Origin of the sequence: Pedobacter sp. Bi126, assembly GCF_918698245.1 — a bacterium.
In the GTDB taxonomy this organism is placed as follows: domain Bacteria; phylum Bacteroidota; class Bacteroidia; order Sphingobacteriales; family Sphingobacteriaceae; genus Pedobacter.
Genome location: NZ_CAKKMS010000001.1, coordinates 980,414 through 1,095,756, shown reverse-complemented (window position 1 = coordinate 1,095,756; position 115,343 = coordinate 980,414). Strand labels below are relative to the sequence as shown.

Sequence of the window (115,343 nt, the reverse complement as noted above, 5' to 3'; positions counted from 1 at the left end):
CCTGAAGCTCTTTTTTTAACAGCTGGTAATTATAGATCTCACCATTAAAAGAAATAACCAGTTTTCCATTATGATAAAGCATGGGCTGATGTCCTTTGGGAGATAAATCGATCAGGGCAAGACGCCTATGGCCCATTACAATTCCATCGCTGGCATTGACGTAAAAACCTTTATCATCAGGGCCGCCATGAGCCATTAGCGTGCACATGCCTTTAACTTCTGCCTGAAGTAGATCGATTGATCTGCTGCTATCTATAATTCCCGCAATGCGGCACATCTGTAAAGGGTAATGGTCATTTGATATTTTATCGGCCGGGCACAGCTTCGCCCCCTCAGTCACATTTTATTTTCAAAAATGTACTGATATTTATTTTTTATAAGCTGCTGAGCTTAAAACATCAGCTCTATTTAACAAAGGGCCAGCCTGATCCCTCACTTCTTATCCAGCACTAAATCGGCTCTACAAATGCAACTGAGGTGTTAATTTCAATCGCATAGCCCATATTCTGTAAACGTAAAATAATACGTTGTTTATTCTTTATCGATACCAGTTCAGCCAGGATTCCCTTAAAGGGACCGGCTTTGATCAGCACACGTTCACCAGGTTTGATGTCGTATTCAAAAACCTCAAGTTCTGCATCTGTAGCGAGCAGGAGTTTAAGATCTTTAATTTGTTGTTCGGGTATAGACGCTATTTGGCTGGAGAAATAGATAAATCTGGCGATGCCATTGGTCATCAAAACTTCAGCATATTCTTTGGCCGAAATATACACAAACAGATAAGACTTAATCAAAGCCTCTTCAACTATTTTTTTACGGTCGCTCCATTGTTTAACCGTCTTTTTTAGCGGGAGGTAAGAGGTAATACCCTTTCTCATCAGCTCCTCATGAGCCTTTTTTTCAGCCCTTGAACGTGTGAAAACTGGATACCATCTATAATTTTGATCTATCATATGGTTAATTGCATAAACTACAAGAACCGGTTAACTGTATTTTTGATGGGCATTAAACAATTAATCGTTGTTTTTCTAACCATCCCCCTCATTCCTTCCATTTCTCACTGCCATCGAATTAAACAGTTACCAATTAACCTACTTTTTTTTCCAAAACATCCACCACTTTCTGTTCTCATCATCATAATACCCTGACCCGGAATAACCACTGTAATCAGAGTAGTAATAAGTGCTATTTCCTCCTCCACGGGAGTAGTCGGTTGTATAATAATTCGAATAAAGGGCATCATCACCAAATGCATTTAAGATAATGGCCAGATTACTCAATCCGTATTCCCTTGATAATCGCTCAGGGATATTCGCTGCACGCTGTTGGGAAACCCCGGAGCGGATAACAAATATATTTACATCAGATTGTCTGATCAGCGGAATGGCATCCGAAACTAAACCAACCGGAGCGGTATCAACCAATACATAGTCGTAATCTTTCTCCAGTTTTTTTAGCAGCTCCTGCATGGCCGCTGTATGCAATAATTCGGAAGGATTTGGTGGTACCGGTCCCGATGGAATAAAGTCGATATGATGTACATCATCATGAACCAATACATCTTCTAGTGTATGCTGTCCCGATAATAAAGAGCTCAGCCCCTTTTTGTTATCGTTGTCAAATATCCTGTGTAATTTTGATTTACGTAAATCTGCCGCAATTAATATTACCCTTTTTTCAATCAAGGCTAAAGTGCCGGCTAGGTTTACGGTAACAAAAGACTTTCCTTCACCGGAAATCTCTGAGGTTACACAAATAATTTTACTTTGCTTATGGCTGGCAAGAAAACTTAAATTTGTTCTTACAGACCTAACAGATTCAGCGAAAACTGATTTTGGTTTTGCAATAGACAACGCCTGCCTGCTGTCCTGATCAATAAAATCGGGGAATTTGCGGATCACACCGATGATCGGCGTATTGGTTAAACCTTCTACGGTTTCTTTGTCATAAATGTATGGATTTAAAAACCTAACCAATAGGATCAGGCCGAACCCTGCTGCCAACCCAAACATAATAGCCATGGTATATGCCCGCTTATCATTGGGAGATATAGCGTAATAGGACGGATAAGCAGGATTAACAATGGCTGCACCTGGAACAACTGCAGCAGCAGCCATCTCGGCTTCTAATTTCTTCTCGGCTAAAAAGGAGCGGACTTTATTGTTGACATCAAAATTTGTCTGAAGCTTGACATAGTTTTGTTCTTTGGACGGAATATTTCCCATGCTTTGATTAACTTCATCTATCTGCTTGTTAATATAGTTAAGGGTCTGCTCATTACGGATGCGCATATTCTGTATATTGTTTCTAATATTCAGTTTAACATTCGAAATCTGTTGTTCTACCTGTTTAACTGGTTGAGAATCTGCTGTAAACTGGTTTAACTTTGCCTCTCTCGATGCCAATAGTGCGTTAAGCTGTCCTAGCAATGATCCAAGGCCATTTGAAAGATCGCTTTCCAGATCTAGGCCAATTTCAATTTTGCTCCGGTTTGTTTTAATCTGGTCTTCCAGTAGTTTGATGCCAACCTGCTTCAGGTTTAGTTCTGTTTTTTGTTTTTCAAAGTCAGATAATCTGCTGATGGTAGAGGATGCTGTAGAAGACAGGTCTACCATTTTATTGGCCGTTTTATAATTGGCGAGTGTACTGCCCGATTTGTTGGCTTCGGTATTGATAAAACCTAGTTGGGTATCAATGAATTCAACAGTTTGTTTGGCTGATCTTTGTTTTTGGATGATATCATACTTTACATACTCTTTCATGATGGCGTTAAGAATGTCAGATGCAAATATCGGATTGGCATCTGTTTGACTTAAACTCATTACGTTGGTAAAACGTGCAGCCTCACCTATATAAAGGCCATTCATCGCACGGCCGATAAAATCTTCTTTGCTATTAAACCGAAACTGATAGGTGCCGCTTTCGGGGATTTTACTTTTTATGCGAAAGGTGGTATTGCCCATGTTGATGTCCTGCCCGTATCGATAGGTCATTGTCTGACTCTTTTGATCGGCTGGAAAAATTTTAAAATGGTTATCATCACTGCGGCTTACCTCGAAAAGTGCCCGGCTAAAATTTAAGCTGTCCTGTTTTATAATTTCAATTATAAAAGGGATGGTAGGATAGAGCTCTGCGGTACGCACCCGTCCTTTGATATAGTAACTGATCTTATAATCGATATTTTTAATGGCATTTAAAATGACCTCATTGCTTTTAATGGTGAAGCTTTCAGACTGGATTTTATCCGTATAACTGAAAGAAGGAGATGCCATATCCTTTCCCGATCCCGGATTACTTTCCGCAAGTTTAAGTGATGCCCCGGTCTGATAAATGGGAGGTGTGTACCAGAGATAGAGCCATGCAAAACAAAGTGCTATGCATACCGTGCAGGCTACCCAATACCATCGGCTGAGGAAGACCCTGAAGATTTTATAAAAATCTATGGTTTGGCTGATTGCTTTTTTAGGATTAAAATGTTCAGTATTTTCCATTAACGGGAAACGGTAAAAATTAATAGTGCAACATTTATCACAACCAATAAAGGCTGTATCACATTGTTATAACTCTGCAGTCTCTCACTAAGTGCTGAGTTCTTAGTAGGCTGGAGGATTAATATATCGTTATTTTGTAATATCAGTTTATTGCTCGTAAGACTATTGATGTCTGTTAAGTTAACATAAATAATTTCAGGCGACTTCCGGTCCCCCCGTATGATTTTCAATGTCTTAGGATCTGCTGTTTTGGTAATCCCCCCAGCCTCACCAATAATATCTATTAAGCTGGTATTATCATTTGCCAACAGAAAGTTACCCTGTTTATTAAATTCTCCAAGTACTGTAACTTTTAAATTTACAACCGTTAATTCAATAATTGGATCTTTTAACAGCTTTTGTTTATATATATCCTGAATTTTGTTGGCCGCCTCGCGTCTGGAAAGACCAACTACTTCGATTTTGCCGATAGCCGGCAGGTTAACTTTTCCATCTGGCTCCACAATGTAGGCTGTTCCGGCAGCTGCCTTACCATCTGACGAACTGTAAGTTAAGCCCGAAGAGGTAGCGCTTGTTGTACCTACCGCACCGAACTCAGGATTTTGAAGGTTTCTTATTGTTAGCTGATCATTAACCTTAATCCTATAAAAATTGTCACTGTTTCCCTGGTCATTAACCACATAAACTTGTTTTATGGTGTCCGTTACTAAATCATACGGAGAATTGAATAGTGTACGCTGTCTTCTTACAGAACAAGAACTACTCATTATTAATATAACACTGCATATGAATAGAGGAATTAAAAGTTTCTTTTCAATCATAGAAAGTACCTGTTTGTTTTATAAGAGTCAAAAGTAACCCTTAAATTCTAAAAAACTTGAATTAAAAAAAAAGTAGAGAAATAAGGAGTAAATAGTGCTGCAATTATAAGCTTAATTTATTTATTGTGTATTACATATACTACGGATTATTTGTTGTTTTGTTATTTTTTTAGCTTTAAAAAAATGTTAAACTTCAGATTTACAGTTATTTATGTATTTTTTTTAGTTGTTGATTTTTGTCAATGGATAAATGGCATTAAACGTGCAGCGGTTTGTTTTTTCAATACCTTTGTATCGGTCGTCCCTTATTCTAAAAAAGCCCTCGGCTTTAAATATTTTTAATGATGCAATACCTTAAAGTTTTTGTTGTTTTTCTTCTTGTTTTGTGTGGGGTTCTCGAAGCTTCTGCTGATGGTTGTGCGCTAAATTATGCTACAGCAAACGAAGTTATCTACTATGGCGTTTTAGGAGGTACCCGGAACTTTGGTAGCCCTGTTGCCTATAACAATGCAAACCCAGCCTATCAAACTGCTTGTCCAAAGTATGATTATAATTCAGCTGTTGAAAATGGTCTATCATGTAGGATAAATGGAGTGATAAATTCTTCTTTTAGGTATATTCCGACTTTTACTTTTATAGCCTGTCCGATCGACGATTATTTACCTTGGCTATTTGTGTTTGGTGGTTTTGCCGCCGTTCTTGTAATTCGTTCACGTGCAAATGTCAATGCCTTTAATTTGTAGCTTCACAAAGCCAATGTGCCTAATGGAATTAACGTCTTTCAATAGTTTTGTTGTTAACACTATTACTCGCCTATTGATTTGCTAGACAAATTTTATTTGCTTTTGTTTAATGCAGATTGTAATTCTCATCCTCAATTCAAGTTCAACGACCAATCGTTTAATGGCCTTCAGGTATAGTTAGGCGCTGCATACAGTTTGCAATAATAAGATTGACTGTCACTTAATAATTAACTTCCATTATAGAATGTCAACATCTGTCGTTCTGATGTGAACGGTAAAAATTTATTCGGGCTGTAATATGAGGTCTTGGTAGCTTTTTGATTTGGATTAAACTTGCTGAAATTCTTACTATCCTACTCAAAATTAGTCTGGAGTCGTTTATTTTTGTATGATTATGTAGTATTTTAAGACTTTTTTGAGTGTCTTTGTATATCTTTGTAAAAGATATAAGTGTATTATCATTGTATGAAATCAAGAGCTTTTTTGATCCTCCTTTCGGTAATTTTGGTCTATTCCAGTAGTTTTGCAGCTAATGGATGCCAGATTGGTTCTGGTTCTGGTTCTAGGGTTTATATCAATACATCGACTCAGTGTGGTATATGCCCCGGTACTAGAGAGCCATGGAGTAACGGAAGCAATTATATTGTTTTTAGCAATGCTGCAACTGAATGCAATTCTTCGCCGTACAATAATGTTAATGTACAATATATTAAAACTGGCCAGATATCATCCAGAACGAATGCTTTCGGTAATACGTTATGCTATGTTACGGATGGGTTTACTTATACTTTGGGTACATCAGTGAGCTATATAACTTACTATAATTGTCCGTTAGGCGACTATTTTTTTCTTTTGGCAATTCCATTAATCTTCATAGCGCTGAAACATATTGTAAACGCGAGTAGGCTTCTTATTAACTGCCAAGGCCTTAATGAGTTAGGGTAGCCTTATTGAATAGTGTGCGTCAACTTATTTATCCGTTTGTAATCAGGTATCTGGCTATAGTTTTTTGTAATTGCTGTTGTGTCCAAAGAGTAAATTACCTATTTATTTTAATAATGGTTAGGTTTTTTCCTAGCTCAATTATAATTCACTGGTGGAAGCGTTTGTTATGTGATTAGTTGTCCCTTTCCAAACAAAAATTCCGTCTTTTCTACATAATGGTTATTAGGTTTTTACGATTTTATATTCCCGTTTTCCAATTATCTTTTTGTGCAAAAATTCTAATAATTATTTGTTAGAACACCTTATCACTGGCATAGTTGTTTGATCCAGATAAATTTCTTTTGTATCACCACCGCAATCCACACTTTTCGGGATTGACTAGTTGTATTAATCACATTGCTAGTCCAAACTTTCGCCTGTAAATACTTCCCTTATTCAGCGATCATCATTGCTTTTTCTAATAGTTGCATAAATTTTCCGGAATTATATCTTTAAAAAACTTCTCGTTCATTTTGTTCATGACAATTGTCAAGAATTTATGATTTTATTTCAATCGAATTTTTTGTTTTTTCTTTGTTCATGCGCTCTTTAGACCATTTTTGACGAACTATAGCGTGAAATAAGCGTGTCATATTCTATTCATATTCACTCTGTTTGGTAATTTAATTGTTCATTTTTGGCTAAATTTGTAATATTAATCTTACGGTTATTTGGGGGTTTGTGTTGGTTTGTATCATCACTTGGTTCCAAAATTTAGTTGTCTATTATTATAATTTTTTTTATCGCAGAACATCTCTGATCGTGGGCGCTACGTATGTGCACCCATTAGTACCAAACAATAATGTCGAAATCTCTCTTTTTAACTGTCTTATCAACTGTTTTATTTTTCTTGTTTATGTCACCATCATTTTGTCAAGTCACTGGACGTGGCTGCAACTTGGGAAATTCTGTAGCAACACAATTTTTAGGAACAGCCATTTACAATAGTGACCCTAGTCAATCTGTTCGCATTTATAAAGCCAGCTCTCCTATTGTACCCATAATTACAGGTAATGGCTACAGCGGATATAGATGTGGCTATATAAATGTATATCCCGCAGGTACCAGATATGTATCTGCTACAAATTCTAGCGTGCCCTATAACGCAGCAAATGAAATTACTGCAACCTACAGTACAAGGTGTGCAACTGCCACTTCTTATTCTCCAAACTTTATTAGCGGCAGCGGTAATGAAGGAACTGAGGTCGATTATAGATATAACGATCCTGCATATTATTCCGATGCAGATCCAAATTATCCCTGTACCAATCAGCCAAATAATCTACCCATGGATGATTATATGCCTTTTATCATATGCTCTACTGGAGTTTTTGGTATCATCATTATTCGTAAAAAAAGATCAATTAGTATGTAGTCTATTACTTTTGGTATTTCTTGTAGTTCCTTAGTTTGTATCTAAGGACCATAATGTTGATATAGTATTGAACAAAAAGAACGTAGTTTTTAGTTTAAAGCGGTAGTAACTTCGCGTATCAATACAGCGATGTACTACATGAAATATTATATTTTAGGTCTTTTGTTCTTGTTGTTGTTTAATTTGAGAGCAGGTGCAGCTGAGACTGGATGTTTAATCCCGAATAATGTTATTTACCAGCAAGGTACGCTGTTGAATATCTTGGGTTTTCAGGTTTTTGAACGGGCTGGGACGCAGCACGTAATGTTGCCAGCAAACTATTGTAGCTGGACACCAACAAGCGGTACAACATGCTACGTTTGTACTACTGTTGCTGGTTTATGTCTGAGTGGAGCAACGCAAGGTTACTATAGTACAAACTTTAATCCGGTCCAATGCAATCTCGATGATTACACCTGGACCCTTGGTGCAGCAGCTGGTTTATTCGGTGTATTCATCATCAGAAAAAGAAATAAACTATAGCTACCAGCTTTCCTTTTGTCCAATGCCATCTTTCAATTAATCTGCTAAGGTTAGCGTTTCTATTCTCTATATTTGACAGTTTTCAGCTTAAAAAAGTCGAAGAATCCGCGTTTGGTAACCATGAAGATATCCCTTATCACCGTCGTTTACAATGGAGAAACATTCTTACAAGAGTGTTTTAATTCTGTAATGGCGCAAACCTATTCAGATATAGAATACTTGGTGATTGATGGGGGATCGACAGACAGAACGTTAAATATTATTCAGGAGAACCAATCTCATATTGATTATTTTGTTTCAGAAAAAGATAAAGGTTTATACGATGCCATTAATAAAGGGATCCAGAGGGCAACAGGAGAGGTGATCGGAATCTTAAATGCCGATGATTTATTTGCACACCCTGATGTATTGGCATCAGTAGCCAAAACCTTTATCGATCAGCCGAAGATAGATGGACTTTATGGTGACCTCAACTACATCCATCCAAAAACACATAAAATTATCAGGACCTGGAAATCACAGCAAAACACCTTTCAGGATCTTAAAAAAGGCTGGATGCCCGCACACCCTACATTGTATTTGAAAAGATCTTTGTTTCAGAAAAACGGCGATTATGCCTTAGATCTGGGTACCGCTGCCGATTACGAATTAATATTGCGTTACTTTTATACCCATAAAATAGAAGCGGTTTACTTGCCTATCTTAATGGTGAATATGCGTATTGGAGGAGTAAGTAACCAATCTGTGATGAGCAGGGTCTCTGCCTTTGTTAATGATTATAAAGCCTTAAAAAGGAATAAAATGCCCTTGCCTTTTTGGGTATTGTTGCAGAAAAAGGTAAGCAAACTCAGTCAATTTTAGTGTTAATAAACAGCACTTTAGCACTATTTGTAACTTGGAGGTTTAAGGTTTGGAATTTTTTGTTGTCTGTTTAGTATGACGTAAATCGATTATTTTGATATATGTCATGTTAAACATTTTACATCACAATTTTGTTTACCTTAGTATAGTTATATTTGCTCGCAAGTCCCTATAAGTTTTGCTAAAAGATATTCTGAATACCAGCCCTGACTATTTCTGTATAGCCATATTTATTTTGGCTTTTTCAATCGTAATTATTAGTATTCCAAGTATAATCTATACTTCGTTAAAATATGGCCTTTTTGATAAGAACGACCTGTACCGTAAAAATCATAAACGCAACATTTCACGTTTAGGTGGCTTGGCCATTATAGGTAGTTTTACCGTATGTATTTTGCTTTTTTCGGCCATTATAAATTTTAAAGAAGCTAATTTTTTAATCGCATCGTGCATTATCCTTGCGGCTCTTGGCTTAAAAGACGATGTTTATGGCACCAATACCAGTACAAAATTTATTTTGCAGATCGTAGTCGCTTTTATCCTGGTTTTTTTCGGTGCTTTTCGTTTAACAAGTTTGTACGGTGTGTTGGGTATAGGAGATATGCTGCCTTTGTGGGGAAGCCTTTTTTCGATTGCATTAATTATTTTCCTGAATAATGCATTCAATTTAATAGATGGCATTGACGGACTGGCAGGTGGAATCGGCATTTTAACGAGCATGGCTTTCGGTATTTTGTTTTCCTTGATGGGGCAAGTGCCCTATGCATTTATAGCCTTTGCCCTTGCGGGTGCCATTGCAGGCTTTTTAAAATACAATTGGTTTCCTGCTAAAATATTTATGGGCGATACAGGCGCACTGATCATCGGGCTTATTTCTGCTGCCCTGGCCATTAAGTTTATAGAGCTCAATAAGTTTACAGGTGAAAATAAACCTGCTTTTTATTCTGCGCCAGCAATAGCAGTAGCCATACTGATCGTACCCATTTTCGATTCATTAAGGGTTTTTACCATCCGTATTTTAAAGGGAGGTTCTCCGTTTAAGGGAGACCGTAACCACATCCACCACCGTTTAGAGCAGTTAGGGTTTAAGCCCAGCTGGATCGTAATTTCTACTGCCGGTTTTAATCTGGCTACAATAGCAGCCACTATTTTCCTCCAGCATCTTGGAAATTTTGTATTGATCTTGCTCATTATCAGCCTCTGCGTTGCGTTCAATACCTTGCTTACCTTAGGCCTGCTTAAAAAAAAAAGCAGGTAAAATTAATTTAGCATATTTTCCTGCAGTTCAGAAAATTAAATTCATTTTTCGTAAAGCTAATGTAGTGCCTATCGGTTAGGGCAGTCCTTCTTTCCGCTCCTATCTTTTTGTGAAAGTTAGCTGAGTGTTGTAGGTTGTTGAAACAAAAAGGATAGCCGCTACAATAAGGTTTATTTAACCAGGGCCTGTAGCACAAAACCAGGGGCAGCTTTGTATCGGTTTCCCTGCAGATCAGGAGTACCCAGCCCCGGTCGCAGCGGCATCCCCGGAGCGCAGCAAGGGATATAGCGAAGAACGGGAACAAACATCAATAGCTGTACAGGCTTTGCGCTCTAAAAAAAGAACCTTATCATTTTAAAAAAGCAGCTGACTTTGCACTCTTGAAATAAATTTTAATTTTTAGTAAAGCAGGTGTAGTGCCTATCGGTTTGGGCAGTCCTTCTTTCCGCTCCTATCTTTTTGTGAAAGTTAGCAGAATGTTGTTGGTTGCTGCTACAAAAAGGATAGCCGCTACAATAAGGTTTATTTAACCAGAGCCTGTAGCACAAAACCAGGGGCAGCTTTGTATCGGTTTCCCTGCAGATTAGAAGTACCTAGCCCCGGTCGCAGCGGCATCCCCGGAGCGTAGCGCAGGGATATAGCGAAGAACGGGAACAAGCCTTAATAGCTGTACAGGCTTTGCGCTCCTAAAAAAGAACTTCATTTTTTTTAAAGCAGATGAGAAAAATAGCCGCTGCAACAAGGTTTCATCATCCCTTTTCCATCTTGTATATTCAGGTCTTTGCTTTGATAAATAAATACTAATTTTGCGCTCTAATTTTTATAATAATGAGGCTGGCAATAAATGGTTTTGGTAGAATAGGAAGAACATTTTTACGCTTAGCATTGGCTGAGGGATTTGAAGTAGTGGCGATTAACGACCTGGCAGATGCCAAAACGATGGCTCACCTATTTAAGTACGATACTGTTCACGGTGTTTTCGCTGGGCGTGTTTCTGCAAAACCTGATGCACTGGTAATCAATCAGCTTTCTATTCCGGTTTTCGCTATCAAGGATGCCGATGAATTGCCTTGGTCGGCACTTAGGGTAGATCTGGTTATCGATTGTACTGGTAAAAATCTAACCAAATCATTGGCAGAAAAACACATTACATCAGGCGCAAAACAGGTGCTGATCTCAGCCCCAGCCGCTGATGATATTCCGATGGTCGTATTAGGTGTAAACGACTATCAGATTGATTTAAGTAGTCCTGTATTATCAAATGCCAGTTGTACAACGAATAATATTGCCCCGATGATTAAGATTTTGAACGATAACTGGGGTGTTGAAGAGGGGTATATTACGACCATCCACTCGATGACAGGTGATCAGAATCTGCATGATGCGAACCATAAAGATCTTCGCAGGGCAAGGGCCGCTTCATCTTCCATTATTCCAACCACAACAGGGGCAGCAAAGGCCATTACCCATATTTTTCCGGAACTGGATGGCCGTTTAGGTGGGGCAGGAATCAGGGTTCCTGTTTTAAACGGATCGTTAACCGATTTTACCTGCCTGCTAAAGAAGAAGACAAGCATAGAAGAAATTAATGCAGCTTTTAAGCACGCTGCACAAAATGAATTGAAAGGTCTTATTGAGTATACTGAAGATCCAATTGTATCAGTCGATATTATCGATAATCCACATTCCTGTATTTTCGATTCGCTATTAACCTCTATCGTTGGCGATCTGGTTAAAGTGGTGGGCTGGTATGATAACGAATTTGGTTACAGCAGCCGTTTGATTGATGTGGTGAAAAAAATTGATCAGCTTGGTAAAGGCTAAAACGTAGGGCTGGTTTATTGCTTTATTAATCAATAGTTACATGGTTAATTGCCTGGTGTAATCGGTTAATTCATTTCCAAAAAACAGTTCAAAACACAGAATTATTAATCGGTTAATCGACTCCTATCTCAATGTCATTAAGTTAAGCGTTTTTAACCACAGATGTACTCAGATAAACACGGATTTTTATATCTGTGTGCATCCTTTCTATCTGTGGTTAAATTATTTTTGCTCGTGCCGAATGGCTACTTAACGACATTGAGGATGCCGCTAGGCTTGAGGCTAAACACCTTGGAACTGCAAGAAAATACAAAACGCCTAAATAATTTCTTTGCTTTAAGTGTAAAGATAGCGCAGCCATTATTTTCAACTTATTTTTGATACCTGCTCAGTGCGTATCTAAAATGTTAAAAATTCTGGCCGATATTATTATCGGGTTTCAATTGCTTTATTAACTTTGCAAACGTTTGCAGTGCATCCAATAGCAATATCTTCACACTTGGTGTAAGCTAGCTGATATTAAAAATATGGTCAAATTTATTCTTCCAGAAGAAGTACTGCCTTTAAGAAGCCTGGTTTTGCGCAATGGCAAACCATTCGAAGCATGCGGTTTTGAAGGCGATCTTGCCTACGATACCTTTCATCTTGGTTTTTTAAAAGATGGAGAAATAAAATCAATTGCCACCTTTATGCGGAACGATTTTTTCCCGGAAGAAGGAGAGGGCTATCAGCTTAGGGGCATGGCCACCCATCCCAATGCAGTTGGAAATGGTTATGCTGCTGCACTGGTTACTTTTGCCATTGAATACCTGAAAGAATATAAAACCGATTACTTATGGTGTAATGCCCGTTCAACGGCAGCAGCTTTTTACAAGAAAATCGGCTTCACTACCGAATCGCCAGAGTTCGATATCCCTGGCATCGGTTTCCATTACGAAATGAAATTAAACTTAAATCAAAAATAATTAAACATGAATACAATTGACCAGTTTGACTTTAAAGATAAAAAAGCATTAATCAGGGTAGATTTTAATGTGCCTTTAGATGATGAATTTAAAATTACAGACGATAAAAGAATCAGGGCGGCTTTGCCAACCATTTCTAAAATCTTAAAAGATGGTGGTGCGGTTATTTTAATGTCTCACTTAGGCCGCCCGAAAGATGGCCCTACCGATAAATATTCTTTAAAACACATTTTATCTGATCTATCTGCTCTTGTTGGTGTTGAAGTTAAGTTTGCTGATGATTGTATTGGCGAAAGCGCAGTAAAACAGGCAGCTGATTTAAAACCGGGTGAAGTTTTATTGTTAGAGAATCTTCGTTTTTACAAGGAAGAAGAAAAAGGTGATGTTGCCTTTGCAGAAAAATTATCAAAATTAGGCGATGTTTATGTAAACGATGCCTTTGGTACTGCTCACCGTGCACATGCTTCAACTTCAATTATTGCCCAGTTTTTCCCAGATGCAAAATACTTTGGTTATTTAATGGCCTCAGAAGTAGAAAATGCAGAGAAAATATTGAACCACGCAGAAAGGCCATTTACTGCAATTATGGGTGGTGCTAAAGTATCTGATAAAATTCTTTTGATTGAGAAATTGCTGGATAAGGTAGATAACCTGATTATTGGCGGTGGTATGGCTTACACTTTTGCTAAAGCACAGGGCGGAGAAATTGGCACCTCATTATTAGAAGCCGATAAACAAGCACTTTCTTTAGAGCTGATCGAAAAAGCAAAAGCAAAAGGCGTAAACCTGATTTTACCTGTAGATACGGTAATTGCTGATAAATTTGCAAATGATGCCGATAAGAAAGATGTAGACTCTGGTCAGATTCCTGCAGATTGGATGGGACTGGATATCGGTCCAAAATCAGTTGCCTTGTTCCAGGATGTGATTAAAAATTCTAAAACCTTGTTGTGGAACGGGCCGATGGGCGTTTTCGAAATGGAAAGTTTCCAGGTAGGAACTAAAGCTGTTGCAGAAGCAGTTGTAGCGGCTACTAAAGATAACGGTGCATTTTCATTGATCGGTGGTGGCGATTCTGCTGCAGCGATTGCAAAATTCGGCATGGAAGATGAAGTAAGTTATGTTTCTACCGGTGGTGGTGCTTTACTTGAGTATATGGAAGGCAAAGAATTGCCAGGTGTTAAAGCCATTAATGGATAAATATCAATTTTATATATAAACGGGGCCCTTGCAGATCAAATTTGCAAGGGCCTCGTTTTTTTGATGTTTTAAGCAAAGAACCGATGTTCCCACCTCCCACATCAATTTGTGCTGTTATAAGGTTTATTGCAATTATTTCACGATGTTAAATCAGTTTCAAGGTGGATTACCCGTTTACAAAAATGGCCGCCATAAAGGCAGCCATTTAAAAATGATTGGTGAAAAGGTTTAAAAATTACTGGTAGTAGCAGTATCCCACCATAAGCGCGATGCAATGTCATCTTTGCCAGCACTTAAAAAAGTTGCGGCTTCTGCAACGGCGGTGGCATTTCCGGTTCTTTCAGCAGGTACAAATACCAGTCGTTTTATCCACTGATCGGCGGCGATAACACCCCAGTCTGGACTACTGTCATTTTTAGCAACATGTGGGATTTTTGGATATCCTGTCCTCCTAAAATCTACCCAGGCCTCCAAAGTATTGGTAAAAGTAGCCAGGTATTTTTGTGTTATAATTTTTTCCAGCTTCAGTTCATTTGAATCTCCCGCATTCCAGGCTACTGTAATGGTAGAAAGTGGTGTAAAGTTATTTTTACTGTCTTTTGGATCGGTATAGCTGATCGGTTTGCTTGTTGCATCAGCTAGGTAGGCATCCGCACCGGCTGCTCCCCAATCTGCAAACGAGAGGCGTACCCCGTTTTCATAATTTGTTTTAGCATCACCTGCATTTGCCCATCCTCTTAATGCCGCTTCTGCTTTTAAAAATGCTATTTCCGATGCGGTGAATCCTCTTCTGTTTTGGGCAGATTTGAAATCTGCACTCACTGTCGAATATGACACTCTATCATCTTTCGCATTGATGTAAGCACCGCCGCGGATACCTTTATATTTATAAGTAGGATGGTCGGCAACCAAACTTGCATCACTTACTTCGGAAAAATATTTGGCTATGCGCCCGTCCTTTAAACCCACCATAAAAGATTCCATGGTTGCGCCCATCCTCGTATCGTTCCAGTCGAAACTAATCATTGAAACTGGCATAACATTTCCATTTAGCGAAATAAGGAAATTCTCAGCATTGGTCGTAATTAATCCGGCAGGGTCGGCCAGGGCTTTTTCTCCCTGTGCTTTAGCTAATGTAGGATTAACCTTAACCAAACGCATGGCCAAACGCAGGCGTACTGAATTAAGTAATTTTAACCATGAAGCAATGTCGCCCTTATAGCTGGGGTCAAATTTGGTAAAACCCAGGTAAGTGGGGTTGGCTTTGAAATTGGTTTCAATCTGATCTAACTGGGTAAACAGGTTGTTGTACAGATCCGACTCCTTGTCGTATTTGATCGACCCTAAGCCCGAAGTGCCGTAGTTAGAGTAGATTACAGGGCCATGAATGGCTGTTAATTTAGATATTGCCAACACCCTCACCAATTTTGCCCAATCACCGAATAATGGTAGTTTTTTCTCTTCGGCAAGCTGTATCACCTGTTTTGACGGAGACATCACACTGCCATATATACGGTTCCAATAGGCGTCAATCCAACGCAGGTAATAGGTGGTGTTATTTACATTCCCTACAAAAGGGGTTGGTGTACCCATATATCCCATCCAGTTATCATAACACAGATCTTCTTCGATCTGGTGTCCCATCAGGTTAAATAACATTACAGAGAAAGAAGAACCAACCAGATTGAAATCCTGCTCTAACAGTTTATCGGATATTTGATTGGGATTTGTATTTATTTCTTCGAAATTCTTGGTGCAGGAGTTGAGTAGGATCAAAGCAAGTACCATTAAACATAATTTTTTCATCATTTTAAGATATTAGAAGTTTAACTTAAGATTTAGCCCGTAAGAACGTGTTCCAGGTACCGCAAAAACATCGTTAGCCTGCATGCTGTTGTTTGTGCTCATTGCCTGCTCTGGATCGAAAGGTGCTTTCTTATAGAAGAAAAACAGGTTACGTGCGATCAGCGATACCGATGCCGATTTAATGGCTGAACCTTTAACCGGCAGATTATAAGCCAGTGATACCTGTGCTAAGCGGACATTGGTACGCGAGAATACATAAGGTTCCATAATTCCGTTTCTATCGCCTATTACCGAGTAGTAAAGTGCCGGATCAATCGATGTTTGAGGAGCATTGCCCTGAATGGCATTGATTGGAATAGTTCCAGCATCGCGTGCGTCACCTGTTCTTTTGCTTACGCCGTACGAATCGAGAAAAGCCTCAGTTTTAGAGAAAGCTACCCCACCAAACTTAGCCGTTACCAAAGCACTTAAAGTCAGGTTTTTATAGGTGAAGGTGTTATTCCAACCAGTGATGAAGTTTGGATTTAAATTTCCAACATACTCCTGTGTTGCAGCCTTAGTTGGTTTTCCTGCAGCATCTAAAATAATCTGACCGGCAGCGTTACGTGCAAATTTGAAAATATATAAGTCGTTGAAAGACCCGCCTGCCTTAATGATCGAATTAAAACCTTCGCTATCGCTACCTACCTGATAACCGGGATTATCGGCAATCAGCTCAACAATTTTATTTCTGTTCCGCGATAGGTTTACTGATGTGTTCCACCTAAAATTTTCACCTTTTACCGGATCTCCACCTAATGTCAGCTCAAAGCCCTGGTTGGTCACCTTACCTGCATTTACATAGTAAAAGGTGTAGCCAGAACCCGAAGGGGCTGGTAATGATAGAAATTGGTTGGTGCTGTTGTTTTTGTAATAAGTAAAATCAAGGCTTAACCTATCATTTAAAAAGCGGCCTTCTAAACCGATTTCATTACTGGTTATTTTTTCAGGTACCAGGGTTGCAAACGGCGTTTGCGTATTTCTGGTAATCCCGCCTATACCGCTGGGACCACCTGCACCACCTATGGTGTTACCTGGGTTAACAATGTTATAAGGTACCTCATTTCCAACCTGTGATGTTGATGCTCTTAATTTTAAGAAATTGATTTCTTTAGGCATGGTTACCATTTGGCTTATTATTGCAGATAAACCTCCTGAATAGTAAAAATAGGAATCGTTTCCGGTTGTTGCCAGTGTAGATGCCCAGTCATTACGGCCAGACAAGTCGATATAGATCATGTCTTTGAAACCTAAAGAGGCATTGGCGAATACACCTTGTTTTTGGATTCTGCTGTAAGTCTGATTGATGACCAGATTATAGGGCAGGTTTGCGAAACTAAAAAAGTTTGGGTACTGGAGCGGTACCGTACCGTTAGCAAAGGTCATTCCGTCATTAAAGGTGTAATCCTGGATACTCGCTCCCAATACGCTATTTAAGCTAAACTTACCAAAAGTGTTGTCATAACTTAAAATGGCGTCGCTATATAAGGCCTTGTCATTGTACTTGGCATAATTCCACGTACCGTTTGGACTTACGCTTACCGAATTACCGCCGGCAGCATAACGATAATCCAATAGTCTATCATTATAATCAATGTTACCGCGTACATCAAATTTGAAATGCGGTAAGAATGCATATGATGCTTTTGCTGTAGCAATCACCCTGTTGCTGGTAGAAAGTTTTGGGTCATTATTTAATTCCCAATATGGGTTGTTCTGTTTTTCTTCAGTAGAATACCAGTTCTGGGTATACAGATTCCGCGTAGTACTGAAAATCTGGTAATTGGTTTTATAATCATCAAAATTTCTTTCCCGCGCAAACAGGTATAAGCCTGTTAAGGGATTATTATAATAACCAGCACCGGGGCGGTTCTTTGACTTTTCATAAGAGAACCTTACATTTCCACTTAATGTAAGTTTATCGTCAAATAATTTTGTTTCCTGACTGAAGGTAACATTGTGTTTGTTGTAAGTACTAGTGGGTACAATGCCTGATGCGTTATTGTTTCCATATGAAAAATAAGCGGTTGTTCTTTCATTTCCACCAGATACGGATACGGAGTTAATGGTGTTGACGCCGGTCTGGAAAAAATCCTCAATGTAGTTATTTTGGTAACTTCCTTTTGTTTTAGACCAACTGTAATCGCTGCCGGCTACCGCGCCATAGTCAAATTGAAACTCGGGCAATGTTGCCGCGTTGCTAAAATTTATTGTTGAATTTAAGGCGATGGCAATTTTACCGTTCTGGCCTTTTTTGGTGTTGATCAATATTACACCATTAGCGCCCTGGCTACCATATAAAATAGATCCGTTAGCGCCCCTTAGAATAGTAACGGACTCAAAATCATCCTGATTTAATGCTGAAAGTCCATCGCCTCCATCGGTGCCACCATAAGACCCGGGCTGACCACCTTTATTATTTACTACAGGTACCCCGTCGATTACGAAAAGTGCTTCGCTGTTTCCTGTAATTGATTTTGAACCCCTTAATACTGTTTTTGTTGAACCACCCACGCCGGAGTTACTGATGCCGATATCGATACCGGCTGCCTTACCGCTTAAAGCCTCCATAAAATTAGGGCTTCCGGCTTTTGTAAGTTCTGTACCTGCCAGTTGTTGAGCGGCAAAGGTTAGCGCTCGTTTCTCCCGTTTTACGCCTAAAGCGGTAACTACGACCTCTGTTAGGTTTGCATTACCGGAAGGTTTTAATTTTACTGTTACATTGGTCAGGCCGCTGATGTTTACTTCCTGAGCATCCATGCCGATATAGGAAACGACCAATGTTGTCACGTTGTCCGGAACGTTTAATGTAAACTTTCCATCGCTACCGGTAACCGTTTTAGCAGTGGTTCCTTTGGCGACAATCGTGGCTCCGGGAAGAGGAAGTCCAGTCTCGTCGGTTACCAGTCCAGTAATGGTTTTAGCCATTTTCTGATTCACATTAATCGGGTACTTTAGGATCTCGGAAGGGTTTGGGAATAGGTTTTTGTTTGTTGGCCCGGCTTCAGCTTTAACTGCATTTTGCAGGCCAAGTGCAGTAACGGCTAGGAGTGCTAGTTTCCGGAGGCCTCTGACTGTGCTAGGAAATGTTATTTCCAGCGCACAGCTTGTGGAATGAATGTTCCTCATTTTCATACATTTTTTCAGTTTAGTTTAGGTTAATACCAATTAAATTTTCGACGCTCTTCCTGTACTTCTGCAACAAGGCCGTCGTTTTTCTCCTGAACAAAAGACATTGAACTTATACAGCAACTAACATAACATCTAGTGGTTCATGTTATATTATTTGGTTCTTGCCTTTGTTTAATGTATTCTGAAGGGTTTAGACGATTGGTTGTTCGTTGTTTGGTTGATCTTCCGATATTTAATTTGGTAAGTGTAAATTAGTAAAAAACCTGATACAATGTAACAAACTGAAGAAAATAAATTGAAAAATCTCCGCTTTTGCCAATTTATCAAAGCCAGTCTGAATGGAGGCATTTTGACCTGAAAGGCTGTGTATAACCCACACTTGCACGTAAAAGAAATAAGTTCTACCTTTCTGGAATTATCTCAGTAAAGAGCTGATAACGGTTAAATATAAAAACAAGAGCTGCTTAAAAAATGAATTACTATATAAGAAAAAAAATCCATCTGCTTGGATTAGGTTGCCTGTTGATTGCAGGTTTACCCGGAACAACATTTGCCTCAAAACCAGTTAGCGCTGATTACGTTCGGTTGGCTGTTGAGCCTGCAGCATTGATTGGCCGTTGGGACATTACCGTTGACGTAAACGGAAAACCGGCGCCTGCCTGGATGGAAGTTAAACTATCTGGGTATAAAACTTTAGTGGGGTACTTTGTATCTACCGCCGGTAGTGCGCGTCCGGTATCGGAAGTGAAGTTTGATAATGGAAAATTCAGGTTCGAAATCCCGCCACAATGGGAAAGCGGTTCTTCGAATTTAGTTATCGACGGCACCGTGGGCGATGCAGGGATCCAGGGAACAATGACCAATTGCGATGGTAAACAATATAACTGGAAAGGCGTTAAGGCACCTTATCTTAAAAGAACGACAGCACCAGTTTGGGGCAAACCTGTCAATTTGTTCAATGGCAAGGATCTGTCTGGCTGGAAAACCAATGGACCTAACCAATGGATAGTTAAAAACGGTATTTTAACCAGTCCGAAAGCGGGTTCAAATCTGATCTCTGAACAGAAGTATAATGATTTTAAACTTCATGTAGAATTCAAATACGCCAAAGGCGGAAACAGTGGGGTATACTTAAGGGGCCGTTACGAGGTGCAGATTGAGGACAGCAAAAAGGATGCACATCCTAACAGTGTGCTATTCGGTGGTGTTTATGGATTTTTAACAGCCAATGAAATGGTTACACTCGGGGCCGGTGAATGGCAGAGCTACGATATTACCCTTGTTGGCCGTTTGGTAACAGTGGTAGCCAATGGCAAAACCATCATCAGTAACCAGGAAATTCCGGGTATTACCGGAGGTGCGTTGGATAGCAATGAGGGAGAACCCGGGCCTATTTATCTTCAGGGAGATCATGAACCGATCGAATACCGGAAAATCGTTATTACACCGGCGAAATAATTATCTTTTATAGGAGAGGCTGTACCGAGGTGTTGTTTGCAGTGATTATGCTTCGTATTGAAAAAGAAATAACAGTAATATCCGGGTCTGTATCATGGTGATTTTAATCTATGGTGCAGGCCCTTTTTATTTTATCAGTGGTGTCAGATGTTACCATCTGACACGATAAGAATTAACAAATTTTGAGTTATCAATCGGATGGTAACATCAAACCTTAGGCAGGGTGCCAGTAACTTAGAAGACTTCCAGACCAGTATTGAGCAGAACAATATAAACTGTCAGATAACACACCAAAAATGCTGTCGATAAGGCAAAATAGCGGGTTACCTTATGACTGCCTTTCCGGAAGGGAAGTAGAAAAAGAATATTGAATATTTCTGACAACAATGCGCATATAAAATTTAAACAAACCATTACGCAGCTAAAAGCCACTACAAAAATGGCTGGCTGGATAACAATTCCTGAAGGAAGGCCATAGAGTGCACCCATCATAAAACTGATCGGAAGAATAATCGAAGCATATTTTAATCCCGATTTAAACTGTAAGAGAAAGTACTTGCCCAGTTTCGGAAGCGGTGTTGTTGTTTTCGCTGGTTTTAATTCTTTTTCAACAGTAGGGTTTTCCAATGCCTCATGTAAAGCTGCTTCATTTGTTTTCCGTTTTTTGCCTTTCTTTTGTTTCTTATAACGTGGCCACCAGATAATAAAACCAGTAATAAATAAGGCAAGTGGCATTAATCCGGCAATGATGGCGATAATCTGTGTTGGCCTGCCGCCAAAGCTTCCATAGTGGATTGGTGTTAACCAGCTAAGATAAGCATTGCCAACATTAGGGAAATCCTTCCGGCTGTTCAATAGCACTTTTCCCGTATATTGATCAACAATAAGCATTTCTCTTTTTCCAACGCTAGGTAGGTTTCCGCTCACTACATCCAAACGATAAGTTCCCGTTTTGTCAGCCGGAAAAGCAATCCCACCAATATAACCATTAGGCATTTTTTCTTTAGCTGCGGCAACAATCTGTTTAAGGGGAAGAGGTACAGCTTGTGCATGCCATGCAGATTTTGCACCCAATAACGCAGCTACCCCCTGAGGAGATTTCCCGCTAAGCACAAATAACAGTGGAATAACAAGCGTAGAAAAAGTAATCGAAAAACCGGTAAGGCTGAGTATGGCCACGATGGGAGAGGAGTAAAAGCCGAGTGAATTGTGCCAATCGTAATTTTGCCGCTTAAACGAGCCGCTAAATCTTACAGTAAGCGCTGATTTTAGCTGTTTCCATTTCTTAGGGATCCATAAACGCAGGCCAGAAATGGTTAAAATCAAAAGGCAGAGGGAAGCCAGTCCGCAGATATAACGCCCGGCAACTGGAATCAGTAATGTTCGGTGAAGTTCGGTAACTACATGGATAAAAGAACTGGTGTGTATTCTTTTACCCGTTGTTTTTCCAGTATATGGATTAATAAAAGTTTCTCCGCCACTTTTTAAATTCAGAACGCTGTAAGCTTCATTGGGGTTTTTGAAGTTGTTGAGCATCAGGTAATCTATTTTTAGATCCGGATAGTTTTTTCTGATCAAGGGCACAATATCCTCAATGGGCATTTTTTGTTTCTTTGCAATTACATCGAACAGGTTAGGGTTCAGCGCACGGTCAATCTCATCTTGAAAAACCAAAATACTACCGGTAACACCTACAAAAGCTACAATTGCTCCTGCAATAATACCAACATAAAGATGCCATTTGCCAAACCACCGTTTCTGGTGTTTTGCCCAGTTTAGATTTTTAGGATTCTGTTCTGATTTCATTTTTGAGCGTTGCATTCCCTCATGCAGTATTGATTGGTTTATGCCTACAAAGAAATCGTTTTAATTGCTTTTATCCAAATTATTTTTAATGAGTCTAAATAATGATTTAAATAAAATTTTATCTCCATCGGACGGAGATGCTATTTACAAACTTCAGGTAACGGTTAATTATGGTTATGACGGGCTTATTCTCAATATGCAACTTCAGGACAAAATAGCCGAACACTTTGCTGAAATCTGTAAAATTAACGGCCTTGCTTATTATGACTTTGATGGACAGGAGTTTTTGTTCAATAATGGCCACGGTTATTATTCGGCTAAACGTTTTTTTGGTAAAATGTTCGAAAAAGCAGCGCAGTTGGGTGTTCCTTATATCCGTTTCACGGGTGCTACCTTATCCGAAGGTTCATGGCACTATCAAAGCATTTGGAATGTTGGTGGTGGAAAAAATCTGTATGATGCCGAAATCCGCGAATGGGGCAGCACGACCAGTCAGGGAAAAGACCTTCGCGACGTATGTTACGCCAATTATTTTCCGGTGGGTATGGGCGTGAACTTCCCCATAAATGCCAAATCAAAGGTTGAAGAATATGAACATATACAGGCGATTTCTGTAGGTGTTGGTACAACATATAGTTTGAAAGTAAGCCAAAAAGATGTTGAAAGCTGTCCGCAGAAAAATCCCATTTTCAAAGTAATAAGAACCTGGGAAAATGCAAGAGCTGCCAATGCCTTTCCCCGAAGTGTAAAAATGCAGCTGGCAGATCCTGCAAATAGCTGGCAACTGGAACAGGTTGATAATAATAAATGGAAACTATATCCAATTGTCAGCGGAGAACGAAAAACGGCTATCAGCTTAAACAGAGATATTGCAGGGGGATATTAAATTAAATGTTTCTGATTTTGATCTTGAAAAGACTGAGTAATATAAAAACTAACTCAGCCAAATAATTGAAAGCACTTTTCGGTCAATTGAACGAAAAGTGCTTCTAACCTCAAATATTATTTTGGTTCAACTACATTCAACCGATCAAAAGGATTTAAGTTATAAGTGAAGTTTCCTTTGCTGTCGATCCCGTTAATTCCTTTTACACTTGCCCTTAGTATGTATTTTGCTTTCGGATTATAGTTGTTCAATTGTAAATGGTACAAAAAACTTTTCGTTTTATGCGTTCCCCTAAATTTATCGGCTGTTCCGATATGCTCATCCAGAGCCACGATTTTTCCGTTCTCTAACAGCTCTACTTTTTTAATCTGCATAAAATTGGCCCCGCTTGTATAGTAAAAGCCCGCAATGATCCGTCCATTGGCATAGGTTTTTTTGCTTACATCCCATTCAATGTTCTGGTAATCATTGCTTAATTGTACAGGTTCCCATTTGCCTGTAATGTATCCCCCCGGTTTATAATAGTCAATTTTTAACGCATTAAGGCGATTCCTGTTAATGACAAGGCGATCTTTGAAATTGTTCAGATTACGTTCTCCCTTCGGGATCCAACCCGTCTCTGCAAGTGCCAAAAGCCTCGGGAAATTCTGGACGTTCATGTCTTTTAGTTCTTGAGTAATGGCCGTCCACTGATTGGCCTGTATACCTAATATAAACTTTCCTTCTTCAGCACTTAGTCCGGTTTCCGGTTCATAATTGTATATTTTTTCCAGCGAATTGATGTTGCCATAAGCCAGGTCGCTCATCGTGCCATCATTCCTGTCGGCTTGGGTAATGTCGAAATAAAACGGGTCAGTAGGAGTAGCCACTACGTAAAAGCCATTTTTTGCAGCATCGGCAATGGCCTCATCACCCAACCACGACATAATCGCGGTTTCTTTGGTCAGGTTTTTTGCATCGCTCAAAATATCGTTCCACCCGATCGGTTTTTTCCCCTTTTCTTTGATAATAGCAGATATTCTGCCTACAAAATAACTCTGTAGTTCGTTGGTGTTCTTCAGCGATTTTTCTTTCATAAACTGTTGTACATGCGGTTCTTTCTCCCATAAACATGGCGCACTTCATCACCGCCAAAGTGGATGTATGTTGCAGGGAATATCTGCGCCAGCTCGGTAAATACACCATCCAAAAATTCGTAGACCTTTTCATTGGTGGGATCTAAAGTGTTTGGGGTAAATTGGTTGCCCCAATGTGACCAGGAATCTAAAAATGGAAATATATAATCGGGTTTACGGTTTTGGTTTACGCCAAGTTCAGGGTAGGCAAGTATTGTTGGCCATGAATGTCCGGGAACATCAATTTCGGGAATAACGGTGATATTGCGCGCTGTGGCATATTTAACCAGTTCACGGATCTGATCCTGGGTGTAAAAACCACTTCTTTCAGCAGGTTGTTTTGTGCTTGGATCAAAAACCGTTGTTTTTGTAGAAGTAAGTTTGGGATATTTCTTGATTTCGATCCTCCAACCCTGATCATCTGTTAAATGAAGGTGTAGCACATTTAACTTATAGAGTGCCATCACATCCATATATTTCTTCATTACATCTACGTCGTAAAAAGTGCGGCTAACATCCTGCATGTACCCACGCCAGCTGTAGCGTGGTTTGTCGGTAATTTCACCACAGGGAATGCTCCAGTTTATTTTGTTGTTGCGTGTTTTACTTTCAATATCTGCAGGTAACAGCTGCCTTAAAGTTTGTGTGGCATTAAAAATACCTGCTCCTGTTTTTGCATAAACACTGATCGATTGTGGGCTGATCTTTATTTTGTAACCCTCATCGCCAAGACTGTTGAGTGTGTCTGATAAAATAAAAAGGATTCCCTGCTTTTCTTGTTTTAAAGGAACCGTTTTAAATTTTATACCTGTGCTGTTTTTTAATAATTCAGTAAACACGCCTATCGGTGCCAGTGCATCTTTGCTGTAATAAAATGTAGTGTTTGATTTTAATTCAAATTTGCCATCGGCCCTGCTTATTGACAATGGTTTAGGGATAATATTGTTAAGCGCAAGGTTGCTTTTAAATACTACCTGTGCAGTGCAGGTTGAACTGACGATGGCTAATACCAAAGAAATTTTTGAGGATCTGGTTATCATTTATAAGTTTATGTGTTGGTTGCATTTCCAAATTAGAGATAAACAACCGATAAAGAAAATTTAAATAGCGCTCAAACGTTTGCGTAATTTTTATTTCTATCGCGCTCTTTTTGAGCTGATACTGTTGAATTATTCTTTGAATGTGAGTAGCGGCTTATGAATAAAATCTATGCCTTTTAGCTCCCATTATTAGTTATTAAGACACTCATTTTTAGCGTTATTTAAATTTTATGGGAAAAATTGGGCAAACGTGACACTTTTTAATATTATGTTTTTAATCTGCTTATTATCAGTTGTTAATGGTTTTTTGCTTGCGCTGATAGTCTTATTCTAACTATATTGTGAGGCCATTATTGTAACAAAAGAGATGTGGAAAACTTTTTTGTGGTAAAAAGTGGTAAAAAGTGGTAGAACTATTTACTTTTACACTAGATATAAAGTGTAGATACCACTATGACCCAACTTTTAGGAGAATTCGATTGTAAACTTGACGCAAAGGGCCGCCTTATGGTACCTGCTGCGCTTAAGAAACAATTGCCTGAATCTGAGAAAGAAGGGTTGATCATTAATCGCGGTTTTGAGAAAAACCTGGTGATCTATCCTAAAAATGTATGGGATGCTGTTGTGGCCGATCTTGCCAAGCTTAATATTTACGATCAGGAAAACAGGGCCTTTGTGCGGGCTTTTACGCGTGGAGCAACCGAGCTTTCGCTTGATGCTGCCGGCCGTGTGCTTTTGCCGAAATCTTTGGTAGAATATGCGGGTATCGGTAGTGATCTTGTTCTGGCCTGCCAGTTGGATCGTATCGAGGTGTGGGATAAAAAAGCATACGAAGATATTTTTGATGATGTTCCGGCCAATTTTGCAAGCCTTGCTCAAAAAGTAATGGGCGATAAGAAAGGAGGGGCAGATGGCGAATAATTACCATATTCCTGTAATGTTGCAGCCTTGTATTGATGGCTTGAATATTAAACCTGATGGTGTTTATGTTGATGTAACCTTTGGTGGCGGTGGTCATTCGAGAGAGATTTTGAAACATCTTGGACCGAAAGGAAGATTGATCGCATTCGATCAGGATCCTGATGCCCAGGCGAATGTTCCTGCTGACGATCGCTTTATTTTTATCGACCAGAACTTTGGTTTTTTAAAAAACAATCTCCGCTTAAAAGGTTTTAAGCAGGTTGATGGTATTCTGGCTGATCTTGGGGTTTCCTCGCATCAGTTCGATGTGCCGCAACGTGGCTTTTCTATCCGTCATAATGCCGATCTGGATATGCGTATGGATCAGCATCGTGATTTAACGGCTGCCGAAATATTGAACACCTATACAGAGGATAAGCTGCATAAAATCTTTGGGATTTATGGAGAAGTGAAGAATGCTAAATCGCTGGCGCGTGCCATCGTGACTTCGCGTTTAGAGCAGCCATTTAGCGATATCGATAGTTTGAAGTCGGCAATTGCTGGTTATATCCCGAAAGGAAAAGAGAATAAATATCTGGCGCAGGTGTTTCAGGCGTTGCGCATAGAGGTGAATGCTGAAATTCAGGTGCTTGAAGATTTTTTGCTGCAGGCTGCTGATGTATTGAAGCCTGGCGGTCATTTAGTGGTCATGTCTTATCATTCTTTAGAAGATAGGCCGGTTAAAAACTTTATGGCGAAAGGTAAATTTCAGGGTGAGGTAGAAAAGGATTTTTTTGGAAATCAGCAAAAGCCATTTAATGTCATTACACGCAAAGCGATAATAGCCACTGATGAGGAGATTGCTCAAAACAATAGGGCCCGCAGTGCGAAACTAAGAATTGCAGAAAAGATATGAACAGGTTTAGGGAAGAGATAGAAGAGGAAGAAGTTGGGCCTGAACCAGAGTTAAAAGCTGCGCCCAAAAGGCCAAAAACTGCTGAAGAAAAAATGGATAGCAATTCATTTATCAGCAAGCTTTTTAATGATGGATTAGTAAGTAAAGAGGCGGCAACTGATGCTTTGCCTTATTTGTGTTTTCTGGCGCTTTTGGGAATGATTTACATTGCTAACAGTCATTTTGCAGTAAACAATGTTCGCCGGATTGATAAATTAAATAAAGAAGTAAAAGAATTAAGATGGGAGTATAAATCCCTTAAGGCCGACCTGATGTTCAAAAGTAAACTGACAGAGGTTGCCAAAAAGGTAGATACCCTTGGGATAAAAGAACTGATTGAACCACCAAAAAAAATAATTGTTAAAAGCGATGAATATTAGAGCAAACATCTTGCTTCGTGTATATCTGGCATTTGGCTTAATTGTGCTTTTTGCTTTCGCGGTGTTTTTACGCCTCGGTCAGGTGCAGTTTGTGCAAGGGAAAAAATGGAAAGCTATGGCAGATAGCCTTTCTACACGATATGTAAATGTAGAGGCTACCCGTGGGAATATTTATTCTAACGATGGTAGTTTACTGGCTACTTCGATACCGGAATACGAACTGCGTATGGATATGTTCGCCGGCGGAATTGCTGATAAAGATGTATTTGATGAAAAAGTAGATTCGCTGGGTTATAAATTAGCCCAGCTCTTTCAGGATAAAACAGCTAAGGAATATGCTCGATACCTGCGTAAAGGCCGCCAGGACAGCTCGCGCTATTTACTGATTCACCGAAAAGTAAGTTATGCCGATCTTAAAACCATCAGGACTTTTCCCTTATATAACATCGGTAAGTTTAGTGGCGGTTTAATTGCTGTTCAGCAGAACAAACGTATCCTTCCTTTTCAGGCTTTGGCTGCCCGTACCATTGGGTATAAAAACGAAAATGTTAAAAACGGTGTGGGTTTAGAGGGCGCCTATAAAGAATATATCAATGGTGAAACCGGAAAAAGATTAATGCAGCGAATTGCCGGTGGGGTTTATATCCCGGTAAATGAGGAGGCTGAAGTGGCGCCAAAAGACGGGGCTGATATTATTTCGACTATCGATATCAATATGCAGGATCTGGCGCAGAGTGCTTTAGAAAAACAGTTGATCAAATCGCAGGCTGATCATGGTGCAGTGATTGTGATGGAAGTGGCCACGGGCGAAATCCGGGCGGTAGCGAATTTCTCTAAAGTAGAGGAGGGGGTGTATAAAGAGAAATTTAACTATGCCATTGCAGGTAACCAGGATCCGGGATCCACCTTTAAATTAGCCTCGTACATGGCTTTGCTGGAGGATGAATTGGTTGATACCAATACCATGGTTGGAACGGGTACCTATAAAATCCCTGGCCATACAATTAAAGATTCTCACGGAAGTATAGGTGTGGTAACTGTTAAAAAAGCATTTGAACAATCATCAAATGCAGCGATTGCATATCTGATCAACAGTAAATATGGTGCTAACCCTAAAAAGTTTACTGATCATTTATATGATTGGCGTTTAAATGAAAAGATGGGTTTGCAGATTCCTGGGGAAGCCATGCCAGCGGTAAAGAATCCAAAAACCAATAAAAGTTGGAACAAAAATATGACCTTGCCGCAAATGGCTTATGGTTATGAGATGCAGCTAACGCCACTTAAAATGTTGTCGTTGTATAATGCGGTGGCTAACAATGGAAAAATGGTAGCGCCAATTTTTGTAAAAGAGATCAGAAGGCTGGGTAATCCAATTGAACAGTTTAAAGCACGAGTAATTAATGATAAAATCTGTTCTGATGTTACCTTAAGCAAGATCAAAAAAATGCTTGAAGGGGTGGTGACAGAGGGTAGCGGAAAGCAGATTGTTTATAATCCGTTATATCCGATCGCAGGTAAAACAGGTACCGCACAGGTGGCTGATGCAAACAAAGGTTATAAGGCAAATAAGCAATATCAGGCTTCTTTTGTGGGTTATTTTCCTGCTAATAAGCCAAAATATTCGATGATCGTGGTAATTAACGATCCAAAGGGTGCTTATTACGGAGCATTGGTTTCAGGACCTGTATTCAGGGAAATCGCCGACCGTATTTATGCCAGCGATATGCAGATGTATAACGATGTGCCGACCCGTTTGGTAGGTAATACAGGTAATCCGCCAACAAAAGCAGGACAGAGTAAAGCAACTCAGAAAGTGTATAAAGCATTTGGTTTTAAACCACTTTTTGCTTCAAAATCTGAGTATTACAATATTATAGATACCAGTGCAGGAACAGTTTTTCAGGAAAATAACGAGCGTAAAGGTGTGATGCCAAATGTGACGGGGATGGGACTGAAAGATGCATTATACCTTTTAGGGAATGCGGGCTTGAAAACAAAGGTCTCGGGTTCTGGAAAAGTGGTCAGTCAATCCATCATCGCCGGAACAAAGGTGGGTAAAGGATTGGGTGTACAGATAGAGCTGAATTAAGGTGTAAGGTAAAAGGTATAGGGTTTAAGGTCTTGCTACCCGATACTAGTTACTTGCTACTAAAAGAATAAAAATAAAAAAATGCAATTACAGGATTTACTTTATGGCGTAACGATTAAAGAATTGGTTGGTAAAACCGATAGGGAAATCAATGCGCTGAATTTCGATTCGCGTAAAGTAAGTAAAGATGATATCTTTTTTGCTGTAGTAGGCACTATGGCGGATGGACACCAGTTTATTGAGCAGACCATTGAGCAGGGGGCAGGCGTAATTATCTGCGAGAATTTACCAGAAATCCAGGATTTTACGGTTACCTACATCAAAGTAGATAATACTGCTGTGGCTTTGGGAATTGTTGCCGGGAATTATTTTGGAAATCCATCAGCAGATCTGAAACTGATCGGCATAACAGGAACCAACGGAAAAACCACCATTGCTACTATTCTTTTTAAATTATTTAAAGATTTAGGTTACAAAACTGGGCTTTTATCAACGGTAGAGAATTATATCAATGATACGGTAGTGGCGGCAACGCATACCACACCAAATCCAATCGCATTAAATCAGCTCTTAAGAGAAATGGTCGATGCAGGTTGCGATTACTGTTTTATGGAAGTAAGCTCACATGCGGTTTCTCAGCACCGGATTGAAGGCTTGACTTTCTCAGGTGGTGTATTTTCTAATTTAACACACGATCATTTAGATTTTCATAAAACTTTTGATGCTTACCTGAAAGCAAAAAAAGCATTTTTTGATGTTTTGCCTAAATCGGCATTTGCATTGACCAACATCGACGATAAAAACGGAGTGGTGATGCTGCAGAATACAAAAGCGCATAAAAAGACCTATGCACTTAAACAACTGGCCGATTTCAAAGCAAAAATTATTGAGAACCAGTTCAGTGGTCTGCATTTAGATATCGATAACGAAGACGTTTACTTTAAGCTTGTAGGGTCTTTCAATGCATACAATTTATTGGCCGTGTATGGAACAGCCATTTTGTTGGAGCAGGATAAGCTAAAGGTGCTGACTTTGTTGAGCCGTTTATCAGGCGCTGAAGGAAGATTTGATTACATCACCTCTGCAGATAAAATTATAGGTATTATAGATTACGCGCATACGCCAGATGCTGTTCAGAATGTGTTGAGTACCATTGCGAATATCCGCAAAGGAACCGAACAGGTAATCACGGTGATTGGATGCGGGGGAGATCGTGATAAAACCAAACGCCCTATTATGGCTCAGGTAGCATGCGATTGGAGCGATAAGGTGATCCTAACCTCCGACAATCCCAGAACGGAAGATCCACAGACGATTATCAGCGAAATGGAAGCAGGTGTGTCGCCGACCAATAAGCGTAAAACCCTATCCATTTTAGATAGAAAAGAAGCAATTAAAACAGCCTGCCATTTAGCGCAACCAGGAGATATTATTCTTGTTGCTGGTAAAGGGCATGAGAAATACCAGGAAATTAATGGCGTAAGGAACCATTTTGATGATAAAGAAATTTTACTTGAACAATTAAAACCAATCAGCTAATGTTATATTTATTATTCGAATACCTGCATAAGCATTATGATATACCTGGGTTAAGGTTGTTTCAGTACATCACTTTCCGTGCATCTATCTCTATTATTTTATCATTGGTAATTACCACCGTTTACGGACGTAGGTTAATTGATTACCTGCATAAAAAACAGGTTGGAGAAACGGTAAGGAATTTAGGTTTAGAAGGGCAGATGCAAAAACAAGGTACGCCAACAATGGGTGGTATTATTATTTTGCTGGGCATTCTTATTCCGACCCTTTTATTTGCAAATATCTCCAATATCTATGTGATTTTAATGATAATCACCACCATCTGGATGGGTGCTGTAGGCTTTTTAGATGATTATATCAAAGTTTTCAAAAAGAATAAAGAAGGTTTAGCAGGTCGTTTTAAAGTAGTTGGTCAGGTTGGTTTAGGCTTAATTGTAGGTTGTACCATGTACTTCCATCCAAATATTGTAGTAAGGGAGACTGTACAGGACGATGTAAAAAGTACTTCTACGGTTCCGATGGTACTGCGCCAAAAAGGAGAAACCTTTTATTATACACAAGATGTAAAATCGACTAAAACCAATATGCCTTTTTATAAGAACAATGAGTTCGATTATGCAAAGGTATTGAAGTTTTTGGGTGCCGATTACCAGAAATATGCGTTTTTCATCTTCCTGATTGTAACGGTATTTATCATTACGGCGGTGTCGAATGGGGCAAACATTACCGATGGGATTGATGGTTTAGCTACTGGAACTTCGGCAGTAATCGGGATCACGCTCGGTATTTTGGCTTATGTATCGGGTAATACCATTATGGCCGATTACCTCAATATTATGTATATCCCAAACTCTGCAGAGCTGATGATTTTTGCAGGTGCATTTGTGGGTTCCTGCGTAGGTTTCCTGTGGTACAACTCTTACCCGGCGCAGATTTTTATGGGCGATACCGGAAGTTTGGCCATAGGGGGGATCATTGCCTCATTTGCCATCATGATTCGTAAGGAACTGCTGATTCCGATTTTATGTGGAATATTCCTGGTAGAACTGGTGTCGGTAATTATGCAGGTATCTTATTTTAAATATACCAAGAAGAAATTTGGCGAAGGCCGCAGGATTTTCCTGATGTCGCCTTTACACCACCATTACCAGAAAAAAGGATATCATGAAGCCAAAATTGTAACCCGCTTCTGGATTATCGGAATCATGCTTGCAATTATGACCATTGTAACATTGAAGTTAAGGTAGTTCAAGCTGGAAGGTTTAAAGGTTGAGGGTGTAAGGTTTCAACTTTAAAAGAAGAATAACTAAGGTGCTCTCAGGTGTCTTAGGTGGTAAATAGAGGTAGAGGGTTAGAAGGTTTAGGGCTGAGGGTTTAGCGGCTTAAATGCGAAAGACTTAAGCTGAAATTACAGTACGAATAAAATTAGAGTACCCTTAGTGGTAAATAAAAATAAATAAAAAGTTAAAGTGTAATGGTATTCCCGTCTTGATACTTGATACTAAAAGAAATAAATAATGAGCACGAATAACATCACATCAAGCAATACTAAGTCAGCGATGACCGGGCAGGGCCGTGTGGTTATTCTTGGTGCCGGCGAAAGTGGAGTTGGCGCTGCAAAATTGGCCCAGGCAAAAGGTTTCGATGTTTTTGTTTCCGATTACGGGGTAATTACCGATAAATATAAAGCAGCTTTAGAAAAACTTTCCATTCCGTTCGAATCTGAAAAACATACCGAAGAACTGATCTTAAATGCAACTGAGGTAATTAAAAGTCCGGGTATTCCGCCTACAGCCCCAATTATTAAAAAATTGGTCGCAAAAGGGATTCCTGTGGTTTCGGAAATTGAATTTGCCAAAAGATATACCCATGCAAAAACCATCTGCATTACAGGTTCAAACGGTAAGTCGACTACGAGTTTATTAACCTATCACATCCTAAAAAATGCGGGTTTAAATGTTGGGCTGGCTGGTAATATCGGACAAAGTTTTGCAGCACAGGTGGCTACAGAAGATTACGAATATTATGTACTGGAGATATCAAGCTTCATGCTTGATGATATGTTCGCGTTTAAAGCAGATATCGCTGTTTTGCTTAACATCACGCCTGATCATTTAGACCGTTACGATTATAAACTGGAGAATTATGCTGCATCTAAAATGCGGATTGTTCAAAACCAGACAGCAGAAGATGTTTTCATTTATTGTGCAGATGACGAAGAGAGCCTAAAAGCCATCGCGCTGATTAAGCCTGTGGCGAAAGCCTTTCCCTTTTCAATTACTAAAAAAGTAGAACTGGGTGCTTATTTAGAAGAAACTACTATACATATCCTTACAGAACCAAATAACCAACTAACCATGTCTATTTCAGATTTAGCCTTACAGGGCAAGCACAACATTTACAATTCTATGGCCTCAGGCATTGTGTCTAAAGTTTTAGAATTAAGAAATGAAACCATCCGCGAAAGCATGGGCAATTTCAAAAATATTGAGCACAGGTTAGAGCATGTGGCCAAAATTTCGGGGATCGATTTTATCAACGACAGTAAAGCCACCAATGTGAACTCTACCTGGTATGCTTTGGAGAGTATGACCAGTGATGTAGTGCTCATTATGGGCGGTGTTGATAAAGGAAACGATTACAACATGCTTAAAGATCTGGTTAAAAGTAAGGTTAAGGCTATTGTTTGTTTGGGTAAGGACAACAAACGTATCCACGATGCTTTCGAGGATGATGTAGAAGTAATTGTGAATACTTTTTCGGCTGACGAAGCAGCGCAGATTGCTTTCCATTTGGCTAAACGTGGTGATGCCGTGTTGTTATCGCCAGCTTGTGCAAGTTTCGATCTGTTCAAAAATTACGAAGACCGCGGTAACCAGTTTAAAGCGGCAGTTAGAGAATTATAATAGGAGGTACAATATATGTTCCAAGCACTACTTAATAAAACAAAAGGCGATAGATGGATCTGGCTGATCATCATCCTGCTTTCGCTTATATCCGTAATGGCGGTGTATAGTGCAACAGGTACCTTGGCATATAAAAAAGGAGAGGCTGTAGAAAAGCTTTTGCTCACCAAACACTTAATTTTTGTGTTGATGGGTATCGGGATGATCTATATCGCCCACCTGCTCGATTACCGTTATTATGCCGGTATTTCGAAGGTGTTGATGATCGTTACCATTCCTTTGCTGTTATATACATTGATATTTGGAACCAGTTTAAACGATGCTTCCAGGTGGGTTAAAATACCGGTAATCGGACTAACCTTTCAAACTTCCGATTTGGCTAAACTCGCATTGATTACCTTTTTGGCTAGGATGTTGACCAAAAAGCAAGAGAATATTAAAAATGTTAAAGAGTCGTTTATACCAATTATGGGTTCGGTTTGTGTGGTGTTTGTTTTAATCGCACTGGCCAATCTATCTACAGCATTAATGCTGTTTGGTGTAAGTATTTTGCTGTTAATTATCGGTAGGATCAGTATTAAACAGATCGCGATTGTTTGTGCAGGTGGCTTTGTGCTCCTGCTGTTTGTTTTCTTTTTGGGTCCAAGAAGAAAAACATACATGTCGCGTATTAATACGTTTATACATCCTGAAATGCAGCACTCAGATAAAACTTTCCAGGCAGATCAGGCAAAAATTGCTTTGGCTACTGGTGGTGTTTTTGGTAAAGGACCAGGTAATAGTACACAACGCAATTTCCTACCACACCCGTATTCCGATTTTATTTTCGCCATTATTATTGAAGAATGGGGAACTGTGGGAGGAATTGTAATTATGATACTATACCTGGTGCTTTTATACCGATGTATCAAGATCGTAACCCGGGCGCCCAAGGCCTTCGGCGCGCTCCTGGCGGCCGGACTAAGTTTCAGCCTGACTATACAGGCCTTTGCAAACATGGCAGTAGCGGTAGGGTTGGGGCCGGTAACAGGGGTTCCGCTTCCATTGGTAAGTATGGGGGGTACATCAATGATCTTTACCAGTGTGGCCTTCGGGATTATACTCAGCGTAAGCCGTGATGTAGAAGAAAATGCGAATGTGTTAACAAAAGAAGAAAAAGAGAAAGTAAAAAATAAAATAATAATTGGTGAAATACCAGCAATAGCTTAAGATGAATCGTCATTGCGAGGAAGCAGGACGAAGAATCTATAAAAAATAATAAAGTAAAAATTAACCACAGAGGACACGGAGGTTGGCACAAAGATTACAAAGAAATTGTTTATTCAATTCCCAACCCTAATTGTGAAATCCGGTAGAAAAACCTTGGTGCTCTCAGCGCCTTTGTGGTAAACAACAAGAATAAAACGCAGTGCCCTCTGTGGAAACTTTGTGCACTCGGTGGTAAAAAACAAAATGCTTAGCGTGCTTTGCGAGAAACTCAGCGCTCTTTGTGGTAAACAACAAGAATAAAACGCAGTGCCCTCTGTGAAAACTTTGTGCACTCGGTGGTAAAAAGACAAAATGCTTAGTGTGCTTTGCGAGAAACTCAGCGCTCTTTGTGGTTAAAATAATAAAAACGCAGTGCCCTCTGTGAAAACTTTGTGCACTCGGTGGTAAAAAGACAAAATGCTTAGTGTGCTTTGCGAAAAACTCAGCACTCTTTGCGGTTAAAATAATAATTAAAATGAATAATTCCCCAAAAATTATCATATCAGGTGGTGGCACCGGCGGGCATATTTTTCCCGCCGTGGCCATAGCCAATGCGCTAAAACGCATGGTGCCAACCTGTGAGATTTTGTTTGTGGGGGCAGTAGGCCGCATGGAAATGGAAAAAATTCCTGCAGCCGGATATAAAATTATAGGGTTAAATATTAGTGGGATGCAACGCGGCTCGATTATTAAAAATCTCGCGCTCCCGTTTAAAGTAATCGGTAGTGTGCGCAAAGCCATGCAAATTATCAATGATTTTAAGCCCGATGCCGTAGTTGGTGTTGGCGGTTATGCCTCGGGCCCACTATTGTATGCAGCCTCTTTGAAAGGAATTCCTTACCTCATCCAGGAACAGAATTCTTATGCCGGAATAACCAATAAATGGTTAGGTAAAAAGGCTTCAAAAATCTGTGTTGCCTTTGATGATATGGATCAGTTTTTTCCAAGTGACAGGATATTGAAAACAGGAAACCCTGTCCGCCAGGAAGTGGTTGATATTAAAGGGAAACATTTTCAGGGTGCCGAACTGTTAAAGCTCGATCCATTGAAAAAGACCATTATGGTTACCGGTGGAAGTTTAGGCGCGGGTACGCTGAATAAAGCGATTGAAAAACATTTACCCGATATCCTTGCTCAAGATGTGCAGGTGATCTGGCAAACAGGTAAATATTATTACAAAGGGATTATTGAAAGATTGGGTTTAGCATATCATCCCAATGTTCGTATCCTTGAGTTTTTAAATAAAATGGACCTCGCTTATGCAGCAGCAGATGTAATAGTGAGCCGAGCAGGAGCTGGAACAATAGCAGAACTTTGTTTGATTAAAAAACCGGTGATACTGGTGCCTTCGCCAAACGTTGCAGAAGACCATCAAACCAAAAATGCGATGGCCCTGGTTAAAAATGGAGCAGCAATATTAATTAACGACCGCTCTGCAGAAGACACTTTGGTTAAAGAAGCACTGGCGTTATTAAATAACAAAGAACAGTGTGAAAAACTTTCAGAAAATATAGGTGAAATGGCATTGCCGGCAGCAGACGAAATTATAGCGAACGAAGTACTGAAACTAATAAAGCGGAAAGACTAAAGCAGAAAGACCAAAGTCTGAAGCAAAAGTAGGTAGAGAATAAAAATAAATAACATAACTGGAGTATTGAAAGGCAGCTTTAAGCTTTGGTCTTTCAACTTTCAGCTTAAAACAGTAGAAAGGCAGCTTTAAGCTTTAGTCTTTCCACTTTTAGCTTAAAATAAAATGGAACTAAGTAAAATAAATAGGGTTTTCTTTGTAGGTATCGGTGGTATCGGCATGAGTGCGCTTGCCCGTTATTTTGCTAAACGCGGACAAGTAGTTTGTGGTTATGATAAAACCAGGACTAAGCTGACCGAAACCTTAGAGCAGGAGGGCATTCTCATTACGTATCTTGATGAAGCCTCTTCGCTGCCCTGTGCGTTTTTGGATGATCATGATGATACCCTTGTGGTTTATACTCCAGCGATTCCAAAAGATGCTAAAATCTTAAACCATTTTATAAATAAAGGTTTTGCACTTAAAAAACGTTCTGAGGTTTTAGGGATCATCAGTAAGGGCATGTTCTGTATCGCAGTTGCGGGTACACATGGCAAAACCACAACGTCATCTATAGTTGCGCATATTTTAAAAGATACCGGCTACGATTGTACCGCTTTTTTAGGTGGGATAACCAGTAACTATAACAGTAATGTGCTTTTCGGTAAGAACAATGTTGTAGTGGTAGAGGCCGATGAATACGACCGTTCTTTCCTAACCTTGCACCCGGATATAGCCGTGGTTACCTCAATGGATGCCGATCACCTGGATATTTACGGAGATAAAAGTCACCTCGAAGAATCTTTCCGTTTGTTTGCTGGTCAACTTAAAGCAGAAGGTGTGCTTTATGCGCACGAAGGATTGCCACTTGAAAACAGTATCAGTTATGCAGCAAGTTCAACGGCAACTGCAAAGGCAGAGAATTTAAGGGTAGAAGGATCGAAATTTGTTTTCGATTATACCGATGGCACTCAAAGTATCAAAGACATTAGTTTAATGCTTCCCGGTAAGCACAATGTCGAAAATACAACGGTTGCCATTGCCATTGCGCTGCAATTGGGGATCGATGCAGAAAAAGTAAAACAGGCGGTCGCCAATTTTAAGGGTGTTAAACGCCGCTTTGAGTATATTGTGAATAATGGCAATCAGATTTATATTGATGATTATGCACATCATCCTGAAGAACTGAGGGCTTGTTTTGATGCGGTAAGACAGCTGTATCCAGATAAAAAGTTAACGGTAATTTTTCAGCCACACCTCTTTACACGGACAAGGGATTTTGCCGACGAATTCGCAAAAGTTTTAAGCACGGCTGACGAACTGATGCTGTTGGAGATTTATCCCGCAAGAGAATTGCCGCTTGAAGGGATAAATGCACAGTTTTTATTGGATAAAATCACTTTAGCGGATAAAAAAATATGTGGAAAAGATTTTGTGGTTCAGCATGTTAAGGACACAAAACCTGAATTAATTTTAACAGTAGGTGCGGGAGATATCGACACGATTATCGAACCCCTTAAAAATACTTTAAACAATGCTTAAACGGATAAACTGGAGCGCAATTTTTACTGGCTTTGCCTGGCTGATCAGCTTGGCAGGGGTGGTGGTGCTTTTGAGTTTTATCAATGTGAAGAAACAGACAGTTAAATGTACCGATGTTAAGATCCTGATTCCCGGAGCTGATAACTTTATTGAGCGCGAAGAAATCGATGCCATTTTAAAAGAAGATCAAGGTGTTCTTTTAGGTCGTAATCTCGAGAATATCAATATTCATAAGATCGAGAAAAAACTGCAGTCTAACCCTTACATCGGTTTTGCTAAAGTATATGTAGATATGGATGGGGTATTGCACATTGAAGTAAAACAGCGCCAGCCTATTCTGCGCATATTGAACGAGAACGGGCAGGATTTTTACATTGATAATGATGGACTGAAAATGCCTATTTCATCAAACTTTACTGCCAACGTGCTTGTGGCAACAGGGCATATTACAGAGGTTTTTGGCAGCAGAGTTGATACCGTGCACACGCAATTGGCAAGAGATTTATATAAAACTGCACAGTACATTAAGAAAGATACCCTTTGGGATGCTCAGATTGAACAGATTGTGGTTGATCAGAAAAACGACATCGAACTGATCCCAAGAGTAGGTAATCAGCGTATTGTTTTGGGTAATGCCGATTCGCTTGAAAAGAAAATGAAAAACCTGTTGCTGTTCTATAAAAAGGCAATGCCGCAGGTAGGTTGGGATACTTATAAAACCATCAATATTAAATATACCAACCAGATTGTTTGCGAAAAAAGAGATTCGACAGAATTAGGGAAAAAAGCAAAAACAATTTCTGCAGCCGATAGTTTGAGGATACAACGAAACGTAACCGATTCACTGATCAACAGCACAATTGTAGCGGCTATGGATGACCGGCCGGAGGCAGATGAAGCTGAGAAGCCTGTGTCTAAACGGGAAGAGCCCAAAAAACCAGAACCGAAAAAAGTAGAGGCCAAGAAGGTTGAGCCAAAAAAAGTTGAACCTAAAAAAGTAGAGCCGAAAAAAACAACTCAAGTTAAAACAGAAATAAAAAAGCCAGCGCTTGCGCAGGCCACCAAACCGAAGGAAACAAAGCCAGCGGATAAAAAAGAAAAACCGAAGCAAACGGTAACAACACAGCCAAAGCCGGCAAAATCTGAGGCCCAACTGAAGAAAGAGAAAGAAGCAAGAGAGAAAGAAATCAGGGCCCTGGAAAAACAGTATAAAACTCAGCAAAATTAACGAATATGGACAAGGCAAAATTTACCAGTCAGTCGCCCATCGTAGTAGGATTGGATATCGGTACTACAAAAATTTGTGTTATCGTTGGTCGTAGAACACAACACGGTAAGATAGAAATCTTAGGAATAGGCAAGGCAGAATCGGCGGGTGTGACACGTGGAGTGGTTTCTAACATTCAAAAAACCGTGCAGGGTATTGCTCAAGCAGTTGAAGTAGCAAGCGGGCAATCCAATGTAGAGATACAGGTGGTAAATGTGGGTATTGCTGGTCAGCACATTAAGAGCTTACAGCACAGAGGAATTTTAACAAGAAGAGAATTAAACAACGAAATCGGTAAAAAAGATATCGATAAGCTGATTGATGATATGTTTAAACTGGTAATGCCGCCGGGTGAGGAAATCATCCATGTATTACCACAGGAATTTACCATCGATAACGAGCCGGGAATCAAAGATCCGATCGGTATGGCAGGGGTTCGCCTTGAAGCTAACTTTCATATCATTTCTGGTCAGGTTACGGCTGTGAAAAATATCATCAAATGTGTAAACAATGCAGGTCTGCAAACTCAGGATTTAATTCTTGAGCCATTGGCTTCTTCTGAATCGGTGTTGAGCGAGGAAGAAAAAGAAGCTGGTATTGCATTGGTTGATATTGGTGGTGGTACTACAGATATTGCCATTTTCCACGAAGGTATTATCCGTCACACGGCAGTTATCCCTTTTGGTGGCAATAGTGTTACCGAAGATATCAGAGAGGGCTGCTCTGTAATGCGCAACCAGGCTGAATTATTAAAAACACGTTTTGGTTCTGCATTGGCTGAAGAGAATAAAGAAAACGAAATTATTTGTGTTCCGGGTTTACGTGGCCGCGAACCAAAAGAAATTTCGGTTAAAAACCTGGCTTATGTCATTCAGGCACGTATGGAAGAGATTATTGAGCACGTATATTACGAGATCAAATCTTCCGGATATGAGAAAAAACTGATCGGTGGTATTGTAATTACCGGTGGTGGTGCTTTATTAAAACACTTATCTCAGGCGGTTGAATATGTAACCGGTTTAGATTGTCGTATTGGTTACCCGAACGAGCATTTATCTAAATATGAAGATATGCCTAAAACCATTTATGATGACCTGAAAAGCCCGATGTATGCAACCAGTGTAGGTTTGCTGATCAAAGGAATCCAAAAAGCAGAAGAGTTAATTGAAGAAATGAAACAACCTGGTGTTTTTGTAGAAAAGCCAAAAACAGCGAAAGAAAAAGAGAAACGCGGACCAGGTTTGTTTGATAAATTACTGGCAAAAACAAGAACTTTCATTCAGGACGACATGAATGTAAGCGATGAAGATTACTTGAAAAGTTAATTATTTTTCCACAAAAGATGAGTTTTCCACATTATCAACAGTTGTGGAAAACGTCTGTTGAAAAAGTGTTAATATTACATTGAGTAATGAACAGAATTTAAAAATTTTTAAACAACTGATTCATAAAGATATGCAGTTCGAAATGTTAAAAGATAAGTCTTCAATCATCAAGGTAATTGGTGTTGGAGGCGGTGGCGGCAACGCAGTGAACCATATGTACCTGTCTGGTATTACTGGTGTGGATTTTATTATTTGTAATACAGATGCCCAGGCTTTGGAATCTAGCCCAATACCTAACAAGGTACAATTAGGTGCTAGCTTAACTGAAGGAATGGGGGCTGGTTCTATCCCTGAAGTTGGCAAAAACTCAGCTATAGAGAATATAGATGATATTAAGGCCATGTTAGGCAGTACAACCAAAATGCTCTTTATTACAGCAGGAATGGGCGGTGGTACCGGAACAGGAGCTTCTCCAATCATTGCGAAAGCAGCTAAAGAACTTGATATTTTAACTGTTGCCATCATTACTACACCATTTTCTTTCGAAGGAAAAAGACGTAGACTGCAGGCAGATGAAGGAATGGAAGAGTTGAAAAAATACGTAGATTCTTACCTGGTAATTTCTAATGATCGCTTGCGCGAAATTTTCGGGAACTTAACCTTAGGCTCTGCCTTTGGTCAGGCCGACGATATTTTAACCACAGCTGCAAAAGGTATCGCAGAGATTATTACGGTGCCAGGTTATATCAACGTGGATTTTAAGGATGTGCGTACTGTAATGAAAGATAGTGGCGTAGCCATTATGGGTAGTTTTGCCGCTGAGGGCGAAGACCGTGCTTTACAGGCCGTTGAAGGTGCTTTAGCCTCGCCGTTATTAAAAGATAATGAAATCGAAGGTGCCCGTTATATTCTATTGAATATTAGTTCTGGTCTGCGTGAAGTAACCATGGATGAGGTATCAATCATTACGGATTACATTCAGGAAAAAGCTGGCTTATCGGCTGATTTGATTTGGGGTAACTGTACCGACGAATCTTTAAGTGATAAACTTTCAGTAACCATTATTGCTACAGGTTTCCAAACATCAGAAGAACGCGTAAACGAAGAAAAAAATAAAAAGAAAATATCACTTTTAACACCTGAAGAAGCGCCGCTAGTTCGTCCCGTTGAACCAGTAAACTCTTTCATTCAGCCTAAAACAACGCCATCTTACGAGCCTGTTTTAAAAACAAAGGAAGAAGTTTCGCAGGCAGATCTTTTTGGTGGTATGTTCAATAAATCTGAACCTCAAAAAGTTCAGGAGCCAGAAAATAATGTGGTTCGCCATACTTTGATGGAAGAAGAACCTCAGGTAGAAGAAGCACAGGAAACTGGCTTTGAGTTTGAGGTAAAATTAGCTGAAACTAATTTTGTGTTCGAAACGCCGGCTGCCCAAATACCGCCAATGCCTGAACCGGAAATCGAAATGCCGGTTGTAGGTTTAGACGATGACAAAAGTGATGAATCGATGGAAGAGCAATTGAAAAAATCTAAAGAACGTATTTTACGTTTAAAAGATTTAAGCATGAAATTGCGTACAACCAACGGTTTACAGGAGCTGGAAAACGAACCTGCTTATAAACGCAAGCAAATGCAGTTGCAACAAGTTCAGCATTCTTCTGAATCGCAGGTGAGTAGGTTTACTTTAAGCAACGATCAGGATGGTGGTACTGAGATCAGACCTAACAATTCTTTCTTGCACGATAACGTTGATTAAAACAAACCAAATATAATTTTAAAGCCCCGAAGTAAAATCGGGGCTTTTTTGGCATAAAATTGGAGTGTTAAAAAATCTTAATTAACACCTAAAAGATCATTAGGTTGATTTTAAGACGAATAAAGCTTAAATTCGCAAAATTTTATTATAAAAAAACAGATAATACATTGGATATATTTGATAAGATAGCAAAGCACATGGGCCCACTTGGGCAGCACCAGAAATGGTCTCATGGGTATTTCTCATTTCCAAAATTAGAGGGAGAAATTGCACCTCACATGCAGTTTCGTGGAAAAGAGCATTTGGTTTGGAGTTTAAACAACTACTTAGGCTTAGCCAATCACCCGGAAGTTAGAAAGGCAGATGAAGAAGCTGCGGCAAAATTTGGTATGGCTTACCCTATGGGTGCCCGTATGATGAGCGGTAACTCAAGCTATCATGAACAGCTGGAGCAAGAACTTGCAGCGTTTGTGGGCAAACCAGATGCATTTTTATTAAACTACGGTTATCAGGGTATGGTATCGATTATCGATACTTTGGTTGACAGGAATGATGTAGTGGTGTATGATGCAGAATCGCATGCCTGTATTGTAGATGGATTACGTTTGCACATGGGTAAACGATTTGTTTACAAACATAATGATATTGAAAGTGCCCGTAAGCAGTTAGAGCGTGCTACCAAACTGGTTGAAGAAACTGGTGGTGGTATTCTTTTAATTACCGAAGGTGTTTTTGGAATGAGCGGTGCTCAGGGTAAATTGAAGGAAATTGTTGATCTTAAAAAAGATTTCAACTTCCGTATCCTGGTTGATGATGCGCATGGTTTCGGTACAATGGGTAAAACCGGTGCAGGTACACACGAAGCACAAGACTGTATCGATGGAATTGATGTTTATTTTGGAACCTTCGCCAAATCTATGGCGGGTATTGGTGCTTTTGTTGCTTCAACAGAGCAAATTACCAATTTCTTAAGGTATAATATGCGTTCTCAGACTTTTGCCAAGGCGTTACCAATGCCAATGGTAATCGGTTTGTTAAAACGCTTAGAGTTGCTAAAAAGCAAACCTGAGTTAAAAGATAAACTTTGGGAAATTGCAATGACCCTGCAAAAAGGATTACGCGAACGCGGATTCGATTTAGGTGTTACCGATTCGGTAGTTACACCGGTTTTCTTAAAAGGTGAACTTTCTGATGCTACTGCAATTACTTATGATTTACGCGAGAACTATAGCATCTTTTGCTCAATCGTTGTTTATCCGGTAATTCCAAAAGGTATGATCGAACTCCGTTTAATTCCTACGGCTGTTCATACACTGGAAGATGTACAACGTACTTTAGATGCTTTTAGTGAAGTAGCTGAAAAATTAGAAAACGGATATTATAAAGAGAACCTTTTCGCTACCGTTTAAGATCAATGAAAATTTTACAAAGCCCTTTAAATACGTTTAAAGGGCTTTTTTGTTGGAATTTTTTCTGTAAAAATCTGTATTTCAGTTACTTGATCTAATTCTTTTGTGGGAAATATGTTTATAAAAGCATAGAATGTGGAAAAAAACGGTGTAGAGGGCTGTTTTTTATTGTTCTAAAAATTTTTTTATTTCACCAAACCCTTTAAATTAGAGTAAGATAATTAAAAACTAAAACCTTAAAGAACCATAGGAGTAATTAAAAATGAAAAAATTCGAAGAAGTAAAAAGTTTAGTGGCAGCTTTAGAAGCTGATGCAGACAAATTTTATAACAAAGGTAACAGCGCAGCTGGAACCCGTATACGTAAAGGTATGCAGGATTTGAAAAATTTAGCTCAGGCCATCCGTTTAGAGGTTCAGGAAACTAAAAACAAAGCTTAAGCGATCAAAAATATTATAATGAAAAGCCTCAGAAATCTTCTGGGGCTTTTTTTATGAATAGGTTTTGCCTTTATCTCTTATTAATATTTTCTTCTACTGTAAAATATATAAGACAAATTATCTTTCGTTGCTTAAGTTTCGTTAGCTTTCTTTTTATTTGCTGGATAGTCTATTTGGGTTACAAACATTAAGCTGAAACTTCGATTTTACTATTTATTTGAAGCTTGGTGTAAGGTAAATAAATAGCATCCTGAGCATACCAATTATGGTATGAAGTGTTAACATTATTAACAGTATAAGGTACCAAAACATTTGCAATACAATAAAGCGGAAAGTGACGAAGTGGGTTATGTACTGAATGTACTCAGTAGCATACATGCTGTAGATGCTAAATTGAAAGAAGAATTTGAGAAACATCTTTTAACAGTCAGGATTAAAAAAGATCAGATATTGTTCAATGAAAACGAAGTATGCGAATACATCTATTTCATTGTTAAAGGGGCCTTAATGGGCTGTACTACGCATAATAAACAAAAAATTACCACCTATATTTCGGTTGAAAATGATTTTGTTAGTTCTATATCAGGGCTTCATGGATCTGGCTATTCACAAGAGTATGTTGTGGCCGTTGAAGATACCCATTTGCTGGCCATGCATAATAATGAACTCAATCGTCTTTTTTCGCATCATTTCGAACTGAATTATATTTTCAGGGTTGTTTTAGAAAAATATTATAAAGATGCACAGCAAAGAGCGCACATTATACGGGTAGGAAACGCCAAAGAAAGATATCTGTATTTTGCCAAAACGAATCCAGGCTATTTAGACCGCTTGCCATTAGAGCTGGTAGCTTCTTTGTTAAATGTTAAGGCATCTACACTTTTATCCATCAGGAAAAATTTTTCAGGGAAAGCCAAAAATAAGGAATTGGAAGAGTGGGGACAAAAATTAGAATCGCATATTAATAAACATCAATCATTCAGGCATAAAGATGTCAGGCTTCAATCTCTTGCTAAAGAGATTGGTTTAAGCAGTCATAAACTTTCCATTGTCTTAAATAGCTATTTCAATAAGAGCTTTATTGATTATATCAATCAATATCGTGTAAATTGGATTAAAGGAAGTATCCGCAACCCTGATATCATGCAGAACTTTACGCTAGAGGCACTCGCCTACAGCGCAGGTTTTTCTTCACGGAGCGCTTTTTATAGCTCCTTTAAAAAACTGGTAGGAATGAGTCCTGTTGAATATTCGAGAACCCTCGATCAAGAAAAAACTTTAGTTTAACGTTTCTGTTACAGAAAGTCGCTCTTAAGGTACTTTTTATTGTGTAGTTGTGTCGATTTATAATACAGGACAAACTTGCTTCTGTATTATGTGCTATAAGGTGCATGTTTGGCTAATTTCGTGCAACAAACATAAACGATTAGGTTTCATAGGCTTATATTGGCCAAAATTGATTAATACTATGATAAGAATAATGCGTGCAGCAGACTGGGATGAGGTTAGTGCCATTTATCAGGAAGGAATCGATACTGGTACTGCGAGTTTTAGGACCCCCGATATTTCCTGGGAAAACTGGGATTCGTCACACCTTAAGGCTTGTAGGTTTGTGGCCTGTAAAGGTAAAGAAATTATAGGTTGGAGCGCGCTTTTGCCAGTATCGGCGAATTATGATGTTGGTAGGGTAGGTGAGACAGAAGTGTATGTTAAACATGGTTATAAAGGCCAGGGAATAGGTTCTTTACTGTTAGACGCGCTTGTTAAAGAGAGTGAAAATAAGGGCGTTTGGATGCTTCAGGCTGGGATATTTTTGCAAAATTCGGCCATATTGAAAATCTATGAAAAAGCAGGGTTCAGGGTAGTGGGCTATCGCGAAAAAATAGGAAAGGCAAAAGGTGTTTGGCAGGATAACCTGCTGATGGAAAGAAGAAATAAATTGATTGCATGATAAACAAAGGTCTTTGAAAATAATTTCAAAGACCTTTTGTTGTTTTTAGTATCTGAATGACTTATGTCGTAAAAGTAGGTTCGAAGCCAACAAAGGCCCTACAGCTCAGCATGGTTAATGCTAAAACAATTAAAATTATATTTTTCATGTTTATCTCCCTTATTTCTGATTAGCTTTTGATTCTTCTATTTTCACGGTTGTGTTATTGAAGTAATGCGTTTTTTGCTCAAATTTGTATAGTTTTTTTTGTGCAAAATAATAGAAATCAGAAAACGTCGATCTTTCTCCCGAACCTTTATAAACTTCGTAGATTGTTGAATCATTAGCCAGGTAAACTAAAGTGGCCCGGCGATGAGAATCTTTAAAATCATTTTCGTTCAATCCAACATGGATATTGGATGATTCACTGCTCGGCTTAGCGCGTAGGGCGCAGCCGCTGACCATTACGGCCAACATGGCAATACATAATACATTTTTCATTGTGTGTGTTTATTTGTGTGTATCGAAGCCAACTCAATAATGATGCCTTTAATATTCCTAAAACTTTTGGAGCGTTATAGTTTTTGAACTTTGTTTTAAGGTATTGATTGTCAGCTGATTTATTTACGTAATTTTTTATTTACACACAAATAAACAGATTGTCTTCATTTACTTTTCAGCAAAATCAAACAATCTGTTCTAAAATATTAATTGGGAAGTGTTTAAGCCACCTCGCTTAGTTTTTCTATCTCTGCAATAATCGATTTTTCTAACGCCGCAGAAGCTTTAACCAATGGCAACCTTACTGTATCGCCACAAACACCTAAATGTTTTAATGCCGCTTTTATTCCTGCCGGATTTCCCTCAGCAAAAGCCAAACGGGTAAATTCTATTAAGCTTAAATGAGCAGGCAAGGCCGCTTTATAATCGCCAGCTAAACAAAGTTTCACCATATCAGAAAATTGCTTAGGTAAAGCATTCCCGATTACCGAAATAATCCCTGCAGCACCTAAAGCGATCATTGGCAAGGTAACCGGGTCATCACCAGAAATTAAAAGAAAATCTGCAGGTTTATCTCTCATAATCTGGTTAAACTGATCAAAACTTCCTGAAGCTTCTTTGGTCGCGATGACGTTTTTAAAATCATGCGCCAGTCTGCAGGTAGTTTCCGGGCTCATGTTGCTTCCGGTACGGCCAGGTACGTTGTATAAAATCAGATCTAAAGGAGAAATTTCTGCTAAGTATTTATAGTGCTGATAAATTCCTTCCTGCGTAGGTTTGTTGTAATAAGGACTAACCGATAAAATGGCGCTGTATCCGTTAGTATCGAAAGATTTAATATCTTCAGCAACGGCCAAAGTGTTATTGCCACCTATGCCGGCAACTAAAGGTAATCTATTGTTATTAATTTCAGCAGTATAGGCCCACACCTTCTTCTTCTCGTCCTTGGTCATTGTAGCGGTTTCGCCGGTTGTACCTAAAGAAACGAGGTAATCTATCCCTCCGTCTACCAAATGATTAATCAGGTTTTTTAAGCCGTTATAATCAACTGATCCATCTGTGTTGAAAGGTGTAACCAATGCTACACCAGTACCCTGAAATTTGTTCATTATATAATTTACTTTTTTGTTTTTACCACGGAGCCGCAAAGGACACTAAGGTTTTTATTTTTTAGGTTATAAATAGCCATCTATAACTCTTTTATTCCATCTTTTATTTTTGCCTCAATAATGAGTAAGTTTTTTGTTTTTACCACGGAGCCACAAAGGGCATCAAGGCTTTTATTTTAGGTTATAAATTGCATTTATAACTCTTTTATTCTATCTTTTATTTTTGCCTCAATGATGAGTGAATTTTTTGTTTTTACCACGAAGCCACAAAGGGCACCAAGGTTTTTATTTAGGTTATAAATTGCATTTATAACTCTTTTATTCTATCTTTTATTTTTGCCTCAATGATGAGTGAGTTTTTTGTTTTTACCACGAAGCCACAAAGGGCACCAAGGTTTTTATTTAGGTTATAAATAGCCATTTATAACTCTTTTTATTCCATCTTTTATTTTTGCCTCATTAAAATTAATAAGTAATCCTAACTTACAATTGGAAAGTTTTAAATAGGTTATTGTTTGTGCGAGATGGACTTCTTTAAGGATGCTCACAGCTTTCACTTCAATAATAACTTTTCTTTCAACCAAAATATCTATTCTGTAATTACAATTCAACTTCACGTCCTTGTAATAAACAGGAAGATATATTTGATTGGAAACCTGCAATCCAGCATTAACCAATTCATAAACTAGACAAGCTTCATACGCCGACTCTAACAATCCTGGCCCTAGTTCAACATGAACCTGATACACAGCATTAACAATTAATTTAGCAATTTCATTTTCAGTCATCCCTTAATTTTTTAAATGTTTCTTAAAGCAATAGGGATGCTTTTAATCAATTAACTTTGTGTTCTTTGTGTCTTTGTGGTCAACTAACCGTTTATCATTTCTAAAAGCTCAGCATCGCTGATGATCGGAACGTTTAGTTTATTCGCTTTTTCTAATTTCGATGGACCCATATTGTCGCCTGCTACCAGGTAATTCAATTTGCCCGAAATACCGCTCAGCATCTTGCCTCCATTAGCCTCAATCATATCTTTTAGTTCATCGCGACTAAATTTTTCAAAAACGCCCGAAATTACGAATGTTTTTCCAATAAGTCTATCACTATCAAGTGTAATTACTTTTTCTTCAATTTCAAACTGTAATCCGGCTAATTTTAATAATTCTACCTGCTGTAAATGCTCAGATTTTCCAAAATACTCAACAATGCTCTCTGCAATTCGCTGGCCGATCTCATCAATGGCAATTAATTCCTCTACAGTAGCTTTAGAAAGGTTGTCGATATTCTTTACGCCAGCGGCAGTTTTCTTTGCAACTGTTTCACCAACATATCGGATACCCAAGCCAAAAAGCACTTTCTCGAAAGGCATTTCTTTCGATTTTTCAATTCCTGCAAGCATATTCTCGATCGATCGTTCTCCGAAACGGTCTAAGGTTTTCAGTTGATCTGATTTTTGGTACAGGGTATATAAATCGCTGATGTGCCTTACAAGGCCATGCTTATAAAAGGTTTCAATAGTTTCATCACCGAGCCCATCAATATTCATGGCTTTGCGTGAAATGAAATGCTGAATTTTTCCGACAATCTGCGGCGGGCAACCCTCATCGTTAAGGCAATAATGAACTGCTTCTCCTTCTCTTCTGATTAATTCTGTTCCACATTCGGGGCAGTTGTGTAAATATTGAACCTTTGTAGCGCCAGGCAATCGCTTATCTAAATTTACCTTGATAATTTTTGGAATAATCTCACCACCTTTTTCTACATAAACGGTATCGCCTTCATGTAAATCTAAACGATCTATTTCGTTCGCATTGTGCAATGTAGCACGCTTAACCGTGGTGCCGGCCAATAAAACAGGTTTTAAATTGGCAACCGGCGTAACTGCACCTGTTCTCCCTACCTGATAGGTTACTTTTTCTAATACAGTTTCAACCTCTGCCGCTTTGTATTTGTATGAAATGGCCCAACGTGGAGATTTAGAGGTGAAACCCAATTCTTGCTGTTGTGCATAACTGTTCACCTTAATTACAATACCATCGATATCATAACTCAGTTTAAAACGCTCGTTTTCCCAATGGTGGATAAATTCCAGAACTGCATCGATGTTAGAAACTAATCGGTTATGTTCACAAACATGGAAACCCCAGTCTTTTACGGCATTTAAACTTTCCCAATGGGTTTTAAATTCGTTTTTATCGGTATATAAGAAATAAATAAAACCATCTAAGGGTCGTTTGGCCACTTCTTTGCTGTCCTGCATTTTTATAGTGCCCGAAGCAAAATTTCTAGGGTTTGCATAAGGGATCTCACCAAGTTCTTCACGGGCAGCATTTAAGCGTAAAAAGGCCGCTTTGTGCATAAAAATTTCCCCACGGATTTCGAAATGTTCGGGCGCAACCGCCGATTTGATCTGGTGTGGGATGGTATGAATGGTTTTTACGTTATTGGTTACATCATCACCTTTAGTGCCGTCGCCGCGGGTAACTGCACGTAAAAGTTTGCCGTTTTCGTAAGTAAGACTGATAGACAGGCCATCAAATTTTAACTCACATACATATTGGAAATTATCGCCAATCGCTTTACGGATCCGTTCATCAAAATCGCGGAGATCTTGTTCATTATAGGTATTCCCCAACGATAACATGGGGTATTTGTGGTTTACCGTAATAAAATTTTTGGTAATATCTCCGCCAACACGCTGCGTAGGTGAATTTGGATCTGCAAAATCAGGATTTGCTTTTTCGAGCTCGGCAAGGTGTTTTAATTTTTTATCAAACTCATAATCGCCAATGGTAGGCATAGCCAACACATAATAGTTATAATTGTGCTGGTTTAGTTCGGCCACCAGGGCATCCATTTCTTCTTTTATTGCAGTTAGTGACATAAGACAAATATAGAAAAAGGAGCAGAGTGATTAATATTTTAGTTGTAAAAGCTGTAAATCTACTTTCTTGCTAAAAATGCCCATACGCTCAACGAATGGAATAACAAAGCTATTATTTAACCAACTGATCGATTCTGTATTGGCATAATAAGAATTTTTGATGTCATCTTTCGGAATCATATTGATTTTGTTTATTGTGCCCGATCCGAGATCCATTTCAGCATACATGGTAGCAACTGAACCTCCATCTGATTGGTTGGCCAGGATGCGAAGCGTATTTTCTGCCTGATTAAATGATACCTCTGAACCTTCTCCCATACTGCTGCTTGCATAAGCGCGAGGTAGAAATTGGTGGTAAAGCGGTTTCATCTGGGCATCATATCCATTCATCAGGACTGATCCTTCGGATGTAAATGAGCCATGGCTGCCGGAGACACTGCGTTTTGGAGAAATAGCAACAAGGAGTGTATTGTTGTATTCTGAAATGTGCCTGATGTTCACGTATTTGGCATCGGAGAAATCCAGGTCATCGAATTTCTTATTGGCTGGTACAAAAGATTTTTGCAGTTCTTTAACATGAGCCTTGTCAAACACTTCTTTGGTGAAAGTGAACGTTCCGTTATTAAAATCAATTCTTGCAATCAAGGTAGAACGCTCTTTGTTTATATTTTTATAGAATATACCAATATAATTGATCAATGGTTTTTTACTGCTTGCAAAAGTTATTGACGATACCTCATCCTGATTAAAAGCATCAACAGGAATGCTTACGGTTTTAAGTGGGCTGGGGTTGCTGCTTAAATAAATGGCCACATTACATTTTCCCTTCGGAGCATCTACCGTACTGATGATAAAACTGCCATCATCTCCACAGGATGCCTTCCAACTGTCGCCATCTGGCATTTCGGGCTCCATTTTCTGGATCTGCTCCAACTTGTCATTAAAATCGATTACAGTATAGCTTTGCGATTCATTAAAATCCTTATCCATTTTAAGAGCAGTTAAAAAACCGACCACTGGTAAGCCAACATGTACTTTACGTTTTACCCCTGTTAACCTGCTAGCCATTTTGAAATAGGAGCCGTCATTAGAGAAAAAGAATTCCGGTGCCTCAATAAAATCTTTACTGCCGTCATAAATTATCTTTTGTGAAAGTATTTTGCCTGTTTTTTCTTCCAACAGATAAGCGATAAATTGATTGGTAAAACTTTTAAAGTAGCTACGGTCTGTGGAGGCAACAACCATAATGTTGTTTTTGAATTTTCCGATCGCCATTGGGAAACCAGAAAGTTCGGTGAGCCACTTTTGGCTTAGCTTATCATCAATTGTAACCACGGCGAAATCGGCCTTCGGGACATCAACAATCATAGCGATGGCGTTACCGGATAAATCTACTTTTGTACCGTACCTGCTATCATAAGAGGCTCGGATATTCCAGGTGGGTTTTTTGATAACATTAATCTGCTGTTGAGCGAAAGTGTTGAACTGCAAAACGATGATTAATAGGGAGAGAATTAGTTTAATTTTCATTTAGTTATTTGGCTTTGCCCAAATATATCAAAATAATCAAACCAGTTTTCCCTCAATCTCCTCAAAAATATCCATGTAATCTTTTTCTAGAACGGTTTTAAAAATCCCGAGTTCAAAAGTCAGCTGCTGCAACTGCTTTTCATTTAACGTTTCTGGCCACAAACGCATACAGATCCTGTTAAGGGCATAACTGATATTTTCGAGTTTTTGGTAACTCAACAGGTATTTACTGCTGATGAACTTCTCCAGAAAGTTGAAAAATACTTCTGGATCTTTCAGGTTACAGTGCTCCAGAAAATCGCTTAATGATTCTTTTTTTACCGCTTCGAGTTTATCATAAAAATGATTCACCTGAACCAGATTATGTGTTACCAATAAATGATCCAATAAAAGTTCTAAGCCAATGTGTGCGAGGAATGATGGGCGGACCGCAGTATTTTCTACAATGGGCTTAATGAGCTGCTTAAGCTCGGTGGTTTTCTCGAGAAAAAAATTAGAGGAATGAAAAAGCAGGTCGACCGCTAAATGTCTTTTCCAGCCAAAAAGCAGGTTTTCTTCATCAGGATTTCCTTTAAACAGGAATTCATTCTTCTGTGGGTATAAATTTGCCTCTTTTGCAGCATTTTTAATCAGATCTGGCAAAACTGTTCCCATTACCACATTGGCGTCATTATTTGTCCGGTCGAAATAATAATGGGATAAAAAGTTCATTTTGCAAGGTAATGTTTTCTTGTATGGTTGTAAAGAGTCAACGGTAAAATATTGGTAAGGTTACGGGGCTGCAAAGCGCAATTGCGATAACTCATTTACAAAACCAACTAATTTGCTTTAAACTAAGCTAAAATTTTATCTTTGCACGCACATTATTAAAGTGTTTGTACAATGACAAATTTTGTTGAAGAGTTAACATGGCGTGGCATGCTGCATGATATTATGCCGAATACTGAGGAAAAGTTAAACGAGGGTATGACTTCTGGTTATATCGGTTTCGACCCGACTGCAGATTCGTTGCACGTTGGACACTTAACGCAGATCATGACACTGATTCATTTTCAAAATGCTGGTCACAAGCCGTTTGCTTTAGTCGGTGGTGCTACAGGTATGGTAGGCGATCCATCGGGAAAATCTGATGAACGTAATCTTCAGACACCTGAAATGATTGAACATAACCTGAAAGGGATGAAAAAGCAATTATCTAAATTCTTAAAATTTGAAGAAGGTGGAAATGGTGCTGTAATGGTTAACAATGCCGATTGGTTTAAGGATATGAATCTTTTTACCTTTATCAGGGATGTAGGTAAACACATTACCGTGAACTACATGATGGCAAAGGATAGTGTTAAAAGACGTTTGGAAGGTGATTCTGGCCTATCTTTTACCGAGTTCTGTTACCAGTTGATTCAGGGTTACGATTTTTATCATTTGTGGAAAAATGAAAACTGCTTGGTACAGATGGGGGGATCTGATCAATGGGGCAATATTGTTACCGGTACGGAGCTGATCAGAAGAAAAGATGCTGGTACAGCTTATGCCATTACTACACAGTTGATTAAAAAGGCAGATGGGACCAAATTTGGTAAAACCGAAAGCGGTGCCGTTTGGCTGGATCCAGAGAAAACTTCTCCATATAAATTCTACCAGTTCTGGTTAAGAGCATCAGATGATGATGTAAAAAAATGGATCCGTATTTTTACCTTGAAAAGTAAAGAAGAAATAGAAGCTTTAGAAAAAGAACATGACGTGGCACCAAATCGTCGTATCCTTCAAAAAGCTTTAGCTGAAGATATCACTATAAAAACCCATTCGGTAGAAGCGTTAGAAACTGCTATTAAAACTTCAGAATTTTTGTTCGTAAACGGATCACTTGAATTTCTGAAAAGTTTATCGGAAAAACAAGTTTTGGAAATGTTCGAAGGTATTCAGCAGTTTAATATCTCAAAATCAGAATTAAGCACTGGGATTGATGCAGCTACTTTGTTGGCAGAAAAAACAGATGTTTTTCCATCTAAAGGTGAAGCTAAGAAATTGATACAAGGTGGAGGTGTTTCCGTAAATAAAGAAAGAGTAGCTGACCCTATGCAGGTTTTCAATACCGCGCATCTGATCAACGACAAATTTATTGTGGTACAGAAAGGAAAGAAAAACTACTTCCTTTTAATCGCTGAATAAAATTTTCAGGCCCAATGAAACTGACAGTAAAAGATCTATTCATTGGGCTCGAATTTAAAATTGAACGGGAGGTTGATCTTCCGCATCAGCCTCCGTTAATCCATATCGCTCATGAGTCACGAAAATCGGATTATGAAGGTATTTATCTGTATCCGAATATTGTGAAAATTCCCTCATCTTCTTCATAAGGTATATTCAACGCTGTTAAAAGGAGTTTAAATTCTTCGGTTTCGTCAAATATTTTAGGGCCAACTAAAGTTCCGCTGTGCTCCGCATAACATGGTCGTACTTTTATGTACTCAATGGTAAAAAACAAATGCATGCCCTCATTGTAAAACGGGTCCCAATTTCCTAACCAATGTGGAGCCTTACTTATTTTAACTTCTTCATAAGTCTTGTCATCAATAATGAGTTTGTCTATATATGGAGGTGGGAAAGGCAATTGTTTTATTGCATTTTGAAGTTTCAACCATTTTGTATCGTTCATTACTGACGACAGCCCTTTTTTTGTAACAATTTTTCTTATTTTCTCTTTTTCCGCTAAAATATCCGGATCGTTTGAGGTATAGTATTTATACTTTTCTCTTTCGGAAATTTCAGGGTTTCCGAAGAAATCACTGTAAAAATCCTTTCTCTCACTAATGTCCATTTTAGCCCTGGTTTTAAAATTCTATCAATTATGATAAAGTATATATAATATTCATTAAAGAAATTTAATACCAAAAATAACATTTAAGAAGTTATTAAAGATTATCCCTCGCCCATTGGGGCAAGTTATAAAGAATATGTGTTTAAAAAACTGCAGCATACCGCGCTTAAATAATGCGATCTGCTTTTAGCAGAACATTTCATCCTGAAACGAAAAAAGCCACTTCCGTGGCTTAAATGAGATGCTAACTTATAGATGCTAATTAAATACGTAAAACTTATTAAAACACTTATAACATTTGTACCTCTTAACTGAAATCCATGGCATAAGCGTTTTAAAGAGAAAACCCCTGGGTACCCTGTAGGTTTCGAAATTTTTACACTTCGGACAAGATAAGCGGGTTTTAACTAAAGTTAATTCTTCTGTAGGCTCCATAATAAGCGTAAGTTTGGTTGGGCAAATCAAATTTACGCAAAATAAAACCTAAGAATATCATCGAAAAACTACCATTTTGTTCATTTCATCGACTATTATTTCATTTTAAGGTAAAATATGTTCAAAAGGGTTCTTAAAGGTGTTTTTTGTTTTATAATTTTTTACTTCTGTATCAGTTAACAGACAATATTCGAGTGATTTTTTTAATTCATCGTTGTTCATTTCCTGTCCAATAAAAACAAGTTCATTTTTACGGTCTCCAAAATCATTATCCCAATCTGCATCAATTTCAGTTCTGTTTTCCAGGTAGTCCACGTATTGTTCACGTTCATGCTGCTGCATGCTTGCCCACCAAACCCCTGCCGGGTCGATGCGTAAGGAACCGCCTGCCTGCGAAAAATTAATGGCTTGCTCTGGCATGGCAGCAAGATAGAATATGCCTTTTGATCGGATAATATTCTGCGGAAATTCCTTATTGATGTAATGCCATAATCTTTCAGGGTGAAAAGGTCTTTTAGAACGGAATACGGTAGAACTTATTCCATATTCTTCGGTTTCGGGCTGATGGATTTCTTCAAGCTCTTTTTTCCATCCTGCTCCTTCAGATGCAGATTCAAAATCGAACAGTTTTGTGTTTAAAATTAAAGCCGGATCTATTTCTCCAAAAAGCGTCTGATAAATCTTGGCGCTTGGGTTCAGTTTAGCAATCAGCGCCCTGAGGACCTTAATATCGGTATCACTTACCAGATCGGTCTTGTTCAATAAAATTACATTCGCAAATTCGATCTGGTCGGTAAGTAGGTTTACGATAGTGCGTTTATCAGCCGCATTATCAACCATGTTGCGGTCAGCAAGTTTATCTGCCGAACCAAAATCCCTGTAAAAATTATAAGCATCTACAACAGTTACCATTGTATCTAACCGGCTATATCTACTCAGGTTAATACCCGAAGCCTCATCAATAAAAGAAAATGTTTGTGCAACAGGAATGGGTTCAGATATTCCCGTGCTTTCGATCAAAAGATAATCAAATCGGTTTTCTTTTGCCAGTTTTTCCACCTCGGTCATCAGGTCTTCCCGCAGGGTACAGCAGATGCAGCCGTTGCTCATCTCTACCAGTTTTTCATCGGTTTTAGATAAGGTATGCTGATCTTTAACCATAGCGGCATCGATATTTACCTCGCTCATATCGTTCACAATAACGGCCACTTTTAAATCTTGCTTATTCCTTAATATAGCATTGAGCAGTGTCGTTTTACCACTGCCCAAGAAACCGCTCAATACGGTTACTGGTAATTTCTTTATCATGTTAATGCAATTATGTTGCAAATATAGCTTTGATTATTTTAAATGCAACCATATTGCTTTTATATTTGCAGACTAAATTTATTTTAATGAAACTACGGAGCTATAAAATCAACCTCGACCGGATCGGCATTTCCGCCTCAACACTTTGTGCCATACATTGCGCAGCATTACCATTCCTGATCACTGTTTTGCCGATGTGGGGTATGGGGTTTCTGGCCTATGAAGCGGTTGAAATTACGATGATTGCAGTTTCATTGATTATTGGTATCTGGAGCTTAAGTGCTGCCTACCGAAAGCAACATCACCGTATTATGCCAATCCTGGTGCTTATTTCAGGCTTTGTCTGCATTGCATTTGGGCATTTTTCGGGAATTGAGCTGCTGGAGCCGATTTTGATTCCGCTTGGTGGATTTACCATTGCGACTGCCCATTACATCAATTTAAGAATGCTCAAGTCTTGTCCCATCGATCACCAGCTTTAAAAGTTTATCCTCATTAACTAATATGTCAAAGAATTATAAAATCCTGTTTATCCCGGCGTTGTTGTTCATCACCATGTTAAACCCTGCCTGCAAACATGGTACAAATGATGGAATAGAACTGTACAGGCGTTATGCCATCAAAAATCTGGTAGTTAAAAAAGTGCAAAAGGTGTTACATCATGATTAAGATCAGTTCACTGGCACATGTTTATGAGAAGGGGAGAAGAATAAAATTTCCCGACTGGGAAATCGCAGATATGGAGCAATGGCTTTTACTCGGTGCATCTGGTAGTGGGAAAAGCACACTGCTCAATATTATTTCTGGTCTTTTGGAGCCAAGCCAGGGTGAAGTTTTAATTAACGGAACCGATTTATATACGCTGCCTGCAAGAGGGAGGGATAGGTTTAGGGGAAGACATATCGGAATCATTTTTCAAAGGCCGCATCTTATTCGTTCACTTGATGTGCTCGATAATTTAGCGCTTGCTGCGGTAATGGCTGAGCTACCTGTAGATCATGAACGGAATCTTTCGCTTTTGCACGATCTGGATATTGCCGAACTGGCTGAAAATTATCCTGACCAATTAAGTCAGGGGCAGTTGCAAAGGGTTTCAGTGGCGCGTGCATTGGTAAACAAACCTGATCTGTTGATTGCTGATGAGCCTACATCTAGCTTAGATGATGAAAATGCCAATCAGGTAATTCAGCTGCTGACTACCCAAGCTAAAGATAATGGAGCTGCACTGATCATTGCCACGCACGACCGAAGGGTTCGGGACCACATTACTAAAACCTATCTACTCTAATGAATATCTTTAAAATCAGTAGCAAAAACCTCGTCAGGAATAAGCTAACAACAATTTTGAATATTATTTTAGTTGCCTTTGGTGTGAGCATCCTGTCTATTCTCTTTTTGGCGTCTACACAGATTAGCAGCAAACTGGAAAAAAATGCCAAGGATATCGATCTGGTTGTGGGGGCCAAAGGAAGCCCCTTACAGCTGATATTAAGCAGCGTTTACCATATCGATTACCCAACGGGAAATATTCCTGCTAAAGATGCCTACAAATTAATGCAGAACCCTATGGTTAAAAGGGCTGTTCCATTGGCATTGGGCGATAATTATAACGGCTACCGGATTGTTGGCACTGATAGCACTTTCTCCAATCTTTACGGTTTATCTATCCAAAAGGGAAGCTTTTGGCATAAAGACTTAGAAGCAACCCTTGGTAACACTGTTGCATTAACATCGGGGCTCAAGATTGGCGATTTTTTTTTCGGCGCACATGGTTTAACCGGGAATGGAGATGTTCATAAACAACATGCTTACCAGGTAAAAGGGATTTTAAAACCACAGGGAAACATAACCGATAATCTGATCCTCACTAATATTGGCAGTGTGTATAAAATGCATGAAGAGAAGCATGTTGAGGGCCATAGTAACGTTTCTGAAGGAGCCAAAGAGATTAACGATAAACAGATTACAGCCTTGCTGATTCAGTATAAATCGCCAATGTCGGTGATTCTTTTCCCACGGATGGTTAACCAAAGTACAAGCATGCAGGCGGCCTCTCCGGCGATGGAAAGTGCAAGGTTGTTTTCACTGATTGGTGTTGGGATTGATACGTTACAATGGTTCGCCATATTTATTATGGGGATTGCTGCCCTGAGTATTTTTATCAGCCTTTATAACGCAATGAAAGAGCGGAAATACGACCTGGCCATTATGCGTTGTCTTGGTGCATCAAAATCGAAACTCTTTTTCCTGGTCATGTTTGAAGGGGTTTTGGTTACATTTATAGGCGCCTGTTTGGGTTTATTGATCGGGCATATTGCCCTTGAGGTAATCGGGGCCTATCAGGAATCTTCTCAGGCAAAATTAACGGGGTTTACTACGATTCCACAGGAAGTATATTTAATCTGGATCGGGCTGTTTATCGGCGCTTTAGCCTCGCTTATCCCCGCTATGCAGATTTACAAGGTTGATATTGCCGAAACTTTAACCAAAAACAGATAACCTGGTTGAGGTTAATACAATGAAGAAATTAGTTTTATTGGTTGTTTCATGTTTAGTTATCCACGTAGTAGCGGCGCAGGTTAAGGTACATACCGACATGCGCACGCCTACCTGGAACCTGATCGGTTTAAAGTATGATGCCGAAATTGCTCCAAAGAAATGGGGAAGCGTTTTTCCACTGGCATTAAAGGCATTACACAATAAGGTTATCGAGCTGCCTGGTTACATCATTCCCACAAAGGTAGGGTCGAAATTTAGCGAATTTATGTTCTCTATTGTACCCATTGCCTCCTGTCCGTACTGTGGCTCTGGCGATATTCCATCAATGGTGCAGGTGAAAATGTTAACGGCTATTCCCATCACCGAAAAACCGATCAAACTGAAAGGAATATTCATTATTAACGATTCGGGTGATGATAGGAGCGAGTTTTTTCTTTTAAATGCAAAACAGTTATGATGAAGAAATATATAACGGTTTTATTGATGTTGATCTCTTTTAAGGCTGTTGCGCAGGTAAATGTACATACCGATATGCGCACGCCCACCTGGAACCTAATTGGCTTAAAATACGATAAACAGGTAAAACCATTGGTTTGGCAGGCTGTTTTTCCGCCGGCATTAAAAGCAATCGATAATAAGATAATCGAAATCCCTGGGTATATCATCCCAACTAAAGTTGGCAATAGTTTTACCGAGTTTATGTTTTCTATTGTGCCCGTTGCCTCCTGCCCGTATTGTGGCACGGGCGATATCCCTTCGATGATAGAAGTGAAGACTTTAAAACCGATTACCTGGACCGATGAGACCATTACCCTGAAAGGCAAATTTATAATCAACGATTCTGGTGATAGCCGGTCTACCTTTTTTCTTTTAGATGCTATAAAACGATGAGATATTTGTACTTTATTTTCTTTCTGTTTTCGGTTTGCTCAGTTGCTGCACAAACGCAAAAGCACAACCCAAAAGATCAATTGCGATCTTTAAACTGGGATGTAATCGGCTCGGTGAAATTTGAACTCACCGAAAAGAACGAACTTTTGCCCCTGTTTACAGAATCGATCAGACGTTTTGAGAACAGGGAGTTTGATTTAACAGGTTACCTGATCCCTATAAAAAGCGGACAGAAACAACAGAAATTTCTTTTGGCAACCCTGCCCATCAACCAATGTTATTTTTGTGGGCAAAATGGTATTCCGGTAATGATCATGGTTGAGATGGAAAGCGCGGTGCCTTATGGCGAAAAACCCATCCATGTACGGGGGATTTTAAAATTGGAACAAAAGGATGCGAGCTATGCACCGCCAATAAGCATCAAAAATGCCAAACTGATTAATTAATTGCTTATTTTTGTATTGCTATGGAAAACAAAACAGCACGTTTCGAAAAACTTTTGGTTAAAAACGGACTAAAAAGAACTGCCCAGCGTTTACAGGTGCTGGAGATTTTGAGTGGAAGAGATTCTGCAACATCTCAGCCTTACTTGGAGCAGGTGATGGGCAAGAATGCTGACCGAGTTACTTTATACCGTGTTTTGCAGGCTTTCGAAGAAAAAGGAATTATACATAAGGTTTTAGATCAGCAGGGCACAGCCAATTATGCCATCTGTTCTGATGGCTGCAGTGCACACGAACACCATGATGAACATGTGCATTTTAACTGCGATAACTGTCATAAAATTTACTGTTTGGATACCGTTAAAATTCCGGCATTAAAAGTTCCTGCCGGATTTAAAGTAGAGCACCTTAATCTGATTGCTACCGGTTTATGCGCAAGCTGTTCGGATAAGATAAATTAACGTTTACTGCACCAAAAGATTACAACCCCTGATATCGGCATTGTCAAACCGGCCCAATACTTCAAAACTTTGATCAGGATTTATTCTGCCCAGATCCTGCGTGGCAATAAATGAACAAGAATTGAGATTGGCCAGATCGATTACATTGATGCCACCAGTCCTGCCATTTTCAATTAAACTTAAAGGATCGTTGGTGTCGCGGATCAAAACCTTCATCCAGCTGGGGCAGTTAAAGATGCCTTCACCCAAAGAATAAGCCTGAGAAAGTAGTTCGGTCATTCCATATTCGCTATGGATAGCTTTTACACCAAATCCTTCGGTTAACTGTTCATGTAATTCCTCTCGCACCATTTCTTTACGTTTCCCTTTCATTCCTCCCGTTTCCATTACAATCAGTTCGGGGAAATCGATTTCAAACTGTTCTATAAAATCGAGCAGGGCATAAGTAACACCAATTAAAACTGTTTTCTGTTTTTTTGATTTAAGATCCAGGAGGGTTTTCAGCAATTCATCATGGTTGTATAAAAAGTAACCACTTTGTGGATGCCTGCTTTTTTCGATCAGATCGTTGACCATATAAATCAGCGATGAACCAGCTCGCTGTTGGTAGGATGGGAGCAGGGCCAAAAAGCAATATTCGGTGATGTTCCCATAAAATTGCGCAAAAGCCTGTAGATAGCTCTGCTCATACAATTTAGCATTGGTTACATGATGGCTGCTCTGTACCATACCCGTTGTGCCTGAACTGCTGAAAGTAATTTGGACAGGATCGGTACTGTTGAGAATGGAATGGCTTTTAAAAAAACTGATGGGTAAAAAAGGGATCTGTTCAATTTCGCTCACCTCATCAGCATCAACACCTAAATGAAAGATATATTCGCGGTAAACATTGCAGTTTTGGGCCTGTAACTTAAAAATGCTTAAGGCAAGAGCGTTAAACGCATCGGTACTTTTTACAGAAAATATATCGTTAGCTGTTAAATTCACAGGGCAAAAGTACGAAGCATTATGCTATTTTCTCGTCAGTTTTTTTCGCCAGCATTGCCATGCGGAACTGATAACCACAATAACCGCTAATACCAGCAACCAGGCCACTTAAAATTCCTGTAACCAACAACAGTGCCCACCAGATTTTTATGCCCGTCATTACGGCCACACGGCCAGCAAGGACGTTATCATTAGGCAAGCTTTTAAATAAAGCATATCCGATCCAAAGTAAGAAAATAGCGAGGAAAGATTGCCAAAAGGCTATTTTTCCTGTTTTGCCAATAATGCCACAGGTGGCAAAGGAAATTACAATAATGATCCACCAAGGGGCAATCATTTGTAAAAGGAAACAGATTATTAATATAACAATGAAAACCATTTTAGCCTATTTAGAAATTTTTAAACGAGAAATAACCGTACCCGATTTATCATCAGGACTTTGCATATAAAACAGATCGTATAGTTTACCGTTTGCCCAGGTATCGATCATATTGTCATAAAATTTGCTTCCGGGATTGCCTGATTGGCCGCCTGGATAAACCCCATGTCCTTTTGGCGTTTTGCCCAGTTCGATCACCATCCGCCATGAAGGTCCGTTGGCTTCGCTCAAAGCATTAATGGCAGTTTTCGCGCCACCAATCTGTAAAACCTTCGAGCCGAATCCTGGTATTTTGGCCAGGTGTGGCACATTGGTCTGTTTTACATTTGCCCAATCCCAATCTTTGTTTATTGGTCCAAAGCGTCTTTCCAAACTATCGCAGCTATATTTAAAAGCTTCGATAACCAGGTCGGATAATGTTTCTTTTTTGCTGGTATTGATATTATCATACCATGTTGCATTGGGTTCTTTCAGGATCATTTCCACCGTACGGTCTCTAGAAGGGTAACGCATCGGGATTCCTTTGACCTCGAATTCGTCTGCCCAGATATCATGTGATAAGCGTTTGGTCCATATCTCAAATACGCTGGCTGCAATTTCATGGGCATCATAACGTTTGTTCCACTTGTTCAGGTAAGCCAATGCTTCTTTTTGTGTTGCGTTTAATTGCTCATTATTCAATAAGGGCAATAAAGCAGAAACCAGGTTCTGCGCCATAATGCTGTAATTGTCGGTCTGCATCAAACGGATGCTATCCAATGTAGCCTTGTTCATGGCCGATAAGCGGTCGTTGATCCTTTTGCCACGCTCGTAAGGCGCAAATTCCCAGTTAATGTAATATGGGTAAGTAGTATCGGTAGAAGATTGGTTGGCCGAGCTTACAAAACCGCGCGGCGGATTCTTAACTGTTGGATTTTGTGCATTCGGGATCCAGCCATGCCAATCGTAGGCCGGGTCGGTACCATCGAGAATAAATTTGCCCTGATCCTTCCATTTTAGGGGGAATTTGCCATTTGGCGTAATGGCAATATCGTTATCCATACTGGCGAAAACAAAGTTCTGTGCAGGTGCGGTATAATAAGTTAAAGCCCTACGGTAGTCGTTATAATTTTTCCCACGGTTCAGGTAATAAAAAGTCATGAGCTCGTTCGACTCATCATGTGCAATCCATCTTAAAGCATCACCAACAGGCACATTATCTGCCCTGCCGTATTTTGGTTTCTGGAAATATACCACTGGCCCGTGATGCGTGTAGTAAACGGTATCTATTTCATCTTTTCCACCACGGATTTTAATGGTTTCCAATCTCTTTGTTGTGGCTTTCCATTTATTGTTGTACCAATATTCGTTGTGGCTGGAATCTTTAAACTTGATCTGATAAAAATCCAGTACATCGGCTGCAACATTGGTCACACCCCAGGCTATTTTCTGGTTAAAACCTATAATTACGCCCGGAGCACCAGGTAATGAAACGCCATAAGTATTTACGCCAGGTGCATGTAGCTGGATTTGATACCAGATTGAAGGAAGTGTTAAATCCAAATGTGGATCGTTTGCCAAAATCGGGTATCCTGATGCTGTTTTAGCGCCAGATAAAGCCCAGTTATTACTGCCGATGCCTTCAATTTTTTCGGTTGTTTTTACCTCGCCGGTTTGCGCCTGGGTGAAGCTTTCTGGTGTTTTAGGTGTTGGTAAGGGAGAGAAATCCCATTTGGTGCCAACAGGGATGATTGGGTCTTCGCGAAACGGATAATCCGGGAAAAGATTTTTGGTCACCTCGGGGCCGAATTTTTTCAAGATGTTGGTCATGTAAAATTCGTCGGAACCCATGGCTAATACCGCCGACATCTGTTTTAGAAGCAGCGCACATTTTACAGGCGTCCAGTTTTCAGGCTTAAAATCGAGTATCTTGTATTCTAAGGGATAATTGGCTTTAGAAAGTGTTTTGATGTAGGCATTTATCCCTTCGGTATAAGCTAAGATCATTTCTTTTGCCTTAGGATCGGCCATCATGCCTTTTAACGAGTTTTCTGCGCCATAAACCATGCCCATCCGGCGCTGATAGCGGTCTACCTCTATCGCTTTATCGCCAACTACTTCGCTAATTCTACCCGCGGCAAAACGGGTCTGAAAATCCATTTGCCAAAGGCGGTGCATGGCGGTTACATAACCTTGTGCCAGATACAGGTCGTGATCATTCTGTGCAAAAATATGTGGAATCATGCGGTCGTCAAAAACGATTTCGATTTTATCTATTGCCCCTTTAATCTTCGCTTTATGGTTAAACATAAAATGATTGTTCTCTGCATTTTGCCAGAAACCCATAAAAGGATTTAGGAATTTTAACAGTGGAGGTGTACTACCTAATTTGGTATTAAATAAAAAAGCTAATGCTATCGGAATAATGATGCAGAATACGGCTTTAATTTTATTCATAATGGTTAGCTAACAAGTCTTTCGCTAAGATAGGGCAAAATGACGGTTTATGTTTAATGCAAAATACAACAAACTGTATATCAATCAAAATTATAATTCGAATTGAAATTATTATGCTAACATAATTTGTTTAATTCAAAAAAAGAATTTAAGTTTATATAACTAATAATACAAACAACCAAATTAACAATCGTTTATGAGCAGAATTTTTACACAGATCTTTTATGTGTTATTATTTGTGTACGCAGGCAACGTTGCGGCACAAGCACAGAGTATTACGGTTAGCGGTACCGTAAAAGACAAGCAATCGAAAGAAGGCCTAGCTGGGGTGAGTTTAACCATCAAAGGCCATTCTGGTGGCACAGCATCCACAAGCAACGGTAGTTTTACGTTTACAACAACAGCTAAAGTTCCCTTTACGCTGGTAGCGTCTTACGTGGGCTATGGTACAGTAGAACAGCAGATTACCGGGAATGCTACGGGAATTAACCTGGAACTGGAAACGGCAGTGGTTTTAGGAGGGGATGTGGTTGTTTCGGCATCGCGTACTCCTGAACGTATTTTAGAATCACCGGTTTCTATCGAGCGGATGAGTGCAGCCTCTATAAGGGAAATTGCGGCACCATCATTTTACGATGCTTTGAACAATATGAAAGGTGTAGAAAGCAGTATGCAGAGTTTAACTTTCAAGTCGATTAATACACGTGGTTTCAATTCAAATGGTAATACCCGTTTTAACCAATATATTGATGGAATGGATAACCAGGCCCCTGGACTGAACTTCTCAGTGGGTAATATTGTGGGTATAACCGAGCTCGATGTAGATAATGTTGAACTCCTGCCAGGTGCTTCATCTGCTCTTTATGGTGCAGGTGGTATTAATGGAACACTATTGATGACCTCAAAAGATCCTTTTAAATATCCAGGTGCAAGCTTTCAGTATAAAACAGGGGTAAACCATGTAAATGATGACAATAGCAGTGTGCAACCCTTCAATCAGTTGGATGTGCGCATGGCAAAATCATGGAACAATAAGTTTGGCGTAAAAGCGGCATTTTCGTTCTTGCAGGCCAAAGACTGGTACGGGAATAACTATTCAAACTTCGATAGGGTAGCGAGAACTGCAAAATCTGGCGATAGAAACAGCGACCCAAATTACGACGGAATCAACGTTTACGGTGATGAGGTAAGCCAAAATATGCGTAATGTGGCGCTAAGTGTTCAAAATGCAACCATTGCCGGAATTAATACAGGGTCTGGTGGTTTAATACCAAACATTAAAACATTAATGGACGGGACTTTTGGTACCGCCATTCCAAATGCAGCCCAGCAAGCGGGGTTTTTGGCGGGATTACCATCTGCATTGCGTGGTCCGGTACAGAATTATTTTCCTTTTTATGTTGGTTTGAAAGCAGGTTTAATCCCTAATCAAAATATTTCAAGAACTGGTTATAATGAAGAAAACCTGGTTGATTATAGTACCAAGTCGTTAAAAGCATCTGGTGCGTTATATTACAACATCAGCAATACAGTACAAATAGTTGGACAGGCCAATTGGGGAACAGGAACTTCGGTATATACCGGTTCTGACCGTTATTCGCTCCGCAATTTTAATATCGGGCAATATAAATTAGAATTAAAAGGTGAAGATTTCTTTCTGAAAGCCTATACTACGCAGGAACGTTCGGGTGATTCTTATATTTCTTCTATTTTGGGTAGTTATATTAATGAATTATCAAAACCATCAACAAGCTGGTTCCCACAATATATTGGTAATTATGTAGGTGCAAGAGCGGCAGGGCAAACTGATGTACAAGCACAGGCTTTTGCCAGAAGTGTTGCCGATCAGGGACGTTTCTCACCTGGTTCTCCGCAGTTTATTCAGGCTAAGGATCAGATTATGAACACCACCATCAGTGCCTCAGATCCTAGTAAAGGTATTTATGGTGCAAAATTCGATGATAAATCTAACCTTTACCATTATGAGGGAATGTACAACTTTACCAATCTTTTTGATAAAGTGGTGGAGTTTCAGGCTGGTGCATCATACCGTTTATATGACTTAAATTCGGCTGGAACAATTTTTAATGACTTGACAAATTCTATCGATATTAAAGAATACGGTGCATTTGCGCAGATAGGCAAAAAACTTTTTAACGATAAGGTTAAATTTACTTTTGCAGGTCGTTATGATAAAAGTCAGAATTTTGAAGGCCGGTTTACGCCAAGGGTAACTGGGGTGTTCACAGTTGCAAAAAACAACAACATCAGGGTTTCTTATCAAACAGGTTACCGTAACCCAACCACACAAAATCAATACATCGACCTTTCGGTAGGTGGAGGTTCTCAAAGATTGATTGGCGGCTTGCCAGAAATCATGTTTTCTAAGTACCATCTTGATAGTAATAAGCCTTATACCGACGTAAGTTACCGTGCGTTCTTAGCCTCGGCAGCTGCAACAGGAACACCTAACCCGGCATTGTTGCAACAATATACTTTTGATGCAAGGGGTGTCCGTCCGGAGAGTGTTCAATCTTATGAGTTAGGTTATAAAGGATTGCTCCTTCCTAATTTATTGGTTGATGCTTATGGTTATTACAACATTTATAAAGATTTTATTACTGCTGTAGATGTTTATCAGAATGTAGGTGGAAGTTTTGTGAAATTCGGTGTTCCGGTTAATGCAGAAGGTAAAGTAACTTCTTATGGTGCGGCTTTAGGTTTAGATTATTTAGTGGGTAAATATACCATCAGCGGCAACGTTTCCTATAATGAAATCGGCGATTTACCAGTTAATTACATTAACGATTTCAATACCCCGAAAATCCGTTACAACCTGGGTTTTGGCAATAAAGAAATTATTAAAAACTTTGGTTTTAATTTGGCATACCGTTGGCAAGATCAATTCTACTGGAATTCTTCTTTTGCCTCAGGTCAGGTGCCTGCATACAGCTCTTTAGATGCGCAGGTAAGTTTAAGGATCCCTTCAGTACAATCAATCATTAAACTTGGCGGTTCTAACGTGCTGAACAAATATTATTTTACTTCTTACGGAAATCCATCAGCTGGCGCTATCTATTACGTAGCCATTAGTTTTAATCCATAACCAGTTAATTGAGTTTTAAGGGCCTTCTATGCTTAAAGTATAGAAGGCTTTTTTGTGCACTGATTATCAATTTCTCCTTTATGGTTTTGCCATGCAATAGCTTGATTTAATGTCAATGTAGCCCAAAAATAAAATGAAAATAAATAGCTTAGTGTAAAAAACACACTATTAAAACAATCTTTTCATAAAAAAGCTACATCCCTTTTGTAAAATATTTGTATTATAGTACTTTCTTAAGCACATCCCGGTTTAAGAGCCATGAATTTAAAATTTTGAATAAATAAGGATGGAAGCGCAAAACGACAAACCTAACGAGACAAGTGATCTGGTCGAAAAAGAGCAAGAAATACAGCATTTAAACAATCCAGTTGATATATCGGTAAAGCCAATTGTTAAACAATATCTCGGTGCAGTTAAAAAAGTAAAAAAGGAGGGCAACCGTTTTTATTTTTCTGATGGCGATGCAAGAGTAGAAGTCCGGGTGGTAAGCGACGATATTATCCGCGTTCGCCTGGCTCCTCATGGCGTTTTCTTAGAGGATTTTTCTTATGCCGTACCCGAAGTAGATCAAAAAGTGTCTGTTTTTAAAATGCAGGAACATGATGATCATTTTACGATTTCTACCCATGCAGTAACCTGTAAAATAGAAAAAGCAAACTTCCATATTTCTTTTTCTGATAATATTACCAATGTAGTAATGGTTGATGAAGCCAATTCTATGCACTGGGAAGAAAATGTAGATTTTGGTGGTTATTATATCTACGCAACGAAAAAATGCCACCCTGAAGAAAATTTCTTCGGTTTGGGTGATAAATCTGGTAATTTTAACCTGCGCGGTCGCCGTTTCGAAAACTGGAATACCGATGCTTACTCCTTCGGTTGGAACCAGGACCCACTTTATCGTACTATACCTTTTTATATCGGTTTGCACAATCAGGCGGCCTATGGTATCTTTTTCGATAATACCTTTAAATCGTATTTCGATTTCGGATCCGAGGATGTAAATAAAACCAGTTTCTGGGCCGATGGCGGAGAACTGCAATACTATTATATCCATGGCCCGCATATTATGGATGTGGTAAAACGTTATGCAACTTTAACGGGAACACACCCAATGCCACCAAAATGGACTTTGGGTTATCAGCAGTGCCGCTGGAGTTATTATCCTGAAACAAAGGTTAAAGAAATAGCCAAACAGTTCAGGGAACGTAAAATCCCTTGCGATGCCATTTATCTGGACATCGATTACATGGATGGCTACCGTTGTTTTACCTGGAACAAAAAATACTTTCCAGATCCGCGGAGAATGATCAAAGAGCTATCTGATGATGGTTTTAAAACGGTGGTGATGATCGATCCTGGAATTAAGGTAGATGACGATTACTGGGTGTTTAAAGAAGGTAAAGAAAAGAGATTTTTCTGTCGCCGCAGCGACGATTATTATATGGAAGGGCATGTTTGGCCAGGGCGCTGTCAGTTTCCCGATTTTACCAATCCAAAAGTACGGAGCTGGTGGGGTAATTTATATAAAGAGCTGGTAGATATGGGCGTTGCAGGTTTCTGGAACGATATGAACGAACCAGCTGTGTTTGGTTCAGGAACTTTCCCCAACGATGTCCGCCATAATTATGATGGTTACCGAGGCTCACACCGTAAGGCACACAATGTTTACGGCATGCAGATGGTGCGTTCTACCTACGAGGGCTTAAAAAAACTGATGCGCAATAAACGTCCGTTTACGATTACAAGGGCTGGTTATGCGGGCATGCAGCGTTATGCAAGTGTTTGGACCGGCGATAATATCGCAACCTGGGAGCATTTAAAGATCGGAAATATACAGTGCCAGCGTTTATCGGTTTCTGGTGTGCCTTTCTGTGGAACAGATATCGGCGGATTTAGTGGTGAGCCAGATGGAGAGTTGTTTACCCGTTGGATTCAACTAGGTACATTTTCTCCCTTTATGCGGGCACACTCTGCCGGCGATACAGCAGAACGTGAACCCTGGAGCTTTGGGCAGTTTTTCGAAGATATCAACCGTAAGTTTATCGAATTAAGATATCGTTTAATGCCTTATCTATATTCGGTTTTCTGGGAGCATCACCGTTATGGCTTTCCTATTTTAAGACCTTTAGTGATGCTTGAGCAAGAAAATATCAGCAACAGTTTCCGTCAGGATGAATTTTGCTATGGTGATAAACTATTGATATGCCCGGTTTTAGAACAGGGTGCAATATCTAGAAAAGTTTACCTCCCAAAAGGCACCTGGTATAATTTCTGGACCAACGAAATCCTGGATGGCGGTAACGAATATACGGTTGATGCAAAAATCGATAGTATGCCAATGTTTGTAAGGGCAGGTACAGTTTTGCCAGAATATCCGGTAATGCAATATGTTGATGAAAAATCTATTACCGAAGTGGTATTGAATATTTATCATAGCGATTACGAGGTTAATTCATACATGTACGAAGATCATGGCGATACTTTTGCTTACGAGCAGGATATTTATCTGGAAAAGAAATTCACTGTAAAAGGCGATACTCAGGCCATTAAAGTGAACCAGCGTAATGAAGGATTGTATACGCCTAATTATGAATTTTATGTTTGCAATGTTATCGGCGTAAAATTCCAGGTGAAAAAGATCATTATCGACAATAAAGAGGTGAAAGACTTTTATACCGATGATCAGAATATCCTGCATTTTAAATGCAATAAGAACTTCTTAGAAATACAGATCTTGAGTCTGTAAACATTGAGCCCCAAATGCTGTTTAGTATTTGGGGCTTCATTTATCTAGCCAAAATACCTATGCCATCAGTAAAAAAAGTTTCAGTAAAAAAAGTATCCGAACCAAAAACTGATAAACAGAAATCTGTTTGGATCCACAGTTTATTTACCGATTATGATATCGATCTTTTTCTTGTAGGAAAGCATTTTAGGCTTTATGAGAAAATGGGCTCACACTTAATTACTGTTGATGGAACCGCCGGAACTTATTTTTCGGTTTGGGCACCCAATGCCATCCGTGTAAGTGTAGTGGGTAATTTTAACGATTGGGACAACGCTTCACATCCGCTGAGCATACGGTGGGATAAATCGGGTATCTGGGAAGGTTTTATCCCTGGAATTGCAAAGGGCGAAGTTTATAAATATTTTGTTAAAGGTTTTGACGAATCTGAGCATTTAAAAGGCGATCCCTATGCCAGAAGATGGGAACATCCTCCACAAACAGCTTGTATTATTTGGGATACCGATTATACCTGGAAAGATAAAGCCTGGCTTAAAAAAAGAGCAAAAATAAATGCTTTGGATCAACCCATTTCGGTATATGAGATACATCTAGGCTCTTGGGAGCGCGATCCGGATAATCCAGAACGTGTTTTGACCTGCAGGGAAGTTGCTGGCAGGTTAGTGCCTTATGTAAAGGAAATGGGTTTTACCCACGTAGAACTGATGCCTGTAATGGAGTTTCCGTATTTCCCTAGCTGGGGTTATCAGATTACAGGTTATTTTGGTGCGAGTTCGCGTTATGGTTCTCCACAGGATTTAATGTATCTGATTAACGAGCTCCATAAAGCAGATATTGCAGTGATATTGGATTGGGTTCCTTCTCATTTCCCAGGTGATAGGCATGGTTTATATGAGTTTGATGGAACACATCTGTACGAACACGCCGATATGCGAAAAGGTTTTCATCCAGACTGGAAATCATATATTTTCAATTATGATCGAAACGAAGTACGCTCTTTTTTAATTAGTAATGCCTTGTTTTGGATTGACCAATATCATGCAGATGGCCTAAGGGTAGATGCCGTAGCATCGATGTTATATTTCAATTTCTCCAGAGAAGATGGAGATGCCGCAACAAACGAATATGGTGGAAGTGAAAACTTTGGGGCCATTCAGTTTTTGCAGGACCTGAATGTTGCCGTTTATGGAAATTTTGAGGGTGTACAGACCATTGCCGAAGAAAGCAGTACTTACCCTGGTGTAACCCATCCGGTACATGCCGGCGGATTAGGTTTTGGCATGAAATGGATGATGGGCTGGATGAACGATACCTTAAAGTATTTTAAAGTAGAAACCCTCGGCCGGAAACACCACCACCATCAGTTAAGCTTTAGTATGACTTATGCCTTTACCGAAAATTTTATGTTGCCTTTCTCTCATGATGAAGTCGTACACGGTAAATCACCAATGTTGTATAAAATGCCTGGAGATGACTGGCAGAAATTTGCAAATTTAAGGGCACTTTATGGTTATATGTTCACCCATCCCGGAGCAAAACTGCTGTTTATGGGGAATGAGTTTGGCGAAACCAACGAATGGAACTTTACGCAATCGCTAGATTGGCATTTGCTTCAATATGCGCCGCACAAGGGCATGCAGGAAACCGTTAAGGCTTTAAACTTTCTGTATCGCAAAGAACCAGCATTGTATCATTTCAGTTTTAGTTATGAAGGCTTTCAATGGCTCGATGCCGATAATGCAAACGAATCTGTCTTCACATTTATGCGCAAAGGACCAAAAGCAAAAGATACTTTGGTTGTCGCGATAAACTTAACGCCAGTGGTGCGTGAAAATTATAGAATCGGTGTCCCTTTTAAAACCAAATGGACAGAAATTTTTAATACTGATGATATTGTTTATTATGGAGGCGGTATTAATAATCGCGGGGGTATTGTTCCTGACCTAGCGGGTTATAACGGGCAGGAATACTCGGTCGTTGTTGATCTGCCGCCTTTGGCTGTAGTGATTTTTAAGACCAAGTAAAATATTATTGGTTCCTATATCACGCCAAAATTATAGGTAAACACATAGTTTTGGCGTGATATAAGTTTTTATATTGCGCCAAAACCTTATATAAAAGCATAGTTTTGGCGTAATATGTTTTTTTATATTACGCCAAAACTCAATTTTTGGTTACATTTGTTGCTGTAAATTAAATGTTTATGGAACAGGTTGTAGGAAGAACTGAAGAAAAATTGCTGCTAAACAAGATCGAGAAATCTGGTGAAAGTGAACTGATTGCTGTATATGGGCGTAGAAGGGTAGGAAAGACTTATTTAATCAGAAACGCTTTTACTAAGGAAATTGCATTTGAATTTTCTGGCATTCATCACGCAACGTTAAATCAGCAGTTAGAAAACTTTAGTTTGGCACTTACAAAAGTAACAGGTGGTTTTCCCTTAGCCAAACCAGAAAGTTGGATAGCTGCCTTTGAAATGCTGGTCCAATACCTCGCCCCCTTGGTAAAAAAGGAAAGAACAATCATTTTTATTGACGAATTCCCCTGGATTAATACGCCCCGCTCAGGATTTTTGCCTGCATTTGAAAATTTTTGGAACAGCTGGGCTTCAAGACAAAAAAAACTTATCGTTGTTATCTGTGGGTCTGCAGCTTCCTGGATGATCAATAAGGTGATTAATAACCGAGGCGGATTGCATAACCGTGTAACGAGGAGAATAAGACTTCTTCCTTTTACTGTTGGCGAAACCGCAGCATACCTTAAATACAGAAAAATAAAGCTCGATAAGTACCAGCTTTTTCAGGTGTACATGGCTATGGGGGGTATACCACAGTATCTCAAAGAAATAGAGCCTGGCGAGAGTGTGGCCCAGATTATAGACAGGCTGTTTTTTACCAAGGATGGGCTGCTTCTTGAAGAATTTAAGAACCTGTATTACTCGTTGTTCGATAAAGCAGAAAATCATATTGATATTGTTCAGGCATTGGCAAAAAAAGGTAAAGGATTAACACGTACCGAAATTATTAATGTCTGTAAGCTAAGCAGCGGCGGTTACGCTACACAGCTACTTGCAGAACTTGCAGAATCTGGTTTTATTACGCCTTATATTCCCTTTGGAAAAAATAGCAAAGACGCTTTGTACAAACTAACAGATGAGTACTCGATATTTTATCTCAAATTTATTAACGGCAATAAAGCAACGGGCGCTGGAACCTGGCTGAAATTTTATTCGGGTACATCATGGAAAAGCTGGAGCGGATATGCTTTTGAAAGTATCTGCATGAAACATACTGCTCAGATTAAAAAAGCAATAGGGATAGATAATGTTTATACCGAAATATCTGTTTGGCGTTATTTGCCAAAAAATAGAGCAGAACAAGGTGTTCAGATTGATCTGCTTATTGATCGAAATGATTCTTGTATCAATATATGTGAAGTTAAATTCTCTATTATGTCTTTTGAAATTACTAAATCTTATGAAAAGGAATTAGTCAGCAAACTAAAGGTATTTCAATATCAAACCAGAACAAGAAAAGCATTGTTTTTGACTATGATTACAACTTATGGAGTCGCAAATAGTGAACGTTACCCAGGTTTGGTACAAAAAGAGATTACAATGGATGTGCTATTTGATGATTAGCCAAACTGACCAGTCAATTTAAAATAAGAAAAGCCTCCCATTGCTGGAAGGCTTTCTTAAACTCTGGAGTGGAAGCTTCCAGAGAGGGTGCAAAGATACAATAACTCTTTTCTCTTGCAAGTATTATTTGCTAAAAAAAATATCGCAATCTCTTTGCCGTCAATTATTCTTACCGATTGATATTTCAGGTTCTTTTTACCAGCAAAAAAAATCTATTATTCTAAGTTGTTGGAATATTTTCACATAGACTATCCGCCCGGATGTCTGTAATTTTTGAATTCTTTAGTTTTGTTGATAAATATCAATAAAATAGGCTTTTATAGTGCTGTGAGAGGGGTAATGAATGAAGTGAACGGATAATTTGCCTAGGAGCCGCCGTACTTTTGTATCAACGAGCAAACAAACAAACTATTTATTTTTCTCTTTACTTTAAGCAATTGAAAGGACGCTCTTGTCTATCTTTCTTGGTGCTTGTGCTTTTTCTTATGCCCACGTATTTGCGTGCGCAGGTTGTAGCACAGTGTGAAAATACAAAGCGTACTTACGCAGATTTTCAGGGATCAGTCCAATACGGATTTAAGGTATTGGGTGGGTCTTTAATTATGGGTACCATTTCAGATGCAGGAAATGCTGTTAATGGACAGGTTAAAGATGCATCAACATTAGGTGTTGGACTTGGCTTAGCAGGATTGGCATCTTCGACCCAATTCTTACAGTTTAGTGCTGCTGGTGGTTCGCCCAGATCAATTCCTGCCAATACTCCAGTTATAATTAAAATTTCGCTCCCTACCGAAGTATTAAGCGTTCTAAGCGGTGTAGAGATAGGAACATTCACAGGTTTGCATACCGTTGCTGCTGATTGGCCATTATTGGGATTGCTTGGTCCGGGTCATGATGCGGGATATGCGGCAACTACTCTCCCGATTTATAACTCAACCAATATAGCGGGTGTAATTAGCGGTTCGGGAGAGATTGAGGTTACACTCACACCCAATCAGATATATAACGGGATTTATGTAAAGGTATCGGGCAATTTACTCTCGGTAGCGTTGTCTACAAAGCTTTTCCACGCCTATATTATGGAAACGACTACTGATAAGATTGATTGTGATGAAGTAATTGATGTTTTATCGGGAGTACAGCCTACTGTTATTGGAGGGGTGTTAAATGCAACCGGAAAGGTAACTGATCCTTTCAATTCGATAGATAGCGATAATGATAGCTATGCGCTGATGGATGTTGGGGTCTCTGTATTAAACAAAATATACCTTACGGCAATATTTAATAAACCTTCTCAGCCGAAAGATTCTGTGAGCATTATAATAGGTAAGCCAGGGGGTGGATTACTTAATCTGAATTTACTTACCGGCTTTATCATTCAGCCTTATTTAAATGGGGTCAAAGCGGGCGATGCTTTCGATAATACAGGAACTTTTCTAAACCTTAGGCTTTTTCCGGGTTCAACAGATAAATATGTACTCACCTTTCCGATTACTGAGGTTTACGATCGTTTAGAGATCACTACCGGTGGATTGGCCGGTGTGCTGGGCTCACTTCAGATTTATGACATTAAAAGGAAATTGGCTAAGCCACGCACGTTGATTGATCCTATCGCTGAGGATGCCAGGGCCATCTGCCAGGGAGAAACCACCACCTTTTCTGTTAACAATCCACAGGCCTGTACGGAATATAAATGGTATGATGCAGAAACAGGAGGCAATTTGTTGCATACCGGAGAAAATTATACTCCTCCATCCTCGCTTCTTGCCGGAGATTATAGTTACTATGTACAAGGTAGCAGAACCTACTGCGTAACAGGGGTTTCTGAAAGACTCCGCGTAAAACTGAAGGTTAATCCATTACCCCCGCTAGATGTTCCGGGTACAACAATCTGCAGTGGAGCTACGGCTACGTTAGCGGTCAGCAATTCCAATATCGCCCAATATACTTACAATTGGTATGCCGTTTCCAATGGAGTTACGCCGTTTAATACTGGTGCAACCTATACAACGCCCGCCCTTACTGCAAACACTACCTACTACGTAGAAGCAATTAATACATTAACAGGCTGTAAGAATGTTGGGGGCCGTAAAGCAGTATTGGTAAATGTTAAACCTATTGCTGTTGTAAATCCGGTTATTGGTCTAAATACCATGTGTGCAGGAACTATCACAACTTTAACCAATGATAATCCTTCTGGCATTTGGAGCAGTAGCAATGCAGCTATTGCAACAATAGATGCCACGGGCAAGGTCGCAGCAATTGCAGCTGGAAGCGCTGTCATCAGTTACACCGTTGCTGATGATGCGACGTATTGCGGAAAAAAAGTGGATTTTAATTTAACTGTAAATCCACAGCCAAATTTGACTTTAGGGCCAAATCCTGGTATTTGCGAAGGACTTACCATAACTAAAATTGCTTACGCTAATCCGGTTTTCGACCCCATTAGTTATAGCATCTCCTGGGCTGGAAATTTACTTCCTGCCGTTTCAGATCAAGCCTTGCCAGCAAATGAAATTACAATCAACGTTCCATCAAATACACCGGTAGCAGTATATCAAGGGGTATTGACCATCAAAAATGCAAACGGCTGCGAACGGGCTATCCCTTTTAGTTTTAGGGTAAAGCTTGTGCCACATAAACCAATAGTATCCATTAATTAAAAAGAATAAGTTATTTCCTCCAAACAAATTAACCATTATGATGAAAAAATCTACAAAACGCAATCTAAGAATCTTTGTATTCTTAATGTTTTTATTGCCGCTGGGTGCCTTTGCACAGACGCCAAATGTATACCTGTGCGGAACAGGTACAGTAAAATTGAATCCAACTTTCACCGGTTATACACCTGTTAATGGCGATAAAATTATATGGACCGTTGACGGAACTGCAGAAGCTGCGGTAGTATATAATGGTTCAAATGCTTTTTATCAGATAGCAGCAGGATTAGCTGTCGGAAACCATACTTATTCTGTTCAGGTTCAGCCGGCAGATGCGAATCTCTGCCCTAGTGATGCCTCTGATAATACCGTTGTAGAAAAATTACCTACGCCTATTATCGCTGTTGCAGCTCCAGGAAGTGTTTATTGTACCGATCAAACAGCTGCCACGGTAATTACGGCGAGTAAGGATGCTTCAATAACATTGCCAACCGGGGTAACCATGACTTATGTCTGGTCGGCAACGCTAGGAGGTACTGCTGTAGCTGATATTACAACTTTGGGTGCAGCATCCGGTTCGGGAGATACTTTTACACTTAAGGCTGGCGTGGCTCCGGGCGCGTATGTTTTCACGGCTATTGGAAGTTATGCTACAGGTGGTGTTCAGATCGTGCCTGCAACAACTTGTACTGCAACTGCCGGCAAAGCAATCACTGTTACTGTTAAACCAGGCAAAGCAACTATCGCTGTAGCGCCATAAGGTTTAACCAATGATGTTTAACAGATTAAGGATAATTGTGCTCGGTGTGCTGCTGCTTTCTGCAGCAGCATGCTTTGCGCAATCTGGCAATCCGAATACGCTTAACCTTAAACCAGGCGTTACTGTTAAACTGAGGGCCAATGGTACAGGTGCTATCTCTTATCAATGGTTCAGGAATGGAAATGCCATATTAGGTGCTACCGAGCAAGATTATGTGGTTAACACCGCAGGGAAATATACTGTTATTACTTTTAGCTTAGGAGGCTGTAGCTCCGATCTGTCAGAAGAAAAGGAAGTGGTGATGGAGACAGCCATATCAGCGGATGTTTCCATAGTTAAAAGATCTGAAAGCAGACAGGTAATCAATACCGAGGTATTTAAATACAATTTATTGGTGCGCAACAACGGGATCGGTGAGGCTACCAACATCCAGGTAAAGGATGACCTTCCAGAAAATTTAACCTTTGTAAGCGTCGATCCAACTATTGTGGGTACCGCAAGTTATAACGATCAAACCAAGACAGTTTCCTGGGCGATCCCGTCACTTGCCAATGGCAGTTTTGTTGAGCTGATCATTAATGTAAGGGCAATGAAACCTGGTAATGTTGTTAATAGTGCCAGGGTTACCATCAATGAAATAGATCCCGATCCTTCTAACAATATATCGGTTGATACCAAAGAAATTACAGGGCTTAAAATTCCGAACGTATTTACGCCAAACGGCGATGGAAAAAATGAAACCTTTTTTGTTGAACGCTTGGACCGTTATAGCGGAAACCAGCTTACCATTATTAACCGCTGGGGAAGCACAGTTTATGAGAAAGATAGTTATTTAAACGACTGGACCGCGAATGGTTTGGTAGATGGAACGTATTTCTATGTGCTTAAAGTAAAAACCGCAAGTGCTCAATGGCAGGAATTTAAAGGTTATGTTACAGTTATCAGGTAAATGGAACTAAAATGTGGAGGATATGAAAAAGATAATTTTAACGGTATTGTTTAATTTAATCGGCCTGTGCCTGTTCGCGCAACAGAATGCCCAGTTTGGACAATATATGTTCAATGGTTTATACATCAATCCTGCTTATGCAGGCTACAAAGAAGAGCTGTATATGCAGGCCTTTGTGCGGGCGCAATGGACAGGTATTCAGGGCGCTCCCCAAACGCTTTCCATATCGGTAGATGAAGCGGTTAAGGAAGAAAGTTTAGGTTTGGGTTTATTGGTGTCGAAAGATAAAATTGGCGCACAGAACTCGTTAAACCTATCAGGGAATTTTGCTTACCGCATTAAGCTAGACCGCACCGAAACCAATGTACTTGCTTTTGGCGTTGGAGTGGGCGTAATGCAGATGGGGCTTAACGGAAGTTTATTAGATCCAAATGAAACCGGCGACAACAAGATTCCGACAGGATATGAAAGCCGAATCGTACCCGATATTAGGGCTGGTGTACATTATTCGAACGAAAAATTCTTTATCGGTTTCTCTGCCAATAACCTGCTTACCCAATACCTTCCTGTTTTTAGGGATAATAATCTTTTAAGTATTACTTCTAAGCCGCATTTTTATTTAACGGCGGGAATGGTATTTCCAGTGAACAATGATTTTATGTTCAAACCTACTTTTTTGATCAAAGATGATTTGAACGGGCCAACCTCATTGGATCTTAATGCTTTTTTAATGATCAAAGAAAAACTTTGGTTAGGTGCTGCATATAGAACCTCCGTAAAAATTTATCCTAAGCCAGCATTACAAAGCGATTTAAGGGCAAGGAGTGCTATCGGGTTGATTACTGAGTTTTTTGTCCGCGAAAACCTCCGGATCGGCTATGGTTACGATTATAGTTTAAATAAATTCGGTAGCTATGATTATGGCTCACACGAAATATCTATTGGGTATTATCTGCAAACTGCAAAAAGCAGAAGGCCGAAATGTTACTTCTAATAATCGGGTACCTTCCACCCGGACCTTCTTTATTTCTTTTCTTTTTTATTGGGTGTCTATTATTCTGCATATGGTCTGCGCGCATTTGCTTTTTTCATAAAAAATGAACGGAATGAATGTTGTAAAAACGTTTCGCCTTATTTGTTAAATCTTTTTAAGATTGTCAGCCGCTGCTATGCATATTTTATTTGTTGTTTAATAAGACTAAACTCAGATTTTTACCCGGATAAATCAGTTTGTGCTTAAGAATATTAAAAAATCCTCATTATAAAGGTGTTTAAGCATTATAATTATCTTAATAATCTACTTTATTTTTATTTTCCGTTAAAAAACGCTATAATTAAGGGTCTTAAGTCTATCCCTATTTGTGTATGCTCGAATCCCGAAAGGTATTTTTAGTAAACGCTGTATTAAATTATTTCAGCAGTTTATGCCCTATAACCTCTGGATTTATCCAGGAAATAGAAAAAAATGTAGATACTCTTCTGATCAAGAAAAATAAATACATTTTATCTCCCATTGATAATAATGATTATGTTTTTTTCGTGGTATCAGGCTTGGTAAGAGGTTTTATTAAAGATGGTAATAAAGAGATTACCACTTGGATCAGTTTAGGGAACGAATTTATTGGAGCGATTCAACATCCCGATGAAAACGTTCAGCCCTCAATTGAATATTTGCAGGCATTGGAAGATTCAGAATTGGTTGCTATTCCAAACTTATTGATTGATAAGCTTTACGCCAGTTATCAGGAAACAAATGTTATTGGTAGAAAGATTTTAGCGCTCCAGTATCATGCCGCCTCAGAGCGGGCCATAATAGCCAGAATCCCTTCGGCAGAAAGGCGTTATGAAAAATTCTTGGAACTAAACGCTGTTGATATATCTAGAGTGCCATTAAGGTGCATAGCAAGTTATTTAGGTATGCGTTTGGAGACACTTAGTCGCATACGCAGTAAATTGGTAAGGGAGCTGGTGTAATTAAATAAAACTGTTTTCCGGTTGATCATAACTGGTTAGGTCGATCTGTGCGAAGAATACTCATTTTAAACGCTATGTTTACATAACATTATACACTTTTTACATATTGATGTACAACCTTAAATTGCCTATACTAAACATCATATTTGTGTTTAAATTTGGGTAAGTAAAAATTAAATCAACGGGACGATTTAGATTACATTCGTAAGCCTCTCTTTTTCAGGGAGGCTTATTTTTTTAGCCTACAGTGCTTATATGCCAGTTAGAGGGGGTGACGGCGGCGGAGCCAGTTCTTGTGGTTCGTGTGGAAGTTCGTGCGGTAGCTGCGGTGGTTGTGGAGGCGATTAATAATTTTTTTGCTTTAAATTGAAATCTTCATCAAATCTTAATCTTTCTGCCGTAATATTGTAGGCATAAGGGGTGAGAGCCTTATATCAACTTCTAGTTGAGAGCGTTAATTTAGATAGAGGATGTAGCCAGTGGCTACATCCTTTTTTTATTCCTGGCATGTGGATATGAAGAGGCTAAATGTTTGACTAGACGATTTCAAGATTTGTCTCTTCGAGTTCCTTCAATAAAGCTGATACCTCGCTCCAGTGATTTATCCTTTGGTGATGATTTTTTTCTACATTGTGAAATGCAGTAAACATTAAGGCTTTTCCTTTGCAGAAATCAAGGTTTTTACAATGGTCGTCAATTAAATAATCGGTATCTATTATGCGCTTATCGCCACAAAAGATGATATTTTTCCAGCTGATAAAAGGGAAGTGCTCTGCAAGCCACTCGCGTTTTTCGAAGAGCGATAAGGGGAATTCCATGGCGGCTGAAACGATATAGATCTCGTAGTCTTCCATTAGTTTTTTTATGGCTTCAACAGCGCCTTCCATTACCGGCAGGTTTCTGAAAAAGCCTGTTCTATTGCAGATCTTCATTACCATGGCCCTATCCGGAAAAAGTTCTTCTTCCGATTTGCCTTTTATATCATTGCGCGTAAGTGAAATGCCTGTTTCTGCCTGGTATGTCTGAAGTATATGGTCTTCTATGTCGGCGAGAACGCCGTCCATATCAATGCCTATTGTTTTTCTCATGATTTGCTATATTTTGCAACAAAAATATTTAATATTGCAATATATCGCAAATTATAATCCTGATAAATTTATATATTTGCAATATATTGCATTAGTATGGTAAAAGAAGAGCGTCTACAGATCATTATAAATACCCTGGAAAAAGACACCAAGGTACGGTTGAACGAATTGAGCACATTATTAAATGTATCAGAAGATACAGTACGCCGTGATATTAAGGAGCTCGACATGCAAGGGCTGCTTAGGGCGGTTAGGGGGGGCGCAATTTCTCATTCGCCCATTCCGCAACATTACCGGGATAGGGAAAAGTACAATCAGCAGCACAAACAGGTTATTGCAAACAAAGCCTTAGCGTTTTTGAAAGATGGTCAGGTGGTGTTTTTCGATGGTGGTACCTCGGTAGTCGCGCTGGCTGCCGCATTGCCTAAAGATTTAAAAATCACCATTATTACCAATAGCTTTCCCGTTGCCAATATTTTGGAAGACCACCCCAATGCCGAAGTGATATTTGCCGGCGGAAGATTGCATAAAACCGCATTTACCACCATGGGGCAAGAAACTATCGATACCTTTAGAAAGGTTAGGGCCGATGTTTGTATGCTTGGTATCTGTAGTTTGCACAATAGTATGGGTATTACTTCCATTATATATGAAGATGCCCAACTGAACAACGTCATGATTAACCAGGCGCAAAAAACCATTGCGCTATCCGCACTCGAGAAAATAAATACTGTAGAGCCTTACTATGTTTGCCCGGTTACCGATGTAGATGTAATCATTACCGAAACCGATCCCAGTAATACGATCCTAGAGCCTTATAGGCATTTGGGAATTGAGGTGATTTAAATCTCTTATATTCATCAATATCAAATAAATCACTTAATTTGTGTCATCTAAATTTAACCCTCACTAATGATAGACTCTGTTTTGCCGCGCTATATTTTGCAAGAACAAATGTTTATTTATGCTTGCTGGAGTATCGTAATTTTCTTCTTTAGGAAAACTGAATTTATCAGCATACTTGATATTTCCATTATTTGGCTGATCAGAATTGTTGGTATTGTATTTTTTTTGCAATTCCCGGTAATTTTCTGTGCTGATTGGTTAAGTGGAGATCATGTTCAGTATGCATTTATAAACCGCTTTACTGGGCCATATTGGTTTCCGGCAGTATTTCCGTTATTTGTGTATTTATTTTCTACGCAAAGCCTTTGGTTCATCTATTTCCAGAAGGCAAGATATTGGCGTTTAATTTTTGGGTTGTTGATATTAGCCTCAACATTTACTAATGATATAATACTGTGGATTAGCGGCTTTCAAAGAGATTCTTTTGCTTCTTCTTGGAGAATAGCTTATCAATTGTCTTTTCTGCATATTGAGTCTTTTGTCGTATTTGCTTTTATAACTGGATTTGGCTATTTGATGCTTAGAGAAAAGAATAATTAAATTGTTATACCCAACGGGATGATAAATATTTTTTATGAAAATACAGATCATAAGTGATTTACATCAGGAATTTGGTGTTTCTGAATTATCTTTCGGAAATGCTGATCTGGTTATTCTGGCAGGCGACATCAATTTAGGTACAAAAGGTATAGAATGGATTAAAGAAAATATTCCAGACAAACCTGTAATTTATGTTTTAGGCAACCACGAATATTATAAAGGAACCTATCCCAACACACTCAATAAAATAATCGAAGCATCGAGAGGTTCGAATGTGGACGTACTGGAGAATGATACCATTGAACTCGAAGGCATAAGGTTTCATGGGGCGACTTTATGGACAGATTTTTCGCTATTCGGAAATCCCGTAGAATATGGTATAATTTGTCAGAGCAAAATGAATGATTACCGGATGATTAGAAGGGATCCGTCGTACTCAAAATTAAGGACAATAGACACTTATAAAATCCATCAGATTTCCAAAAAATGGTTGCAGAAAAGCCTTGAAGAATCAAAGGCATATAAAAACGTTGTGATTACCCATCATGCGCCAAGTATAAGATCTGTACCAAAGGAGTATAGAAAGGATCCGGTTGCTTCGGCCTATGCATCAGATCTTGAAGATGTCATCAACAAATATAAACCTGCTTATTGGATTCATGGTCATATTCATACTCCGGTAAGGTACAATGTTGACGAAACTGAGATTATTTGTAATCCCCATGGATATATAGTGAAAAATATAACGGTTATCAAAAAGAACTGATAATTGAAATTTAAAAGACTTTCCGGTATTGGTATGCTGCTTGACCAAATATCGGATTATAAATAAGGTTTTTGCGCTCAAAGAATTTTTAATGCTTTGTATTACAAATACCCCTCAAATAAGAAAAGAGACAATCTATCCAGACTTGTCTCTTTTTTCTAACCAAATATAAACCTGTTATGAGCCAGGCTTTGTCTTTAATCTTCTATCTAAACCGGGGTTTTTCAAGAAAATGATTTATCTTTTTTAATGGTGATAAACATCGTTCCGTTTATTACTCTACAAATATAGTAAAAAAAATGATAGTGTAAAAAATACACTAAGAAAAATTTAAGTATTTTTTTTGTCATTTTTTATTTACCGACCTTTTTGTAAGAGATTTTGGTGTTTAAAACGACTGTGTTGCAAATATAGCAGAAAAATATGTTAACTAATTGTTAAATATTGTCAATTTATGGTACGATTTAGTCAAACGTTTGTTTAATTGCTGGTTAAAAGTGGATTTTTCGAAATTTATTGGTGATTTTTTAGTTTTTACGAGTAGTTAAGTGAATTTTTGATGTATAAATTGAATAAAAACAATTTTAGATGTGGTTTTAAAATTGGATTTTATAGGTGAAAATTGTGTTTAAAACAAAAAGGCAACATTAAATGAATAATGTTGCCTTTTATATAGCCTTGAAAAGTGCTTTAAGCGCTTTTTTGTTACAAACTTGCGTAATATTCTACAAATTTAGCTAGTGCAGAAGAATATCCCCATTCGTTATCGTACCAAGATACCACTTTAACGAAATTATCATTTAATGAGATACCTGCTTTTGCATCAAAAATAGATGCATGGTCGTCACCAATAAAGTCAGAAGAAACAACTTCGTCTTCAGTATAAGCCAATACACCTTTTAATTCGCCTTCAGAAGCTGCTTTCATAGCTGCTTTAATTTGCTCATAAGTAGCTGGTTTTTCTAAACGTGCAGTTAAATCTACAACAGAAACGTCAGCCACAGGAACACGGAAAGACATACCGGTTAATTTACCTTTTAATTCAGGTAAAACCATACCTACTGCTTTAGCAGCACCAGTAGAAGAAGGGATAATGTTAGAGAAACCACCGCGGCCACCTCTCCAATCTTTGGCCGAAGGACCATCAACTGTTTTTTGAGTTGCAGTTACAGCATGGATTGTGCTCATTAAACCTTCAACAATGCCGAAGTTATCGTTTAAAACTTTAGCAATAGGCGCTAAACAGTTTGTGGTACAAGATGCATTAGAAACAATAGTTTGATCTGCAGTTAATTTATGGTGGTTAACGCCCATTACATAAGTAGGGATATCGCCATCTTTGGCAGGAGCAGAGAAAACTATTTTTTTAGCACCTGCAGCGATGTGTTTCTCAGCATCGGCACGGGTTAAGAATAAACCTGTAGATTCAATTACTACTTCAACACCTACAGCATCCCATTTTAAATCAGCTGGATTTCTTTCTGCAGTTACGCGGATTGTTTTACCATTAACCACTAAATTACCATCAACAACTTCAATAGTCCCATCAAATTTGCCATGTGTAGTATCATATTTTAACATGTATGCCATATAATCTGGCTCGATCAAATCGTTAATCGCTACAATATCCAATCCTCTTTTTAATGCGGCTCTGAAAACCAGTCGGCCAATACGGCCAAAGCCGTTTATTCCAATTTTGCTCATTGTTCTGTTAATTAATGTAATGTTTTAATAAATTTTGTATTGGTTCTTTAATAATGCTTTTAATTTTTATGTCGTATCTGCCCGCTACCAACCTTAACCGGTCTTCGAGCTCGGCACCTACCTTACCTACAATATGTATCTCCCGGTCGTTGTATTTTTCTGCCATCGGCAAAACATAAGTTTCGATATATTTTTCAAATCCTCCATCAATCAGCTTACGGATATATTCGTGTTTACTGTTTTGGGTAAAGAAATCGAAAAATGAGGTTAAAAATATATTTGCCTGTGGCTTATTGTAAATGCGTTCTAATATTTGAGGGCGGTCTAGATTGTAGGTTAATGTGAATTTAGTTTCAATGTCTTTTGGCATTTTAAGGCTCAAAAATTCCCTTAGGAGTATTTTTCCAAAGTAATTTGAAGAACCTTCGTCGCCTAAGATATAACCCAAACCAAAGTTATTGTTTATTGGCTTTTTTCCATCAAAGTAAGCGCAATGTGCACCACTGCCCAGCATGCCAACAATCCCTGGCTGATCATAGCAGGCGGCTTTGGCGGCACCGAATAAATCATTCTCCACAACAATTTTGCTGTATTTGAAAAATGATGCAAGGGTTTTTGCCAATTCCTCTTTTCTATCGGCTGATGATGCGCCGGCTGCAAAAAAATAAATTTTCTTTATGTTTTCTGCATTGTTAACCAAAGCAACTTTTTTGTTTAAAATCTGTAAGATCGTTTTGGGATCAACAAAGCAAGGGTTTAAGCCAGTAGTATTGCAATGTGCCACTACCTGTCCATTTTGTGTTATTTTCCAAAATGCTGTTTTCGATCCGCTATAAACAACTGCTATCATATTATATTGAAAGTACCTCTGTCATTTCCATTAAATCGGGCTCGAGTTTAAAAGAATGAGCGGTTAAAGCCTCTCTTATGCTGGTTAATTTTATTTCGTTTCCCTTTAAGCCTACCATTTGCTCCGTTTCGCCTGCAATTAACGCATTTACCGCGGCAAAACCTAAACGACTGCCCAAAATTCTGTCGAAACTGCTTGGGCTGCCACCACGTTGAAGGTGGCCAAGTATGGTTACTTTGGTATCGTAATGATCAAAAGTTTCTTTTACCTTTTTAGCAATATCGTAAGCGCCACCCTGTTTATGACCTTCAGCCACGATAACAATACTCGATGATTTTTTTGTAGCTGCGCCTAAGGCCAGTTTATTAATCAATTCGTTAACGCTGGTTTCCCTTTCAGGCAACAAAACAGCTTCGGCACCACTTGCAATCGAACTTCTTAATGCGATACACCCCGAATCGCGGCCCATTACTTCTATAAAGAACAAACGGTCATGCGCATCGGCAGTATCCCTGATTTTATCAATCGCTTCAATTACTGTATTAATAGCAGTATCGTAACCCAGGGTAAAATCAGATCCAACTAAGTCGTTATCAATTGTACCTGGTATACCGATTACCTTAACTCCAAAAGTTTCAGAAAAACGTTTCGCTCCGGTGAATGTTCCGTCGCCACCGATTACCACTAATCCGTCAATGCCGTTTTTCTTTAAGTTATTGTAGGCAATCTGTTGACCTTCGTCTGTTTTGAACTCTAAACAGCGTGCAGTTTTTAATATGGTACCGCCCAAGTGTAAAATATTACTTACAGAACGGGCGTCCATTGGTTTTATGTTGTCGGTAATTAAACCCTGGTAACCTTGCATTACACCAAACATGTTAATGCCATGGTAAATTCCGGTACGTACAACAGCTCTGATTGCAGCATTCATTCCTGGGGCATCGCCTCCAGAAGTTAATACAGCTATATTTTTTATATTTGGCTCCATCTTTATAACACGAATATAGTGTGTATTTTTTACACTAAGTAATTTATTTTATTTTTTTTACTTAATATTGAAAGTCATACCTTTATCTGCTTAAAATAACTAAATTTTACTTTGGAACAAATTTTACCTCATTTAGATTCTGTATTCTCGATAGATTGCGTTTTGTTTGGATTTGATGGTAAGGAATTAAAAATCCTACTGATCGAAAGGAATGAAGAACCGTTTAAAGATTGGTGGGCACTGCCCGGTAACATTGTTGGTCCTGATGAGAGTTTAGATCAATCAGCCTCCCGCATTTTGTACGAACTTACCGGTTTGCGCGGTATTTATATGGAGCAGTATTATGCTTTTGGCGATCCGCACAGGCACCCGCAAGGAAGGGTAATTACTTTGGCTTATTATGCTTTGATCCGTTTGGGCGGAGATAAAGAGCTACGCCCGATCAGTACTTATGCCAAACGGGCCAATTGGTTGCCCATTACCGATCTGCCTAAACTGGCTTTCGATCACCAGAAAATTTACGATAAAGGATTAGAAAAAATAAAACGCCGGATTAAACACCAGCCAATTGCTTTCGAACTCTTGCCAGAGAAATTTACCTTAACACAGTTGCAGCATGTTTATGAACTGGTTTTGGGTAAAAAACTCGATAAAAGGAACTTTAGAAAAAAGATTGTGAGTTTTGGTGTACTAAAAGAGCTTGACGAAAAACAGAAAGGTGTTTCTTATCGCGCGGCTACTTTGTACCGTTTTGATAAGCGTAAGTATGCGAAGCTTTTTGGTAAGGAGATTTCGTTCTAGCGGAACGCGTTAGGCGAGGAGCGGAGAGTTGAAAGAAAATAGAAAATAATTAAACCTGGTATATAAATAAAATCCCCGATCTGAAATTCAGATCGGGGATTTTTGTATAGTTGTAGTTTGACTCTGGACTAAGGACTCCAGACTTAGGACTGTGGACTAAGCCTTCGGCGCTAACTCGAGGTGATAATGTACCAGATCATCTATAGGTGAGCGGATAATCTTGCCCACGCCCATTTCGTAACGGTCGGCTACTATACTTAAAATATCACGGAAACTATAACCTACAGAACCCACACAGTTTAATTTGTGATCTTTGTAGTTAGGATAGTGGATTACCAAAGCTTCGAAAAATGCAGTAAAAGCATAGTCAATGGTAGCAAAGGCATAATCTTCGTAGTTATCTTTAAAATCGTATAAGAATTTACTAAAGCTTGCACAGAAACGGTTTGGCAGTGGCTTATTATAAATATTATCGAAAATATCTTCGTTGGTTAAAGCGTAGTTGTCATAAAAAGCTTCACGTAGCCCTTTCGGCATGTAACCTTTCATGTAATCGCTTAAAATGCGTTTACCGATGTACGAACCGCTACCTTCATCACCCAGGAAATACCCCAATGAATCGATGTTCATGGTAATTTCAGATCCATCATAAAGACATGAATTTGTACCCGTGCCTAAAATAGCAGCAAATCCTGGCTCGTTTCCAAGGAGTGCTCTAGATGAAGCAAGTAAATCATGGCCCACAAAAATGGTTGCATTGGTGAAGATCTGTTGCATGGCATCGGCCACAATCTTAACATTTGCAGGTGTAGAACAGCCGGCACCGTAGTAATAAACTGCTGTTAATTTCTCTCTTTCCAAGTGGTCTGGAAGAGACTCATTCAAAGACTTTACAATGTACTCTCCTTTTGAAAAATATGGATTGTAACCTTCGGTGTTAAAGTAAATTTTTCTGCCGGCCTCGTTAATCAAACACCAATTTGTTTTGGTAGATCCGCCGTCTGCAATTACTATCATTTTATTTATTTTTGGTTTTAGCACGATAAAAGTATAAAAAGTCTTATATTTTGTATCCTTTTTTTTAATAATTTTTTAACAATTTGTTGTTGTCGAAAATTAAGTGTGTAAAAAATACACTATATAGGGCGTTTAATCGCCGAAAAACCTTAAAATTATACCAGAAAGGGCATTGGTCTTTTTTTTAACCTCAACAATATTTTACAACCAGATAGCGAAATGAACAACAGATTTTTAGATTTCAGGAGTGATACGGTAACCAAACCTTCTGCCGGAATGTTAGATGCCATGATGAATGCAAAAGTGGGCGACGACGTTTTTGGTGAGGACGAAACGGTCCATGCGCTGGAGACAAAACTGGCTTCGACCTTTAATATGGAAGCCGGATTATTTTGCCCGTCAGGAACGATGACCAACCAGATTGCGATCAAGTGTTTTACCCAGCCCATGGATGAGGTGATCTGCGATCAGACCGCACATGTTTACCGCTATGAAATTGGAGGCATTGCCTATCACTCGGGCGCATCGGTAAGGTTGTTGCATGGCGAACGCGGAATTCTGACGCCAGAACTGATTGAACCCGAAATCAATGAAGATAACATCCACTATCCCAACTCAAGTTTGGTTGTTTTAGAAAATACAGTAAATAAAGGTGGCGGAAGCTGTTATACCTTATCACAGATTGCCCCGATCCATCACCTCTGTAATATAAAAGGATTAAAACTGCATTTAGACGGTGCGCGTATTTTTAATGCACTTATGGCAACAGGCGATGAGGCGGGCGAGTACGGGAAATATTTTGATGGGATTTCGGTCTGCCTATCCAAAGGACTTGGTGCACCAGTTGGCTCTGTGCTATTGGGCAGCAAGCAGATGATCCATAAAGCCCGGAAAATTAGAAAAGCTTTTGGTGGAGGCATGCGCCAGGCAGGTTTTTTGGCTGCTGCTGGCATTTATGCGCTCGATCATCACATAACACGCTTAAAAGACGATCATGCCCATGCGCAGGCTTTGGCAAATGCATTGGCCAGTGCAAAATATGTAAAATCGGTAATGCCCGTTGAGACCAATATTGTTATTTTTGAAGTAGAAAAAGGATCGGCAGAGAAAATTGTACACCAATTGAAAGAAAAAGGACTGCATTGCAATACCACCAGTGCCAGCACGATAAGGTTGGTTACCCATTTAGACCTTATCCCTGTAATGATTGATCAAGCTATTGAAATAATTTTGCACCTTTAAGGGGAAACTCATATTTTACCTCTATAATAAAATATCAAAAACAATATATGAAAACAATAAAGTTTTTAGGGATATTTTTGTTGGTTGCATTTTCAGCGAAGATTAACGCTCAAGAAGTTATTCAAACAAATTTTTTAGATCAAAGTGCAAAATATGATTTTTCGAATATATGGGTCAGGGATAGCATTTCCGACCTATATGTAGAGAATGAAAATGAAAATAAAAAAATTAAAACTCCAGAACCTATCGGCTTTATTGGAGATAATTACCAGAGATTTTATATTCATTTGATTTCTGTTGTAAAGGATATGGAAAATCCAAATGAATATTTTGCTTATGGAAAAACCAGGGTAAAAAATAATTTATGTGCCTTTCAGGGAAAAATTAAGATTACCAGTGCACAGTTCGGAAAAGAAAGCGATAATCCAAAATTTAAAGGGGGCAGTATTGTTGTTGATATTGTGTTTTTTGAAGATCAGAATTTAATTTCTTCAGGCACGATAAAGGGGAAAATGAAAACAGATTTTGTTCTAGATATAAAAGGAAATATGTTTTATGATTCTGTAAATTTTGTTGCAGATGGTTTTTCAAATAATACATTTGAAGGAATCTGGACAAGTTATAAAACTAAAGTTACTAAAAAATGTAACTGGGGGGATTTTAGAATCCCAAGCTGTGGCGATCTTGATATAGGTGCAGGTGAATTTAGTGTAAATGATAAATATCTTAAGAGTGGTTGGGAAACTTATAGATTAGCTTATGGTGGTAGCAATAATTCTGACTCGTACAAAATAGCCAAGAGAAAGGAATCTGAAAAGTGGTGGAAATAAATAATATGTCTAACAACTCCAAACCCCTAATTCCAATCTCCAAACTGCTTATCGCGAACCGTGGCGAAATCGCTTTGCGCATTATGCGCTCTGCGAAGGAAATGGGCATCAAAACAGTTGCTGTTTTTTCTGAAGCAGATCGTAATGCGTTGCATGTTCGTTATGCCGATGAAGCGGTTTGTATTGGGCCAGCTCCATCTAATCAAAGTTACCTGGTGGGTGAGAAGATTATCGAAGCATGTAAATTAACTGGTGCAGAGGCCATTCACCCAGGCTATGGTTTCTTGTCTGAAAATGCCGGTTTTGCGCAAAAAGTTGCCGATGCCGGACTTATCCTGGTTGGTCCTTCGCCGCAGGCCATGGAAATCATGGGTAACAAATTATCTGCAAAGGCAGCCGCTTTAAAATATAAGATCCCCATGGTGCCGGGAACGGAAGAAGCCATACAGGATGTAAGTGAGGCAAAACAACGCGCTATCGAAGTTGGTTTTCCGATTTTGATCAAAGCTGCTGCAGGCGGCGGGGGCAAGGGTATGCGTATTGTAGAGCGGGCTGAAGATTTTGAAGAACAGATGCAGCTTGCGGTAAGTGAGGCTACTTCGGCATTTGGCGATGGAGCCGTTTTTATTGAACGTTATGTTACCTCGCCGAGACACATCGAAATACAGGTTTTGGGCGATACCCATGGCAATATTGTTCATCTTTTTGAGCGTGAATGCTCTGTACAGCGCCGTCACCAAAAAGTAGTAGAAGAAGCGCCTTCATCGGTTTTAACCGAAGAAATCAGGTGGCAAATGGGTAAATGTGCAGTAGATGTAGCCCGTTCGGTAAATTATACAGGCGCAGGTACCGTTGAGTTTATTTTGGATGAGAACCTTGATTTCTTTTTCCTGGAAATGAATACCCGATTGCAGGTAGAACATCCGGTAACCGAATTAATTACAGGTATAGATCTGGTAAAAGAACAGCTAAAAATAGCCTCAGGCGAAAGACTTAGTTTTAAACAAGAGGACTTAAAAATCAGCGGGCATGCTATAGAACTTCGCGTTTATGCTGAAGACCCAACAAATAATTTCCTGCCTGATATTGGCACCTTGCAGACTTACAGCATACCTAAAGGCAATGGGGTAAGAGTTGATGATGGCTTTGAGCAGGGCATGGAAATCCCGATTTATTATGATCCGATGATTGCCAAACTGATCACTTATGGGAAAGATAGGAAAGAAGCGATTGAACGGATGGTGAGAGCAATTGAAGAATATGATATTACAGGGATAGAAACTACTTTGGGTTTTGGTAAATTTGTGATGCAGCACGAGGCTTTTAAAACAGGTAATTTCGATACGCATTTTGTAGGGAAATACTTTAAGCCAGAAAGCTTAAAGGTACAGGATGAAACAGAAGCCTTAATTGCTGCGGTAATTGCTGCAAAACTGTTTGATAAAAAGGAAGTGAAGTTGGGTGGTGCGGCAGTTAAAAATAGCTCTGATTGGAGAAAAAATAGATTGAAATATTAATAGTTTGCGTGATAATCATCGCGATAGGTCGTCATTTCGAGCGGAGTGTAGCGAAGCCGAGAACCACATAGTGCTCAGCGAAGCTAAATCTATTTAGATAGATCTCTCCATTTCACTGCGTTTCAGTCGAGATGACGCTCGTTTTACTAAAAACTGTCAATGGGAGCGAATGGAACGCAATAAGATGACGCCTCTTATGCAGGAATGATGCCCCAATATAAACAAATAAAAAATGTTCACAGGAATTATAGAAACACTTGGCGAAGTTACTGCCATTAAAAACGACCATACCAATATCCACTTTACCATAGCTTCTGCAATTAGCCATGAGCTGAAAATCGACCAAAGTGTAGCCCATAATGGGGTGTGCCTTACGGTGGTGGCCTTAAATGATGGAACACATACCGTTACCGCTATAGATGAAACGCTAAACAAAACCAATCTCGATGGTTTAAAAGTAGGCAGTAAAGTTAACCTCGAGCGCTGCATGCAGATGAATGCCCGTTTAGATGGTCATATTGTGCAGGGCCATGTAGACCAGACTGCTGTTTGCGTGAAACGTGAAGCGCTGGACGGTAGCTGGGAGTACCGCTTTAAATATGATGCTTCAGCCGGAAATGTAACCGTAGAAAAAGGTTCTGCCTGTGTAAATGGTATCAGCTTAACTGTTGTAAATTCTGAGCCAGACGAGTTTTCGGTATTTATCATTCCCTATACCTTCGAACATACTAATTTACAGGAAGTTGAAGTTGGCGATCCGGTAAATTTAGAATTCGATATCATCGGCAAATATGTTGCCCGGTTGATGAATCGATAAACCATATTTTTGTTGCTCGCTTGTTGTTTTTTTGTTTGATAAGTGATGCTTTATTAAATTATTGTCGTTGTGCTAACGCTTAATTTTTCATAACAGTACAGGATGGTTGGTTAAATAATATTTCTGATTATCGTACAGTTAAGATTAAAAAATTAACGCTAACCAATATGAACAGGAATTCCCGTACCTCAGGCGCAATAACTGCCCTTGCCTTATTGCTTTTATTTACAACGAATGTTTTAGCACAGAAAATTTCGGTAAAAGATTTAACCGTTGAGCATTTAGTAAATCCTTTTAGTATTGATAATCCAAAACCAAGATTTAGCTGGAAAATCATTTCGGATCTAAAAAATACTAAACAGCGCAATTACGAAATCAGACTGGGTACAACAGCAAATATTGATAAAGTTTTATGGAAGACTGCGGCAAATAATGATCAATCGGTATTGATTGCCTATGATGGCCCCGGATTATCCTCAAAAACCAGATATTACTGGCAGGTTAGGGTAAAAGATAACCACGGAAATGCATCTGCATGGTCGCCGGTTCAGTTTTTTCAAACAGGTTTAAAACCTGAAGACTGGAGTGCAAAGTGGATTTCGGTAGCAGGAAAAGATACTTCGCTGGCCAGTCCACTTTTCAGAAAAGAATTTAACCTGAAAAAAGAAGTAAAATCTGCCATGGCTTACATTACTGCCAAGGGTTTGTATGAGGCCAATATTAACGGCGGGCGAGTTAGCGATACTTATTTTGCACCAGGGTGGACAAGTTATAAAGACCATATTCAATATCAGGTTTACGATGTTAAACAATCGCTAAAGAAAGGGGCCAATGTAATTGGCGTTTCACTGGGCGATGGCTGGTACAAAGGGCGCATTGGCTTTAGTAATCAAAAACAATTTTATGGCGATACCAGGGCTTTATTGCTGCAACTGGAAGTGGAATATACTGATGGAACCACAGAGACTATTATAAGCGATAACAGTTGGAGAGCAGGTTATGGGCCAATACTGGCCTCCAATATTTATGACGGAGAAACCTACGATGCCCGTTTAGAGCGCCAAGGCTGGAATAATATTGGTTTTAAAGAAAACACTTCCTGGAAACCTGTGCGGGAACTCGCCTATGGTCCGGAAAGACTGGTTGGAATGAGCGGACCGCAGGTGACCAAACATGAAACGTTTAAGGCCTTAAAAATATTTAAGACCCCAAAAGGTGAAACCGTGGTTGATTTTGGACAGAACTTAGTGGGCTGGGTAATGTTAAAAGCAAAAGGTGCAGCAGGTACCAAAATTACCATTAGCCATGCTGAGGTATTAACCAAAGAAGGAAATTTTTATACCACAAATCTCCGGTCGGCCAAGCAACAGAACAATTATATTTTAAAAGGCGGAACCGAACAGGTATTTGAACCTCATTTTTCTTTTCAGGGATTTAGGTATGTCAAAATAGATGGATACCCCGGCGAACTGAAACTGGAAAACCTTACCGCTGTAGCTGTTTATTCAGATATGAAAACCAGCGGAAAATTCACCACTTCAAATCCTTTGCTAAACCAATTGCAGCATAACATTTCATGGGGACAGAAAGGGAATTTTGTTGATGTGCCTACAGATTGTCCGCAAAGGGACGAACGTTTGGGCTGGACAGGCGATGCACAGGCATTTGCCACAACGGCTGCATATAACATGGATGTATCGGGCTTTTTTACCAAATGGCTAAAAGATGTTTCTGCAGATCAGCTTCCTAATGGCAGTGTTCCTTTTGTAGTGCCAAATGTGCTGAACCAAAATGACGCAGGTTCTGCAGGTTGGGCCGATGTCGCCACTATCATCCCCTGGGATATGTATGTTTCTTACGGAGATAAAGGTATATTGGAAGCGCAATATGGCAGCATGAAAAAGTGGGTTGATTATATCTCTTCAGTGGCTAAAAATAACCTTTGGAATACTGGTTTCCATTTCGGCGATTGGTTGTTTTACCGTCCTAATGATGATAATGATGGCCGTGCCGCGGTAACAGACAAGTACATGATTGCCCAAACATTTTATGCGCATTCCACACAGTTGCTTATAAATGCAGCAAAGGTATTGGGCAAAACAGAGGATGTAACTAAATACAATGCATTATTGGAGCAGATTAAAGCGGCTTATATCAAAGAAAATATGACGCCGAATGGAAAGCTGATCTCTAACACCCAAACGGCGTATGTTTTGGCCTTACAGTTTGATATGTTGCCTGAAAACTTACGTGCGCAGGCTGCACAAAGATTGGTAGACAATGTAAAAGATTACGGAAACCACCTTACGACAGGTTTTTTGGGCACGCCGTACCTTTGTCATGTATTGAGCCGCTTTGGACACGAGGATGTAGCTTACGATCTGTTACTTCAAGAAAGTTACCCTTCGTGGTTATATCCGGTTAAAATGGGGGCAACCACCATCTGGGAGCGTTGGGACGGTATTAAACAAGATGGATCTTTCCAAACGGCTGATATGAATTCTTTTAACCATTATGCCTACGGAGCTATTGGCGATTGGATGTATAAAAATATTGCCGGCATTAATCCGGTATCAGCACAACCAGGTTACAAAGCTATTTTAATTACGCCGAGGCCTGGCGGGAAATTAACCAGCGCGTCAGCAGAGCTGGAGACGGTGTACGGCACTGTTAAATCAGCGTGGACGATGGCAGATGGTGTTTTTAAACTCGATGTAACTGTTCCTGCCAATGCAACCGCAACGGTAGTATTGCCGAAAATCGATAAAAAAGAAGAAATAGGCTCTGGTAGCTATCATTTTGAATATAAATATTAATCGCTTATAATTGCAGCTTCGTTAAAAGAGATTATATCACTATTTTAAATTTTCGAAGGGTCGTCATTCCCAACTTGATTGGGAATCTTAATGCAATTAGCTTTAAGATTCCCGCCTGCGCGGGAATGACGGTTTAGTCGAATATGATAAAGTCTCTATTAGATGCAGTAAAATAAATGTACAGTAAAGAAGAAGCAGCCCGCCTGCGCCAACAGTTTTGGATCAGTTTCGGGCAATATATGAAACCCGTCCCTTCAGCAAGCGGTTCTACCGTAAACTGGACAAATTACAAAACGGGTGTGAAGAATATCTTCTTTAAAATGGATGTTGATGGTAAAAAAGCCTTTATCAGCATTCAGCTGTCGCATCCCGATACCGATATCAGGCATCTCATTTTCGAACAGTTTGAAGAGTTTAAGCTCTTGTTTACCAATACCCTAAACGAAGAATGGGATTGGACTAAAGATGCAACCGATGATTTCGGTAAAACGGTATCACAGATTTCGATCAGCATTACTGGAGTGAGTATCTTTAATCAACAGCACTGGCCTACGTTAATCTCCTTTTTTAAACCGAGAATAATTGCCTTAGATGAATTTTGGGATAATGTAAAACCTGTTTTCGAGGATCTGGTTTAATCAGTAAGGTTTAGCTGTGCAATTCTATCCCTTGAAAATTTAATTTCTTCTTTATCATCGGTTAAGCTGGGCTTGCTTTTTAAATAAAGGTTATAATATTTAAGCGCATTTTTTTCCTGCTTTAAACGGGTATCGTAAAATACGGCCAAACGATAATATAAGGTGGCTGTTGCTTTGAATTGCAAACCTTTTTTATAGGCTGCGCTTGCCAAAGCCAATTGATTATTTTCTTCATAAACCAGTCCCAATAAGGAATAATAACTGGAAGTATTGGGCGAAATGGCCTCATCGATGGTTTTTCTCGTATATATAGCCGCCTGCGGATAATTTTTTAAAGCGCGGTAACTGAGTGATGTATAGTATAGTGTAGCCTCATTTTGCATCGCTGCTACTTCCAATTGTTTAAAAAGATCAATTGCCTTTTGGTACTTCTTTGTATAGTAATAAGCTTTTGCAACATCTTTTATCACCCCCGCATCAGCACCATCTTTCAACAGTTTCTCTCCCGATGCAATCACTTCGCTGTACTTTTTAAGCTGGTTGGCAATAGGAAGTTTAGCCCTTTGCAGCACCAGGTTATCACTATCGCCCTTAATGGCAATATTAAGTACATCATAAGCTTTTTCATATTGTTGATAAGCAGCATGCACCTCAGCCAGATCGGTAGCAACATCGCCCTCTATCGGATTGATCAGATTAGCCTTCATGAGGTAAATGAGTTTAAGTGAATCATCCTTTGGAGAACAATACAAATTAGCCAGCAGTTTATACACATTAAAATTATTGCTATCTATTTTTGCAATTTCACCATAGTAGAGCTTGGCTTTTTCAGTATTCCCCCTTTTGGTATTGATACTGCCGAGACTGAAAAGAATAGGCAGGTTTTGTGGCTGCAGCGTATAAGCTTTGGTGTAAAATTTTTCTGCGTCAACATTGTTACCAGCCATTAAAAAACAATAACCAATCTGGCTGAGGGTTTTGAAATCGTTCACTTCTTCTCCATAAATGCCTTTGAGGTATTGAGCAGCATCGGCATAACGCTGGGTCTGATAGAAATCGAAAAGTTTCTCCTTATCTACAACGCTGGCATTTTGTGCGTAACCGGCTAAACCTAAACCAAATAAGACCAATAGAATAAGGAGATTTTTCATAACGGATAATTTTAAACTAATTTATTAGTTGTTTTCGGTATTTCCAAATCTGTTTTGTTAAAAGATTGGCGAAATAAAACAAAACCAGCGCTAAGGGGTTTATAAGGAATAGTTAACTAAAAATAAGAACCTATGAACACTTTAAAGAAGTTTGAATTAATGGAAAAGATTGTGCGTGAATTAGAAGACTTACAAAACTCTCAGCAGGCACTTATTCAGAAAATTGGTAAAATTGAAGTGGATAATATCGAATTAGGCGATAATCGCCTGGAAAAAGATTTACCAGATATTCATCAAAATTTAGCTGATAACTTAGATACTATCTCAGGAATTTTAGATTACTTTGCAGGTAAAACACAAAACTTTGGTGATAAAAACAATGTTGATGCTTTAAAAGAACAGGAAGCCATTAACAACGCCACCAGCTAAATTTAATCGCATATGAAATTTTTATCTTTAACCGTTGCCTTTTTGCTTGTTGGCTTATTTGCCAGCGCACAGGTATTGCCATCTTTCCAGCTGGGCATTAAAGCTGGAGCAAATTTTTCGAAATTTGATAGTGAAAACACTTTTAACAGTAACAACCGCGCAGGTTTTTACGGTGGCCTTTGGGCCAGGGTAGGTGCCGCAGGCGTTTACTTCCAGCCAGAGCTTTATGTGTCGGGCAAAAAAGCAGATTTGGTAAGTGAGTCAACGGGAGAAGTAAATAAAGTGCGTTTTACAAGTTTAGATGTGCCATTATTGGTAGGTACTAAGTTTGGTGCTGCCGGTATTGGCCTCCGTTTAAACACCGGACCAATGTTTTCGTTAATATTGGATGAAAATCAGAGTTTTGGTCAGGCTGCAGGAAGCGTTTTCAGAGCCGACTTTAAAAATCAGGCTTTGTCATGGCAGTTTGGAGCGGGTTTAGACCTTAAAAAATTAAGCTTCGATGCACGTTACGAACTTGGCTTATCAAAAATCAATAAAGCAGGTTATCCTGGTACGAAGTTAAACCTATTTACAGTTGGCTTAGGTTATCGGATTTTGTAATATAAATTATAATATCCTATTAGCCAGTTAGAATAGAACGATCGTCATCTCGACTGAAGCGTAGCGAAATGGAGAGATCTATAAAGATTTCTCGACTTGTGTTGCACTCCGCTCGAAATGACGATTTTTTTGTGCTGTGGTGTTCCTATCTGACAGTAATTTAATCCTCTTTTTCCGGTTCAACCTCTGTTAACTCATAAGCAAACGATCCGTTTTTTGGTACAATGGGTGTGGCCCGACCGACACTCAACGCTTTAATAAAAGATGCGCCAAAATAAAATATCAACGAAGAGTAGAATACGAAAAGCATAATTACGATAATCGAACCTGCTGATCCATAGATGTTGCTGATGTTACTCAATGGCAACAAAATCCTTAAAATATATTTTCCTGCTGTAAACAGGCATCCGGTTAACAGGCCTCCAGAAATTGCTGCCCGCCATGTAGGACGACCATTGGTTAAATACCTGAAAAGTATGGTAAACCAAGTGGTTACGATGATCACAAAAACCAATTGGTTGATTATGGAAGTCAAAATCAATTCCAAAGAAGGGGAGCCATTTTTTAGATAGGCACCAATATAAGCCTGCACACTATCGGCCAGCAAGCCTATAAAAAATAATATGCCGGCAAATAAGATAATCGTAACGGATATAGCCCTTGATTTAAGGGTATTAACAATCCCTTTTTTATCTTTTTGGCCTATATTCCAGATCTGCTCTAAAGAGTTTTTAATCACATTGAATAGGGTGGTCGCCACAAAAAGGAAAAATACAAAACTGAACAAAGTAACATACCAAGCCTGATTAATACCCCGGATATTTCTTAATGTAGTTCTGATCTGTAAAATACTCTCATTGTCGAGAATATTGGCCAGGCGTTCGAACAGATGTGTAGCCAATAAGCGCCTATCGGTAAACATACCAAATAGCCTGATGAGAATAATTAATATTGGGGGTAAGGCGAAATTGGTGAAAAAAGCAGTAGCACCGGCCAGGCGTAAGGGATCGTTCTGCTGAAATAAATTAAATGCTTTTCTTATGGTTGAGAAAAAAAACTTCAGATCTTCTGTTATCGATGGCATCACTCCTGCGTTAAACTCAAAAGGCCGAAAATAGTAAAAATACTTTATTCAGCCTTTTTTATGCATGTAAAGATTCTAGTTTGTTTTGGTGAAAACCAGTAAGGTTTTATCGCCATCCAACAGATGTAGCTTATTATCAGTTATTTTAGCACCATTAACCTGATTAAGGGCATGTAAGTAAGCGCGTTCAGCTGCATCAGTTTCCTGACAGAACATTTTTGTGCCAAAAACATTTTTAACGGTTATTTTATTATCAGCAATTTCTCCCTGGCCGCCATAATTGTTACAAAACGATTTTCCGCTGATTTTAAGGCTGTCGGCAAAGTTTAGCGTTGCTTTTGCTGTTGTAGGTAAAGTTAAACCTGGCAGCGCTGTTAACTCCCACTTGGTATTGGTAAAGCTCGCTGGATCTAATTTTTCTTTACAAGAACTCAATAATAAGAGCAGCATTCCACAGAAGATTAGTTGTTTCATAATGTAAGGTTTAAATCATTTTCCTTTTTAGCATCAAAAACTAAACCATAAAAAGACAAAATTGCTTTTTGAAACCGCTAAATTGGTTTTTCAATCTTCATCCAGTGGTGTTTTATGCCACGGTAATCGAAAATAGAGATTCGTTTTAGGCCCACTTTTTCCAGAACATGGATAGATCCCAGGTTATCGATATTTGCTATGCCAATAATTTCATGCAGATTTAGTTCATTAAAACCATAGTCTCGTGCCGCCACTGCAGTTTCTGTAGCGTAGCCCTTTCCCCAGAACCGTTTACCGAACCGATATCCTAGATCGTAATAATTGATGTGGTTATTGGTAGATTCTTTAATTAGTTTTAAGCCCGACCAACCTACAAAATTACCTGTTGCTTTTTCGATAACAGCCCATCTGCCAATACCGTTTTCGATATATTGTTTTCTAATGAATTGGATATCTGCTTCACTTTGTTCGATTGATTTTACAGGATTATTACCCAGGTAAAGGTGCACTTCAGGATCACCATCCATTTCAAACATGCCCTCAGCATCTGTAAGTAGCAATTCGCGTAAAATTAAACGTTCGGTTTCGGCAAAAATCTTCATTTATAATCTTTTGTTCAAAATTATGATAATTTCTGAACCTTATCTAAAGCTGTCTTCGTAAACGGGCCCGTACATACTTGGTACCTTATTCCCTGTTGATCGCAGGTATACAATCATTTCGCCACGGTGGTGATAAATATGGTTCATTAAAAAGCCCCGTATTACCTGGATCCTTGGCATGGGCTGGAGAACCGTTTTACCTCCAGCGGTCATTTTCCAGTCTTCGAACATGCTTTCGTTGGTGGCCGATTCGATACTTTCTTTAGCCCTGTTAAAGGCCCGTTCAAATTTGCCTATAATGTTTTCGATATCGCTGATATCTACCTCATCATGTTTATAGGTATCCATGTTAAATTCATTACCATGAAAAGTTCCTGGATACCAATCATAGATTTCAGCAATGTGCGATGCCAATTGGGCCGTAGTCCAGGAGTGTGCTGAGGGTATAAAATCCAAAGCACTGTTTGGAATTGCGTTTAAAGTTTGCGGGTGTTTTCTGCTTCATGAAGAAATTCACCCAAAAGTGATTTAACCAGCATCAGTTTATTTTTTATAATAACTACGAAATAGGGTGGTACTTAATAAATCACCTTAAGTGTCTTTTGGTTTTAAAAAACTGCCATCAATGATTAAAAGTTTCACGCTTTCCTGTGATACTGACCGGTGTGAACTTAAATCGTCAGAAACCACATACGTCATCCCCGCGCTAAGCGCGAATGTTGCCCCATCCTCCATTTCACTTTCAAAGCTACCTGCCAAACAATGTACAATATGGCCTTTCTGGCACCAATGATCGGCAAGGTAGCCCGCAGAGTAGGTTACAATCCTGATCCTTAAGCCATCCAGGTTTAAGGTTTGCCATGTTGCTGTGCCTGTTTCGCCAGGGTATTCTACTTTTTCTATCTGGCTCCAATCTATATTGGTAAAGGGTATCGTATACATAGCTGTTTTTTATGGCTTAAAATTAATAAAAGGAGATCAGATTAACAGGTATGTTAAGCGGTTTTTACTCCTAATGGAGTGCCTTGTTTTCGTTTCAGAATGAGTGCTGCTACCAATGAGATTAATATTCCCACAGGCAGTATTTCCATATAGGTAAATAGAACTACCATGACTGGGTTTTTGTACATTTCCTGACTGGAAGCCAGTTCTTTTGTCTTAGTTGCCAGCTCAGCTGCCGATGCACCATCTGCTTTGGCTTCTCTAAGTGCCTGGGCAACATATTTATCCATAAAATCGGGCATAAATACGTAATAATCAATCAACCAGACCATAACATATATGGTAGAAGCTACCAAACTGATCAATGCCCCGATTTTAAATGCTTTACCGAAAGTGATTAACCCATCGTTGTATTTATCGCGGTAGTTTTTGATGCCGACAAAAATAAAGGAAAAAGCCAATACCATTGAGGCATAACCAATAAGCATGCTGTGCTCAAGGTTCGGGTCGCTATAACATCTCGCCATAGAGAGCACCATTAAAGTTGATACAATTAAGCCGGCGATTAATCCAAATACAATTACGTTCTTTTTCATCAGTATATAGTTTTTTTAAATTGTGATGAAGCTATCATGAGCAATATTCATCTCTGTCTGTGATCGTTTGCTCATGATGGTTTCATCAGTTTCTAATTTTAAGAGATTTACACCACAAAATTGCTTCGATTATTTATTTTAACCCTCATACTTTAGGGTGATTTTTCAGATTGGTTGCTTTTTAATATCAATGTGTCAGTGCACTAAGGGATAATACAGCGTCTTTTGGCTGTTTCTATGGCCTGTGTTCTGCGTTTAACTTCCAGTTTCTCGAAAAGCCTGGCGTTGTGTGTTTTTATGGTGTTTAAAGAAACAAATAACTTTAACGCAATTTCCTGGTTGCTTAAACCTGCAGACATGAGTTCCAAAACCTCCAGCTCTCTTTTGCTGATGTTGAGTTTCGTCAATTCTTTTTCGTTGAGGATAAATGTTTCAGGCCTTTCCGTAAAAACTTCTTTTTCGATCAGTATGGTTTTGGGCCTGGTTAATTTAAGCGCAAGCCAAATGCCTAAAGCTGTAAAAATAACAGCTATCGAACCAGCATAAATTTCGAAGGCATGGTTGATGATCATGAAACGAAGTTCAAGCCACTTTAGCAAAAACAGTAGTGCAGCCAGGAAAACCCCATATAAGATTACGCTTTTATTTTTAGCGAGAAAATTCGGTGTGTTTGCCATTGGTTGTCTGTTAATCAAAAATAACGAATTTAGTCTGAAGTAGCCAAATTCTGCCATCTAACTACAGAAGGTAAGGCGTTTGAATCTGAAGGAGAAGCAGAGGGCAGGGGCTGTTGCGTTTATAATTAATAGATTGTTGAATACCAGCACAAAACACAATCTGTTGCACTTTTTAAGCAGATGCGGTAATTTTCTGGTGACTTTGATAAAATAAGCGCAATAAAGATTATAAATTAGCAAAAAAATAAATAACAATACCTATGAAAATTACGCTTTATGCACTCTTACTTTCCGTTGTTTTATTTGGCTGCGGTAAATCTGAAAAAGCCTACAAGGCAAGACCTTTTGCTGCCAGTGACGATTTTAATGTTTTCCCAAAATCGAAGAAAAATGTATTTACTATCGTAAAAACAGATTCTGGTGCTGTGGCAGCAGCCGATCGCTTTGCCATTCAATATAAAGATACCACTATTATTGTTGATGATGCCCCGAATGCCGCTGCGCAGAAATTTGTCGTTGCATCATTCATCAACACACAAAAAACAGCTCTATTAGTACAGGTTGCCAATGAAACAGGTAAAATGGCTCCTTTTTATATCATTTCTGTTAATGATGGAAAAACCGAAGTGGTTAGCTTGAATAAACCATCAAAAGGTGCTGAAGATAAAAAATATACAAACGGTTTAGAAGAATTAACACGTAGTAATATTTTGGTGAATAACGACTTTTTTATCACAACTATAAATTCAAGGGTTTATCCTATTAAGAGACAAAATCCTGATGAACGTATCCAGGGGAAATTTTTTATGTACTCTAGCGATAAAACCACACTAGCTTTTTTAACCGCCAATTCTTTGTACCAGGTAAATACGGCAACGGGCGAAACTTTTAACCTGCCATTGCCAGCAGCATTAATAAATGAACCTGAAACCCTTGTTGGAAATATTCAAAGAGATTATACCTGGGTAGCGAATGCAAATGGAACATCTTTCTTAAAGAAAAATGCTGATGATGACCGCATTGTAGATATAAAGGAATTTAAAAACTAAGATTTTTTGAAGGTTAATTGGCTGGGATTATATCATGCTTTAACTCAATTAGAATTGTTGTCAGTCTGAGCCTGTCGAAGACCTTTTATTGGTAGGAAACAAAAATGGCCCTTCGATAGGTTGCCATTTACTGACTCCAAAAGAACGGTCGTCATCTCGACTGTAGCGCAGCGAAATGGAGAGATCTTTGTACCAAGTTATTGATCGAACTTAAAAGATTTCTCCACTACGGTCGAAATGACGATACTTCGAGACCAATCACCCGGCTTAAAATCCTTTGTCATTTAAACTAAACCACCATCGTTCTAAAGGTGAGGTTTATCCTCGGCTTACTTACTTTTTTGGTTGGTGGAAGGCGGTGCAGCCAATTGGTTTGTGTTTCATCTTTCATCACCAATAAACTTCCATTTTCTAAAAATAAGGTTACCGTTTCTTTTGTTTTTTTATGTTTGAAAAGAAATCTTCGTTCTGCACCGAAACTTAATGATGCAATGGCAGAATCTTTAGCTAAGGCCTTCTCGTCGTCGCTATGATAAGCCATGCCTTCATCACCATTGTGGTATAAATTAAGTAAACAAGAGTTAAATGCGGTACCTGTTTGCTCCTCTGATATTTTTTTTAGCTCCAGTAATTCCTTTGTCCATGGTAAGGCCATTTTCGATTTATTGGAGTAGGTATAAGAATAGGCTTCATCTCCATACCAGGCTACTTTTCTTTTGGTGATGATGTGTTTACCCATAATAGAAGCTTCATCATTCTTCCATTCAATAGTATTCATCAGTATATCAAAATAATGATCGGCTTTCGGTATCGGGAATAATTTGCCATAATAATTTACTGTTCCGCCGTATGGGAGCAGATTTTGGTTAACATCTATTGTGGTGTTGAATAAATCCATTGTTTATATGCTGTTTTTAAGCAATGTCCGCAAGGGCGGTAACCATGTTGAAGCGCTTCATCTACAGAACGGAAAAATACACGGTTTTCTTTCTTCATCCGCTTTCCCGATCTGCATTTAAGTAATCCGTAAATCTTCAACCTGGAATTTCCGCCGAGGCAAATATCTTTGTTTTTGAAATTTTTTTTGAGTTCTTCCGTCGAAATATCTGCATGTTTGATCATACAGGGTTAAGCATTAGTTTTTGCGGCCTCCCAGCCAATCATGGCTGTTTTTCTATTCACTCCCCAATGGTAACCGCCCAAAGCACCGCTTGTTTGTATTACCCGATGACAAGGAATGAGAAAGGCTACCGGATTATCTCCAATCGCAGTACCTACCGCTCTGGATGCATTAGGATTTTGTAATTGTTTGGCAATGTTACCATAAGTGGCCAATTTACCCATAGGAATTTTTAACAAAGCTTCCCAAACTTTTAACTGGAAATCAGTGCCTTTTAAATGCAGTTTAATCTGGTGCAATTTGCTCCAATCGTGACTGAAAATAAATAATGCATTTTGTTGCTCTTTATCCAATATTTGTTGATATTGAGCTGCAGGGAACTGGCGTTGCAAATTCGCCAAAGCAATGTTTTCGTCGTCATAAAAAGCGATATGGCAGATTCCTTTTGAGGTGCTGGCTACAATGATATTACCGAACGGACTTTCTGCAAAACTATAATTGATGTGGAGGTTTTCGCCGCCGTTTTTATATTCTCCAGGTGTCATCCCTTCAATGTTTACAAAAAGATCGTGCAGTCTGCTGGTTCCCGATAAGCCGGTTTCTAATGCGGTATCGAATAAACTTTGGTTTTCTTTCAGCATTTCTTTAGCATAACCAATGCTGATGTATTGCAAAAAACGCTTAGGGGTAGTACCCGCCCATTCGCTAAATAATCTTTGGAAATGAAAAGGGCTTAAATTTACTTTCTCTGCAATTTCTTCTAAACCAGGCTGTGTTTTAAAATTTGCCTTGATATAGCTTATGGCTTCGGCTATCCGGTTGAAATTGATTTCTTCTTGTGCTTTCATGGTCTTGAATAATTTATATCCAAAAGTAGTTTGGAAAGAAACGGTAAACTACCCGAAACTTGCTAAGTTTAACCGGGATTTTAAAATCCTGTTTGTTTAATTCCATTGCCGATTAATTTCTTCGCCCTTGCAAGATCGATATTTTCATTAACATCAATCTGAAGAAAATAAGGCACTTGCCACTGCTGGGTTTTCTCTGCCTGTTTATTTGTTACTGTATCCCAGGGCGGATAAACCCTAATTCCTCTTTTACCTTCTATTCCATTTTTGGTAATAATTTTATGTTGTACCAATATGGCTTTTGGAAAAATGAACTGGCCACATAGGTCGGTATTATTAGCAGATATTATTAATAGGTCAAATTCATCCTGATCATTAAATGGAGTAGTAATTCCTGCTTCATTCCGCTTCCATATGGTTACAAATTGACCAATCTTGGTTGGGGTAATTTTAGAAAGGCGGTGCTTGATTTTTAGACCGTTTAATTCAAAAGTACAGGCTGCATATTCCCGACTTTCATCTTCTATTTGCAGGTTATTTATTTGATAATCAAGCGGGCTGTAGACTAAATTGAATGCGGTTCGTAATATAAACGGTATTCGATTAATTGGACTTTCTTTTGGAGGCATATTAGCTAATAAAACTGGAGATGAAAGAAATTGGATTTGTGTTTAATTTACTGCAACGGTTTAGCTTTAACCAATAAGCCTTATTGCTCTTCGATAATTGATTGTCCTTTTGATTTATCTCCTGATGTCCACTGCCAGGTTTCATGGAGTCTGATTTTGCCATTTGCTAATCGTTCTGGCTTTGAATAGCAGATCCCGGTCATGAGTTCACCTTGATTATTTACCTGGTGATAGCGCATTTCAATATTGCTGTTTTCATCAACTAAGCCAATCAAATGACCAAAAATAATTTTTCCACCTGTATATTCTGCAGTAAGGATATTTCCTGTTTGTTTATATCTAAAAATGGTTTCGTTTGACGTTTCACCATTTTCCGTATTGCTTGTGGGTTTAAAAAGCTTGTTGTTATAGTTTATCATAAGTTGATAAAACTAACTATCTCCTCCTGAATAAAAAAATCATACGATTAGCCTGCTTAAATTTTAGGGGTTTAAATCCAGTGATAAGTTAATTGTATAATGGTTATTAATTTCCCGCAGATCACACAGGTTGACGCTAAGTAAATTACAGATCAGCGCTTTCTGCGAAATTTGCGGGAGATTATATGCGTCTTTTATGCTGGAAATAACATTAGCAAACCACAGCATTTTGAACTAGGCCAACCAAAGCTTTTCTTCCCTTTTTACCAGCAGGTAGCTGTCATCACCTAAAATTAAATAACCATATTCATAGCAGAAAATGTATGTGTTGCTGTTCTGGGTTTCATAACTATAAGTATGGTATTCAAAATTAAAGCCTGCCGAAATTAGCTTTTTACCGGTAACCTTGGTTTTACCATTTGGATTAAGCGCAGCAAGGATAGCACGATTCTTTCTGAGTATGCTATTTATCCTTTTAATCACTAGATTATCCTCAATCTTTAAACGATTGTTGTAATTGTTGCGACAAGAATCATCGCAGTATTTTTTATCGGCCCTTCCTCTAATCAGGGTTCCGCAGTCTAAACATAAACGTTCCATAATAATTTCTTTTTTTATTATGGGATGATGACCTAATTTATAAAATAAAATGGTGGAATAAAAAAAATATAAAACAGCCTCTTGAAGCTTTAAATGCATTTTTTCCGTGTATAAACGTTTATAAACGACTATAAATGTTTCCAATCCGACTAATTTTTGATGCAGTTCACAATTTTGTCCTGTCGGTTATCGAGGTGATGACTGTTCGTTAAACATTTAGAAACTTAAAATTTAAAGATCATGGAAAGTGCAATTAACAAAGTAGTATTGAGCGGATTTGCAGGAGCAGATGCAGAGATTAAAACTTTTGGAAGTCAAAAATTAGCAAAGGTTAACCTGGCCATAAACGAAACCTATAGAAATTCAGGGGGTGAAGAGGTAAAAAGAGTGCAATGGTTTAATTTAACTTTCTGGAATGCAAAAGCCGAGCTTGCCGAAACTCAGGTTAAAAAGGGTACAGGCTTAACTGTAGAAGGCAGGTTACAAACAAATATTTATGATGGTACAGATGGTAAAAAACGCTATGCAATAGAAATAGTAGTTAGTGATGTGATCATCAGGGAAAGAGAAAAGCAAGAAGCCTTTTAGCTTATAGCATACTCGCATCATATAGATGTTCAATTTATATGATGCGATTTAAAGATCACAATGTAATAGAAAGACCAGTATAAAAATTAATTCCTGGGGCTGGGTTAAAATACCTCCCATTTGCGGCGTTTAAATCATTGCCCAGGCTGTAATTAACATCAAGTAGGTTGTTTACACCCGCAAATAAATCAAGGCGGGTTCTGCTTAGCCTTAGGTTTTTTATTCCGGCTTTTACTTCAAGCAGATGATACCTTTTAGAAAAGGTTGTATTGGCATCATTTAGCGGAATGGCTGAGGTGTAGTTGTGTTGCGCAAAGAAGTAAAGTTCTTTCTTAAAGTTAAATTCGAGACTATTAACCCATATATTTTTTGGAACACCGGTAAGTTGGTTACCCGCATAATTGCTAGTGCCGCTTACAAAATCTTCAAATTTAAATCGGCTCCAGGTATAATTGCTTCTTAGTTGTAATCCTGTTAACCATGAAGTATTGTTTTTGATGATCCATAAGGCTGTTTCGAGCTCAATTCCTTCTTGTTTTGTTCCGCCTGCATTTATGAAATATTCAGCGTCGTTTTGATTTAGCCTTCTTACAATAGCATTTTTTAATTCATAATGGAATATATTTCCGTTAGCGTAAAAACGGTTATTCCCTGTTTTATACCTCAAACCCAGTTCATAATTCCAGCCAGACTCTGCTTGCAGATCATTATTGATATTATTATCAGACGATCTCACTTCTGCTATCGTAGGCGTTGAATAACCTTTACTTACAGAAGCCCTGACAGAGATGTCATTTGCGATTAAGTAAGATAAGGCGGCCTTTGGCATAAATTGGGTATTAAACTTGCGCTCTTTTGTTGCAATTGTTACAGGGAAGTAGCTTTCATAGTTGTAGCTAAAAAAGTTTAAACTGGATGCAAGTTCGATCAGAAATTTATTGTTGATGTCGAAGTTTAATCTGAAGTAAGCAAAATCCTGACCGGCTTTTAAGCGGTCTGAAGCTTGCATTGAGGTAGCTTCCCCACTATTGTTATTAAAGTTTTTGATCTGACTTTTGGTAGCAGAACTTTCTAATCCTATTTGAGCATTAAATTTAATGTCTTCTTTCGCCTGAGCGTATTCTAAAAATGTTCTTAGTCCAAGCGTACTTTCGTAGCGCTGTTCGTAATTAGTTATAAACGGGTTCTTGAAGTCGGTATACGAGGTAAACAAAGCCATAACATGCTTTAGGTATTTATTGATCTGGTACGAATTGGATATTCCCCCGAAAATGGTTTTATTGTAAATGGCAGCTTGCTGTGAAATGGCGCCAGGTAGTGTTGGTGTTGCCGGACGGGCCAGTTTAGGGTTTTGATCTAATTGTGCAGCCGTTAATCCACCTGGTGTTTCGTAGTTTAAATCGCTGTAAAAAACAAAAGCTTTTAAACTGCCAGCGTTGCTATAATTCCATTGCTGCAGCGTTTGAAAATATTTTCTACCCATTGCACTGTTTTGTCGATACCCGTCGCTTCTCTGATACCCTTCGCTAAAGCTGAAACTATACTTTTTATATTGCTGTTTGATTGATGCCGTTTGATGCAAAAGACCATAAGAACCTCCAATTGCCGAAATATTAATTTCATTGTGGTTTATGCTAGGAGGATTAATCAAAATAGCACCACCTGTGTTTGCACCAAAAATACTGGCTTCAGGTCCCTTATAAATCTCCATCATACCTACCGCAGAAACATCTAAGGCATTTAGGTAGGTATTTCCACCTGCATCAGTTAAGGGGAAATCATCAATGTAAATTTTAATATTTCGAATGCCGAAAGGAGATCGGAGTAAACTGCCACGAAGCGATAAACGATAGCTACCCGGCGAACGTTCTTCCATCCTTACGCCAGGAACAGTATTTAAAGTGCTCACTAAAGAACTGCTCTGTTGATTTCCGATTAAATTGCTATCAATCAAAGTTACGGCTGATACCGACCTTAATAATGAATGCGAATTGTAATAGCCTTTAACGGTAACTTCTTCGAGTTTTTTGGTCGAATCGGGCTTTATCGTTTGCGCTAAACCGGTAAAGGAAAATAAAGTCAAGAGTAAAGTAAGGTTCGGTTTCAATAGATCGATAATTGATGGTTTAACCACAGATTGGCAGATAAATTTAGTGCATATTCTGCTAACCTGTGGCTATTTTGTAAATTATTTAGCAGCAACCCTCCAAATTATGCCACTAACATCATCGGCAACCAGTAATGCTCCATCGGGTGTTAAAGTAACACCAACAGGCCTGCCATAAACCTCGGCCTTATCAGCATCAGCCACAAAACCAGTTAAAAAATCCTCTGGTTTGCCTGCTGGCTTTCCATCTTTAAAGGGCACAAATGCAACTTTATATCCGGAAATAGCAGAGCGGTTCCACGACCCATGCTGGCCTATAAATGCACCTCCCTGATATTTTTGAGGGAATTTTGTGCCTTTGTAAAAAGCTAAGCCTAAAGAGGCGGTATGTGCACCTACGGCAACATCAGGCACAATTGCTTTTTTAACCAGCTCCGGATTTTTACCTTTTAAACGGGGATCTTCATTCTGACCAAAATAAGAATACGGCCATCCATAAAAGCCACCGGGTTTAACGCTGGTAATAAAATCGGGAACAAGATCATCCCCCAATCCATCGCGTTCATTTACAGCCGTCCAAAGCACGTTTGTAGTTGGCGCCCAATCTACTCCAACGGGGTTACGCAAACCACTAGCATAAATTTTCTCATCTGTTCCATCTGGATTGATTTCCAGTATATTAGCTCTTCTTACTTCGTTTTTCATTCCGTTTTCACCAACATTACTGCCCGATCCCACGGTGATATAAATTTTGCTTTTATCCGCATTGGCAATTAAATTTCTCGTCCAATGATTGTTATATCCACCAGCCGGGAGACTCAGGATTTTTTTGCCAGTAGCGTTTATTTTCGTGTCGCCGGTTTTATAAGGAAATTGCCACAAGCCATCGGTATTGGCTACATAAAATGAATTGCCAATAATCAGCATTCCATAAGGCTGATTGAGCCCGTTCAAAAAAGTGGTAACAGTTTCAGGCTTGCCATCTTTATTTTCATCGCGGTATATTAAAATCGTGTTGGCACTTTTACCAGGCACTTCAGATTTAGCTTTGCCGGTTACTGTATTGGCAACCGCTTCTGCAGTGCTTCTTTCCGAATTAGAAAGCGCTACCAGTACATCCCCGTTTGGCGCAATATAAGTATTGCGCGGGCTTTTAATGTTTGAAGCAAATCTGGTTACCACAAAACCCTCCGGGGCAATGGGCGTTTTACCTTCAGGCCAATCGATAACCTTGCTGAATTTACTTTTGGCTGCATTGGTATCGGGTGCAGGTAAATCTACGGTTCCGCTTTTGGAGGTAAGTGTTGTATCTTCCCCTTGCTTTTGCGAACCTGAATCAGACTGACATCCGAAAAGAATAAGGGATGAAAGTATTGCTGTGCAGAAAATCTTATTTTTCATGTTAACCCGTTTTGATAAAGGAAATTAGTTCAGAAAAATATAACATCAAAACTGACAGATGGTTTGCCCTGTGCACAAAAGATCATGATAAAACAATAAAAGGAAAGTACCCTGGAGTACCTTCCTGGAGAGCGCATATTATTTTCCCTGGTTCAATGCTATGTTAACAGGAAAGTACTTTTATTATATAATCTTTTAAAATTGAGATATTGATTGAGCAACAAAAATCTGATCACCGAAAAGATGATCCGTTTTTAGAATTATGGGAGTGGAGCAAAGGAATTCGAGCATAAATTTCCAGTTGTTAATTTGAAAACAATTAATTAAAACTAAATTACAGTATTACACCTAATTTTTTAGTTAAATTTTGTTAAATCGTTTCTAACTCGAAGCAAGATTGTTTTGGCCTGTATTTAGTATTGATTTAGCTACATAAAGTCTCAGCTTCAATTTTACACGCGTCAGCCAACATCTAATGCAAGGCGCTTGTAAGCAATTTGGCTTCATTTATTTGCTATGGTTGATTTCATCGTCCAATTGTTCTGTGTCTCCAAACTGCAATTACGTTGGTATTTGCATGATGTTCGTCTGGGTTATTTTCTAAAAGTCTTTTCTTTATTTCATACGCTTTTTTAAAGTCGTAAATAAGCCCTTTGTCGTTTAGGTCTGCTGGCAGAAACGTTTCGTCAAAACCACCACAATTTGTTAAAGCACTAATGTTAAAGTCTTGGTCTAACAAATCATAGCCAAAAATTCATAATTGTCAATTTTTATGTCTTTACAGTCTATGTCTGGCTCTAGGACAACGGTCAATAAATTGAATTTGTCTTTGTATTTTATTCTTTTAAAAACGAATTCAGATGTCGTGAAAAAATTTGTTTGATATTGCTCAATAGTCTGAATATAATTCCAATCGTCTGCATTTTCATAGTCCGGTTCAACCAATATTTCATTTAGCATTCCATCAAGAGAAACAAGTTCTGTTAAATGCGTCAATTTAGACCATTCAATATACTTGACCCAAGACATTCCGTCCTCGTTATATGTCTTGTCGTATGTTCCCCGAGCTGTATATAAAAATGTCATTTGTTTTTTCTGGTGTGTCGTATTTTAAGCTGACCTTTGTTAGATGCAGTTTCTATGCATTAAATCGTTAAACTATTTTAATATTTTCGATATCTATTTTAAAAAGTCTATTAAACTCCTGTTTAATTCTCGGAATTGCATCTTCATTTCGTTCATTAAGTAACCACTTATAGTCAAATTTGAAATTTCCTTCTTCACTAATCCATTTAAGAATGAGCTCGTAAAACATTGTATGTTGATAAAACTTGTTAAATGTTGCTAGAAGATTTTTTTCTTCAATTCCATCGAATATTACTGGTTTTACCTCTCCATCTTCAGCATCAATAAACAATGCTCTATGTTTATCAAAAAGATGTTTGATAGAAGCATCTTTGGCTCGAGACATATGATGCCCTATCCAGCAAAAAACCTCGGGTTGTTCAAATTTATCTAATTGAAATCTTAAATATTTGGCAAAAAACAAACGGAATGGCATGTTTATTTCCTCGTATATATGCTTCTCTTCTTCTTTTAATAAACTTTTAACACTTTCTTCATTTGCCCATGTTTTGAACATTTCTAATGTTTGATACGAACATTTGCAACCTAATCTTTTGTTAAGTAGTTTACTTAAGTCGATATAGCTTTGTTTATCAAGGTGCTTACATCTTTCCAAATAATAGCCTTTCTGTCCAGAAATTATTTCACATATCTTAATAAATCTTAGTCCTGGGTTATTTTTATTGATAAAATTTTCATAATCATAAATGTCTAGAGGAAATCCATTATTAGGATTTATTGATATATCACATACTAGAAGAAATAAGCCTATCAACGCATCATCAACGAAAAATGGTCTGTCTTCTTTGATAATCTGCAAATATAAATCAAAGGCTTCAAGGTAAATTCCGTGAAGCATCCCTTGATCTATGAAGTCTTTAAAAATGATTTTATTCTCAGCAAATGCATTTTTGAGATATAATATTTGATTAAAGATAGCTTGACCTTCAAAAATTGCTTTTATTCCAAGCGGGGATACACGGTAGTTAGAATCTGGATAAAATCCTTCTATTTTTTTACTCTCTAGTTCTTGGAATTTTCCTATCCAATCATTAAATTTTGGAATAAAGTTAAAATCTTTATCTAAGGTTTCTGAAATTGTGAACATTGAATTTGACCACATTATCTTAAAGCAATGGCCTATCGATAAGAAAAGTCGCTTATCCTTAACTATATCTTTAATATTCTTATTGTCTAAGCAGAAAAGCTTCGCATAATCTAAATCATAGAAATTATTTACTATAATATTTAGTTCTTCAATATCACAAAATCCCTT

At 38.9% G+C, this 115,343-nt stretch carries 102 protein-coding genes (2 of these 102 running past the window's edge); 59 read left to right on the top strand and 43 right to left on the bottom strand.

The window, feature by feature from the left end; translation table 11 throughout:
- The 4 genes from asnB to LQ201_RS04345 form a co-directional block, all read right to left on the bottom strand.
- A protein-coding gene (gene asnB, locus LQ201_RS04360; RefSeq protein ID WP_230145514.1) for an asparagine synthase (glutamine-hydrolyzing) crosses the window boundary here: on the bottom strand, window positions 1–277 show its start. Its footprint begins 1,547 nt before the window's first position; 277 of the gene's 1,824 nt are visible here — the first part of the coding sequence; it begins with the start codon at window positions 275–277; its stop codon lies off the left edge, out of view.
- A 172-nt stretch (window positions 278–449) separates the two neighbouring features.
- Complete coding sequence (locus LQ201_RS04355) at window positions 450–953, bottom strand: UpxY family transcription antiterminator (RefSeq protein WP_230145513.1); 504 nt, start codon at window positions 951–953, stop codon at window positions 450–452.
- Between the two features lie 138 nt (window positions 954–1,091).
- Window positions 1,092–3,491 carry a polysaccharide biosynthesis tyrosine autokinase gene (locus LQ201_RS04350; protein ID WP_230145512.1) on the bottom strand — a complete coding sequence of 800 codons (2,400 nt, stop codon included), beginning with the start codon at window positions 3,489–3,491 and terminating at the stop codon, window positions 1,092–1,094.
- On the bottom strand, window positions 3,491–4,258 hold the full coding sequence (locus LQ201_RS04345; RefSeq protein ID WP_230145511.1) for a polysaccharide biosynthesis/export family protein: 768 nt from the start codon (window positions 4,256–4,258) through the stop codon (window positions 3,491–3,493). The genes LQ201_RS04350 and LQ201_RS04345 overlap by 1 nt, the downstream gene beginning before the upstream one ends.
- Window positions 4,259–4,653: 395 nt before the next feature.
- Between LQ201_RS04345 and LQ201_RS04340 the strand changes: the two genes are divergently transcribed.
- The 8 genes from LQ201_RS04340 (at window position 4,654) to pgk (ending at window position 14,044) form a co-directional block, all read left to right on the top strand.
- Window positions 4,654–5,055 carry a hypothetical protein gene (locus LQ201_RS04340; protein WP_230145510.1) on the top strand — a complete coding sequence of 134 codons (402 nt, stop codon included), beginning with the start codon at window positions 4,654–4,656 and terminating at the stop codon, window positions 5,053–5,055.
- A gap of 1,882 nt (window positions 5,056–6,937) precedes the next feature.
- Entirely contained in the window at window positions 6,938–7,414 is a 477-nt protein-coding gene (locus LQ201_RS04335) for a hypothetical protein (protein ID WP_230145509.1), read from the top strand.
- A 138-nt stretch (window positions 7,415–7,552) separates the two neighbouring features.
- Window positions 7,553–7,936, top strand: a complete 384-nt coding sequence (locus tag LQ201_RS04330) for a hypothetical protein (protein ID WP_230145508.1) — start codon at window positions 7,553–7,555, stop codon at window positions 7,934–7,936.
- 120 nt (window positions 7,937–8,056) lie between these two features.
- The gene (locus LQ201_RS04325; protein WP_230145507.1) at window positions 8,057–8,797 is read left to right on the top strand and encodes a glycosyltransferase family 2 protein; all 741 of its coding nucleotides are present in this window, start codon (window positions 8,057–8,059) and stop codon (window positions 8,795–8,797) included.
- A gap of 178 nt (window positions 8,798–8,975) precedes the next feature.
- Window positions 8,976–10,055: an MraY family glycosyltransferase gene (locus tag LQ201_RS04320; protein ID WP_230145506.1), complete on the top strand. Its 1,080-nt coding sequence runs from the start codon at window positions 8,976–8,978 to the stop codon at window positions 10,053–10,055.
- Between the two features lie 828 nt (window positions 10,056–10,883).
- Window positions 10,884–11,879, top strand: coding sequence for a type I glyceraldehyde-3-phosphate dehydrogenase (gene gap / locus LQ201_RS04315; protein WP_230145505.1), 996 nt, complete (start codon window positions 10,884–10,886; stop codon window positions 11,877–11,879).
- Between the two features lie 527 nt (window positions 11,880–12,406).
- Window positions 12,407–12,844: a GNAT family N-acetyltransferase gene (locus tag LQ201_RS04310; protein ID WP_230145504.1), complete on the top strand. Its 438-nt coding sequence runs from the start codon at window positions 12,407–12,409 to the stop codon at window positions 12,842–12,844.
- A gap of 6 nt (window positions 12,845–12,850) precedes the next feature.
- The gene (gene pgk, locus LQ201_RS04305) at window positions 12,851–14,044 is read left to right on the top strand and encodes a phosphoglycerate kinase (protein ID WP_029279640.1); all 1,194 of its coding nucleotides are present in this window, start codon (window positions 12,851–12,853) and stop codon (window positions 14,042–14,044) included.
- A gap of 228 nt (window positions 14,045–14,272) precedes the next feature.
- Here pgk and LQ201_RS04300 read toward each other — a convergent pair whose 3' ends face one another.
- Together LQ201_RS04300 and LQ201_RS04295 are read right to left on the bottom strand one after the other, a co-directional pair.
- Complete coding sequence (locus tag LQ201_RS04300) at window positions 14,273–15,853, bottom strand: SusD/RagB family nutrient-binding outer membrane lipoprotein (protein WP_230145503.1); 1,581 nt, start codon at window positions 15,851–15,853, stop codon at window positions 14,273–14,275.
- Window positions 15,854–15,862: 9 nt separating this feature from the next.
- On the bottom strand, window positions 15,863–19,024 hold the full coding sequence (locus LQ201_RS04295) for a SusC/RagA family TonB-linked outer membrane protein (RefSeq protein ID WP_230145502.1): 3,162 nt from the start codon (window positions 19,022–19,024) through the stop codon (window positions 15,863–15,865).
- A gap of 468 nt (window positions 19,025–19,492) precedes the next feature.
- Between LQ201_RS04295 and LQ201_RS04290 the strand changes: the two genes are divergently transcribed.
- Window positions 19,493–20,479 (top strand): DUF1080 domain-containing protein, encoded by a 987-nt coding sequence (locus tag LQ201_RS04290; RefSeq protein ID WP_230145501.1) that lies wholly within the window; start codon window positions 19,493–19,495, stop codon window positions 20,477–20,479.
- Between the two features lie 234 nt (window positions 20,480–20,713).
- On the opposite strand, the gene LQ201_RS04285 is transcribed toward LQ201_RS04290, so the two are convergent.
- Entirely contained in the window at window positions 20,714–22,285 is a 1,572-nt protein-coding gene (locus tag LQ201_RS04285) for a PepSY domain-containing protein (RefSeq protein ID WP_230145500.1), read from the bottom strand.
- An 88-nt stretch (window positions 22,286–22,373) separates the two neighbouring features.
- Here LQ201_RS04285 and LQ201_RS04280 point away from each other — a divergent pair, with 88 nt between their 5' ends.
- Window positions 22,374–23,171 carry a hypothetical protein gene (locus tag LQ201_RS04280; RefSeq protein ID WP_230145499.1) on the top strand — a complete coding sequence of 266 codons (798 nt, stop codon included), beginning with the start codon at window positions 22,374–22,376 and terminating at the stop codon, window positions 23,169–23,171.
- A gap of 116 nt (window positions 23,172–23,287) precedes the next feature.
- Here the strand turns inward: LQ201_RS04280 and LQ201_RS25635 are convergent, their stop codons facing one another.
- Both LQ201_RS25635 and LQ201_RS25630 read right to left on the bottom strand, forming a co-directional pair.
- Window positions 23,288–24,247 carry a family 20 glycosylhydrolase gene (locus LQ201_RS25635; RefSeq protein ID WP_253074028.1) on the bottom strand — a complete coding sequence of 320 codons (960 nt, stop codon included), beginning with the start codon at window positions 24,245–24,247 and terminating at the stop codon, window positions 23,288–23,290.
- Window positions 24,244–25,326 carry a beta-N-acetylhexosaminidase gene (locus LQ201_RS25630; RefSeq protein ID WP_253074027.1) on the bottom strand — a complete coding sequence of 361 codons (1,083 nt, stop codon included), beginning with the start codon at window positions 25,324–25,326 and terminating at the stop codon, window positions 24,244–24,246. The genes LQ201_RS25635 and LQ201_RS25630 overlap by 4 nt, the downstream gene beginning before the upstream one ends.
- Window positions 25,327–25,779: 453 nt before the next feature.
- Between LQ201_RS25630 and mraZ the strand changes: the two genes are divergently transcribed.
- From mraZ to LQ201_RS04190, 17 genes are all read left to right on the top strand, one after another.
- A complete protein-coding gene (gene mraZ / locus LQ201_RS04270) occupies window positions 25,780–26,247 on the top strand; it encodes a division/cell wall cluster transcriptional repressor MraZ (protein WP_230145498.1) in 468 nt (155 codons plus the stop codon).
- Window positions 26,237–27,142 carry a 16S rRNA (cytosine(1402)-N(4))-methyltransferase RsmH gene (rsmH, locus tag LQ201_RS04265; RefSeq protein WP_230145497.1) on the top strand — a complete coding sequence of 302 codons (906 nt, stop codon included), beginning with the start codon at window positions 26,237–26,239 and terminating at the stop codon, window positions 27,140–27,142. The genes mraZ and rsmH overlap by 11 nt, the downstream gene beginning before the upstream one ends.
- Window positions 27,139–27,561, top strand: a complete 423-nt coding sequence (locus LQ201_RS04260; protein ID WP_108199761.1) for an FtsL-like putative cell division protein — start codon at window positions 27,139–27,141, stop codon at window positions 27,559–27,561. The genes rsmH and LQ201_RS04260 overlap by 4 nt, the downstream gene beginning before the upstream one ends.
- Window positions 27,551–29,653, top strand: a complete 2,103-nt coding sequence (locus tag LQ201_RS04255; protein ID WP_230145496.1) for a penicillin-binding protein — start codon at window positions 27,551–27,553, stop codon at window positions 29,651–29,653. Before LQ201_RS04260 ends, LQ201_RS04255 begins: the two co-directional genes overlap by 11 nt.
- A gap of 81 nt (window positions 29,654–29,734) precedes the next feature.
- Entirely contained in the window at window positions 29,735–31,192 is a 1,458-nt protein-coding gene (locus LQ201_RS04250; RefSeq protein WP_230145495.1) for a UDP-N-acetylmuramoyl-L-alanyl-D-glutamate--2,6-diaminopimelate ligase, read from the top strand.
- On the top strand, window positions 31,192–32,439 hold the full coding sequence (mraY, locus tag LQ201_RS04245; protein ID WP_215131994.1) for a phospho-N-acetylmuramoyl-pentapeptide-transferase: 1,248 nt from the start codon (window positions 31,192–31,194) through the stop codon (window positions 32,437–32,439). Before LQ201_RS04250 ends, mraY begins: the two co-directional genes overlap by 1 nt.
- Window positions 32,440–32,709: 270 nt before the next feature.
- Window positions 32,710–34,098, top strand: a complete 1,389-nt coding sequence (murD, locus tag LQ201_RS04240) for a UDP-N-acetylmuramoyl-L-alanine--D-glutamate ligase (protein WP_230145494.1) — start codon at window positions 32,710–32,712, stop codon at window positions 34,096–34,098.
- 15 nt (window positions 34,099–34,113) lie between these two features.
- Window positions 34,114–35,307 carry an FtsW/RodA/SpoVE family cell cycle protein gene (locus LQ201_RS04235; RefSeq protein ID WP_230145493.1) on the top strand — a complete coding sequence of 398 codons (1,194 nt, stop codon included), beginning with the start codon at window positions 34,114–34,116 and terminating at the stop codon, window positions 35,305–35,307.
- A 514-nt stretch (window positions 35,308–35,821) separates the two neighbouring features.
- Window positions 35,822–36,934 (top strand): undecaprenyldiphospho-muramoylpentapeptide beta-N-acetylglucosaminyltransferase, encoded by a 1,113-nt coding sequence (gene murG / locus LQ201_RS04230; protein WP_230145492.1) that lies wholly within the window; start codon window positions 35,822–35,824, stop codon window positions 36,932–36,934.
- A 165-nt stretch (window positions 36,935–37,099) separates the two neighbouring features.
- A complete protein-coding gene (gene murC / locus LQ201_RS04225) occupies window positions 37,100–38,455 on the top strand; it encodes a UDP-N-acetylmuramate--L-alanine ligase (RefSeq protein WP_230145491.1) in 1,356 nt (451 codons plus the stop codon).
- On the top strand, window positions 38,448–39,683 hold the full coding sequence (locus tag LQ201_RS04220) for a cell division protein FtsQ (protein WP_230145490.1): 1,236 nt from the start codon (window positions 38,448–38,450) through the stop codon (window positions 39,681–39,683). The genes murC and LQ201_RS04220 overlap by 8 nt, the downstream gene beginning before the upstream one ends.
- A gap of 5 nt (window positions 39,684–39,688) precedes the next feature.
- Window positions 39,689–41,047 carry a cell division protein FtsA gene (gene ftsA / locus LQ201_RS04215; protein ID WP_055915204.1) on the top strand — a complete coding sequence of 453 codons (1,359 nt, stop codon included), beginning with the start codon at window positions 39,689–39,691 and terminating at the stop codon, window positions 41,045–41,047.
- Between the two features lie 130 nt (window positions 41,048–41,177).
- The gene (gene ftsZ, locus LQ201_RS04210; protein WP_230145743.1) at window positions 41,178–42,803 is read left to right on the top strand and encodes a cell division protein FtsZ; all 1,626 of its coding nucleotides are present in this window, start codon (window positions 41,178–41,180) and stop codon (window positions 42,801–42,803) included.
- A 167-nt stretch (window positions 42,804–42,970) separates the two neighbouring features.
- Window positions 42,971–44,212 carry an aminotransferase class I/II-fold pyridoxal phosphate-dependent enzyme gene (locus tag LQ201_RS04205; protein ID WP_230145489.1) on the top strand — a complete coding sequence of 414 codons (1,242 nt, stop codon included), beginning with the start codon at window positions 42,971–42,973 and terminating at the stop codon, window positions 44,210–44,212.
- A 262-nt stretch (window positions 44,213–44,474) separates the two neighbouring features.
- Window positions 44,475–44,651: a hypothetical protein gene (locus LQ201_RS04200; protein WP_029278061.1), complete on the top strand. Its 177-nt coding sequence runs from the start codon at window positions 44,475–44,477 to the stop codon at window positions 44,649–44,651.
- A 312-nt stretch (window positions 44,652–44,963) separates the two neighbouring features.
- The gene (locus LQ201_RS04195; RefSeq protein WP_230145488.1) at window positions 44,964–45,938 is read left to right on the top strand and encodes a helix-turn-helix domain-containing protein; all 975 of its coding nucleotides are present in this window, start codon (window positions 44,964–44,966) and stop codon (window positions 45,936–45,938) included.
- A 181-nt stretch (window positions 45,939–46,119) separates the two neighbouring features.
- Window positions 46,120–46,602, top strand: a complete 483-nt coding sequence (locus tag LQ201_RS04190) for a GNAT family N-acetyltransferase (RefSeq protein ID WP_230145487.1) — start codon at window positions 46,120–46,122, stop codon at window positions 46,600–46,602.
- 159 nt (window positions 46,603–46,761) lie between these two features.
- Here LQ201_RS04190 and LQ201_RS04185 read toward each other — a convergent pair whose 3' ends face one another.
- The 6 genes from LQ201_RS04185 to LQ201_RS04160 form a co-directional block, all read right to left on the bottom strand.
- Window positions 46,762–47,082 carry a hypothetical protein gene (locus LQ201_RS04185; protein WP_230145486.1) on the bottom strand — a complete coding sequence of 107 codons (321 nt, stop codon included), beginning with the start codon at window positions 47,080–47,082 and terminating at the stop codon, window positions 46,762–46,764.
- 221 nt (window positions 47,083–47,303) lie between these two features.
- Window positions 47,304–48,191, bottom strand: a complete 888-nt coding sequence (dapA, locus tag LQ201_RS04180; protein ID WP_230145485.1) for a 4-hydroxy-tetrahydrodipicolinate synthase — start codon at window positions 48,189–48,191, stop codon at window positions 47,304–47,306.
- Window positions 48,192–48,598: 407 nt separating this feature from the next.
- Window positions 48,599–48,979 (bottom strand): GxxExxY protein, encoded by a 381-nt coding sequence (locus LQ201_RS04175; protein ID WP_230145484.1) that lies wholly within the window; start codon window positions 48,977–48,979, stop codon window positions 48,599–48,601.
- Window positions 48,980–49,062: 83 nt separating this feature from the next.
- The gene (ligA, locus tag LQ201_RS04170; RefSeq protein ID WP_230145483.1) at window positions 49,063–51,078 is read right to left on the bottom strand and encodes an NAD-dependent DNA ligase LigA; all 2,016 of its coding nucleotides are present in this window, start codon (window positions 51,076–51,078) and stop codon (window positions 49,063–49,065) included.
- A 30-nt stretch (window positions 51,079–51,108) separates the two neighbouring features.
- Window positions 51,109–52,608, bottom strand: a complete 1,500-nt coding sequence (locus tag LQ201_RS04165; protein ID WP_230145482.1) for a hypothetical protein — start codon at window positions 52,606–52,608, stop codon at window positions 51,109–51,111.
- A 36-nt stretch (window positions 52,609–52,644) separates the two neighbouring features.
- Window positions 52,645–53,319 (bottom strand): ACP phosphodiesterase, encoded by a 675-nt coding sequence (locus LQ201_RS04160; protein WP_230145481.1) that lies wholly within the window; start codon window positions 53,317–53,319, stop codon window positions 52,645–52,647.
- A 171-nt stretch (window positions 53,320–53,490) separates the two neighbouring features.
- On the opposite strand from LQ201_RS04160, the gene tyrS reads away from it, so the two are divergent.
- Window positions 53,491–54,777, top strand: a complete 1,287-nt coding sequence (gene tyrS, locus LQ201_RS04155; protein WP_230145480.1) for a tyrosine--tRNA ligase — start codon at window positions 53,491–53,493, stop codon at window positions 54,775–54,777.
- Between the two features lie 142 nt (window positions 54,778–54,919).
- On the opposite strand, the gene LQ201_RS04150 is transcribed toward tyrS, so the two are convergent.
- Window positions 54,920–55,426, bottom strand: coding sequence for a DUF6678 family protein (locus tag LQ201_RS04150; RefSeq protein ID WP_230145479.1), 507 nt, complete (start codon window positions 55,424–55,426; stop codon window positions 54,920–54,922).
- 540 nt (window positions 55,427–55,966) lie between these two features.
- Window positions 55,967–57,169: a GTP-binding protein gene (locus LQ201_RS04145; protein ID WP_230145478.1), complete on the bottom strand. Its 1,203-nt coding sequence runs from the start codon at window positions 57,167–57,169 to the stop codon at window positions 55,967–55,969.
- Between the two features lie 86 nt (window positions 57,170–57,255).
- Here LQ201_RS04145 and LQ201_RS04140 point away from each other — a divergent pair, with 86 nt between their 5' ends.
- Genes LQ201_RS04140 through LQ201_RS04105 form a run of 8 tightly spaced genes read left to right on the top strand, consistent with a single transcriptional unit; the run spans window position 57,256 to window position 61,463 of the window.
- Window positions 57,256–57,651: a MerC domain-containing protein gene (locus tag LQ201_RS04140; protein WP_230145477.1), complete on the top strand. Its 396-nt coding sequence runs from the start codon at window positions 57,256–57,258 to the stop codon at window positions 57,649–57,651.
- Window positions 57,652–57,673: 22 nt separating this feature from the next.
- Window positions 57,674–57,838 carry a hypothetical protein gene (locus LQ201_RS04135; RefSeq protein WP_215132031.1) on the top strand — a complete coding sequence of 55 codons (165 nt, stop codon included), beginning with the start codon at window positions 57,674–57,676 and terminating at the stop codon, window positions 57,836–57,838.
- The gene (locus LQ201_RS04130; RefSeq protein ID WP_230145476.1) at window positions 57,831–58,457 is read left to right on the top strand and encodes an ABC transporter ATP-binding protein; all 627 of its coding nucleotides are present in this window, start codon (window positions 57,831–57,833) and stop codon (window positions 58,455–58,457) included. Before LQ201_RS04135 ends, LQ201_RS04130 begins: the two co-directional genes overlap by 8 nt.
- Window positions 58,457–59,668 (top strand): FtsX-like permease family protein, encoded by a 1,212-nt coding sequence (locus LQ201_RS04125; RefSeq protein WP_230145475.1) that lies wholly within the window; start codon window positions 58,457–58,459, stop codon window positions 59,666–59,668. The genes LQ201_RS04130 and LQ201_RS04125 overlap by 1 nt, the downstream gene beginning before the upstream one ends.
- 19 nt (window positions 59,669–59,687) lie before the next feature.
- Window positions 59,688–60,125 (top strand): hypothetical protein, encoded by a 438-nt coding sequence (locus LQ201_RS04120; protein ID WP_230145474.1) that lies wholly within the window; start codon window positions 59,688–59,690, stop codon window positions 60,123–60,125.
- Window positions 60,125–60,559, top strand: coding sequence for a DUF3299 domain-containing protein (locus tag LQ201_RS04115; RefSeq protein ID WP_230146603.1), 435 nt, complete (start codon window positions 60,125–60,127; stop codon window positions 60,557–60,559). The genes LQ201_RS04120 and LQ201_RS04115 overlap by 1 nt, the downstream gene beginning before the upstream one ends.
- Entirely contained in the window at window positions 60,556–61,005 is a 450-nt protein-coding gene (locus tag LQ201_RS04110) for a hypothetical protein (protein ID WP_230145472.1), read from the top strand. The genes LQ201_RS04115 and LQ201_RS04110 overlap by 4 nt, the downstream gene beginning before the upstream one ends.
- A gap of 20 nt (window positions 61,006–61,025) precedes the next feature.
- Window positions 61,026–61,463 (top strand): Fur family transcriptional regulator, encoded by a 438-nt coding sequence (locus LQ201_RS04105; protein WP_230145471.1) that lies wholly within the window; start codon window positions 61,026–61,028, stop codon window positions 61,461–61,463.
- A gap of 3 nt (window positions 61,464–61,466) precedes the next feature.
- Here LQ201_RS04105 and LQ201_RS04100 read toward each other — a convergent pair whose 3' ends face one another.
- Genes LQ201_RS04100 through LQ201_RS04090 form a run of 3 tightly spaced genes read right to left on the bottom strand, consistent with a single transcriptional unit; the run spans window position 61,467 to window position 65,265 of the window.
- Window positions 61,467–62,450: an acyl transferase gene (locus LQ201_RS04100; RefSeq protein WP_230145470.1), complete on the bottom strand. Its 984-nt coding sequence runs from the start codon at window positions 62,448–62,450 to the stop codon at window positions 61,467–61,469.
- A gap of 19 nt (window positions 62,451–62,469) precedes the next feature.
- Window positions 62,470–62,829: a hypothetical protein gene (locus LQ201_RS04095; protein ID WP_230146602.1), complete on the bottom strand. Its 360-nt coding sequence runs from the start codon at window positions 62,827–62,829 to the stop codon at window positions 62,470–62,472.
- 6 nt (window positions 62,830–62,835) lie between these two features.
- On the bottom strand, window positions 62,836–65,265 hold the full coding sequence (locus LQ201_RS04090) for a penicillin acylase family protein (RefSeq protein WP_230145468.1): 2,430 nt from the start codon (window positions 65,263–65,265) through the stop codon (window positions 62,836–62,838).
- Between the two features lie 196 nt (window positions 65,266–65,461).
- Between LQ201_RS04090 and LQ201_RS04085 the strand changes: the two genes are divergently transcribed.
- From LQ201_RS04085 to LQ201_RS04045, 9 genes are all read left to right on the top strand, one after another.
- Complete coding sequence (locus LQ201_RS04085; RefSeq protein WP_230145467.1) at window positions 65,462–68,371, top strand: TonB-dependent receptor; 2,910 nt, start codon at window positions 65,462–65,464, stop codon at window positions 68,369–68,371.
- A gap of 286 nt (window positions 68,372–68,657) precedes the next feature.
- The gene (locus LQ201_RS04080; RefSeq protein WP_230145466.1) at window positions 68,658–71,120 is read left to right on the top strand and encodes a glycoside hydrolase family 31 protein; all 2,463 of its coding nucleotides are present in this window, start codon (window positions 68,658–68,660) and stop codon (window positions 71,118–71,120) included.
- A gap of 59 nt (window positions 71,121–71,179) precedes the next feature.
- Window positions 71,180–73,144: a 1,4-alpha-glucan branching protein GlgB gene (glgB, locus tag LQ201_RS04075; protein ID WP_230145465.1), complete on the top strand. Its 1,965-nt coding sequence runs from the start codon at window positions 71,180–71,182 to the stop codon at window positions 73,142–73,144.
- A 179-nt stretch (window positions 73,145–73,323) separates the two neighbouring features.
- Window positions 73,324–74,760, top strand: a complete 1,437-nt coding sequence (locus LQ201_RS04070; protein ID WP_230145464.1) for an ATP-binding protein — start codon at window positions 73,324–73,326, stop codon at window positions 74,758–74,760.
- A 485-nt stretch (window positions 74,761–75,245) separates the two neighbouring features.
- The gene (locus tag LQ201_RS04065; protein WP_230145463.1) at window positions 75,246–77,423 is read left to right on the top strand and encodes an Ig-like domain-containing protein; all 2,178 of its coding nucleotides are present in this window, start codon (window positions 75,246–75,248) and stop codon (window positions 77,421–77,423) included.
- A gap of 37 nt (window positions 77,424–77,460) precedes the next feature.
- Window positions 77,461–78,180, top strand: coding sequence for a hypothetical protein (locus LQ201_RS04060; RefSeq protein ID WP_230145462.1), 720 nt, complete (start codon window positions 77,461–77,463; stop codon window positions 78,178–78,180).
- 10 nt (window positions 78,181–78,190) lie between these two features.
- Window positions 78,191–79,129, top strand: a complete 939-nt coding sequence (locus LQ201_RS04055; RefSeq protein WP_230145461.1) for a gliding motility-associated C-terminal domain-containing protein — start codon at window positions 78,191–78,193, stop codon at window positions 79,127–79,129.
- A gap of 22 nt (window positions 79,130–79,151) precedes the next feature.
- Window positions 79,152–80,123, top strand: coding sequence for a type IX secretion system membrane protein PorP/SprF (locus LQ201_RS04050; protein WP_230145460.1), 972 nt, complete (start codon window positions 79,152–79,154; stop codon window positions 80,121–80,123).
- Window positions 80,124–80,494: 371 nt separating this feature from the next.
- Entirely contained in the window at window positions 80,495–81,103 is a 609-nt protein-coding gene (locus LQ201_RS04045) for a Crp/Fnr family transcriptional regulator (protein ID WP_230145459.1), read from the top strand.
- A gap of 536 nt (window positions 81,104–81,639) precedes the next feature.
- On the opposite strand, the gene LQ201_RS04040 is transcribed toward LQ201_RS04045, so the two are convergent.
- Window positions 81,640–82,191 carry a 5'(3')-deoxyribonucleotidase gene (locus tag LQ201_RS04040; RefSeq protein ID WP_230145458.1) on the bottom strand — a complete coding sequence of 184 codons (552 nt, stop codon included), beginning with the start codon at window positions 82,189–82,191 and terminating at the stop codon, window positions 81,640–81,642.
- A gap of 96 nt (window positions 82,192–82,287) precedes the next feature.
- Between LQ201_RS04040 and LQ201_RS04035 the strand changes: the two genes are divergently transcribed.
- The 3 genes from LQ201_RS04035 (at window position 82,288) to LQ201_RS04025 (ending at window position 84,403) form a co-directional block, all read left to right on the top strand.
- Window positions 82,288–83,037, top strand: coding sequence for a DeoR/GlpR family DNA-binding transcription regulator (locus tag LQ201_RS04035; protein ID WP_230145457.1), 750 nt, complete (start codon window positions 82,288–82,290; stop codon window positions 83,035–83,037).
- A 66-nt stretch (window positions 83,038–83,103) separates the two neighbouring features.
- Entirely contained in the window at window positions 83,104–83,637 is a 534-nt protein-coding gene (locus tag LQ201_RS04030; protein ID WP_230145456.1) for a hypothetical protein, read from the top strand.
- 34 nt (window positions 83,638–83,671) lie between these two features.
- The gene (locus LQ201_RS04025; RefSeq protein ID WP_230145455.1) at window positions 83,672–84,403 is read left to right on the top strand and encodes a metallophosphoesterase; all 732 of its coding nucleotides are present in this window, start codon (window positions 83,672–83,674) and stop codon (window positions 84,401–84,403) included.
- A 705-nt stretch (window positions 84,404–85,108) separates the two neighbouring features.
- Here LQ201_RS04025 and gap (LQ201_RS04020) read toward each other — a convergent pair.
- Genes gap (LQ201_RS04020) through pfkA form a run of 3 tightly spaced genes read right to left on the bottom strand, consistent with a single transcriptional unit; the run spans window position 85,109 to window position 87,945 of the window.
- Window positions 85,109–86,107, bottom strand: coding sequence for a type I glyceraldehyde-3-phosphate dehydrogenase (gene gap, locus LQ201_RS04020; RefSeq protein ID WP_230145454.1), 999 nt, complete (start codon window positions 86,105–86,107; stop codon window positions 85,109–85,111).
- 7 nt (window positions 86,108–86,114) lie between these two features.
- Entirely contained in the window at window positions 86,115–86,957 is an 843-nt protein-coding gene (locus tag LQ201_RS04015) for a hypothetical protein (RefSeq protein ID WP_230145453.1), read from the bottom strand.
- 1 nt (window position 86,958) lies between these two features.
- The gene (gene pfkA, locus LQ201_RS04010) at window positions 86,959–87,945 is read right to left on the bottom strand and encodes a 6-phosphofructokinase (RefSeq protein WP_108200905.1); all 987 of its coding nucleotides are present in this window, start codon (window positions 87,943–87,945) and stop codon (window positions 86,959–86,961) included.
- A gap of 111 nt (window positions 87,946–88,056) precedes the next feature.
- Between pfkA and LQ201_RS04005 the strand changes: the two genes are divergently transcribed.
- Window positions 88,057–88,746 carry an NUDIX domain-containing protein gene (locus LQ201_RS04005; protein WP_051692040.1) on the top strand — a complete coding sequence of 230 codons (690 nt, stop codon included), beginning with the start codon at window positions 88,057–88,059 and terminating at the stop codon, window positions 88,744–88,746.
- Between the two features lie 156 nt (window positions 88,747–88,902).
- On the opposite strand, the gene LQ201_RS04000 is transcribed toward LQ201_RS04005, so the two are convergent.
- A complete protein-coding gene (locus tag LQ201_RS04000) occupies window positions 88,903–89,763 on the bottom strand; it encodes an N-acetylglucosamine kinase (RefSeq protein WP_029280252.1) in 861 nt (286 codons plus the stop codon).
- A 219-nt stretch (window positions 89,764–89,982) separates the two neighbouring features.
- Between LQ201_RS04000 and LQ201_RS03995 the strand changes: the two genes are divergently transcribed.
- The 6 genes from LQ201_RS03995 (at window position 89,983) to LQ201_RS03970 (ending at window position 97,623) form a co-directional block, all read left to right on the top strand.
- Entirely contained in the window at window positions 89,983–91,005 is a 1,023-nt protein-coding gene (locus LQ201_RS03995) for a low specificity L-threonine aldolase (RefSeq protein WP_230145452.1), read from the top strand.
- Between the two features lie 47 nt (window positions 91,006–91,052).
- Window positions 91,053–91,835 carry a hypothetical protein gene (locus LQ201_RS03990; RefSeq protein WP_230145451.1) on the top strand — a complete coding sequence of 261 codons (783 nt, stop codon included), beginning with the start codon at window positions 91,053–91,055 and terminating at the stop codon, window positions 91,833–91,835.
- Between the two features lie 5 nt (window positions 91,836–91,840).
- Window positions 91,841–93,352 carry an acetyl-CoA carboxylase biotin carboxylase subunit gene (gene accC, locus LQ201_RS03985; protein ID WP_230145450.1) on the top strand — a complete coding sequence of 504 codons (1,512 nt, stop codon included), beginning with the start codon at window positions 91,841–91,843 and terminating at the stop codon, window positions 93,350–93,352.
- A 232-nt stretch (window positions 93,353–93,584) separates the two neighbouring features.
- Window positions 93,585–94,169, top strand: a complete 585-nt coding sequence (locus LQ201_RS03980) for a riboflavin synthase (protein ID WP_230145449.1) — start codon at window positions 93,585–93,587, stop codon at window positions 94,167–94,169.
- 167 nt (window positions 94,170–94,336) lie between these two features.
- On the top strand, window positions 94,337–96,985 hold the full coding sequence (locus tag LQ201_RS03975) for a glycoside hydrolase family 78 protein (protein ID WP_230145448.1): 2,649 nt from the start codon (window positions 94,337–94,339) through the stop codon (window positions 96,983–96,985).
- A 176-nt stretch (window positions 96,986–97,161) separates the two neighbouring features.
- Complete coding sequence (locus LQ201_RS03970) at window positions 97,162–97,623, top strand: DUF4268 domain-containing protein (RefSeq protein ID WP_230145447.1); 462 nt, start codon at window positions 97,162–97,164, stop codon at window positions 97,621–97,623.
- On the opposite strand, the gene LQ201_RS03965 is transcribed toward LQ201_RS03970, so the two are convergent.
- Window positions 97,620–98,774 carry a hypothetical protein gene (locus tag LQ201_RS03965; RefSeq protein WP_230145446.1) on the bottom strand — a complete coding sequence of 385 codons (1,155 nt, stop codon included), beginning with the start codon at window positions 98,772–98,774 and terminating at the stop codon, window positions 97,620–97,622. The two genes, LQ201_RS03970 and LQ201_RS03965, sit on opposite strands and share 4 nt — an antisense overlap.
- Window positions 98,775–98,906: 132 nt before the next feature.
- On the opposite strand from LQ201_RS03965, the gene LQ201_RS03960 reads away from it, so the two are divergent.
- Together LQ201_RS03960 and LQ201_RS03955 are read left to right on the top strand one after the other, a co-directional pair.
- The gene (locus LQ201_RS03960; RefSeq protein WP_029277458.1) at window positions 98,907–99,203 is read left to right on the top strand and encodes a hypothetical protein; all 297 of its coding nucleotides are present in this window, start codon (window positions 98,907–98,909) and stop codon (window positions 99,201–99,203) included.
- A gap of 12 nt (window positions 99,204–99,215) precedes the next feature.
- Window positions 99,216–99,806: a porin family protein gene (locus LQ201_RS03955; RefSeq protein ID WP_230145445.1), complete on the top strand. Its 591-nt coding sequence runs from the start codon at window positions 99,216–99,218 to the stop codon at window positions 99,804–99,806.
- 160 nt (window positions 99,807–99,966) lie between these two features.
- Here LQ201_RS03955 and LQ201_RS03950 read toward each other — a convergent pair whose 3' ends face one another.
- The 7 genes from LQ201_RS03950 to LQ201_RS03920 all read right to left on the bottom strand — a co-directional run bounded on the left by LQ201_RS03950 (window position 99,967) and on the right by LQ201_RS03920 (window position 104,181).
- Window positions 99,967–100,890 (bottom strand): YihY/virulence factor BrkB family protein, encoded by a 924-nt coding sequence (locus LQ201_RS03950; protein ID WP_230145444.1) that lies wholly within the window; start codon window positions 100,888–100,890, stop codon window positions 99,967–99,969.
- Window positions 100,891–100,965: 75 nt separating this feature from the next.
- Window positions 100,966–101,364 carry an META domain-containing protein gene (locus LQ201_RS03945; protein ID WP_230145443.1) on the bottom strand — a complete coding sequence of 133 codons (399 nt, stop codon included), beginning with the start codon at window positions 101,362–101,364 and terminating at the stop codon, window positions 100,966–100,968.
- A 77-nt stretch (window positions 101,365–101,441) separates the two neighbouring features.
- Window positions 101,442–101,966: a GNAT family N-acetyltransferase gene (locus LQ201_RS03940; protein WP_230145442.1), complete on the bottom strand. Its 525-nt coding sequence runs from the start codon at window positions 101,964–101,966 to the stop codon at window positions 101,442–101,444.
- Between the two features lie 39 nt (window positions 101,967–102,005).
- A complete protein-coding gene (locus LQ201_RS03935) occupies window positions 102,006–102,422 on the bottom strand; it encodes a DinB family protein (RefSeq protein ID WP_230145441.1) in 417 nt (138 codons plus the stop codon).
- Between the two features lie 135 nt (window positions 102,423–102,557).
- Complete coding sequence (locus LQ201_RS03930) at window positions 102,558–102,908, bottom strand: DHCW motif cupin fold protein (protein ID WP_230145440.1); 351 nt, start codon at window positions 102,906–102,908, stop codon at window positions 102,558–102,560.
- A 53-nt stretch (window positions 102,909–102,961) separates the two neighbouring features.
- Window positions 102,962–103,504 carry a DUF4199 domain-containing protein gene (locus LQ201_RS03925; protein WP_230145439.1) on the bottom strand — a complete coding sequence of 181 codons (543 nt, stop codon included), beginning with the start codon at window positions 103,502–103,504 and terminating at the stop codon, window positions 102,962–102,964.
- A gap of 203 nt (window positions 103,505–103,707) precedes the next feature.
- The gene (locus LQ201_RS03920; RefSeq protein WP_230145438.1) at window positions 103,708–104,181 is read right to left on the bottom strand and encodes a response regulator transcription factor; all 474 of its coding nucleotides are present in this window, start codon (window positions 104,179–104,181) and stop codon (window positions 103,708–103,710) included.
- 260 nt (window positions 104,182–104,441) lie between these two features.
- On the opposite strand from LQ201_RS03920, the gene LQ201_RS03915 reads away from it, so the two are divergent.
- A complete protein-coding gene (locus tag LQ201_RS03915) occupies window positions 104,442–105,230 on the top strand; it encodes a hypothetical protein (RefSeq protein WP_230145437.1) in 789 nt (262 codons plus the stop codon).
- A 289-nt stretch (window positions 105,231–105,519) separates the two neighbouring features.
- Here the strand turns inward: LQ201_RS03915 and LQ201_RS03910 are convergent, their stop codons facing one another.
- The 6 genes from LQ201_RS03910 to LQ201_RS03885 all read right to left on the bottom strand — a co-directional run bounded on the left by LQ201_RS03910 (window position 105,520) and on the right by LQ201_RS03885 (window position 108,846).
- The gene (locus LQ201_RS03910; RefSeq protein WP_230145436.1) at window positions 105,520–106,128 is read right to left on the bottom strand and encodes an alpha-ketoglutarate-dependent dioxygenase AlkB; all 609 of its coding nucleotides are present in this window, start codon (window positions 106,126–106,128) and stop codon (window positions 105,520–105,522) included.
- Entirely contained in the window at window positions 106,104–106,352 is a 249-nt protein-coding gene (locus tag LQ201_RS03905; RefSeq protein WP_230145435.1) for an Ada metal-binding domain-containing protein, read from the bottom strand. The genes LQ201_RS03910 and LQ201_RS03905 overlap by 25 nt, the downstream gene beginning before the upstream one ends.
- Before the next feature lie 6 nt (window positions 106,353–106,358).
- Window positions 106,359–107,198 (bottom strand): methylated-DNA--[protein]-cysteine S-methyltransferase, encoded by an 840-nt coding sequence (locus LQ201_RS03900; protein WP_230145434.1) that lies wholly within the window; start codon window positions 107,196–107,198, stop codon window positions 106,359–106,361.
- 80 nt (window positions 107,199–107,278) lie between these two features.
- Window positions 107,279–107,827: a MepB family protein gene (locus tag LQ201_RS03895; RefSeq protein ID WP_230145433.1), complete on the bottom strand. Its 549-nt coding sequence runs from the start codon at window positions 107,825–107,827 to the stop codon at window positions 107,279–107,281.
- Window positions 107,828–107,907: 80 nt separating this feature from the next.
- The gene (locus tag LQ201_RS03890; RefSeq protein ID WP_230145432.1) at window positions 107,908–108,246 is read right to left on the bottom strand and encodes a n-acetylglutamate synthase; all 339 of its coding nucleotides are present in this window, start codon (window positions 108,244–108,246) and stop codon (window positions 107,908–107,910) included.
- 234 nt (window positions 108,247–108,480) lie between these two features.
- Window positions 108,481–108,846, bottom strand: a complete 366-nt coding sequence (locus LQ201_RS03885) for a hypothetical protein (RefSeq protein ID WP_230145431.1) — start codon at window positions 108,844–108,846, stop codon at window positions 108,481–108,483.
- Between the two features lie 240 nt (window positions 108,847–109,086).
- Here LQ201_RS03885 and LQ201_RS03880 point away from each other — a divergent pair, with 240 nt between their 5' ends.
- Window positions 109,087–109,434: a single-stranded DNA-binding protein gene (locus LQ201_RS03880; RefSeq protein WP_230145430.1), complete on the top strand. Its 348-nt coding sequence runs from the start codon at window positions 109,087–109,089 to the stop codon at window positions 109,432–109,434.
- A gap of 55 nt (window positions 109,435–109,489) precedes the next feature.
- Here LQ201_RS03880 and LQ201_RS03875 read toward each other — a convergent pair whose 3' ends face one another.
- The 4 genes from LQ201_RS03875 to LQ201_RS03860 form a co-directional block, all read right to left on the bottom strand.
- Window positions 109,490–111,541, bottom strand: coding sequence for a TonB-dependent receptor (locus tag LQ201_RS03875; RefSeq protein ID WP_230145429.1), 2,052 nt, complete (start codon window positions 111,539–111,541; stop codon window positions 109,490–109,492).
- Between the two features lie 81 nt (window positions 111,542–111,622).
- Window positions 111,623–112,942 carry a sorbosone dehydrogenase family protein gene (locus tag LQ201_RS03870; protein WP_230145428.1) on the bottom strand — a complete coding sequence of 440 codons (1,320 nt, stop codon included), beginning with the start codon at window positions 112,940–112,942 and terminating at the stop codon, window positions 111,623–111,625.
- Window positions 112,943–113,674: 732 nt separating this feature from the next.
- Window positions 113,675–114,028, bottom strand: coding sequence for a hypothetical protein (locus LQ201_RS03865; RefSeq protein WP_230145427.1), 354 nt, complete (start codon window positions 114,026–114,028; stop codon window positions 113,675–113,677).
- 67 nt (window positions 114,029–114,095) lie between these two features.
- Window positions 114,096–115,343 carry the 3' portion of a hypothetical protein gene (locus LQ201_RS03860; protein WP_230145426.1) on the bottom strand. The gene runs 348 nt beyond the window's last position, so only the last 1,248 of its 1,596 coding nucleotides appear in the window; the start codon falls outside the window, past its right edge; the stop codon is at window positions 114,096–114,098.

Coding starts and splice junctions, on each gene's coding strand:
- LQ201_RS04355 (WP_230145513.1), bottom strand. CDS start 953: ATGATAGATCAAAATTATAGATGGTATCCAGTTTTCACACGTTCAAGG.
- LQ201_RS04350 (WP_230145512.1), bottom strand. CDS start 3,491: ATGGAAAATACTGAACATTTTAATCCTAAAAAAGCAATCAGCCAAACC.
- LQ201_RS04345 (WP_230145511.1), bottom strand. CDS start 4,258: ATGAGTAGTTCTTGTTCTGTAAGAAGACAGCGTACACTATTCAATTCT.
- LQ201_RS04340 (WP_230145510.1), top strand. CDS start 4,654: ATGATGCAATACCTTAAAGTTTTTGTTGTTTTTCTTCTTGTTTTGTGT.
- LQ201_RS04330 (WP_230145508.1), top strand. CDS start 7,553: ATGAAATATTATATTTTAGGTCTTTTGTTCTTGTTGTTGTTTAATTTG.
- LQ201_RS04325 (WP_230145507.1), top strand. CDS start 8,057: ATGAAGATATCCCTTATCACCGTCGTTTACAATGGAGAAACATTCTTA.
- gap (WP_230145505.1), top strand. CDS start 10,884: ATGAGGCTGGCAATAAATGGTTTTGGTAGAATAGGAAGAACATTTTTA.
- LQ201_RS04310 (WP_230145504.1), top strand. CDS start 12,407: ATGGTCAAATTTATTCTTCCAGAAGAAGTACTGCCTTTAAGAAGCCTG.
- pgk (WP_029279640.1), top strand. CDS start 12,851: ATGAATACAATTGACCAGTTTGACTTTAAAGATAAAAAAGCATTAATC.
- LQ201_RS04300 (WP_230145503.1), bottom strand. CDS start 15,853: ATGATGAAAAAATTATGTTTAATGGTACTTGCTTTGATCCTACTCAAC.
- LQ201_RS04295 (WP_230145502.1), bottom strand. CDS start 19,024: ATGAAAATGAGGAACATTCATTCCACAAGCTGTGCGCTGGAAATAACA.
- LQ201_RS04290 (WP_230145501.1), top strand. CDS start 19,493: ATGAATTACTATATAAGAAAAAAAATCCATCTGCTTGGATTAGGTTGC.
- LQ201_RS04285 (WP_230145500.1), bottom strand. CDS start 22,285: ATGAAATCAGAACAGAATCCTAAAAATCTAAACTGGGCAAAACACCAG.
- LQ201_RS04280 (WP_230145499.1), top strand. CDS start 22,374: ATGAGTCTAAATAATGATTTAAATAAAATTTTATCTCCATCGGACGGA.
- LQ201_RS25635 (WP_253074028.1), bottom strand. CDS start 24,247: ATGAAAGAAAAATCGCTGAAGAACACCAACGAACTACAGAGTTATTTT.
- LQ201_RS25630 (WP_253074027.1), bottom strand. CDS start 25,326: ATGATAACCAGATCCTCAAAAATTTCTTTGGTATTAGCCATCGTCAGT.
- mraZ (WP_230145498.1), top strand. CDS start 25,780: ATGACCCAACTTTTAGGAGAATTCGATTGTAAACTTGACGCAAAGGGC.
- rsmH (WP_230145497.1), top strand. CDS start 26,237: ATGGCGAATAATTACCATATTCCTGTAATGTTGCAGCCTTGTATTGAT.
- LQ201_RS04260 (WP_108199761.1), top strand. CDS start 27,139: ATGAACAGGTTTAGGGAAGAGATAGAAGAGGAAGAAGTTGGGCCTGAA.
- LQ201_RS04255 (WP_230145496.1), top strand. CDS start 27,551: ATGAATATTAGAGCAAACATCTTGCTTCGTGTATATCTGGCATTTGGC.
- LQ201_RS04250 (WP_230145495.1), top strand. CDS start 29,735: ATGCAATTACAGGATTTACTTTATGGCGTAACGATTAAAGAATTGGTT.
- mraY (WP_215131994.1), top strand. CDS start 31,192: ATGTTATATTTATTATTCGAATACCTGCATAAGCATTATGATATACCT.
- murD (WP_230145494.1), top strand. CDS start 32,710: ATGAGCACGAATAACATCACATCAAGCAATACTAAGTCAGCGATGACC.
- LQ201_RS04235 (WP_230145493.1), top strand. CDS start 34,114: ATGTTCCAAGCACTACTTAATAAAACAAAAGGCGATAGATGGATCTGG.
- murG (WP_230145492.1), top strand. CDS start 35,822: ATGAATAATTCCCCAAAAATTATCATATCAGGTGGTGGCACCGGCGGG.
- murC (WP_230145491.1), top strand. CDS start 37,100: ATGGAACTAAGTAAAATAAATAGGGTTTTCTTTGTAGGTATCGGTGGT.
- LQ201_RS04220 (WP_230145490.1), top strand. CDS start 38,448: ATGCTTAAACGGATAAACTGGAGCGCAATTTTTACTGGCTTTGCCTGG.
- ftsA (WP_055915204.1), top strand. CDS start 39,689: ATGGACAAGGCAAAATTTACCAGTCAGTCGCCCATCGTAGTAGGATTG.
- ftsZ (WP_230145743.1), top strand. CDS start 41,178: ATGCAGTTCGAAATGTTAAAAGATAAGTCTTCAATCATCAAGGTAATT.
- LQ201_RS04200 (WP_029278061.1), top strand. CDS start 44,475: ATGAAAAAATTCGAAGAAGTAAAAAGTTTAGTGGCAGCTTTAGAAGCT.
- LQ201_RS04190 (WP_230145487.1), top strand. CDS start 46,120: ATGATAAGAATAATGCGTGCAGCAGACTGGGATGAGGTTAGTGCCATT.
- LQ201_RS04185 (WP_230145486.1), bottom strand. CDS start 47,082: ATGAAAAATGTATTATGTATTGCCATGTTGGCCGTAATGGTCAGCGGC.
- dapA (WP_230145485.1), bottom strand. CDS start 48,191: ATGAACAAATTTCAGGGTACTGGTGTAGCATTGGTTACACCTTTCAAC.
- LQ201_RS04175 (WP_230145484.1), bottom strand. CDS start 48,979: ATGACTGAAAATGAAATTGCTAAATTAATTGTTAATGCTGTGTATCAG.
- ligA (WP_230145483.1), bottom strand. CDS start 51,078: ATGTCACTAACTGCAATAAAAGAAGAAATGGATGCCCTGGTGGCCGAA.
- LQ201_RS04165 (WP_230145482.1), bottom strand. CDS start 52,608: ATGAAAATTAAACTAATTCTCTCCCTATTAATCATCGTTTTGCAGTTC.
- LQ201_RS04160 (WP_230145481.1), bottom strand. CDS start 53,319: ATGAACTTTTTATCCCATTATTATTTCGACCGGACAAATAATGACGCC.
- tyrS (WP_230145480.1), top strand. CDS start 53,491: ATGACAAATTTTGTTGAAGAGTTAACATGGCGTGGCATGCTGCATGAT.
- LQ201_RS04150 (WP_230145479.1), bottom strand. CDS start 55,426: ATGGACATTAGTGAGAGAAAGGATTTTTACAGTGATTTCTTCGGAAAC.
- LQ201_RS04145 (WP_230145478.1), bottom strand. CDS start 57,169: ATGATAAAGAAATTACCAGTAACCGTATTGAGCGGTTTCTTGGGCAGT.
- LQ201_RS04140 (WP_230145477.1), top strand. CDS start 57,256: ATGAAACTACGGAGCTATAAAATCAACCTCGACCGGATCGGCATTTCC.
- LQ201_RS04135 (WP_215132031.1), top strand. CDS start 57,674: ATGTCAAAGAATTATAAAATCCTGTTTATCCCGGCGTTGTTGTTCATC.
- LQ201_RS04130 (WP_230145476.1), top strand. CDS start 57,831: ATGATTAAGATCAGTTCACTGGCACATGTTTATGAGAAGGGGAGAAGA.
- LQ201_RS04125 (WP_230145475.1), top strand. CDS start 58,457: ATGAATATCTTTAAAATCAGTAGCAAAAACCTCGTCAGGAATAAGCTA.
- LQ201_RS04120 (WP_230145474.1), top strand. CDS start 59,688: ATGAAGAAATTAGTTTTATTGGTTGTTTCATGTTTAGTTATCCACGTA.
- LQ201_RS04115 (WP_230146603.1), top strand. CDS start 60,125: ATGAAGAAATATATAACGGTTTTATTGATGTTGATCTCTTTTAAGGCT.
- LQ201_RS04110 (WP_230145472.1), top strand. CDS start 60,556: ATGAGATATTTGTACTTTATTTTCTTTCTGTTTTCGGTTTGCTCAGTT.
- LQ201_RS04105 (WP_230145471.1), top strand. CDS start 61,026: ATGGAAAACAAAACAGCACGTTTCGAAAAACTTTTGGTTAAAAACGGA.
- LQ201_RS04095 (WP_230146602.1), bottom strand. CDS start 62,829: ATGGTTTTCATTGTTATATTAATAATCTGTTTCCTTTTACAAATGATT.
- LQ201_RS04090 (WP_230145468.1), bottom strand. CDS start 65,265: ATGAATAAAATTAAAGCCGTATTCTGCATCATTATTCCGATAGCATTA.
- LQ201_RS04085 (WP_230145467.1), top strand. CDS start 65,462: ATGAGCAGAATTTTTACACAGATCTTTTATGTGTTATTATTTGTGTAC.
- LQ201_RS04080 (WP_230145466.1), top strand. CDS start 68,658: ATGGAAGCGCAAAACGACAAACCTAACGAGACAAGTGATCTGGTCGAA.
- glgB (WP_230145465.1), top strand. CDS start 71,180: ATGCCATCAGTAAAAAAAGTTTCAGTAAAAAAAGTATCCGAACCAAAA.
- LQ201_RS04070 (WP_230145464.1), top strand. CDS start 73,324: ATGGAACAGGTTGTAGGAAGAACTGAAGAAAAATTGCTGCTAAACAAG.
- LQ201_RS04065 (WP_230145463.1), top strand. CDS start 75,246: ATGCCCACGTATTTGCGTGCGCAGGTTGTAGCACAGTGTGAAAATACA.
- LQ201_RS04060 (WP_230145462.1), top strand. CDS start 77,461: ATGATGAAAAAATCTACAAAACGCAATCTAAGAATCTTTGTATTCTTA.
- LQ201_RS04055 (WP_230145461.1), top strand. CDS start 78,191: ATGATGTTTAACAGATTAAGGATAATTGTGCTCGGTGTGCTGCTGCTT.
- LQ201_RS04050 (WP_230145460.1), top strand. CDS start 79,152: ATGAAAAAGATAATTTTAACGGTATTGTTTAATTTAATCGGCCTGTGC.
- LQ201_RS04045 (WP_230145459.1), top strand. CDS start 80,495: ATGCTCGAATCCCGAAAGGTATTTTTAGTAAACGCTGTATTAAATTAT.
- LQ201_RS04040 (WP_230145458.1), bottom strand. CDS start 82,191: ATGAGAAAAACAATAGGCATTGATATGGACGGCGTTCTCGCCGACATA.
- LQ201_RS04035 (WP_230145457.1), top strand. CDS start 82,288: ATGGTAAAAGAAGAGCGTCTACAGATCATTATAAATACCCTGGAAAAA.
- LQ201_RS04030 (WP_230145456.1), top strand. CDS start 83,104: ATGATAGACTCTGTTTTGCCGCGCTATATTTTGCAAGAACAAATGTTT.
- LQ201_RS04025 (WP_230145455.1), top strand. CDS start 83,672: ATGAAAATACAGATCATAAGTGATTTACATCAGGAATTTGGTGTTTCT.
- gap (WP_230145454.1), bottom strand. CDS start 86,107: ATGAGCAAAATTGGAATAAACGGCTTTGGCCGTATTGGCCGACTGGTT.
- LQ201_RS04015 (WP_230145453.1), bottom strand. CDS start 86,957: ATGATAGCAGTTGTTTATAGCGGATCGAAAACAGCATTTTGGAAAATA.
- pfkA (WP_108200905.1), bottom strand. CDS start 87,945: ATGGAGCCAAATATAAAAAATATAGCTGTATTAACTTCTGGAGGCGAT.
- LQ201_RS04000 (WP_029280252.1), bottom strand. CDS start 89,763: ATGATAGTAATTGCAGACGGCGGATCTACCAAAACAAATTGGTGTTTG.
- LQ201_RS03995 (WP_230145452.1), top strand. CDS start 89,983: ATGAACAACAGATTTTTAGATTTCAGGAGTGATACGGTAACCAAACCT.
- LQ201_RS03990 (WP_230145451.1), top strand. CDS start 91,053: ATGAAAACAATAAAGTTTTTAGGGATATTTTTGTTGGTTGCATTTTCA.
- accC (WP_230145450.1), top strand. CDS start 91,841: ATGTCTAACAACTCCAAACCCCTAATTCCAATCTCCAAACTGCTTATC.
- LQ201_RS03980 (WP_230145449.1), top strand. CDS start 93,585: ATGTTCACAGGAATTATAGAAACACTTGGCGAAGTTACTGCCATTAAA.
- LQ201_RS03975 (WP_230145448.1), top strand. CDS start 94,337: ATGAACAGGAATTCCCGTACCTCAGGCGCAATAACTGCCCTTGCCTTA.
- LQ201_RS03970 (WP_230145447.1), top strand. CDS start 97,162: ATGTACAGTAAAGAAGAAGCAGCCCGCCTGCGCCAACAGTTTTGGATC.
- LQ201_RS03965 (WP_230145446.1), bottom strand. CDS start 98,774: ATGAAAAATCTCCTTATTCTATTGGTCTTATTTGGTTTAGGTTTAGCC.
- LQ201_RS03960 (WP_029277458.1), top strand. CDS start 98,907: ATGAACACTTTAAAGAAGTTTGAATTAATGGAAAAGATTGTGCGTGAA.
- LQ201_RS03955 (WP_230145445.1), top strand. CDS start 99,216: ATGAAATTTTTATCTTTAACCGTTGCCTTTTTGCTTGTTGGCTTATTT.
- LQ201_RS03950 (WP_230145444.1), bottom strand. CDS start 100,890: ATGCCATCGATAACAGAAGATCTGAAGTTTTTTTTCTCAACCATAAGA.
- LQ201_RS03945 (WP_230145443.1), bottom strand. CDS start 101,364: ATGAAACAACTAATCTTCTGTGGAATGCTGCTCTTATTATTGAGTTCT.
- LQ201_RS03940 (WP_230145442.1), bottom strand. CDS start 101,966: ATGAAGATTTTTGCCGAAACCGAACGTTTAATTTTACGCGAATTGCTA.
- LQ201_RS03930 (WP_230145440.1), bottom strand. CDS start 102,908: ATGTATACGATACCCTTTACCAATATAGATTGGAGCCAGATAGAAAAA.
- LQ201_RS03925 (WP_230145439.1), bottom strand. CDS start 103,504: ATGAAAAAGAACGTAATTGTATTTGGATTAATCGCCGGCTTAATTGTA.
- LQ201_RS03920 (WP_230145438.1), bottom strand. CDS start 104,181: ATGGCAAACACACCGAATTTTCTCGCTAAAAATAAAAGCGTAATCTTA.
- LQ201_RS03915 (WP_230145437.1), top strand. CDS start 104,442: ATGAAAATTACGCTTTATGCACTCTTACTTTCCGTTGTTTTATTTGGC.
- LQ201_RS03910 (WP_230145436.1), bottom strand. CDS start 106,128: ATGGATTTATTCAACACCACAATAGATGTTAACCAAAATCTGCTCCCA.
- LQ201_RS03905 (WP_230145435.1), bottom strand. CDS start 106,352: ATGATCAAACATGCAGATATTTCGACGGAAGAACTCAAAAAAAATTTC.
- LQ201_RS03900 (WP_230145434.1), bottom strand. CDS start 107,198: ATGAAAGCACAAGAAGAAATCAATTTCAACCGGATAGCCGAAGCCATA.
- LQ201_RS03895 (WP_230145433.1), bottom strand. CDS start 107,827: ATGCCTCCAAAAGAAAGTCCAATTAATCGAATACCGTTTATATTACGA.
- LQ201_RS03890 (WP_230145432.1), bottom strand. CDS start 108,246: ATGATAAACTATAACAACAAGCTTTTTAAACCCACAAGCAATACGGAA.
- LQ201_RS03885 (WP_230145431.1), bottom strand. CDS start 108,846: ATGGAACGTTTATGTTTAGACTGCGGAACCCTGATTAGAGGAAGGGCC.
- LQ201_RS03880 (WP_230145430.1), top strand. CDS start 109,087: ATGGAAAGTGCAATTAACAAAGTAGTATTGAGCGGATTTGCAGGAGCA.
- LQ201_RS03870 (WP_230145428.1), bottom strand. CDS start 112,942: ATGAAAAATAAGATTTTCTGCACAGCAATACTTTCATCCCTTATTCTT.
- LQ201_RS03865 (WP_230145427.1), bottom strand. CDS start 114,028: ATGACATTTTTATATACAGCTCGGGGAACATACGACAAGACATATAAC.